This is a genomic window from Sciscionella sediminilitoris, assembly GCF_000737195.2.
Taxonomy (GTDB): Bacteria; Actinomycetota; Actinomycetes; order Mycobacteriales; family Pseudonocardiaceae; genus Sciscionella; species Sciscionella sediminilitoris.
Window position 1 is genome coordinate 1 of sequence record NZ_JALM01000004.1, and the last position, 102657, is coordinate 102657.

Annotated in this window: 94 protein-coding genes and 1 tRNA gene; 41 read left to right on the forward strand and 54 right to left on the reverse strand. The window is 69.0% G+C overall.

Annotated features, from left to right (window positions below):
* Positions 1 to 276: 276 nt before the first annotated feature.
* The 6 genes from AD72_RS35345 to AD72_RS01385 form a co-directional block, all read right to left on the reverse strand.
* A complete protein-coding gene (locus AD72_RS35345) occupies positions 277 to 576 on the reverse strand; it encodes a Uma2 family endonuclease (RefSeq protein ID WP_051897702.1) in 300 nt (99 codons plus the stop codon).
* 218 nt (positions 577 to 794) lie between these two features.
* A complete protein-coding gene (gene ispG / locus AD72_RS01365; RefSeq protein WP_082468719.1) occupies positions 795 to 1919 on the reverse strand; it encodes a flavodoxin-dependent (E)-4-hydroxy-3-methylbut-2-enyl-diphosphate synthase in 1125 nt (374 codons plus the stop codon).
* Positions 1920 to 2037: 118 nt separating this feature from the next.
* Positions 2038 to 3273, reverse strand: coding sequence for a M50 family metallopeptidase (locus tag AD72_RS01370; protein ID WP_031464489.1), 1236 nt, complete (start codon positions 3271 to 3273; stop codon positions 2038 to 2040).
* 20 nt (positions 3274 to 3293) lie between these two features.
* Complete coding sequence (dxr, locus tag AD72_RS01375; RefSeq protein ID WP_031464490.1) at positions 3294 to 4496, reverse strand: 1-deoxy-D-xylulose-5-phosphate reductoisomerase; 1203 nt, start codon at positions 4494 to 4496, stop codon at positions 3294 to 3296.
* Between the two features lie 95 nt (positions 4497 to 4591).
* Positions 4592 to 6757 carry a glycoside hydrolase family 31 protein gene (locus AD72_RS01380; protein ID WP_031464491.1) on the reverse strand — a complete coding sequence of 722 codons (2166 nt, stop codon included), beginning with the start codon at positions 6755 to 6757 and terminating at the stop codon, positions 4592 to 4594.
* 85 nt (positions 6758 to 6842) lie between these two features.
* Entirely contained in the window at positions 6843 to 9206 is a 2364-nt protein-coding gene (locus AD72_RS01385; RefSeq protein WP_031464492.1) for an immune inhibitor A domain-containing protein, read from the reverse strand.
* A 184-nt stretch (positions 9207 to 9390) separates the two neighbouring features.
* On the opposite strand from AD72_RS01385, the gene AD72_RS01390 reads away from it, so the two are divergent.
* The 3 genes from AD72_RS01390 to AD72_RS01400 are packed head-to-tail and all read left to right on the forward strand — an operon-like array spanning position 9391 to position 10914.
* Positions 9391 to 9654 carry a DUF2631 domain-containing protein gene (locus AD72_RS01390; protein ID WP_055731186.1) on the forward strand — a complete coding sequence of 88 codons (264 nt, stop codon included), beginning with the start codon at positions 9391 to 9393 and terminating at the stop codon, positions 9652 to 9654.
* Positions 9651 to 10247 (forward strand): NUDIX hydrolase, encoded by a 597-nt coding sequence (locus AD72_RS01395; RefSeq protein WP_031464494.1) that lies wholly within the window; start codon positions 9651 to 9653, stop codon positions 10245 to 10247. Before AD72_RS01390 ends, AD72_RS01395 begins: the two co-directional genes overlap by 4 nt.
* A 58-nt stretch (positions 10248 to 10305) precedes the next feature.
* The gene (locus AD72_RS01400; RefSeq protein WP_031464495.1) at positions 10306 to 10914 is read left to right on the forward strand and encodes a DedA family protein; all 609 of its coding nucleotides are present in this window, start codon (positions 10306 to 10308) and stop codon (positions 10912 to 10914) included.
* 47 nt (positions 10915 to 10961) lie between these two features.
* Here AD72_RS01400 and rlmN read toward each other — a convergent pair whose 3' ends face one another.
* Positions 10962 to 12026: a dual-specificity RNA methyltransferase RlmN gene (gene rlmN / locus AD72_RS01405; protein WP_231644706.1), complete on the reverse strand. Its 1065-nt coding sequence runs from the start codon at positions 12024 to 12026 to the stop codon at positions 10962 to 10964.
* A 48-nt stretch (positions 12027 to 12074) separates the two neighbouring features.
* Complete coding sequence (locus tag AD72_RS01410) at positions 12075 to 12974, reverse strand: LysR family transcriptional regulator (RefSeq protein WP_031464497.1); 900 nt, start codon at positions 12972 to 12974, stop codon at positions 12075 to 12077.
* Between the two features lie 87 nt (positions 12975 to 13061).
* Here AD72_RS01410 and AD72_RS01415 point away from each other — a divergent pair, with 87 nt between their 5' ends.
* A complete protein-coding gene (locus tag AD72_RS01415) occupies positions 13062 to 13823 on the forward strand; it encodes an alpha/beta fold hydrolase (RefSeq protein WP_031464498.1) in 762 nt (253 codons plus the stop codon).
* Between the two features lie 3 nt (positions 13824 to 13826).
* On the opposite strand, the gene AD72_RS01420 is transcribed toward AD72_RS01415, so the two are convergent.
* Positions 13827 to 15125 (reverse strand): MFS transporter, encoded by a 1299-nt coding sequence (locus tag AD72_RS01420; protein ID WP_031464499.1) that lies wholly within the window; start codon positions 15123 to 15125, stop codon positions 13827 to 13829.
* Positions 15126 to 15205: 80 nt separating this feature from the next.
* Here AD72_RS01420 and AD72_RS01425 point away from each other — a divergent pair, with 80 nt between their 5' ends.
* Both AD72_RS01425 and AD72_RS01430 read left to right on the forward strand, forming a co-directional pair.
* Positions 15206 to 15679, forward strand: a complete 474-nt coding sequence (locus AD72_RS01425) for a hypothetical protein (RefSeq protein WP_031464500.1) — start codon at positions 15206 to 15208, stop codon at positions 15677 to 15679.
* Between the two features lie 40 nt (positions 15680 to 15719).
* On the forward strand, positions 15720 to 17300 hold the full coding sequence (locus tag AD72_RS01430) for a hypothetical protein (protein WP_051897704.1): 1581 nt from the start codon (positions 15720 to 15722) through the stop codon (positions 17298 to 17300).
* Here the strand turns inward: AD72_RS01430 and AD72_RS01435 are convergent.
* Complete coding sequence (locus AD72_RS01435) at positions 17267 to 19171, reverse strand: tetratricopeptide repeat protein (RefSeq protein WP_051897706.1); 1905 nt, start codon at positions 19169 to 19171, stop codon at positions 17267 to 17269. The two genes, AD72_RS01430 and AD72_RS01435, sit on opposite strands and share 34 nt — an antisense overlap.
* Before the next feature lie 77 nt (positions 19172 to 19248).
* On the reverse strand, positions 19249 to 20427 hold the full coding sequence (locus AD72_RS01440) for a Glu/Leu/Phe/Val family dehydrogenase (RefSeq protein WP_031464503.1): 1179 nt from the start codon (positions 20425 to 20427) through the stop codon (positions 19249 to 19251).
* Between the two features lie 300 nt (positions 20428 to 20727).
* On the opposite strand from AD72_RS01440, the gene AD72_RS01445 reads away from it, so the two are divergent.
* From AD72_RS01445 to AD72_RS01460, 4 genes are all read left to right on the forward strand, one after another.
* Positions 20728 to 21684 (forward strand): LysR family transcriptional regulator, encoded by a 957-nt coding sequence (locus AD72_RS01445; protein ID WP_037344536.1) that lies wholly within the window; start codon positions 20728 to 20730, stop codon positions 21682 to 21684.
* A 114-nt stretch (positions 21685 to 21798) separates the two neighbouring features.
* Positions 21799 to 22155 (forward strand): DUF3870 domain-containing protein, encoded by a 357-nt coding sequence (locus AD72_RS01450; protein WP_197284850.1) that lies wholly within the window; start codon positions 21799 to 21801, stop codon positions 22153 to 22155.
* A complete protein-coding gene (locus AD72_RS01455; protein ID WP_037344542.1) occupies positions 22152 to 23282 on the forward strand; it encodes a CaiB/BaiF CoA transferase family protein in 1131 nt (376 codons plus the stop codon). Before AD72_RS01450 ends, AD72_RS01455 begins: the two co-directional genes overlap by 4 nt.
* Entirely contained in the window at positions 23279 to 24451 is a 1173-nt protein-coding gene (locus AD72_RS01460) for an acyl-CoA dehydrogenase family protein (protein WP_031464506.1), read from the forward strand. The genes AD72_RS01455 and AD72_RS01460 overlap by 4 nt, the downstream gene beginning before the upstream one ends.
* Before the next feature lie 145 nt (positions 24452 to 24596).
* Here AD72_RS01460 and AD72_RS36310 read toward each other — a convergent pair whose 3' ends face one another.
* On the reverse strand, positions 24597 to 24911 hold the full coding sequence (locus AD72_RS36310; protein WP_051897708.1) for a hypothetical protein: 315 nt from the start codon (positions 24909 to 24911) through the stop codon (positions 24597 to 24599).
* Between AD72_RS36310 and AD72_RS36315 the strand changes: the two genes are divergently transcribed.
* On the forward strand, positions 24906 to 25325 hold the full coding sequence (locus tag AD72_RS36315; RefSeq protein WP_051897714.1) for a PadR family transcriptional regulator: 420 nt from the start codon (positions 24906 to 24908) through the stop codon (positions 25323 to 25325). The two genes, AD72_RS36310 and AD72_RS36315, sit on opposite strands and share 6 nt — an antisense overlap.
* 6 nt (positions 25326 to 25331) lie before the next feature.
* Here AD72_RS36315 and AD72_RS01475 read toward each other — a convergent pair whose 3' ends face one another.
* The 4 genes from AD72_RS01475 to AD72_RS01490 form a co-directional block, all read right to left on the reverse strand.
* A complete protein-coding gene (locus AD72_RS01475; protein ID WP_031464508.1) occupies positions 25332 to 26048 on the reverse strand; it encodes a class I SAM-dependent methyltransferase in 717 nt (238 codons plus the stop codon).
* Entirely contained in the window at positions 26045 to 26965 is a 921-nt protein-coding gene (locus AD72_RS01480) for a phosphatidate cytidylyltransferase (RefSeq protein WP_037344548.1), read from the reverse strand. Before AD72_RS01480 ends, AD72_RS01475 begins: the two co-directional genes overlap by 4 nt.
* A gap of 73 nt (positions 26966 to 27038) precedes the next feature.
* Positions 27039 to 28727: an APC family permease gene (locus AD72_RS01485; protein WP_031464510.1), complete on the reverse strand. Its 1689-nt coding sequence runs from the start codon at positions 28725 to 28727 to the stop codon at positions 27039 to 27041.
* Positions 28728 to 29033: 306 nt separating this feature from the next.
* Positions 29034 to 29657, reverse strand: coding sequence for an ANTAR domain-containing response regulator (locus AD72_RS01490; RefSeq protein ID WP_031464511.1), 624 nt, complete (start codon positions 29655 to 29657; stop codon positions 29034 to 29036).
* 119 nt (positions 29658 to 29776) lie between these two features.
* Between AD72_RS01490 and AD72_RS01495 the strand changes: the two genes are divergently transcribed.
* Positions 29777 to 29849: transfer RNA gene (locus AD72_RS01495), tRNA-Leu, on the forward strand.
* 11 nt (positions 29850 to 29860) lie between these two features.
* On the opposite strand, the gene AD72_RS01500 is transcribed toward AD72_RS01495, so the two are convergent.
* The 3 genes from AD72_RS01500 to AD72_RS01510 form a co-directional block, all read right to left on the reverse strand.
* Entirely contained in the window at positions 29861 to 30130 is a 270-nt protein-coding gene (locus AD72_RS01500; protein WP_031464512.1) for a metal-sensitive transcriptional regulator, read from the reverse strand.
* A gap of 190 nt (positions 30131 to 30320) precedes the next feature.
* The gene (locus AD72_RS01505; RefSeq protein WP_031464513.1) at positions 30321 to 30914 is read right to left on the reverse strand and encodes a mycothiol-dependent nitroreductase Rv2466c family protein; all 594 of its coding nucleotides are present in this window, start codon (positions 30912 to 30914) and stop codon (positions 30321 to 30323) included.
* Positions 30911 to 31345: a DUF302 domain-containing protein gene (locus AD72_RS01510; protein ID WP_082468713.1), complete on the reverse strand. Its 435-nt coding sequence runs from the start codon at positions 31343 to 31345 to the stop codon at positions 30911 to 30913. Before AD72_RS01510 ends, AD72_RS01505 begins: the two co-directional genes overlap by 4 nt.
* Positions 31346 to 31439: 94 nt before the next feature.
* Here AD72_RS01510 and AD72_RS01515 point away from each other — a divergent pair, with 94 nt between their 5' ends.
* A complete protein-coding gene (locus AD72_RS01515) occupies positions 31440 to 32072 on the forward strand; it encodes a hypothetical protein (RefSeq protein ID WP_031464515.1) in 633 nt (210 codons plus the stop codon).
* A gap of 21 nt (positions 32073 to 32093) precedes the next feature.
* Here AD72_RS01515 and AD72_RS01520 read toward each other — a convergent pair whose 3' ends face one another.
* The 3 genes from AD72_RS01520 to AD72_RS01530 form a co-directional block, all read right to left on the reverse strand.
* Positions 32094 to 33230 (reverse strand): beta propeller repeat protein, encoded by a 1137-nt coding sequence (locus AD72_RS01520; RefSeq protein ID WP_031464516.1) that lies wholly within the window; start codon positions 33228 to 33230, stop codon positions 32094 to 32096.
* 228 nt (positions 33231 to 33458) lie between these two features.
* Complete coding sequence (locus AD72_RS01525) at positions 33459 to 34379, reverse strand: trypsin-like serine peptidase (RefSeq protein WP_231644702.1); 921 nt, start codon at positions 34377 to 34379, stop codon at positions 33459 to 33461.
* 44 nt (positions 34380 to 34423) lie between these two features.
* Positions 34424 to 35335 (reverse strand): LysR family transcriptional regulator, encoded by a 912-nt coding sequence (locus tag AD72_RS01530; RefSeq protein ID WP_031464518.1) that lies wholly within the window; start codon positions 35333 to 35335, stop codon positions 34424 to 34426.
* 149 nt (positions 35336 to 35484) lie between these two features.
* Between AD72_RS01530 and AD72_RS01535 the strand changes: the two genes are divergently transcribed.
* Together AD72_RS01535 and AD72_RS01540 are read left to right on the forward strand one after the other, a co-directional pair.
* Positions 35485 to 36798 (forward strand): MFS transporter, encoded by a 1314-nt coding sequence (locus tag AD72_RS01535; RefSeq protein WP_031464519.1) that lies wholly within the window; start codon positions 35485 to 35487, stop codon positions 36796 to 36798.
* Position 36799: 1 nt separating this feature from the next.
* Positions 36800 to 39040 (forward strand): arylsulfatase, encoded by a 2241-nt coding sequence (locus tag AD72_RS01540; protein WP_197284851.1) that lies wholly within the window; start codon positions 36800 to 36802, stop codon positions 39038 to 39040.
* Positions 39041 to 39053: 13 nt separating this feature from the next.
* Here the strand turns inward: AD72_RS01540 and AD72_RS01545 are convergent, their stop codons facing one another.
* Positions 39054 to 39836: a helix-turn-helix domain-containing protein gene (locus AD72_RS01545; protein WP_031464521.1), complete on the reverse strand. Its 783-nt coding sequence runs from the start codon at positions 39834 to 39836 to the stop codon at positions 39054 to 39056.
* A gap of 118 nt (positions 39837 to 39954) precedes the next feature.
* On the opposite strand from AD72_RS01545, the gene AD72_RS01550 reads away from it, so the two are divergent.
* Entirely contained in the window at positions 39955 to 40305 is a 351-nt protein-coding gene (locus AD72_RS01550) for a nuclear transport factor 2 family protein (RefSeq protein WP_031464522.1), read from the forward strand.
* Positions 40306 to 40318: 13 nt separating this feature from the next.
* On the opposite strand, the gene AD72_RS01555 is transcribed toward AD72_RS01550, so the two are convergent.
* From AD72_RS01555 to AD72_RS01575, 5 genes are all read right to left on the reverse strand, one after another.
* Positions 40319 to 41425, reverse strand: coding sequence for an acyl-CoA dehydrogenase family protein (locus tag AD72_RS01555; RefSeq protein ID WP_031464523.1), 1107 nt, complete (start codon positions 41423 to 41425; stop codon positions 40319 to 40321).
* Positions 41422 to 42600, reverse strand: coding sequence for an acyl-CoA dehydrogenase family protein (locus tag AD72_RS01560; RefSeq protein WP_031464524.1), 1179 nt, complete (start codon positions 42598 to 42600; stop codon positions 41422 to 41424). The genes AD72_RS01555 and AD72_RS01560 overlap by 4 nt, the downstream gene beginning before the upstream one ends.
* Positions 42597 to 43820 (reverse strand): acyl-CoA dehydrogenase family protein, encoded by a 1224-nt coding sequence (locus AD72_RS01565; RefSeq protein WP_031464525.1) that lies wholly within the window; start codon positions 43818 to 43820, stop codon positions 42597 to 42599. The genes AD72_RS01560 and AD72_RS01565 overlap by 4 nt, the downstream gene beginning before the upstream one ends.
* Positions 43820 to 44773 (reverse strand): phosphotransferase family protein, encoded by a 954-nt coding sequence (locus tag AD72_RS01570; RefSeq protein ID WP_082468720.1) that lies wholly within the window; start codon positions 44771 to 44773, stop codon positions 43820 to 43822. The genes AD72_RS01565 and AD72_RS01570 overlap by 1 nt, the downstream gene beginning before the upstream one ends.
* A gap of 62 nt (positions 44774 to 44835) precedes the next feature.
* Positions 44836 to 46053, reverse strand: coding sequence for an acetyl-CoA C-acetyltransferase (locus tag AD72_RS01575; RefSeq protein ID WP_031464527.1), 1218 nt, complete (start codon positions 46051 to 46053; stop codon positions 44836 to 44838).
* Between the two features lie 159 nt (positions 46054 to 46212).
* On the opposite strand from AD72_RS01575, the gene AD72_RS01580 reads away from it, so the two are divergent.
* Together AD72_RS01580 and AD72_RS01585 are read left to right on the forward strand one after the other, a co-directional pair.
* Complete coding sequence (locus AD72_RS01580; protein ID WP_031464528.1) at positions 46213 to 46809, forward strand: TetR/AcrR family transcriptional regulator; 597 nt, start codon at positions 46213 to 46215, stop codon at positions 46807 to 46809.
* Between the two features lie 24 nt (positions 46810 to 46833).
* Positions 46834 to 47784, forward strand: coding sequence for an LLM class F420-dependent oxidoreductase (locus tag AD72_RS01585; RefSeq protein WP_031464529.1), 951 nt, complete (start codon positions 46834 to 46836; stop codon positions 47782 to 47784).
* A 21-nt stretch (positions 47785 to 47805) separates the two neighbouring features.
* On the opposite strand, the gene AD72_RS01590 is transcribed toward AD72_RS01585, so the two are convergent.
* Positions 47806 to 49293: an aldehyde dehydrogenase family protein gene (locus tag AD72_RS01590; RefSeq protein WP_031464530.1), complete on the reverse strand. Its 1488-nt coding sequence runs from the start codon at positions 49291 to 49293 to the stop codon at positions 47806 to 47808.
* 44 nt (positions 49294 to 49337) lie between these two features.
* Positions 49338 to 50012 carry a GntR family transcriptional regulator gene (locus AD72_RS01595; RefSeq protein ID WP_031464531.1) on the reverse strand — a complete coding sequence of 225 codons (675 nt, stop codon included), beginning with the start codon at positions 50010 to 50012 and terminating at the stop codon, positions 49338 to 49340.
* Between the two features lie 93 nt (positions 50013 to 50105).
* On the opposite strand from AD72_RS01595, the gene AD72_RS01600 reads away from it, so the two are divergent.
* Genes AD72_RS01600 through AD72_RS01635 form a run of 8 tightly spaced genes read left to right on the forward strand, consistent with a single transcriptional unit; the run spans position 50106 to position 57190 of the window.
* The gene (locus tag AD72_RS01600) at positions 50106 to 51062 is read left to right on the forward strand and encodes a flavin reductase family protein (protein ID WP_031464532.1); all 957 of its coding nucleotides are present in this window, start codon (positions 50106 to 50108) and stop codon (positions 51060 to 51062) included.
* A gap of 43 nt (positions 51063 to 51105) precedes the next feature.
* On the forward strand, positions 51106 to 52149 hold the full coding sequence (locus AD72_RS01605; protein WP_031464533.1) for an LLM class flavin-dependent oxidoreductase: 1044 nt from the start codon (positions 51106 to 51108) through the stop codon (positions 52147 to 52149).
* A complete protein-coding gene (locus tag AD72_RS01610) occupies positions 52146 to 52928 on the forward strand; it encodes an alpha/beta fold hydrolase (protein WP_037344554.1) in 783 nt (260 codons plus the stop codon). Before AD72_RS01605 ends, AD72_RS01610 begins: the two co-directional genes overlap by 4 nt.
* Positions 52912 to 53310 carry a carboxymuconolactone decarboxylase family protein gene (locus tag AD72_RS01615; protein WP_031464535.1) on the forward strand — a complete coding sequence of 133 codons (399 nt, stop codon included), beginning with the start codon at positions 52912 to 52914 and terminating at the stop codon, positions 53308 to 53310. The genes AD72_RS01610 and AD72_RS01615 overlap by 17 nt, the downstream gene beginning before the upstream one ends.
* 8 nt (positions 53311 to 53318) lie before the next feature.
* Positions 53319 to 54374: an extracellular solute-binding protein gene (locus AD72_RS01620; RefSeq protein ID WP_197284852.1), complete on the forward strand. Its 1056-nt coding sequence runs from the start codon at positions 53319 to 53321 to the stop codon at positions 54372 to 54374.
* A gap of 5 nt (positions 54375 to 54379) precedes the next feature.
* Positions 54380 to 55252 (forward strand): ABC transporter permease, encoded by an 873-nt coding sequence (locus tag AD72_RS01625; RefSeq protein ID WP_197284853.1) that lies wholly within the window; start codon positions 54380 to 54382, stop codon positions 55250 to 55252.
* Between the two features lies 1 nt (position 55253).
* Positions 55254 to 56063: an ABC transporter permease gene (locus AD72_RS01630; protein ID WP_051897718.1), complete on the forward strand. Its 810-nt coding sequence runs from the start codon at positions 55254 to 55256 to the stop codon at positions 56061 to 56063.
* Between the two features lie 11 nt (positions 56064 to 56074).
* Positions 56075 to 57190 carry an ABC transporter ATP-binding protein gene (locus AD72_RS01635; RefSeq protein WP_031464539.1) on the forward strand — a complete coding sequence of 372 codons (1116 nt, stop codon included), beginning with the start codon at positions 56075 to 56077 and terminating at the stop codon, positions 57188 to 57190.
* 10 nt (positions 57191 to 57200) lie between these two features.
* Here the strand turns inward: AD72_RS01635 and AD72_RS01640 are convergent, their stop codons facing one another.
* On the reverse strand, positions 57201 to 58460 hold the full coding sequence (locus tag AD72_RS01640; protein WP_231644703.1) for an MFS transporter: 1260 nt from the start codon (positions 58458 to 58460) through the stop codon (positions 57201 to 57203).
* 192 nt (positions 58461 to 58652) lie between these two features.
* On the opposite strand from AD72_RS01640, the gene AD72_RS01645 reads away from it, so the two are divergent.
* Complete coding sequence (locus tag AD72_RS01645) at positions 58653 to 59600, forward strand: DMT family transporter (protein WP_082468716.1); 948 nt, start codon at positions 58653 to 58655, stop codon at positions 59598 to 59600.
* 16 nt (positions 59601 to 59616) lie between these two features.
* Here AD72_RS01645 and AD72_RS01650 read toward each other — a convergent pair whose 3' ends face one another.
* A complete protein-coding gene (locus AD72_RS01650) occupies positions 59617 to 62178 on the reverse strand; it encodes a beta-glucosidase family protein (RefSeq protein ID WP_231644704.1) in 2562 nt (853 codons plus the stop codon).
* 85 nt (positions 62179 to 62263) lie between these two features.
* Here AD72_RS01650 and AD72_RS01655 point away from each other — a divergent pair, with 85 nt between their 5' ends.
* Genes AD72_RS01655 through AD72_RS01675 form a run of 5 tightly spaced genes read left to right on the forward strand, consistent with a single transcriptional unit; the run spans position 62264 to position 69353 of the window.
* Positions 62264 to 65941, forward strand: a complete 3678-nt coding sequence (locus AD72_RS01655) for a nitrate reductase subunit alpha (RefSeq protein WP_031464543.1) — start codon at positions 62264 to 62266, stop codon at positions 65939 to 65941.
* Positions 65942 to 65963: 22 nt separating this feature from the next.
* Complete coding sequence (gene narH, locus AD72_RS01660) at positions 65964 to 67520, forward strand: nitrate reductase subunit beta (protein WP_031464544.1); 1557 nt, start codon at positions 65964 to 65966, stop codon at positions 67518 to 67520.
* A gap of 8 nt (positions 67521 to 67528) precedes the next feature.
* On the forward strand, positions 67529 to 68116 hold the full coding sequence (narJ, locus tag AD72_RS01665) for a nitrate reductase molybdenum cofactor assembly chaperone (protein ID WP_031464545.1): 588 nt from the start codon (positions 67529 to 67531) through the stop codon (positions 68114 to 68116).
* Positions 68113 to 68829, forward strand: a complete 717-nt coding sequence (narI, locus tag AD72_RS01670; RefSeq protein ID WP_197284854.1) for a respiratory nitrate reductase subunit gamma — start codon at positions 68113 to 68115, stop codon at positions 68827 to 68829. Before narJ ends, narI begins: the two co-directional genes overlap by 4 nt.
* 11 nt (positions 68830 to 68840) lie before the next feature.
* Positions 68841 to 69353 carry a MarR family winged helix-turn-helix transcriptional regulator gene (locus AD72_RS01675; protein ID WP_082468717.1) on the forward strand — a complete coding sequence of 171 codons (513 nt, stop codon included), beginning with the start codon at positions 68841 to 68843 and terminating at the stop codon, positions 69351 to 69353.
* 15 nt (positions 69354 to 69368) lie between these two features.
* Here AD72_RS01675 and AD72_RS01680 read toward each other — a convergent pair whose 3' ends face one another.
* Positions 69369 to 70940 (reverse strand): protein kinase domain-containing protein, encoded by a 1572-nt coding sequence (locus AD72_RS01680; protein ID WP_031464548.1) that lies wholly within the window; start codon positions 70938 to 70940, stop codon positions 69369 to 69371.
* Between the two features lie 486 nt (positions 70941 to 71426).
* Between AD72_RS01680 and AD72_RS01685 the strand changes: the two genes are divergently transcribed.
* Both AD72_RS01685 and AD72_RS01690 read left to right on the forward strand, forming a co-directional pair.
* Positions 71427 to 72494, forward strand: coding sequence for a terpene synthase family protein (locus tag AD72_RS01685; RefSeq protein ID WP_031464549.1), 1068 nt, complete (start codon positions 71427 to 71429; stop codon positions 72492 to 72494).
* Positions 72495 to 72566: 72 nt separating this feature from the next.
* The gene (locus tag AD72_RS01690) at positions 72567 to 73613 is read left to right on the forward strand and encodes a C40 family peptidase (protein ID WP_031464550.1); all 1047 of its coding nucleotides are present in this window, start codon (positions 72567 to 72569) and stop codon (positions 73611 to 73613) included.
* Between the two features lie 18 nt (positions 73614 to 73631).
* Here AD72_RS01690 and AD72_RS01695 read toward each other — a convergent pair whose 3' ends face one another.
* The 10 genes from AD72_RS01695 to AD72_RS01740 all read right to left on the reverse strand — a co-directional run bounded on the left by AD72_RS01695 (position 73632) and on the right by AD72_RS01740 (position 83137).
* The gene (locus AD72_RS01695) at positions 73632 to 74801 is read right to left on the reverse strand and encodes an amidohydrolase family protein (protein ID WP_031464551.1); all 1170 of its coding nucleotides are present in this window, start codon (positions 74799 to 74801) and stop codon (positions 73632 to 73634) included.
* Positions 74798 to 75286: a (2Fe-2S)-binding protein gene (locus AD72_RS01700; RefSeq protein ID WP_037344560.1), complete on the reverse strand. Its 489-nt coding sequence runs from the start codon at positions 75284 to 75286 to the stop codon at positions 74798 to 74800. Before AD72_RS01700 ends, AD72_RS01695 begins: the two co-directional genes overlap by 4 nt.
* Positions 75283 to 76155: an FAD binding domain-containing protein gene (locus AD72_RS01705; protein WP_031464553.1), complete on the reverse strand. Its 873-nt coding sequence runs from the start codon at positions 76153 to 76155 to the stop codon at positions 75283 to 75285. Before AD72_RS01705 ends, AD72_RS01700 begins: the two co-directional genes overlap by 4 nt.
* Positions 76152 to 78416, reverse strand: a complete 2265-nt coding sequence (locus AD72_RS01710) for a xanthine dehydrogenase family protein molybdopterin-binding subunit (RefSeq protein ID WP_031464554.1) — start codon at positions 78414 to 78416, stop codon at positions 76152 to 76154. The genes AD72_RS01705 and AD72_RS01710 overlap by 4 nt, the downstream gene beginning before the upstream one ends.
* Positions 78416 to 79180, reverse strand: coding sequence for an ABC transporter permease (locus AD72_RS01715; RefSeq protein WP_031464555.1), 765 nt, complete (start codon positions 79178 to 79180; stop codon positions 78416 to 78418). The genes AD72_RS01710 and AD72_RS01715 overlap by 1 nt, the downstream gene beginning before the upstream one ends.
* Entirely contained in the window at positions 79177 to 80001 is an 825-nt protein-coding gene (locus AD72_RS01720) for an ABC transporter permease (protein ID WP_051897719.1), read from the reverse strand. Before AD72_RS01720 ends, AD72_RS01715 begins: the two co-directional genes overlap by 4 nt.
* Complete coding sequence (locus tag AD72_RS01725) at positions 79998 to 80777, reverse strand: ABC transporter ATP-binding protein (protein ID WP_231644705.1); 780 nt, start codon at positions 80775 to 80777, stop codon at positions 79998 to 80000. Before AD72_RS01725 ends, AD72_RS01720 begins: the two co-directional genes overlap by 4 nt.
* 44 nt (positions 80778 to 80821) lie before the next feature.
* Positions 80822 to 81811, reverse strand: coding sequence for an ABC transporter substrate-binding protein (locus tag AD72_RS01730; protein ID WP_031464558.1), 990 nt, complete (start codon positions 81809 to 81811; stop codon positions 80822 to 80824).
* Complete coding sequence (locus AD72_RS01735) at positions 81808 to 82053, reverse strand: hypothetical protein (RefSeq protein ID WP_037344563.1); 246 nt, start codon at positions 82051 to 82053, stop codon at positions 81808 to 81810. The genes AD72_RS01730 and AD72_RS01735 overlap by 4 nt, the downstream gene beginning before the upstream one ends.
* Before the next feature lie 91 nt (positions 82054 to 82144).
* A complete protein-coding gene (locus AD72_RS01740) occupies positions 82145 to 83137 on the reverse strand; it encodes an LLM class flavin-dependent oxidoreductase (RefSeq protein WP_031464559.1) in 993 nt (330 codons plus the stop codon).
* Between the two features lie 161 nt (positions 83138 to 83298).
* Here AD72_RS01740 and AD72_RS01745 point away from each other — a divergent pair, with 161 nt between their 5' ends.
* Positions 83299 to 83880: an SRPBCC family protein gene (locus AD72_RS01745; protein ID WP_031464560.1), complete on the forward strand. Its 582-nt coding sequence runs from the start codon at positions 83299 to 83301 to the stop codon at positions 83878 to 83880.
* A gap of 8 nt (positions 83881 to 83888) precedes the next feature.
* Here AD72_RS01745 and AD72_RS01750 read toward each other — a convergent pair whose 3' ends face one another.
* A complete protein-coding gene (locus AD72_RS01750; RefSeq protein WP_031464561.1) occupies positions 83889 to 84569 on the reverse strand; it encodes a GntR family transcriptional regulator in 681 nt (226 codons plus the stop codon).
* Positions 84570 to 84772: 203 nt separating this feature from the next.
* On the opposite strand from AD72_RS01750, the gene AD72_RS01755 reads away from it, so the two are divergent.
* From AD72_RS01755 to AD72_RS01765, 3 genes are read left to right on the forward strand one after another with little or no spacing between them, the layout of a single operon-like run.
* The gene (locus AD72_RS01755; RefSeq protein WP_031464562.1) at positions 84773 to 86206 is read left to right on the forward strand and encodes an aldehyde dehydrogenase family protein; all 1434 of its coding nucleotides are present in this window, start codon (positions 84773 to 84775) and stop codon (positions 86204 to 86206) included.
* Positions 86207 to 86233: 27 nt separating this feature from the next.
* A complete protein-coding gene (locus AD72_RS01760; RefSeq protein WP_031464563.1) occupies positions 86234 to 87034 on the forward strand; it encodes a MoaF C-terminal domain-containing protein in 801 nt (266 codons plus the stop codon).
* A gap of 19 nt (positions 87035 to 87053) precedes the next feature.
* Positions 87054 to 88532 (forward strand): GMC family oxidoreductase, encoded by a 1479-nt coding sequence (locus tag AD72_RS01765; RefSeq protein ID WP_031464564.1) that lies wholly within the window; start codon positions 87054 to 87056, stop codon positions 88530 to 88532.
* Here the strand turns inward: AD72_RS01765 and AD72_RS01770 are convergent.
* A complete protein-coding gene (locus AD72_RS01770; protein ID WP_031464565.1) occupies positions 88529 to 89479 on the reverse strand; it encodes a zinc-binding dehydrogenase in 951 nt (316 codons plus the stop codon). The genes AD72_RS01765 and AD72_RS01770 overlap by 4 nt on opposite strands.
* Before the next feature lie 86 nt (positions 89480 to 89565).
* Entirely contained in the window at positions 89566 to 91272 is a 1707-nt protein-coding gene (locus AD72_RS01775; RefSeq protein WP_031464566.1) for an amidohydrolase, read from the reverse strand.
* Between the two features lie 181 nt (positions 91273 to 91453).
* On the opposite strand from AD72_RS01775, the gene AD72_RS01780 reads away from it, so the two are divergent.
* A complete protein-coding gene (locus AD72_RS01780; protein WP_197284855.1) occupies positions 91454 to 92725 on the forward strand; it encodes an MFS transporter in 1272 nt (423 codons plus the stop codon).
* 2 nt (positions 92726 to 92727) lie between these two features.
* On the opposite strand, the gene AD72_RS01785 is transcribed toward AD72_RS01780, so the two are convergent.
* Complete coding sequence (locus AD72_RS01785; protein WP_031464568.1) at positions 92728 to 93702, reverse strand: NADP-dependent oxidoreductase; 975 nt, start codon at positions 93700 to 93702, stop codon at positions 92728 to 92730.
* 92 nt (positions 93703 to 93794) lie between these two features.
* Between AD72_RS01785 and AD72_RS01790 the strand changes: the two genes are divergently transcribed.
* Positions 93795 to 94409, forward strand: a complete 615-nt coding sequence (locus AD72_RS01790; RefSeq protein ID WP_051897721.1) for a TetR/AcrR family transcriptional regulator — start codon at positions 93795 to 93797, stop codon at positions 94407 to 94409.
* On the opposite strand, the gene AD72_RS01795 is transcribed toward AD72_RS01790, so the two are convergent.
* Genes AD72_RS01795 through AD72_RS01805 form a run of 3 tightly spaced genes read right to left on the reverse strand, consistent with a single transcriptional unit; the run spans position 94410 to position 97427 of the window.
* Complete coding sequence (locus AD72_RS01795; protein ID WP_063890696.1) at positions 94410 to 95225, reverse strand: SDR family NAD(P)-dependent oxidoreductase; 816 nt, start codon at positions 95223 to 95225, stop codon at positions 94410 to 94412.
* On the reverse strand, positions 95222 to 95971 hold the full coding sequence (locus tag AD72_RS01800; RefSeq protein WP_031464571.1) for an SDR family NAD(P)-dependent oxidoreductase: 750 nt from the start codon (positions 95969 to 95971) through the stop codon (positions 95222 to 95224). The genes AD72_RS01795 and AD72_RS01800 overlap by 4 nt, the downstream gene beginning before the upstream one ends.
* Positions 95958 to 97427 (reverse strand): APC family permease, encoded by a 1470-nt coding sequence (locus tag AD72_RS01805; protein WP_031464572.1) that lies wholly within the window; start codon positions 97425 to 97427, stop codon positions 95958 to 95960. The genes AD72_RS01800 and AD72_RS01805 overlap by 14 nt, the downstream gene beginning before the upstream one ends.
* 224 nt (positions 97428 to 97651) lie before the next feature.
* Here AD72_RS01805 and AD72_RS01810 point away from each other — a divergent pair, with 224 nt between their 5' ends.
* Positions 97652 to 98608 (forward strand): AraC-like ligand-binding domain-containing protein, encoded by a 957-nt coding sequence (locus AD72_RS01810; protein ID WP_031464573.1) that lies wholly within the window; start codon positions 97652 to 97654, stop codon positions 98606 to 98608.
* Positions 98609 to 98686: 78 nt separating this feature from the next.
* Here the strand turns inward: AD72_RS01810 and AD72_RS01815 are convergent, their stop codons facing one another.
* From AD72_RS01815 to AD72_RS01830, 4 genes are all read right to left on the reverse strand, one after another.
* Entirely contained in the window at positions 98687 to 100321 is a 1635-nt protein-coding gene (locus AD72_RS01815) for a class I adenylate-forming enzyme family protein (protein WP_031464574.1), read from the reverse strand.
* 5 nt (positions 100322 to 100326) lie between these two features.
* Entirely contained in the window at positions 100327 to 101124 is a 798-nt protein-coding gene (locus tag AD72_RS01820; RefSeq protein ID WP_031464575.1) for an enoyl-CoA hydratase/isomerase family protein, read from the reverse strand.
* Positions 101125 to 101135: 11 nt separating this feature from the next.
* Positions 101136 to 101876, reverse strand: a complete 741-nt coding sequence (locus AD72_RS01825) for an SDR family NAD(P)-dependent oxidoreductase (RefSeq protein ID WP_031464576.1) — start codon at positions 101874 to 101876, stop codon at positions 101136 to 101138.
* 36 nt (positions 101877 to 101912) lie between these two features.
* A partial coding sequence (locus tag AD72_RS01830) for an acyl-CoA dehydrogenase family protein (RefSeq protein WP_031464577.1) occupies positions 101913 to 102657 on the reverse strand: 745 nt, incomplete at its 5' end.

Sequence of the window (102657 nt, forward strand, 5' to 3'; positions counted from 1 at the left end):
CGGATTCCGGCTCGCCCGCACCGAGTTCGGCCGTTACCCGGACCCGATTCCCGGGGCCGAGCACGGGGACGTGGACTACGTGCTCGAGCGCGCGGACTGGTGCGCGGCGGATCAGGCGGATCAGTAGCCGCTGGTGTCCAGCTCCACCGCGAACGGCTCCGGAAGCGGAAGCGGCTCACCGAACGGCACCCGCAGGGTTCGCCGGTAGACACCATCGGAGGGCTCGCTGTGCAGGATCACCGAGGCGCCGCCGGAGTCGAAGCGGTCGACGAGCAGCTACAGCGGCACCCGGCCGTGCGCGTATCCCCACAGTTTCAGCGAACGGTCCTGGCGGGCGTTGCTCGGCGAGGTCACCTCCACGACCAGAGCGAGCAGCGATGCATCCACCGGGTCCCCGCCGTCCCGGATCCGTTCGCTGTCCGTGACACACAGGTCCCGGATGAACACCGAACTTCGCGTGGGAATCGCCACGCCGAGCCGTGGGTACACCAGGCGTGGCCGTTCGGTGACTTCCACCAATGTCTTGGTCAGTTCGGCGAGCGTGGTGTTGTGCGGCAAGGCCGATGGCGGCGACATGTGAACCCCCTCGGGCGAGAGTTCCACACGCTAGCCTTCCGGCGCGTCCAATCCACGCCACAGACCTAGCAGCGCATCCCAGTCGTACAACGCACCGAGCTCGGCAACGGCAGCACTCATCGCGGTCCCTCCAGTGTTGGTGCCCGCACCATACTGAGAACCACCGACAGTTCCGCCCGCCATGCCCGCGAGCATACCGCTGACCAGCGAAAACCGCATCAGCCGACCGAGACTGTCGGCTCCCCGCTCTCCTCGCTGGCCTCCGCGATCCGCATGGCTTCCTCGATCAGGGTCTCCACGATCGCGTGCTCCGGAACGGTCTTGATGACCTCGCCCTTCACGAAGATCTGCCCCTTGCCGTTACCGGAGGCCACACCCAGATCCGCCTCGCGTGCCTCACCGGGACCGTTGACCACACAGCCCATGACGGCCACCCGCAGCGGAACCTCCATGCCCTCGAGGCCCGCGGTCACCTGGTCGGCGAGCTTGTACACGTCGACCTGGGCGCGCCCGCAGGACGGGCAGGACACGATCTCCAGCTTGCGCGGGCGCAGGTTCAGCGACTGCAGGATCTGGGTGCCGACCTTGACCTCCTCGACCGGAGGCGCGGACAGCGAGACCCGGATGGTGTCCCCGATTCCCTGGCGCAGCAGCGCACCGAACGCGACCGCGGACTTGATGGTGCCCTGGAACGCCGGACCGGCCTCGGTGACGCCCAGGTGCAACGGGTAGTCGCACTGCTCGGCGAGCAACTCGTAGGCGCGCACCATGACCACCGGATCGTTGTGCTTCACCGAGATCTTGATGTCGTGGAAGTCGTGCTCGGCGAACAGCGAGGCCTCCCACAGCGCGGACTCGGCCAGCGCCTCCGGAGTGGCCTTGCCGTGCTTCTCCATCAGCCGCTTGTCCAGCGAGCCCGCGTTGACCCCGATCCGGATGGGCGTGCCGTGGTCCTTCGCGGCCTGGGCGATCTCCTTGACCTGGTCGTCGAACTTGCGGATGTTGCCGGGATTGACCCGCACTCCGGCGCAGCCCGCCTCGATCGCGGCGAACACGTACTTCGGCTGGAAGTGGATGTCGGCGATGACCGGGATCTGCGATTTCGCGGCGATCGCCGGGAGCGCCTCGGCGTCGTCCGCGGAGGGGCAGGCCACCCGCACGATGTCGCAGCCGGAGGCGGTCAGCTCGGCGATCTGCTGCAGTGTCGCGTTCACATCCGCGGTGACCGTGGTCGTCATCGACTGCACCGAGATCGGCGAGTCGCTGCCCACACCGACCTTGCCGACGTGCAACTGCCGTGTCTTGCGCCGCTCTGCCAGCGTCGGCGCGGGAAGTGCCGGCATACCCAGGTTGACGTCCACTGCTCCTCCTGTATCCAACGGCTCTGTCACCATTGTCCCCCAGGGACACCGATGCACGGCGGGCGGGCGATGTGTGCCTCGCCGCTCCGCACGAGGCCTATTAGAACCTGATCGGGTTAACGATGTCCGCCGTGATGGTGAGCAGCATGAAAGCACCGCCGATCAGGACGACGACCATGGTCACCCCGGACAGCTTCGTGTAGTCCACCGGGCCGCCGGGCGCGAGCCCACGCAGCTTGCGCAGCCAGTTCCGGATCCGTTCGTAGACCGCGATCGCCACGTGCCCGCCGTCCAGCGGGAGCAGCGGGAGCAGGTTCATCGCGCCCATGAAGAAGTTCAGCGCCGCGAGCAGGTAGAGGAACAGCACCCAGCTGCCCTGTTCGACCGCGTCGCCGCCGATGATCGAGGCACCCACGACCGAGATCGGCGTGTCCGCTCCCCTGTCACCGCCGCCGATGGCGCTGATCAGCGCGGGCACCTTCTCCGGCAGCCGCTTGATGCCCTCCCAGACATTGGCGAACATCACGCCGGTGAACTCCCCGGCACCGGCGAAGGCGGTGACCGGGTTGTAGGTGAAGGTGCTCTCCGCGCCCGCCCCGATCGCGCCGATCTCACCGATCGAGGGCGCCTGCTTCGGGTTCGCGCTCTGCTTGACACCGGTGACCTCGGCGACGTCCATCCGCAGGGTCAGCGTCCTGCCGTCCCGGTCCACGACGATCGGGGTGGAGCCGCGCTGCGCCTGGATCGTGAGCACCGCCTGCGACCAGGTCTTCGTGGGCTTTCCGGCCACCGAGACGATGCGGTCGCCCTCCCGCAGTCCCGCCTGCTTCGCCGGGGCCGGGGCGCCGGGCGCGCAGGGCAGGTACTTCCACTGCTGCTTGCCGTCCTTGTGCCCGGCGAACTTCGCCGTCTGGGCACAGTCGGCGACCTTGCCGATGTAGGGCTTGTCGAGCACGTTCGGCACGCCCGTGGTGACCGCCATCAGGTACACGACGAGGAAGCCAAGGACGAACTGGGTGACCACTCCGGCGATCATCACCACGACGCGCTTCCACACCGCGAAGCGCCACATCGCCCGCGGCTTCTCCTCCTCGGTGACCTCGTCCAGCGCGGTCATCCCGGCGATATCGCAGAACCCGCCCGCCGGGATCGCCTTGAGCCCGTACTCGGTCTCGCCGCGCCGGAAGGACCACAGCTTCGGCCCGAAGCCGATGAAGTAGCGGCGCACCCGCATACCGAAGGCCTTGGCGGTGAACATGTGCCCGGCCTCGTGCAGCGCGACCGAGAGCCCGATGCACAGCGCGAAGAGCACTATGCCACCGATGAATGCGAGCACCTGGTTGGTTCCTTCCCCGTTCAGTTACTGCGAGCCAGGTACTGCCCGCACCGAACACGTGCCCAGTCTTCCGCGGCGAGTACCTCCTCCACGTTCGAGGGCGCTCCACGCCACTGGTCCGCGTCCTCGACCACCCTGGTAACAGTGTCCACGATGTCGGTGAAAGCAGCGTAGCCCGTCACGAAGCCCTCGAGCGCCCGCTCGTTGGCCGCGTTGAACACGGCGGGTACACAGCCCCCGGCCTCCCCCGCCGCCTTCGCCAGCGGCACCGCGGGAAAGGCCTGCTCATCGAGCGGTTCGAACTCCCAGCTCGACGCCGTGCGGAAATCGCAGCTCGGCGCCGCATCGGGCACCCGCTGCGGCCAGCCGAGGGCGAGTGCGATGGGCAGCCGCATGTCCGGCGGGCTGGCCTGGGCGATCGTGGCGCCGTCGGTGAAGGTCACCATCGAGTGCACGATCGACTGCGGGTGCACCACCACGTCGATGCGCTCGTAGGGAATGTCGTAGAGCAGATGCGCCTCGATCACCTCGAGCCCCTTGTTCACCAGGGTCGCCGAGTTGATCGTGATCACCTTGCCCATGTTCCAGGTCGGATGCGCGAGCGCCTGCTCGACCGTGACATCCCGCATCTGCTCCCGGGTGCGGCCGCGGAAGGGTCCACCCGATGCGGTGACCACCAGTTTGGCCACCTCTTCGCGGGCCCCGGAGCGCAGGCACTGGGTCAGCGCCGAGTGCTCGGAGTCGACCGGCACGATCTGGCCGGGTTTGGCCGCCCCCGTGACCAGCGGACCGCCCGCGACCAGGGATTCCTTGTTCGCGAGCGCCAGCCGGGAGCCGGTGGCGAGCGCGGCCATGGTAGGGGCGAGCCCGACCGAACCGGTGATCCCGTTGACGATCACGTCGGCGGGCACCTGCTCGATGAGCTCCACCGGGGCCTGTGCGCCGACCAGGATCCGCGGCATCGCGAACTCCCCGCGCGCGTAGCCCGCCCGCTCGGCGGCCGCGTACAGGGCGAGCGTCAGGTCCTCGGCCGCGGTCGGTTTGCCGATGGCGACCACCTGCGCTCCGGTGGCCAGGACCTGCTCGGCGAGCAACGCCGGATTCGCCCCGCCCGCGGAGAGACCGAGAACGCGGAACCGGTCCGGATTGGCCGCGACCACCTCGAGCACCTGGGTGCCGATCGAGCCGGTCGAACCGAGTAGTACGACGCTACGGGGATCCATGGCCGGTATTCTCTCCTACCCGTGCCGCCATGCCCGTCCCGGTCACCGGGCTTCACACGGATGGCGGGCACGGATGTTCCCGGCCCCGGAACACCTCAGCCTTCGACGGTCACCGTGTCACTCGCACCCTTCCCGATCACCGCGGTCCGCACGTGCAGCACACCGGCCTGCGCATCGTAGGTCCAGTCCACCGCGCCATGGACCGCTTTCGGCCGGTGCCCGGTGTGCACGCTGAACCGGTAGGCGCGCCCCGGTGCCTGCCCGGCGTACCCGCCTTCGACACGGCCGATTCCGAGCACGGTCCGGTTCCCCCGGGTGGTGCTGCTCAGCCGCTGGGTGGTCTGCGCCGTGGAGCGGGTCACCCCGTCGTCCTCGGTGAGCCGGAACTCCTGGTGCCCGGCCTTCGGGTAGACGTCCACGTCCAGGTTCGCCTTGTCCCTGGTCTGCCAGCTGGTGGTGCCCTCGGGCCACATCGGCACGATCGCGCCGTCCCGCACGAACATCGGCAACCTGTCCAACGGGGCGTGGTAGCCGTTCACGACCGTCGGGCCGCGGTACTTCTTCCCGGTCCAGTAATCGGTCCAGGTGCCCTTCGGCAGATAGATGCCGTCGCGGGTGTCGGTGTCCCGATAGACCGGGGCGACGAGGAAGTCCTTTCCGGAGAGGAATTCGTAGCGGGCCGCCTCGCTCCACGCCTTCGGATCGTCCGGGTACTCGAGCGCGAGCGGACGCACCTGGCCGACCCCGCTCCGGTGCGCGGCGGCCGAATAGCTGTACATGTACGGGATCAGCCGCTCGTGCAGATCGAGATACTTGCGGTTGATCGAGGTGTAGGGCTCGCCCTGGCGCCAGGGCTGCTTGTCCTGTTTGGCCCAGCCGTCCATGGTCATGGACACCGGCAGCATCATCTTCCACTGCAGATCGCGCACGTAGCTCTTCGGGCCCGCACCGTCGTAGATCCCGTCGATGTCCCCGGTGTTGTAGGCGATGCCGGACATCGTGGAGCCCGCGTAGGCGGGGATCTGCCACCGGATGTAGTCCCAGCCGCCCTTCTGGTCCCCGCTCCAGAGCACCGCGCACCGCTGCGCGCCCGCCCAGCTGACCGGTTGCCATACGAAGCCGCGGGCATCGGAGTTCTGCTCGATACCCGATTTCGCCGTATCGCAGGCGTCCAGTGCCATTTTGTACCCTGGTCCGACCCATTTGACGTCGAGCTTGCGGACCCGAACCCCGGCCTTGGTCTCCTTGTCCTGATTCGGCAACCCGTCCTCGGTCCACAACCCGAGCTGCATGTTCCGCTCGCGCAGCCCCTTGCCCACCTTGTCCAGGTTCTCGTAACCGCAGCCGTAGCCGTCGTTGACGAGCATCCAGCCGTTGGGCATCTGGTTGCGCCGGTATCCGTCCGCGACCTTCAGCGCGTCCATGGTGTGCCGCTCGCCGCGGTTGGCGTTGTGCAGATAGCAGTCCGAGTCGCCGAGTTCGAGCCCGTACACCGGAGGCAGGAACGGTTTGCCGACCAGGTCGGTGTAGCGCCCGATCACCTCCTTCGGCTGGTCGCCGACCACGTAGATCGCGTCGAACCGGCGTTCCTTCTCGCTGGTGCGCACCGGATCGGTGAACGCGTAACTGCCTTCGGCGAAGGTGTTGCGCAGCACGCCGTATCCGGCCGTCGAGCCGTAGAAGGGCTGCGAGTTCGGCGCACCGCCCTCGTCCCAGTTGTCGTCGTTGAACACCCGCACCGTCTTGTCCCGGTGCGAGAAACTGCCGTTCTGCTCGCCCGCCCCGTAGAACTGCTCGGCCCGGCCGCGCTCCAGGGTCTGCGTCGTGGTGTCCCCGGACCAGGACAGCGGGCTGCGCTCGGCCCAGATCCGGCGCTCGTCCGCGGCGTCGTACAGCGCGAACCGCAGCGGATCCTTGTACACCCGCAGGGTCAGCTTCCCCGTGGCGAAGGCGAGATACGATCCGCGATCCAGCTGCCGCGGACGGATGTCCGCCGGTTGGCCGCGCACGATCGTCCGCCCGGCCGGGTCGGTGAACTTCCCGTCCGGGGCGAGCCAGATCCGCACCGCGCCGGGCATCGGGAAGCTCACCCGGACGGCCGCGTCGCCGGAGCGCAGGGTCACCGTGCCGCCATGGACGCTCGCCCCGCTCAGCGCACCGAGCGAACCGGACTTCGGCGGCGCCACGGCGTGTGCCACCGGCCCGGTGAACAGTGCCCCCACCGCGGCCAGCGCGACCGCCGTTCGCGTAAACCTGCTCATTCAGACCACCTTCCACGCACCTTTATGCAGAAGATGATGGCCTATCGCGCCCGCGCTGTCACGGTCCGTTCGTCGGGTATCGGGGTTACTTCGTGCCGGACACCCGCACCTTCATCGAGGTGCCGCGCTGCTCGAGCACCCGGATGCCCACGCCCACGGCGGGCAGCTTCACTCCCGCGTTCGGTTGTTCCGGAGAGAAGTACGAGGCGGTGTCGTCGAAGACCGGGTTCCCGTTCTGCCCGCGGATGTAACTCGCTCTGCCGTTCGGGTGCAGGGTGAAGGAATCGGCCTTGTTCCGGGAGAACGGCACGTCGTACCCGGAAACCGTGGTCGGCCACGGTTTCCCGTCGAGGTCGTAGATCGGCTTCGGGTGCGCGTCCACCGGGAGGATCTGTCCCTCTCCCGGATGGCTGCCGGTGTTGTTGTCCGTAAAGGCATCGTTCCAGTACGAGACGAGCAGCCCGGTCTGGTATGGGAAATGCTCGACCCAGTTGCGGTTCGCCGGATTCGACCGGAAGTACGGACCGGTCCTCATGTACCGGTCATAGGATTCGTAGGTCCGGTTCGAGGCGATGTAGAAATTGTCGAAAGCCTTCGTCACCCGCTGGGTGACATCCGCGAATCCGTCGAGCGTCCAGCCGTTCGCCCCGTTCTCGGCGCCATCGGTGAACACCGGCCGACCGTCCGCGTTGATGCCGATGTCATCGGCGAACAGGCCACCGAGATTGCCGCCGTGATCGGAGCGGAAAGCGAACCGGAGCTGGATCTTCTTTCCCGCGAACCGATCGAGCGGCACGCTGGCGTCCAGCCATTGTTTTCCGGTCGTTCCGGTGATCGCGGGGGCGTTCCCGGAATCGCGGCCGAACGGTTTCCCGTTCACGGTGCCGTTCAACTGCGTCCAGTGCGTTCCGTCCGTACTGGCCTCGACATACGCGAAATCGAAACCTTCCTCGATTTCGTAGCGCACTTTCATGTCAAGCTTCGCCTGCTTTGTACCGGTGAGGTCGAGTTCGCGTGCCATGGAATTGTCGAGATTGTCAGCCGAACCACTCCACCACATCTTCGCGCCGTTCGCGGGTGGCCCGTAGTCGAAGGTCTTCTGGATCTTCGGGAGCGGCACCACGAGGCCCTGTGCCTTGGCGGAATTGTATTCGTGCGGTCCCAGTTCGAGGGTGCGCGACACCCCGGGAGGCACCACCTCGTAGTCGAGCCAGCCGAGTTGCAACTTGTCCCAGGCTCCGAGGTCGTTCGGGCGGTACCCGATCGGTTCACCTTTCCCGTTCACCCGGTTCTGCGCCATGAGCGTCCACCAGTTGACGTTGTTGGTGCCGCCCGCGGAATCGTATTCATCGGGCAGGCCGAGATCGTGCCCGTATTCGTGGGCGAACACCGACACCCCGCCGTTCTCCGGCTGCATCGTGTAGTCCCCCACCCACAGGCCGGTGTCCCCGATCTGCGCACCGCCACGCGGATTCCGCACCGGTCCGGACTGGTAGTTCATGAAGGCGTAGGCGCGGTGGCTCCAGATCGCGTCCTCACCCTGGATGGGATCGGCGTTGGCCTGGTCTCCCCCGGCGTGCACGATCTGGAAATGGTCGATGTAGCCGTCCGGCTCATTGAAATCACCGTCGCCGTCGTAGTCGTTGCGATCCCACTGATCGAACTCCGCGAGCTCGGCACGAATCTGCTCGGTCGATTTCCCGGAGGCCCGCTGATCGGCGACCCACTGGTTCACCGCGTCCTTGATCAGCTCCATCGAGTTGTTGCAGGTGTTGTCCGCACACGGGAACCCGTTGCTGCGGCCGTATCGCGCCTCGTTGTACTTCACCCGCACCCAGTCGGTGACCTTCCCGTCGACCGAATACCGCCCCGAAGACTGCCGGTCGTAGTAATTGGCGACCGAATTCGCACCCGGATCGCGCGAGAAATACAGATCCTGGAAATGCTGCCGCGAATAGTCCCGCTGCCAGATGGTCGTATTGTCCACGGCCCGGTCCGGCTCCGGGATCTCGTTGTGCCGTGGCCCGTCGAATCGCTTCGGGCCCTCGGTTTCCGGGTCGGTGTCCTGATCAGGGTAGTCCGGAAGCCGCTGGTCACCGAACTCCGCCAGGACCACGAAGATCTTGTCCGTCTTCTCCCTGCCCAGCTCCACGTACTGGTCCAGCCGTCCGGAACCGGGCCCCCGCGCGCCGAGCCGCTTCGGCTTCTTACCGAGCTCGACCACCGTGCTCGCGCCGCGCTTCTCGGCCTTCGCCTGCCCGTTGAGCACCTTCGCCAGCGCCGCCGAACGCAACTGTCTGCGCTTCTGCTCCGCGGCGCCCGGACGATCGTCATGCGCGGCGAGCACCCGCGTACCCGTCGTCCCGGTGTCCGGTGCGGCCGTGGCGGTCTCCGCGAGCGGCATGGTCAGCAGCACTGCCCCGAGGACAGCGAACAGTCTTCGACGCATACGTCCTCCCAGAATCCACGGTGATCCCTGTCAAACCCCAATCGGATGAACCTTACGAAAAGGGCAAACGAGAAGGAAACGAACGGAGTGCTCTTACGCCGAATCGTTACCCACGGCGGCACACCTTCGCCACGTTGTGCGAAAATGGGGGTGATCAAGCCGGGAACACGCTAGGAGGTCAGCGGTGGAGTCGAAGGAGCTTACGGAGTCTCCCTTCACCCAGGTCAGCCCCAATGACGAGCCGTCAGCCCGCTGGGGATGGCACGGGACCTTTCCGCGCGTCACCCAGGTCTTGACCTGGGTCGCGGCGATTCTCTGCATCCTCATGGCACTGTTCGGCAACCAGCAGGGGCACGTCGAGGACTTCTTCCTGTTCGGCTGTGCCGCGCTGCTCATCGGCGGTTCCGTCGCCGCGGCGGTGCGCAGGCGCACTTCCTGGCGCAGGTGATCGGCGCGGAGCTGCGCGATCGGCTCCGCTCCTTCGAACCGGCACGGATCGAGGACGGTGACCGCCGACGCGCCGCGGTCACCCTGGCGCTGCACAGCGAGGCCGACGGGCAGCCACGGGTCTGGCTGACCCTGCGCTCGGCGGGCCTTCGCCAGCACGCGAGCCAGTTCGCTTTCCCCGGAGGCAGGCTCGATCCCGGCGAGGACGCCTTCACCGCCGCACGGCGCGAACTGCACGAGGAGCTCGGTGTCGCACTGGGCCGGGAGTCCTATCTCGCCCGCCTCGACGACTACGCCACCCGGTCCGGCTACGTGATCACTCCGTTCGTCGTCGACGCCGGACAGAACCCCGTCACCGCGCCCAACCCCGGCGAGGTCGCCGAGCTGTTCGCGCCGACCTTGCCGGAACTCGACGTGACACCGCGGTTCCTGCGCATCCCGGAATCCGAGCGCCCGGTCATCCAGCTCCCGCTGCTCGGCACGCTCATCCACGCCCCGACCGCCGCGATCCTCTACCAGTTCCGCGAACTCGCCCTGCACGGGCGCCGGATCGCGGTCGCCGACTACGAGCAGCCCGTCTTCGCCTGGAAGTAGGAATCGCCCGTCCGGAGCGCCCGCCACCGCGCCCGAGAACCTCGGAGGAACCTGGGGCATGAACGGAGTGGTGTCGGCGATCGCCGAGTTGCCGCCGATCTCGATCTACGGCTGTATCGCCGCCGTGGTCCTCGTCGAGTCGGTGCTCCTGCTCGGCACGTTCGCGCCGACGCTCGCGCTGCTGCTGACCGCGGGCGCACTGGCCGATCGCGGGGTCCTCCTGCTCCCGGTGGTGATCGTCCTGGCCACCTCGTGCGCGGTGTGCGGTGATTGCCTCGCACGGCTGACCGGTGCCGCCCTGGGGCCCCGGCTGCACACCAGCAGACTCGGCCGCCGCATCCCCGCGGCGGCCTGGCGGCGCGCCACCGTGCTGATGGATTCCTACGGTGGCGCCGCCGTATTCTTCGGCCGGTTCATTCCGGTGGTGCGCACCGTTACGCCCTATCTGGCGGGCGCCACCGGACTCCGTTACCGGCGGATCGCCGTGTTCAGCGTGGTCGCGGCGGCGATCTGGGCGTCCGCGGAGATCTGCGTCGGCTATTTCGCCGCGGCCTCGCTCGACGTTCTGCTGGCCAAGGCCGGAACCGGCGTCGCCATCGCCGCGGCGTGCCTGGTCGTGCTCCTGCTCATCGTCATCGTGGTCTACCGGCGCAGGTCGGCACGCTAGAGCGCCGCCGCGCTCACTCCTCCGCCGCGTTCATTCCCCCGCCGCGTTCACTCCTCCGCGGCGAGCTGACCGCAGGCGGCGGCGATCTCCTGGCCCCTGGTGTCCCGCACCGTGCAGGCGACCCCGGCCTCGTTGACCCGGCGCACGAACTCCTGCTCGACGGGCTTCGGCGAGGCGTCCCACTTGGATCCGGGCGTCGGGTTCAGCGGGATGACGTTCACGTGCGCCAGCTGGCCGAGATGCTTGCGCAGCAGGGAACCCAGCAGATCGGCGCGCCACGGCTGGTCGTTCATGTCCCGGATCAGGGCGTACTCGATGGAGACCCGCCGCCCGGTCGACTCGGCGTAGCCGCGCGCGGCCTCGAGTACCTCGGCGACCGGCCAGCGGTTGTTCACCGGAACCAGGGTGTCGCGCAGTTCGTCGTCCGGGGTGTGCAGTGAGACCGCGAGGCGCACCTGCAGCCCCTCGGCGGTGAGTTTGCGGATCGCGGGGGCGAGACCGACGGTGGACACGGTGACCGAGCGCTGCGAGATACCGAGCCCGTCCGGGGCGGGATCGGTGATCCGGTGCACGGCGTCGAGCACCCGCTTGTAGTTGGCCAGCGGCTCCCCCATGCCCATGAACACGATGTTGGACAACCGGCCCGGTCCGCCGGGCAGCGCCCCGTCCCGCATGGCGGCCGCGGCCAGGCGCACCTGCTCGACGATCTCCGCGGTGGACAGGTTGCGCTGCAGCCCGCCCTGGCCTGTCGCGCAGAACGGGCAGGCCATCCCGCAACCGGCCTGGGAGGAAACGCAGACGGTCGTGCGGTCCGGGTAGCGCATCAGCACGCTTTCGATCAGCGTGCCGTCGTGTGCGCGCCACAACGTCTTGCGGGTGGTCCCGTTGTCACACTCGATGTGCCGCACGGTGTCCAGCAGCGGCGGGAACAGCTCCCCGGCCAGTCGCTCCCTGCTCGCGGCTGGCAGGTCGGTCATCGCTTCCGGATCGGCGGACAACCGGGAGAAGTAGTGGTGCGAGAGCTGCTTGGCGCGGAACGGCTGCTCACCGAGTTCCCGCACGGCGTCCACCCGTTCCGGCAGCGACAGATCGGCAAGGTGGCGCTTGGGCATGCCACGGCGCGGCGCTTCGAACACGAGAGGTAGGGCGGACACGAGGTACTAGTCTCCCATACCGTCCGGACCGGCGGCGAGCCGACAGGCCTCGACGAGGGCACTGAGCTCGGGGCGCCCGGCACCGGCCTGCACGGCGAGTGCGGTCGGCATCCGCGGCCGCGGCGCACGCAGCGGCCGGAACACCACACCGGCGGCCGCGATCTGCTTGGCGTGCGCGGCATAGAACACCGTCCACGCCGGGCCGCCGAACCCGATATCGGCGAGGGTGTCCTGGGCGGTGGTGAACGCGCGCCCGAGCCGGGGCTCGAACCCGGCGGTCCGGCAGCAGTCGAGCACGAGCTCGTAGAGCGCCGGGTTGCGCCCGTGCTCCGCGATCCGCAACGGCAGTTCGGCCAGCGCGGCGAACTCGACCGTCTCGGCACCGGCGAGCGGGTGCGCCGCGGGAAGGGCGACCAGCAGCTCATCGCGCCACACCGGGAACAGCCGCAGCCCGGCGAGCGTGCGACGGCCGCGCACCAGCGCCGCGTCGAGCTCGCCCTCCCGTACCGCGCGCAGCCGCTCCTCGGTCCCCAGATCGACCAGTTCGAGCCGGGCCTCGGTCCGCTCGGCGAACGCGGGCAGCACGACGTCCAGCCGTTCAGCGAGCCCCTGGCTGGTCCCGAGCCGGACCGGAAGCGGCCGCGGGGCGCCCAGCTGTGCCATAGCCTCCCGCGCCCGCCGCTGCGCCTCGAGCACCGCGGTGGCGTGCGGCACCAGCCGATCCCCCGCCTTGGTCAGCCGCACCGTCCGCGTCGTGCGGTCGAAGAGGGTGACCCCGAGCTCGCGTTCCAGCCTGCGCACCTGCTGGCTCACCGCGGACTGCACGATGTGCAGCCGCTGCGCCGCGCGCCCGAAGTGCAGTTCCTCGGCGACGACGAGGAAGTACTGCAGCTGCCGCGTCTCCATGCCACCCTTCGATTGATCATCGATCGTGATCAGTATAGGCGTGATCCGCTCGTTGTTCGCCGGCTCGCGCTCGGGTGTGCTCGGGGTATGGCTTTCCTGGATATCGACGGCATCGCGCTGCACTACACCGAGAACGGAACGGGCGAGCCGCTCCTGTTCCTGCACGGCTGGGGAACGAGCGGGCGGGTGTGGGACGCCCAGCTGCCGGAGTTCGTCCGCGATCACCGGGTGCTCACCCTCGACTGGCGCGGCTGCGGGCGCTCGGACCAGCCGGCACAGGGCAACGATCACGAGCAGGTGTGCGCGGATCTGCTCGCCGTGTTCGACGCACTCGGGATCCGGGCCGCGGCACTGATCGGCTCCTCGATCGGTGCGGCCTTCTCGACCGAGTTCGCACTGCGCCATCCCGAACGCGTGACCCAGCTCGTCGCAGTGGACGGACCCGCTTACTGGGGTGCCGAGGGCGACCTCGGCGAGCTGCGGCAGCGCCTGGCCACCGCGCGTGCCGCCACCCTCGCCGAATGGGTGCCCGGCTGGTACGCGCCGGGCACCGCGCCCGCCCTGATCGGGGCCACGGAGCGGATGATCCTGGAGTCCGGAGTGTTCATCGACGCGCACTTCGACTGGCTCGCCGGTTACGACCCGCGTCCCGCTCTTCCCGGGCTCGCGGTACCGGTCAGCTATGTGCACGGCGCGCTCGATCCGCAGATCCCGCTCGCCGTCGCCGAACACTGCGCGGCGCTGACCCCCGGGGCACGGCTGCGGGTGATCGAACAGGCGGGCCACATGCCGCAGCTGGAACGGCCCGCCGAGTTCAACGCAACCCTGCGCGCACTGCTCGAAGACTGAGGATCAGCTGCCGGAACCGGATTCGTCCAGCCGCGCTCCCCGCGTCTCCGGGAGGCGCAGCACTACGGCCGCCGAGATGAGCAGCAACAGCACCGTGTATCCCGTGAACCAGGCGGGATCGAGCTTGGTGCCGATCAGCTCCTGCAGATACGGGGCGGTTCCGCCGAACGCGGCCACGGTGATCGAGTACGGGATGCCGACCGCGACGGTGCGCACCTTCGTCGGGAAAAGCTCCGCGTAGACGGCAGGCAGGATCGAGGCATACATCCCGATCAGCAGCATGGCAAGGGACATCGAGACGCCGAGCAGCACGGCGCTGTGCCCGATGATGGCGTCGAGCGGGAACACGAGCGCCGCCGTGGCGAGCAGTCCGGTGAGCAGCATCGGTTTCCGCCCGACGCGGTCGGAAAGCTTGCCCCACAACGGAAGGGTGAGCACGAAGACGCCGTTGCCGACCACCCCTGCCCAGAAGGCGGAGCGCTCGTCGACACCGCGCGCGGAGATCGCGTGCGCGGTCTGGGACACCGACCAGACGTAGTAGACGACGGTGAACCCGGCGGTCAGCCCGATGACCTTCACCACGGCCGCCCGGTTGGCCACCAGCAGCGGCCACATCCGCGGTTTGGTGCTGCCCACGTCGGAGGTGAAGGTGGCGGTCTCGGTCATGCGCAACCGCATGAACAGCACGTAGAGCCCGAACACCCCGCCGAGCAGGAACGGGATCCGCCAGCCGAACTCGCCCATCTGGGTATCGCTGAGGGTGGCCGCGAGGATGGCGGCGAGCACCGTGCCGAGCAGATTGCCCAGTGTTCCGGACACGTAGATCAGGCTCGACCACAGGCCGCGGCGCTGCGCGGGGGCGTACTCGGCGACGTAGGTCTGCGCGGACGGCAGCTCACCGCCGTGCGCGAGGCCCTGGATCAGCCGGGCGAGCAACAGGATCACCGAGGCGAGCGCGCCCACCCTGGCGTAGCTCGGCGCGAACCCGATCACCAGGCTGCCCAGCGCGGCGAGCCCGATGGACAGGGTCATCGCGAATTTGCGCCCCCGCCGGTCGGAGAGCAGCCCGAACAGGAAACCGCCGAAGGGGCGCGCCACGAAGCCGACCGCGAACACGGCGAGCGTGGACAGCAGCGCGGAGACCCGGTCGGCGCTGTTGAAGAACTGCGGGGCGAAATAGGTGGTGAAGACCGCGTAGACGTTCCAGTCGTACCACTCGAGGGCGTTTCCCGCGCCCGCGCCGAATACGGCCCTGAACCTGCCGCGAACTGCGCCGGTGCGCGCGGTATCGGTGTCGATCACGGCGCAACCGTAACCGCACCGGGGCACCGGCCGTGTAGCGATCCCAGACATCGGGCGCGATTCGGTTATCGTCGCGTGTCATGAACTCCGCGACCCCCTGGATCGGTACGGTCTCCGCGCTGCTCGGTGTGGTGCTCACCGTCGGAGCCACCCAGCTGCGCGCCCGCTCGGATCGCCGCACCGAGCGCAGCCGGCTGTCCCGGGAACAGAAGACCGCGGACTATCCCGAACTGCTGCGGGCCGCGCGAACCCTGCTGCGGCTGCCGGTGTTCCCGGTCGAGGAGGGCGATCCGCGCACCGAACTGGCCGCGGTGGAGTCGGCCGCGCTCCGGGTGACCTTGTTCGCCCCACGGGAAATCGCCGCACTGGCCGAGGAACTCGCCTCGACCGCGGTGCACCTGGCGGACACGGTGCGCGAATTGCGGGCGAGCACCCTGCCGGGCCGGGAACCGGACGGCACGGACCAGGTGCGCGCCGACCTCGAGCGGGCCCTCACCGAGTTCACCGAGGCGGCCCGCCGCGACCTGGAAAGCGAGCCCCGGCGACTACGATGAGAACCGAACGGGGTTCGCGCGAGCAGAGGTTGCGGTAGGCATGGCGAATGGGGGCGCGACGGCCGAGGAACGTAAGTGGGGGACCTTCGGCTGCGAGCGCACGATCCTCTGCGTGGGGCGCTCACTGACCTCGGTGATCCGGCTGCTCGAGACGAGCGAGCTGTTCTCCGGGGATTTCCGGCTGCGCAGGCTGTTCACCCTGCAGGACGAGTTCCGGCACCGGGCACACGCCGAACGGCTGCTGCGCGAGGCGCGGGTGGATCGCATCGTGCCGTGGTCGCAGGTGAAGGACCAGCCCGCGGACCTAGTGCTCACCGCGAGCGAGAACATCGACCCGGCCACCGTGCGCGGGCCGATCGTGGTGCTCCCGCACGGCATCGGGTTCAACAAGTTCGTGCCCGAGCGAGACGGGAACGGCACCCGGATCGCGGGCGTGCCCTCGGCGGCGGCGCTGGGCAGCGGCCGGATCACCCTGGTACTCGCGCATGCCGAGCAGGAGCAGCAGCTGCGCGCGAGCTGTCCCGAGGTGCTCGGCCACACGGTGGTCACCGGTGATCCCACCGTGCAGCGCCTCGATGCGAGCCGCGCCCTGCGTGCCCGCTTCCGCCGGCTGCTCGGCACCGGTGACCGCCGCCTGGTGTTCCTGAGTTCCACCTGGGGCCGCGCCTCCGCGCTCGGTCTCACCCCGAAACTGCCGCACGCACTGCTCGCCGCGCTGCCCGCCGACTCCTACCAGGTGTGCGCGGCACTGCATCCGAACATCGCCTCGCACTACAACCGCGCGGATGTGGCGAACTATTACGCCGACGCGCTCGATGCCGGACTGGCACTGCTGCCACCCGAAGCGGGCTGGCACGCCGCCCTCGTCGCCTCGGATGTGGTGATCGCCGACCACGGCTCCCTCGGTCTGTACGCCGCCGGTCTCGGAAAACCCTTGCTGCTCACCGGTTCCGCCGAGGAGATCGTGCCCGGCACCCCGGTCGAAGCGCTCGCGGCCCGCGCCCCGCGCCTGGATCCGCGCGGCGATCTGCGTGCCCAGCTCGACGCGGCACCGGAGCATCGGACCGAGCTGACCCGCCAGGTCTTCGCGTACCGCGCGGATGCCGCTGAACGGGTGCGCGCCCTGCTGTACTCGATGCTCGGCCTCGATCCGGAACCCGTAGCACCGCTGGCTCGCGTCCCGGACCCGATTCCCGAACAGCGCCCGGTGCACGCCTTCCGGGTCCGAGTCACCGAGCACGGGGAAACCCTTGTGCTGGAACGGTTTCCCGCCTCGGTGGCCGCAGGGGAGCACTATCTGGTCGTGGACGAGGCCGATACCGATCTGCGGCGCGCCGAGAAAGCGGCCGTACTGCTGACCGAGGACCCCGAGGCGACGCTCGCCCGCTATCCGGGTGCCCGGCTGGCCGCCAAGCGGATCCCGCACGGCTGCCGGGTTTTCGGCCGCGAAGGCGAATCGGCCACCCTGTCCGGTGCCGATACCGGTGCGCTCGCGACCATCGCCTATCACCTGCTGTGCACGAATCGGCTGGACAGCACCGATTTTCCGGTCCGGATCGGCGAGCAGGAAACCACGGTACGGGTGCGTCAGGCGACTTCCGGTCCGCCGAGGCAGGCATAGAGCTCGCGGGCGCGGGCCCGGTGCTGCTCCGCGTGCTCCCGGTCCACCTCGGCCAGCCGTTCGTAGGCCCGGGCACGGTAGAACTCGTTGCCGTCGGCCAGCTCAGCGATCGCGCTCCGGAGGGTCTCCGCGGCCTGCTCGAATCGCCCGAGGCCATGGTGCGCCTGACCGAGTGCGGTGAGCGTGCGCCCGGTCATCCTCGAGTCGCCGACACCCTCCACCTCCGGCAAGGCGTCCTCGAGGATGACGGCCGCCTCGTCCGGGTGCCCTGCCTCGAGCCGTGACTCACCGAGGAAGTGTTTCGTGAAGGCACTTCCCCGGTCGTCCTCGGCCAGCGTGAACAGCTCGATCGCCCGCCGGAACGCGGCGCGCGCCTGTTCGTACTCCCCGATGCTGTTGTAATAGCGGGCATACAGTTCCTCGATCGAGGCCCGCAGTCGCCGATCCTCGCTGTCCTCGACCAGTGCGGCCGCCCGCTCCAGTTCGGCCAGCGCCCGATCGAACTCCCGGAGATCACACCAGGCGCGCGAGGAGAAACTGCGCAACCGGGCCTCCGCCGCACGATTACCGAGGGACGCGGCCGCCTGCGCGCCGAGCTCGCTGGTCTCCGTCCAATCCAGCAGATAGCGGCGATTGAGGTACAGCGCCGTGACCGCCTCGGCGAGCTGCCAAGCCTGATCCGCGAAACCGTGCTGCACCGCGACCCGGATGATCGCGCGCAGATTGATCCGCTCGCGGTCCAGCCAGTCGAGCGCGGATTTCTTGTCCGAGAACAGGAACTTGTCGAAGGTGCGGCCGCGCGGCACTCGATAACGCTCCTCGCGGAGGACCCACAGATCCGCCGCAGCGGCGTGCCGCAAGTAGTACTCGACGGCCGCGCGCAGCGTCGCGGTCATCTCGTGTTCGCTCTCGTACTCCGCGGCAACTTCCCTGGCGTGCCGGTGAATCAGCGTATGGAACCGGTAGCGGCCACTGCCCTCATCGGTGAGCAGGCCGGAACCGATCAGCTCCTCGAGGAATTCGTCGCCGGTGTCCGCGATCAGCCCGGCATCGAGCTCGGTGAACGGCAGTGTGCCCAGTCGCCGGTAGAGCAGCGCCGCGCCCTCGCTCAGCCGCGCGTAACTCTCCGAGAACACCGCGGCCACCCCGGAAGTACCCCGCCGCAGGGCCGAGAGCCCGCGCCGTTCATCGGCGATCTGCCCGACGAGTGCGGCCACCGTCAGGCTCCGGTTGGTGGCCAGACGTAGGGCGGCCACCTGTAAGGCGACCAGCAGGCCGGCGCACTGGTGCACCAGTTCGGCCAATGCCTCGGGTTCGGCCGCGATCCGGTCCCCGGCCAGCGTGCGGAGGACGTGAACGGCTTTCTGCTCATCGAGCGGGTGCACCTTCACGGTCTCGGCGCCGTACTGGTTCAGCTCGGCGAGTTCTCCGTTGGTGGTCACCAGTACCGCGCTGCCCGGGGACTTCGGCAGGAAGGGGACGAACTGCGCCGGATCGGTCACATCGTCGAGCACCAGCAGCAACGGGATCCGGGCCGTCTTGGTGCGCCACAGGTTGGCGCGCTCCCGCAAGGTACCGGGCACCATCTCCTTCGACACCCCGAGTGCCGCCAGACAGGATGCCAGGGCATCGCTGACCGATACTCCGGTGCCGAACTCGACGTAGAGATTGCCGCCGGAGAACGCTTCGCCTACCCGGCCGACGAACTTGTGCACGAGCGTCGTCTTGCCCACTCCGGGCAGTCCGCTGCACACCGCGACCTTGGCCCCGGCAGCACGGCGATCGGCGACCGCGGCGGTGAGCTCATCGAGCTCCTGCTCGCGATTGACGAACGTCTCCGGAGCGTCCGGAACCTCATTGGGTGTGCTCACCGGTTCTCCCCTCGCCGCGTGCGATGCGAGTGCACTTTACGACACGTGGCGAGGGGATGGCGGTGAACCACACACTGTCAGGGAATCAGCACCGGCTCCGAGTCCTGGGCCCGTTCCGCGGCGTTCGTCTCCGCCAGTTCGAAGGCGGTGGTGCGCGGGGCGGTTCCGTCGGCGAGCCAGGCCTGCATCAGGTAGGCGACCTTGGTCAGCATCTCGGAGCGCAGCTTGCTGAACGAGTCCGCGGGCTCCGCTCCGACCTGACCGAGCAGCAGCCACCAGGCCCACGCGGCCGCGCCCGCGTTCGCCACGAAGTCCGGGATCACCGGGACGCCGCGCTCGGTGAGCACGGCCTCGGCCTCCGGGGTGGTGCCGACGTTCGCGGCCTCCACGATGGCGCCGGCCCGCACCTGGGCGACGTTGTCCGGGGTGATCGCGTACGAGATCGCGGCCGGGATGAGCACGTCCACCTCGGTGGCCAGCACGGCTTCCCTCGGCAGGGTCCGCACGTCCTCGGGCAGCGCCGCCCGGTCGATCTCGCCGTACTCGTCGCGGGTGTCGAGCAGTGTGGGAACGTCGAGGCCCTCCGGGTGGAACAGGGTGCCCGCGGCGTCGGCCAGCGCGACGACCTTGGCGCCCGCGTCGTGCAGGTACCAGGCGGCGGCACCGCCCATCGTCCCGACGCCCTGCACCGCGACGGTGGTCCGCTCCAGCGGCTTCTCCCAGGCGTTGATCACCGCGAGGCTGGCCTGGGCCACCCCGTATCCGCCGATCACGTCGCCGAGCAGGCCACCGGGAACCGGGGCGTTGAGACCGGCGTGCACCCGGCGGAGGGTGCGCTGCGAATCGGTCGAGCGGCTGATCGCCGCGTGGTAGGACTGCTCGAGCCCGATCTGCGCGAACACCTCGTCGATCAGGTGCTGCGGGACTCCGAGGTCCTCGGCGGTGACCCAGTGGTCGTCCAGCCACGGGCGCATCGCGGTGCAGAACCGGGTCAGCACCTCGAACGCGCGCGGGTCCTTCGGGTCGCAGTCGATACCAGCCTTGGCACCACCGACCGGGAGGTTGAACACGGCGGACTTCACCGCCATACCCCGGGCGAGATCCTCGACCTCACCGATCGTGCAGCCGGCACGCATCCGGGTGCCACCGGTCGCGAGACCGGCGATCAGGGAGTGCACGACGAGGTAGCCGTGAATGCCAGTGACCGGGTCGGTCCAGGTCAGCCGGACCATGGGTTCGCGCGTCTGGATGGACATCGGCGGTACCTCCTCCATGCTCATTTGCTCGCGAAGCGAGACATTCTGTGTTACTCGACTGTGATGTTGTCTGTTGACAGCGAGACGAACGATCCCGCCATCGTCGACAGCTGGTCACCCATCGTGATCGGAGCGGCAATCCCGCTGCTTATTCGTCAGTTTGAGCGACTTTTGTGACGACCGTGTTAGCCGGTTGGGAACGACTGGTTGCCATTCTCACGGGGTATACCGCAGAGTGTGCGACATTAATTACGCACGTTCTAGTTAAGGATCATGGACACATTCGTTTAGGATCGCTTGATGGAACTTTCGATGCACCGGCTGCGCCTGCTTCGCGAGCTCGCCCGCCGCGAAACGCTCACCGCGACGGCGGCCGCGCTGCACTACACGACATCCGCGGTCTCCCAGCAGTTGCAGCAGCTCGAGCGGGAGGTCGGGCTGCCGTTGTTCGAGCGCATCGGGCGCAAGGTGGTGCTCACCGAGCTCGGTCAACTGCTCGCCCAGCACGCGGAGGAGATCCTCGGCGCCGAGGAACGCGCGGTGATCGCACTCGAGCGAGCCCAGGCCAATCTCGCCGCCAAGGTCTCGGTCGGGGTGTTCGCCACCGTCGCGGCCGGGCTGCTCCCCCGTTCCCTTGCCTGGCTCGCCACGCACTACCCGGACATCGAAGTACACACCCGCGAAGTGGACCCGGAGGAGACCGCGCGCGCGGTCGGCCAGGGCGATTTCGACCTCGCCTTCGTGATCGACTACCCGGACGCGCCGATGCCCTGGGACGCCAACCTGGAACGGCGCAACATCGGCCGCGAGCGGCTGCACGCCGTGGTGCCCTCCGGAGCACTGACCCCGCAGAGCCCGGTCGCGCTCGCCGATCTGGCCGACGCTCGCTGGATCCTCGCGGGCAAGGCGAGCCACTTCGGCAACGCGGTCCGGGTCGCCTGTCAGCACCAGGGTTTCGAACCCGATGTGCGCCACGAGGTCGAGGAACAGGCCACGGCGATGGCCATGGTCGCCGCGGGCCTCGGCGTCACGCTGGTCCCCGATCTCGGCCTCGCGTTCCGCTGGTCCGCGGTCGAGGTCGTCGAACTGGCCGACCCGATCACCAGGGACATCGCCATCGCCTACCGCACCTCCGCGCATCGCAGGCCCGCCCTGCGCGTGGTGATCGACGCGTTCGCCGCCGCCGCGGATCAGCTCGGCCTCACCGGGTCCACCGAAGGGCCGCTTGACCACGGGGCGGCGGCCTCGGCAAGATAGGTTGCGCTGCCAGCCCGCTGCGGGACACCGGACCGGTGTCCTGATCAGGCGAGCCTCCCCAGCATGGCCCGCAGTGATCGCGGGCGATGAATGCTGTCGAACGGGAGGCATGCCGTGGACCTATTCGAGTTCTTCCGCGAACAACTCGCCGCCGGGACCAATCTCGTGCTCGTCTCGGGTTACGCGCGGCTTCCGGACGCGGTCGCCAATCACTCGCAGTACGAACGGGTCGGCGTGGTCCTCGTCGTGGACCTGGACTCGGGAACGGTCGTCGCGGCCGAACCGACCATGCTCACCTCGCTGGCCAAGGACTTCTTCCGCGCGCTGGTCGAGGAGACGAGCGTGTACACCGAGGCGACCGAGGTGCTGCGACGCATCGAGACGCACTACAAGGGCGGCTCCGGCGCGGCACTGGTCACCGCCTTCCGCAAATGCCTGGAAAGCGTCTACGTCGCGCGGAACAACGGATGAGCGCGCCACTGTCCGGGGTACGGGTGGCGGATCTGTCCAGGGTGCTCTCCGGACCGTACGCCACGATGCTGCTCGCCGATCTCGGCGCCGAGGTGATCAAGGTCGAGCAGCCGGGACGCGGGGACGACACCCGCGCCTGGTCCCCGCCCGAGGCCGGCGGGGAGAGCAGCTACTACCTCTCGCTCAACCGGGGCAAACGCAGCCTCGCCATCGACCTCGCGAGCCCCGAGGGCCACGCACGGGCCCTGCGGTTGTGCGCGGAGGCGGACATCGTGGTGCAGAATTTCCGCCCCGGAACCGCGGACCGGCTCGGCCTCGGTTTCGCGGATGTCGCCGCGGTCAACCCGGATGTCGTGTACTGCTCGGTCAGCGCCTATCCGGACGGGCACCCCGAGGAGGGGCAACCGGGCTTCGATGTGGTGCTCCAGGCCGAATCCGGGTTCATGGCGATCACCGGGGAGCCCGAGGGGGAACCGGTCAAGGTCGGGGTCGCCATCGTGGATGTGCTCACCGCGCTGAACACCTCGACCGCGATGCTCGCCGGGCTGCACAAGGTGGCGCGCACCGGGGCGGCCGAGCACATCCGGGTCTCGATGCTCGGCTCCGCACTGTCCGGGCTGGTGAACGTCGCCCAGGCCGCGCTGGTCACCGGTACCGAACCGGAGCGTTACGGCAACGAACACCCGAGTGTGGTTCCCTATCAGCCGTTCCAGGCAGCGGACGGGAAAGTGCTCATCGCCGCGGGCAACGACGCGCTGTTCGGCAAGCTGTGCGAACTGCTCGGCCGCGCGGATCTCGCCGAGGATCCACGGTATGCCAGCAATGCGCTCCGGGTCACCAACCGGGAGACCCTGCTGCCCGCGCTCGCCGGGCGCATCGTGGAGTGGCCCGCCGAAAAGCTCGTGGACGCGCTGCGCACCGCGGGAGTACCCGCGGGCAATATCCGCGGCGTGCTCGATGCGTTGCGGCACGGCGGTTCCTCGGTCACCGCACAGCTCGAACACCCCACTGCGGGCACGCTCACCATGCCCCGCCCCGGTTTCCGGTTCACCGGTTCGGAAACCTTCGCCCCCCTTCCCCCACCGTTTCTCGGTGAACACACAGATGCAGAACAGGAGCAAGAATGAGCGTCAAACAGGCCGACCCGCACGATTTCCTCGGGATCGACGCCGGTCTCGGCGACACCGAACGGGACGTCCGCGATGCCGTGCGCGCCTACGCCCGCGAGGAACTGACCCCGCACATCGCCGACTGGTACGAGAACGGCGGCCTGCCGCGCGAACTCGCCTCCGGGCTCGGCAAGCTCGGCCTGTTCGGCATGCATCTCGAGGGCTACGGCTGCGCCGGACTCTCCGCGCTCGCCTACGGGATCGCCTGCCGGGAGCTCGAGGCCGTCGACTCCGGGCTGCGCAGCTATGTGTCCGTGCAGGGATCGCTTGCCATGTTCGCGATCCACCACTGGGGAACCGAGGAGCACCGCACCGAGTGGCTGCCCCGGATGGCCGCGGGGGAAGCGCTCGGCTGCTTCGGGCTCACCGAACCGGATTCCGGCTCGGACCCGGGTTCCATGCGCACCACCGCCCGCCGTGAGGGTTCGGACTGGGTGCTCAACGGGACGAAGATGTGGATCACCAACGGGACCCTGGCCGATGTCGCCGTGGTGTGGGCGAACACCGAGGAGGGCGTCCGCGGTTTCGTGGTCCCCACCGACACCCCCGGATTCACCGCCAACGAGGTCAGGCACAAGCTCTCCCTGCGCGCCTCGATCACCGCCGAACTCGTGCTGGAGAACGTGCGACTGCCCGAATCCGCGGCCTTCCCGGATGTGCGCGGCCTCAAGGGCCCGCTCTCCTGCCTCAACGAGGCCCGGTTCGGCATCCTGTGGGGTGTCGTCGGCGCCGCGCGCAGCTGCTACGAGTCCGCGCTCGACTACGCCAAGACCCGCGAGCAGTTCGGCAAACCGCTCGCGGCCTTCCAGCTCACCCAGCGCAAGCTCGCCGACATGCTCGTCGAGGTGAACCGCTCGGCACTGGTGGCGCGCCAACTCTCCACGCTCAAGGACGCCGGGGACCTCGCCCCCAGCCAGGTCAGCTTCGGCAAGTTCGCGAACGTCCGCTCCGCCATCGAAGTCGCCCGCAGCGCGCGGACCGTGCTCGGCGCGAACGGGATCACCCTCGAGTACCCGGTGATGCGGCACATGAACAACCTGGAGACCGTGCTCACCTACGAGGGCACCGAGGAGGTGCACGCCCTGAGCCTCGGCGCCGCGGTGACCGGGGTCCAGGCCTTCCGCTGACCGGGCTCGACGCCCCCTAACTGAATATCTCGACAGCTCGGTGTTGCATCGCGATAGTTTTCGATATATCGTTAGTGAGGTCAGCACCGAGCTGGCGCGGATCCATCGGGGTCCGCCACGAGAGAGGGGCAAACCCATGCGTCAGTCATTCGGATTTCACGGAGACGGCTTCCACCGGGAGCACGACCACCCGCACCACCCGCACCGGCGCCCGCATCCGGGCCGCGATTTCGACCCGCACGCCCGTGCCCGGCACGGTGGCCCGTTCGGCGGCTTCGGCCCCGGCGGATTCGGACCGGGCTTCGGTCCCGGCGGTTTCGGTCCACCCCAGGGGTTCCCGCCCGGATTCGGGGGGCCGTGGCAGGGCCGTGGCCGGGGCGGCGGGCGAGGAAGAGGCCGCCAGCGCCGCGGTGATGTCCGCGCCGCCGTGCTCGCCCTGCTCACCGAGCGCCCGATGCACGGCTACGAGATGATCCGCGAGATCACCGAACGCAGCGGCAACGCCTGGCGGCCGAGTCCCGGTTCGGTGTACCCGCTGCTGCAGCAGCTCGCGGATGAGGACCTGATCGCCGAGAGCGGCGAGGGCAAGGGTGGCAAGAAGCTGTTCACCCTGACCGAGGAGGGCGAGCAGGAGGCGGAGCAGCACACGGAGAACCCGCCGTGGGAGCAGGCCGCAGCCGAGGCGCCCGCCGAGGACAGCCCGTTGCAGGCCGCGGCTGCTCAGCTTGCCGGGGCGGCCGTGCAGCTGTTCATGGTCGGATCGGCGGAGCAGAAGAACCGCGCGGTCACGATCCTGAACAGTGCCCGCAAGGAGCTCTACGGCATCCTCGCCGAGGACGCTCCCGCGGACACCGAGGAAGAGGACGAGGACTGAGCAGGTCTAGGAGTCCAGGATGATCCCGGTCGGTTTGCTGCGAATCCGCAGCCGGTAACCGACCGGGATCTCCGTTCCGCGCGTCTCGGCGATCGCGCGGCGGGCCACTTTCGCGGAGAATTCGATGCGCAGCACCGCTTCCAGCTCGGCCCGCTTGGCGAACCGCCAGGTCGTGGCCACGTCCCTGCTGGTGAATCCCTGCGTGGTGAAGAACTGTTCCACCCGCCCCGGTTCGTAGTCCGGCAGGTCGGCACGCAGCCAGTCCCCGTAGGGCGCCGCGAATCCGTCGAGGTCCACGATCACCAGTGCGCCGCCGGGACGCAGTATCCGGTCGGCCTCCCGCAGTCCCGGTTCGCAACCGGGACCGAAGAAATACGCGGTCCGCGCGTGCAGCACATCGGCGCTCGCGTCCGGAAGCGGAAGCGCCTGTGCCCGCCCCGCGAAGGCCTTGGCGTTCGACAGCCCGGCGACCCGCTCGCGCGCCCGTTCGCGCAGCGGCGGATGCGGTTCAACGCCGATCACGCTCGCCGCGCACGCCGCGAACCGGGGCAGGTGGAATCCGTCCCCGCAACCGATGTCCACCACATCCCGGCCGGCGAACGGGGCGTGTTCCTCGATCGCCGCCCACACCGCGCCGTGCACGTCCTGTGCCGCGTTCTCGATCGCGTAGGTCTTCGGCCAGCGCCAGATGTTCGGGCTGGGCCGGACGGATTCGGTGGTCATCCAACGGTGGGCAGCATGAGCCCGAGCATCATCCAGGACAGCACCGCCGAGGGCAGCAGCGAGTCGAGCCGGTCCATCAGCCCACCGTGCCCCGGCAGCAGCGTGCCCATGTCCTTGATCCCGAGGTCCCGCTTCACCAAGGACTCCATCAGGTCGCCGAGGGTCGCGGAACAGACCACCGCCACCCCGAGGATGGCGCCCTGCCACCACTGCCCGTCGAGCAGCAGCCAGATCGCAAGCCAACCCGCGACCAGGCCGGAGATCAGGGATCCGGCGAACCCCTCCCAGGACTTCTTCGGGCTGATCGAGGGCGCCATCGGATGCCTGCCCAGCAGCACACCGGCCGCGTATCCGCCGGTGTCCGAGCACACCACCACGATCAGGAAGGTCAGCACCCGGCCGACCCCGTCCAGCGGGAGCACGAGCAGCGCGGCGAACGAGGCGAACAGCGGCACATAGGCCGCCGCGAACACCGAGGCCGCCACATCCCGCAGGTACCCGTCCGCCCCGGAACGCATCCGCCACAACAGGCAGGCGAGCACCGTGGCGACGAACCCGACCAGCGCGCCACGCAGACCGAACGGCCAGGTCAGCCACACCATCGCCTGACCACCGAGCAGCAGCGGGACCCGGGCGATCCGGATGTCGGCGCCGCGCCGGAAGGCACCGGCCAGTTCGATGGTGCCGATCGCGACCGCCGCCGCGATCACGATCAGGAACAGCTGCCGGTAGGTCAGCAGGGCAGCGAGCACCGCGGCGCCGAGCGCGAGCCCGACGCCGATCGCGGCGGGGAGATCGCGCCCTGCTCTGCGGGCGGGCTTGTCCGGCTGGGCTGTCCCGCCCTCCACGGATGGGGCGCTGGGCTCCCCAGGCTCGTCGGCGCCGCTGTTCTCGGCGTCGCCCTGCTCGGCATTCACAGCAGCCGAACCTACCTTGAGCACGGTGACACTACCTGTTCGGAGGGTCGGTTGACGGGGTCGATGGCGTGGGTCACTCGGCGCCGATGGCGGTCTCTTCCTCCGCGGCCTCCGAGCGGGCGTTCTCGATCTCCCGCTCGACCCGCACCGGGGACAGCCCGGAACGGATCGCGAAGATGTAGATGCCCAGCGAGACCACGAACATGGCCAGCGCGCCCCAGCCGAGGCTGAGCACCTTCAGCCCGCCGCCGTAGTCGCCGAGGTAGCTGATCACCGCGAGCAGCACGAGCCAGGGAATCACCCAGGCGCCCGCCTTGAAGTCCAGCGGCGGCAGCTTGCGCTTCGAGGTCGCGATGAAGATCGGCAGCAGGATCAGCCCGAGCAGCAGCATCAGGAACAGCTTCCAGTTCGTGTCCCAGCCCGCCCAGAACACGATCATGTTGGCCGAGAAGAACGCCAGGAACGGGATGATGTCACCACCGGCGAGCTTGAACGGGCGCGGGAAGCCAGGAGCCCTGCGGCGCAGCACGGCGAGCACGATCGGCCCGCTGCCGAAGGAGAGCACCGTCGCCGAGGTCACCAGGCTCACCAGGCTCTGCCAGCTCGGGAACGGCAGGAAGAAGATCAGCCCGACCACGAAGGTCACCAGCAGGCTCACCACCGGAACACCGCGCTTGCTGACCTTGGTCAGCGACTGCGGGGCGTTGCCGTTCTGCCCCATGGCGTACGAGATGCGCGCCGTGACGGTGTTGTAGATCAGGCCGGTGTCACCGGGCGAGACCACCGCGTCGATGTAGAGGATGATGGCCAGCCAGCCGAGTCCGAGGATCGTGGCGATGGCCGCGAGCGGGCCGAAGTCGTTGGCGAAGCTCAGGTGTTCCCAGCCGCCCGCCTTCGCGAGGTCGCCCGGCTGCACCACGCCGACGAACGCGATCTGCAGCAGCACGTAGATCACACCGCAGATCAACACACAGCCGATGACCGCGATCGGCACGTTCCGCTTCGGGTTCTTGGACTCCCCCGCCAGCTCGATCCCTTGGCGGAACCCGATGAAGGAGAACGCGATACCCGCCGTGGCGATCGCGGTGAACACACCTTCCCAGCCGCCCGGCATGAAGCCGTAGCGGGTGAAGTTCCCGGAGAAATGGCCCAGCTTGAAACCGAAGTACAGGAACGCCGCGATGACCACCACGATCACCAGCAGCTTCCACCACACCAGCGCGTTGTTGATGCGCGCGAAGTACTTCACGCCGTAGTAGTTGATCAGCACGAACACGGCCATCAGGATCACCGCGATGATCGTGCCGAAGCCGGTGAGCGTGTACACCGGATCGGCGCCCGGTTCCAGCTGGTTCGGCGTCATCATCGCCGGCAGGCCGAGCGACTGGATGTACCCCGTCGAGTACTGCAGCACCGCCTCGACCTCGACCGGCGGAATGGACACCGCCGCGAGCCAGGTGATCCAGCCCATCACGTAGCTGGCGAAGGAACCGAAGGCGATGTGCGGGAACCGCACCACGCCACCGGAGATCGGGAACATCGTGCCGAGCTCGGCGAAGCACAGCCCGATGAACAGGATCATCACCGCGGCGATCGCCCAGGAGAGCAGTGCCGCCGGGCCGGCCAGCTTGGCGGCCTTCAACGCACCGAACAGCCAACCGGAACCGATGAGTGAGCCGACACCGGCGAACAACAGCCCGACGAGACCGAGGTCCCGGCGCAGCTTGTGCCCGCCTTCTCCACCGTGTTGTGTTGTGGCCATCTCCGCGCGGCTCCCTTGCTCATGGCTTCTGAGGCGTTTTCCAGCGCCGGTATCGTATGGGTGATCCGACCCGGACACGTAACGACGCGCGGTGGAACCTACCCAATCATTGGGCCGGATAGGTTACGAAACGATCAAAAAGTTACCGACCGTGGCGATCTGCGACGGAATTTGCCCGATCAGCCGGATTTGACCGAAGCGCGCTGCGGCGACACGGATACGAGACGTGACGAACCGTAGTCAACAAAACGCGCGCCGGGGCTGTCGGTCAACAGCCCCGGCGCGCGTCCGGGTCGAACCGGGATTTCAGGGTTTCACGGTCTCCACGACCGCCTGGGCCACATCGCGCATCGTGCTGCGGCGGTCCATGGCGGTGCGCTGGATCCAGCGGAACGCATCCGGTTCCGAGAGACCGTGCTTGGTCATCAGCAGCCCCTTCGCGCGGTCCACCAGCTTGCGCGTCTCCAGACGGTCGGTCAGGCTCGCCACTTCCGACTCGAGCGCGGAGAGCTCCGCGAACCGGGAAACGGCGAGCTCGATCGACGGGGTCAGGTCCGACTTGCTGAACGGCTTCACCAGGTACGCCATCGCACCCGCCTCGCGCGCCCGGTCCACCAGGTCCCGCTGCGAGAACGCCGTCAGGATCACCACCGGAGCGATCCGCTCCTCCGCGATCTTCGCCGCCGCGTCGATCCCGTCCAGCTTCGGCATCTTCACGTCGAGCAGCACCAGGTCCGGTTTGAGTTCACGCGCCAGGGCGACGGCCTGTTCGCCGTCTCCCGCCTCACCGACTACCTCGTAGCCTTCCTCGCGCAGCATCTCGACCAGGTCAAGGCGGATCAGCGCCTCATCCTCCGCGACCAACACCCGGCGTTCGGCCTTCTGGTCATTACCACCGGTCGCCTCGCTCACCAAGACCTCCATCGACATCAGCTTGACGGGACACCGGCCTCCCCCGGCACCCTGCGTGACTATCGTACCTATCGCCGCACCGCCCGACCCGCCCACGGGAGCCATCTCACGGTCACGTTATTCTCTGGCACGACAGCGCCCCCGTAGCCCAATGGCAGAGGCAGCGGATTCAAAACCCGTCCAGTGTGAGTTCGACTCTCACCGGGGGCACACTGCTTGTCTCAGGCAAGGGTGAGAAACAGCTTTTCGAGTTGCTCCTCGGTGAGCGGAGCTTCCTCGTTCTGCTCGCCGGTCGTGATGCACTCGCGCAGACCGCTGGCGATGATCTTGAATCCGGCGCGGTCGAGTGCGCGGGAAACGGCGGCGAGCTGGGTGACCACATCCTTGCAGTCGCGGCCTTCGTCGATCATCGCGATCACGCCCGCCAGTTGTCCCTGCGCCCGGCGCAGCCGGTTGCGCACCTGGCCGACGGTGTCTTCATCACCGATCATGTTCACGCTCCCTGTTTTCGTGTTGCCGCTTCGCAGATTTCCACGGCCACCGGGAGCGGGGGCGGTCCGGGTGGCCCGCACACCACTGATCCGGGGCGACCGTGGCCCGGACGGCGTCGATGTGCATGCCGCATCCGCTCCACGTGGTCTTGCCACAGGTACGGCATCGCTTGGGACGGCACATGATGGCTCATCCTTTCGCAAGAGTCGGTGCGCCCGTGCGATTGCGGCGCAGTTCGGCGAAGGCGGGAACGGCGGCCACCGTGGCCAGCGCTTCGAACAGGGCGCGCCCCTCGTCCGGCCCCGGCGGTTCGGTCAGCACGGGCCCGAAGAACGTCCTGCCGTCGATCGTGGTGATCGGACTGCCGCCGGTCGAGCCGAGCGCGTCCTGACTGAGCTGATGCATGGCGCGCATCGCGGGGTCGTGCGCATCGGTGTGCGCCGCGGAGAGGAGTTCCCCCGGCATTCCCGCTTCCCGCAATGCCGCACGGAGCAGCCCGTCATCGACCCGCTCCTCCCGCTCGTGCACCCGGACTCCTATCGCGGTGAACAGCGCGGCCCTGACCCGGTGGTCGTCGATGGCGGCGAGCACCCGGCCCACCGAACGCGAATCGGCGATGCGGCCACGGTGCCCCGGCGCCACCTCGCGGCCCTCGTTGAGCACGGCGAGGCTCATCGGATACAGGCGCAGCGATTCGGGTTCCGGGATCGCCTCGCTCAGCCATCGATACGCCAGCCAGGCGAACGGGCAGACCGGATCCCCGTACAGTGCGACCTCGGTCATGACAGGGCCTCGTCCAGCGCGGTGAGCGCGGATTCCAGCCGTTCGGCCGCCGATCCGGCGACCGCCTCGATCTCCGCTGCCGCGACGAGCTCGCTCATCATCGCCGGGTTCACCGCCTCGACCCGGGTGACCGAGGAATCCGCCTCGTCCTGTCGCACCACGACATTGCACGGCAGCAGCAACCCGATATCCCGGCTCGCCTGCAGCGCCCGGTGCGCCAGCGATGGATTGCAGGCACCCAGAATCACGTAGCGCTCCAGGGACTCCCCAAGCTTCTCCCGCAGCGTCGCCTGCACGTCGATCTCGGTCAGTACCCCGAATCCCTCCCCGGAAAGCGCTGCCCGAGTCCGGTCCAGGACGGTGTCGTAGTCCGCTCCTCGATACGAGCGGGTCAAGCCCAGCCGCACGATGACCTCCGTTCCACTCACCATGACAGATACCCTACGGGGTATATCGTATGCCCCCAGGGGTATCTGTCAACCACACGTGCTCCACGCCTCGCCGGGTGCGTGCCTATCCTGAACCATGGCGACGGAGCTGGAGACCATGCGAGAGTTGCTCGATCGCTATGGGCACACCTTCGCCGGGGAGGCCGGTATCCGGCTGGCCGACCAGCCCGCCCCGCTGTACCGGCTCTCGGTGCTCACCCTGCTGCTGTCGACGCGTATCAAGGCGGAGATCGCCGTGGCCGCTACCCGGGAACTGGGCCGCTCGGGCATGACCACCCCGGCCCGGATGGAGCGCTCCGCCTGGCAGGACCGCGTCGATGCGCTAGACCGGGCCGGATACCGCCGCTACGACGAACAGACCGCGACCGCCCTCGGTGCGGGGGCCGCCATGCTGCGCCGGGAATACCGCGGTGATCTACGGCAACTGCGCCGGCGCGCGCAGGGATCGACATCCACGATCCGCGAACTGCTCACCGAACTACCCCGCATCGGGCCGACCGGGGCGGACATCTTCTGCCGCGAGGCTCAGGGGATCTGGCCCGAGCTGCGGCCCTGCTTCGACCGGCTCGCCCTGCGGGGCGCCGAAAAGCTCGGTCTTCCACCGGATCCGGAGGCGCTGGCGCGCCTGGTCGAACCCGGGCAACTGCCCATGGCGGCGGCCGCACTGGTCCGGGTCGTCGTAGCGCCGAGTCCGCCCGGGCAGCGCTGACCGCGGCGCAGCGCTGCCCGGTCAGGGGCCGAGGTGCAGCCTGGTCCAGTGGGCGCCGCCATCGTGAGTGGTCAGTACGGCGTTCCCCGCACTGTCCCCCGCGCCCGGATGATCGACCACGAATCCGGTTCGGTCCGTGGTGAACTGCAGATCGTTCCAGCCACCGCCCGGTTCGGCGAGCGCGGTGCGCCACGCGCGGCCATCCGCGCTGGAGTAGAGCCAATTGCCGGTACTCGCCGATCCGATGACCAACCGGCCGGACGGGGTCGCCGCCATGGTGCACGCGATCCCGGGCCGGGGCGCGGTGCCGAGATATCGCGCGGTGCGCCCGGCGTCCGGCGAGGCGAACACCCGCTTGGTGGACCGGCTCAGTCCGACATCGCCGAGGCACAGCAGCATGAGCCGATCGTGCGGTAGCGCGGTGATTCCGGCCATCGTCTCCGCCGTCGAGGTGTCGCACGGAGCTCGGCGGGCCGACCACTGCCTCCCGCCCGGACTGGCGTAGAACACGCCGGGCCGCCCGGGTTCACCGGCCACCGCGACATAGGCGGTGGCACCGCGCAGGGCCAGCATGACGTCCTGGGCGCCCGCGGTCACCGGCAATCTGACGGGTACCCGTCGCCACCGCGAACGGCCCGGGTCCGAGCGCCACAGGGTCGTGGGCGCCGCGCATTCGTACGGTGGTTCGCCGATGCGGCATGGGGAAACCGCGAGATACGTGACATCCGCCTCGGTCGCCAGGGCGACCACCTGCCGGCCGCCGCCGGGCATTCGACTCGACCGCCAGGTCCGGCCGCCGGCCGCGGTCCGATAGAGCGCGGGGCCGAACGCCCAGCCGTGACCGGCATCGGCGAACCGCAGCCGTGTCACACCGGGCTCTCCCGGCTGGGCGAGCGGCGCGGGCACGGTGCCACGGACCGACCAGCTGCGGCCCGCGTTCTCGGTTCCGGCGACCACCGTGCAGCGCCGGTCACCGCAGCCGACACTGCCCAGGATCCTCCCGGCCGATGCCGATGGCCAGTTCACCGACTGGGCAAGGAAACCCGCGGGCACCGATCCGCTCGTGCGCAGCGGCGCCCCGGCCCCCACCGTGGGTGTGCCGAACAGCGCGGCCAGGCCGAGTACGGCCAGGATCAGCCAGAACCGCGACCGGCGCATCGACTGCCTCCTCGTGCCGTGTTCGCAATCTCCGGGCACCTTCCCCGGATTCGGCCGAAGCACGGAACACCTCCAGTGCCTTATGACCTGATCCGGTGATGCGGAGTGCCCCAATCCCGTGCCGCGAGCAGCGGCCCGGCCACCCACCTGATGGGACTCACCGAGGTTGCCGCCCCATCGCTGGAGAAATACCCGCGCGTCGCGGTGGTGTGCCCGGAACAGGCTCAGTCAGCTGGCTCCCGCCTGGTCGTAGAGTGTCTTGCCGATCCCCTGTTCCGGTGCGCCGCTCAGCGCGGTGGTGATCGGTTCACCGGTGCCCGGATCGATGTCCATGGTCCCCTGGCTGGTGACGGCGAAAACGGTGCCGCTTCCGGTCTCGGGGTCGAAATCGGCCAGCCACGGGCCGCCGCTGGATCCGCCGGCCATATCGCAGGGCGAGTCCCACGTCCCGGTGCCGTCCGGCCCGGCCTTGACGTTGTCGCACCAGTACAGGGAATTCCCGCGGGCCGTACGGGATCCCGGGTAACCGAGGATGGTCGTCTTGCCCGGGTCGGCACCGTCGAAGGAGATCCGCTGCGGTTCGGCGCGGTCGGCGAGGTGGCTGCCGCGATCCTGATCGAAGGCGATCATCGCGATGTCCGGTGAGCTGTGCTGGGTGTACGACTCGGGAAGCAGGTACGTCCGCGCCGCGAAGACCCCCTGCGGGCGCTGCCCGTCCTGGTATCCGGGAACGAAGACGACATTGCTGACCTTGATCCGGGTGCCGTCCCTGGTGAGACCGGGCCAGACACAGTGGGCGGCGGTGGTCGCGAGGTCCTTGTTGGCTCCGCCGACGGCGGTGGCGGTGCACCAGTGATCCTCACCGGGCACCTCGGTGAAGAACAGCCGCCCGACCCCGTGCGGGATCGGGCCGGACCAGGGCCGGTTGACCGAACCGTCGGCCTCGTTCGACTTCGCCCCGACCGCGCGCATCCGTTCGGGTGTCCAGTGGGCGAGCGCTGCCTGACGCGCTGCCGGGTCGAATGTGCCGGTGTGCACGGCCGGAGCCGATTCGGCGGCGCTCGCGGCGGGTGCCGCTATCGCGAAGACCGTCAGGAGCAGGGCTGGGAGTACCGCGAGGCGCAGGCCGCGGCGAGCGAAACCGTTCACCTCGACTGGACGCGCGAACCCGCGATCGGTTGCCCGGCAGGCGGTCACCGCGGCTGGGGTGCTGTCGACTCGAGCGCGTCCAGGAACGCGGCGGCCGCGGTCGACAGCTGGCGTTTGCTGTTCCAGTAGACGTGGATCTCGCGGACCCATCGCGGTTGCGGCAACGGTTTGGTGAGCACATCGCCGAACGCGGTGATGCTCGCGGCCATCTCGCCGAGCAGCCCGATGCCGAGCCGGGCACGCACCAGCGCGATGACCGTCGTCGGATGCGCGACATTGGTGATGCGGGCCGGTGTGATCCCGCTTTCGGCGAGCCGCTCGGTGAAATCGGTCCACCCTTCGGCGGGTGCTCCGGTGACGATCAGCGAGCGGTCCCGCAGCACCGTGGGGCTGGCGTCGACATCGGCGAGCGGATGATCCGCGGGGATGGCAAGGTGGATGCGCTCATCGAAGAGGTGCCGTGACACGACTTCCTTGTGCCGCTGGGGAATATCGGCGACACGCACGGCGAGGTCGATGTCGGATCCGGCGACCGCGTCCTCCAGCCAGCCCGGATCACCCTCGTGCAGCTCGACCGAGACGCCGGTGTGGGCCGCACGGAACCGCTTGATCAGCGGGGCGAGCAGGACCCCGCTGGCGCCGGGAAAGCTGCCCACGATGACGTTGCCCTGCAGCGCGCCTTCGAGCGACTCCACGCTGTCCATCCCGGCCCGGACCTCGGCGAGCGCGGCCCGCGCATGCGGCAGCAGCCGATGTCCGGCCTCGGTGAGATTGACGCCGCGGGCGCCGCGGTCGAACAGCCGCACGTGCAGCACCTCCTCCAGGGCGGCGATGTGCGCGCTGACCCTCGGCTGGGCGCGGCGGGTCGTGCGGGCGGCCGCGGTGAAGGTCCCCTGGTTGACCACGGCCAGGAACGAACTGAGCCAGGAGAGCTGGATGTCCTCCGGAATAGCCATACGGAAAACCATATAACTCTTATCGGAACTACGTTCTGGTCGTATCGCCTGTGCGGGACTTAGGGTTTCCCCGGGAGCTCCCACCGGTCGCGTGCAGCTTCCGGACGAGCTCTTCGTCGTATGCCATCCAAGTGTGCTGGGAGCTGCCGATGTCGTCAGGGCAAACCGTCGCGGTCGAGCGCGCACCGGCTTCGATCAGGAAAGTCGCCGGTGCCAGCCTCGCGGGCGCGACCATGGAGTGGTACGACTTCCAGCTCTACGGCTGGCTGAGCGCGCTGGTGTTCAACAAACTGTTCTTCCCCGCGAGTGATCCGGTCGTCGGAACACTGCTCGCGTTCGTCAGCTTCGGGGTCGGATTCGTGGTCCGGCCGGTCGGGGCGCTGGTGTTCGGGCACATCGGGGACCGGATCGGCCGCAAGGCGACCTTGCTGGCCACCCTGCTGCTGCTCGGCCTGCCGACGGTGCTGACCGGGCTGCTTCCCACCTACGAGACGATCGGGATCTGGGCGCCGATTCTGCTGGTGTTCTTCCGGTTGCTGCAGGGGTTCGGGCTCGGCGGCGAGTTCGGCGGCGCCGCACTGATGGTCGTGGAGCACGCACCTCAGGGCAAACGCGGATACTGGGGTACCTGGGCGTGCATGGGAAATCCCGCCGGGCAGCTGCTCTCCATCGTGGTCGTGTTCGCCTTCGTCGCGGCGCTTCCCGAACAGCAGCTACTCACCTGGGGCTGGCGGGTGCCGTATCTGCTCGGGGTCTTCATCCTGATCGCCGGGCTGTACCTGCGGTTCAAGGTGGTGGAGACACCGGCCTTCGCGCGGATGAAGCAGTCCGGCGGTCCGGTGCGGATGCCGGTGCCCACCCTGCTGCGCCGCTACCCGCTCACCATCCTCAAGGCGTTCGGCGCCCGGGTGGCGGATGCCGGTACCTGGGCGGTGTTCATCGTGTTCGGCATCAGTTACCTCACCACCGAGCTGCACCTGGCGAAACCGGTGGCACTGCTCGGTGTGGCACTCGCCCTGGTGCTGCAGCTGATCACGGTGCCGATCGCGGGCCGGTTCTCGGATCGCTACGGCCGGAAACCGGTGATCATGCTCGGCGCGGTGCTCGTCGGCCTCGCGGTGTTCCCCAGTTTCCTGCTGATGAACACGGCGAATCCGGTGCTGGTGTGTCTCGCGTTCCTGCTCGGTTTCCCGATCGGGGTCGGTATGGTGTTCGCCCCTTCCGGCGCGATGCTTCCCGAACTGTTCGACGCGCGGGTGCGGTTCACCGGAACCTCGGTGGTGTTCCAGCTTTCCTCGCTCGCGGCCGGTTTCGTACCGGCGATCGCCGCCTCGCTGCTGTTGCTCGGCGGCGGAACCCCCTGGCTGGTGTGCGGGTTCGTGGTGCTGCTCGCCGTGATCACCGGAGCCTGCACCCATTTCCTGCCGGAGACCTACCGGCGTGATCTGAATGAGGAGTACTGACTTGGCTGGCACTGAGTTCGGCGGACACATCGGCCGCACCTACCGGGATTCCGTCCCCTGGTGGCCCCAGCCCCGGGGCCCGGAGGCGAACAGCCCGAACGTGGTGCTGTTGCTGCTCGACGACGTCGGTTTCGGCAGCCTCGGCTGCTACGGAAGCGAGATCGCCACCCCGAACATCGACCGGCTGGCCGGGCGCGGACTGCGGTACACCAACTTCCACACCACCGCCCTGTGTTCCCCCACCCGCGCCTCCCTGCTGACCGGGCGCAATCATCACTCGGTCGGCATGTCCATCATCGCCAATGCGGACAGCGGTTTCCCCAGCAAACGCGGAGCGGTCCGGCAGGACGCGGGAACCATCGCCGAGATGCTGCGCGGCGAGGGCTATGCCACCTTCGCCATCGGCAAATGGCACATCGCGCCCGCGGACCAGACCTCGACCGCGGGACCGTTCGACCAGTGGCCGCTCGGCCGCGGGTTCGACCGGTTCTACGGTTTCCTGGACGCGGCCACCGACCAGTTCCATCCGGAACTGACCTACGACAATCATCGCGTGGATCCGCCCGCGAAACCCGAGGACGGCTACCACCTCACCGCCGATCTGGTCGACCACGCCAATTCCTTCGTGACCGACCAGGTCTCGCTCGCCCCGGAGAAACCGTTCCTGCTGTACTTCGCCACCGGTGCGATGCATTCCCCGCACCAGGCCCCGGAGAGCTATCTCGCCAAGTACCGCGGCGCCTACGACCACGGCTGGGACGCAGTGCGCGAAGCGAGATTGGCGCGGCAGAAGGAACTCGGTATCGTCGCGCCGGACACCGAGCTCGCCCCGCGCAATCCCGGTGTGCCCGCCTGGGACGAGCTCCCCGCCGAGCGGCGACGGCTGTATGCCCGGTTCCAGGAGGCGTACGCGGCCTTCCTGGAGCACACCGATCATGAGCTCGGCCGGTTCCTCGATCATCTCGAGCGGCTCGGCCAGCTGGACAACACCGTTTTCGTACTGCTCTCCGACAACGGGGCGAGCCAGGAGGGCCAGCACCACGGTTCGGTCAACATGGCCACCTACGAGAACGAGGAAATCGACTCGGTCGAATACAACCAGCGATACTTCGCGGACATCGGAACCTGGCGGGTGCAGAACAACTATCCGCTCGGCTGGGCGATGACCGAGAACACCCCGCTGAAGCGGTACAAGCAGAACACCCATGCGGGCGGAGTACGGGATCCGCTCATCATCTCCTGGCCGGACGGGATCGCCGCGCGCGGTGCGGTGCGCCATCAGTTCCACCATGTCGTCGACATCGTGCCGACCGTCCTCGAGGTCCTCGGCATGCGCGCGCCGGAGACCGTCAACGGCGTGCCGCAGATGCCGATCCACGGCACCGGCATGCGTTATTCCTTCGAATCGGACGGACCGAGCCGCAAGCAGGTGCAGTATTTCGAGATGTTCGGCAGCCGCGCGCTGTGGCAGGACGGTTGGAAAGCGGTCGCCTACCATGCCGCGGACACCCGCTACGAGGACGACGTCTGGGAGCTCTACCACCTCGACTCGGATTTCTCCGAATGCCACGATCTCGCCGCGCGCTATCCGCAGCGATTGCGCGCCATGATCGAGGAATGGTGGACTCAGGCAGGCCGCTACGACGTCCTGCCGCTCGACGACCGCCGGTTCGCCGCGCGCCGGGCCGCGGCCAGCGCCCGCCCGGACGCGGTGCGCAGCAGGAACCGCGTCACCCTGTGGGGCGGCTGCAGCCACGTGCCGAACGGGGCCACCCCGTTCGTCCTGGACCGCTCCTACACCCTGACCGCGCACGTCGAATGCGGCCCCGAGGACGAGGGCGTACTCGTCGCCTGTGGTTCCGTCGGTGGCGGATATTCCTTCTACATCAAGGATTCCGCAATCCATCACGACTACAACTACTACGGCGGCATCTACCGGGTCAGCGCACCGGTCGAGCTCACCACCGGTCCGCACACCTTCACCTACACGTTCCGCAAGACCGGGACACTCGCCGGTGTCGGGCGGATCCTGTCCGGGGACCGGGTACTCGCCGAGGTCGCGATGCCGGAGACCTCGCGGTATTTCATGTCCTGGGGCGGACTGGACCTCGGCCGGGACGGCTATTCACCGGTCAGCCAGGCCTACTCCGGGGAGTTCCCGTTCACCGGAACGATCGACCGGGTCGTCTTCGATCTAGAGGACGACACCGAACAGCTCGGTGACTACGAACCGCAGGACTGAGGTTCCGCGCCCGTCACGCGGTCGCGGCGCCGAGCAGTTCCTTCGTCCGCGCGTCGGCGGGCAGGAACGTCTCCAGGTGCAGGCCTTCCAGGGTGGCGTCGGTCGCCGTGGCCAGCCGTGCCGAGGTGCTGAACAGGTGCAGTGTTCCGCTGTCCGTGGCGAGGTCGAGGGTGAGCACCGGACTCGCGGGCGCCGGGGTGCGGGGCAGCTCCGCAAGGTAGTTCGCGACTTCCGCCACCAGTTCCCGGTGCCGCGCCGCGCCGGTGCACTCGGCCCGGTACCGGAGCTGCTGATGCAGATGCGCGGCCCACTGGCCCCGGTTCACGATCCGGGAGGCGAGCCCGTCCGGGTGCAGGCTCAGCCGGATCACGTTGATCGGCGGCTCCAGCAGTTCGGCGGCGCAACCGGCGAGCAACACGTCCACGCCCGCGTTCGCGTCGACCACTTCCCAGTAGTCGTCCAGTAACAGGGCCGGATATGGCAGGTGCGCGTCGAGCAGGCCGCGCAGCCCGTCGAGCACCACCGCGTTCGCGCTGTCCCCGAGCGGCTGATCGGTGTACCGGGGCGCGTAGCCACCGGCGAGCAGCAACTGGTTGCGTTCCCGGATCGGGATGTCGAGGTGCTCCGCCAGATGCAGCAGCATTTCCGGTGTCGGGCGGGCCTTCCCGGTCTCCACCCGGCTCAGGTGCCTCGCCGAGACCGTGGACAGTTCGGAGAGCTCCTGCTGGCTGAATCGGCGCCGTTCCCGCCAGCTGCGCAACAACGGGCCGACGGGACGGGCAGCGGCTGCGGTCATACCGGGAGTCTAGGACCTCGGCGAGGGGATTCCATGACTTCACAGGTCATGGACCGGCTGCGCGTGGCGGGTCAATCTTGTCCCGTCAGTGACACCGAACTCCGGAAAGGACACCGTCATGCAGACCGTTGTCGAGAACTACCTGGCCACCTGGAACGCCACCGGTGCGGAGCGGACGAGGCTGCTCGCCGAGCACTGGTCCCCGGAAGCCGGCTACACCGATCCGCTGGCCGAGGCCCGCGGTCACGGGGACATCGGCGCCGTCATCGAGCAGGTGCAGCAGCAGTTCCCCGATTTCGTCTTCTCCCCCGTCGGCACGGTCGACGCGCACCACAGGCAGATGCGCTTCCAGTGGGGTCTCGGCCCGCGCGGCGCGGAACCGGTCGTGATCGGCTTCGATGTGCTCGTCCTCGACGACCAGGACCGGATCGCGGATGTGCGCGGCTTCCTGGACAAGGTTCCCGGCTGAGCCGCCGCGTGGTTCACCGTGGCCCCGGCAACTCGATCAGCTCGGCCAGTTTCGTGCGTTGCTGCCCTGGAGTGCCGAAGGCCAGCTGGTCGGCCTTCGCGCGTTTGAGGTAGAGATGCGCGGGGTGTTCCCAGGTCATGCCGATCCCGCCGTGGAGCTGAATGGCTTCCTCCGCGGCGGTGACGGCGAAATCACCGCAGTAGGCCTGGGCGATGGTGGCCGCGATCTCGCTGTCCGGGTCCCCGGCGGCGAGGGTGGCGGCGGCGTAGCGGGCGGCACTGGTGGCGCCGTCGACCCCGGCGGCGAGATCGGCGAGGCGGTGTTTGAGCGCCTGGAACCCGCCCACGATCCGGCCGAACTGCCTGCGCTGCTTGAGATAGGCCACGGTCTCCTCGAGGCACCAGCGGGCGATGCCGACCTGTTCGGCGGCCAGCAGCGCGGTCGTGGTGCGCAGCGCGTGCCGCACGGCGGGTTCCGCCTGGCCGAGCACCAGTGTCCCCGGCGTGCCCCGCAGGGTGACATCGGCCAGCTGCCGGGTCATGTCCAGGCAGACGACCGGTTCCCTGCCCGCTTCGCCCGCGGCCACGGCGAACAGGGCCAGGCCGTCCCCGGTGGTGGCCGGTACCAGGAGCACCTCGGCTTCGAGGACACCGGCGACACTGGTGACGGTGCCGTGCAGCCGCCCGCCGTCGGCGCGCACCGGCGGCAGTTCCCCGTCCGGCGCGGTGGACAGCGCAACGGTGAGCGCCGCGGTGCACTCCCCCGCCGCCAGATCGGCGAGGAGTTCGGCGCCCGCTCGCTTCTCGGTCTCCCGGAGCGCGGTGGTCGCGAGCACGGCACTGGTCAGGAACGGCACCGGGGCGACCGCACGGCCCAGTTCCTCGAGCACCACGGCCGCCTCGCGCGCGGTGGCACCGGCCCCGCCCCGGTCCTCGGGGACCAGCAGCCCGGCAAGCCCCAGGTCCACCGCGAGGGTCTTCCACAGACCGCCGATCAGCGAGCGGTCGCCGTCGTACACGGCGGTCACCGCGGCGGTGTCGCACCGATCCGCGAGCGCATCCCGCACGGTGGCCCGCAGATCCTCCTCGATCCCGGTGTACAGCAGGTCGAGCTCGCTCATTTCGCTCCGTCCTTCCAGGGCACGTCCTTGTCCACACGGGGTTCCGCGGGCAGTCCGAGTACCCGCTCGGCGACGATGTTGCGCAGGATCTCGGATGTGCCGCCCTCGATGGAGTTCCCCTTGGCGCGCAGATACCGGTATCCGGCGTCGCGCCCGGTGAAATCGACCCGGTCGGGGCGCACCATGGTCCAGTCCGAGTAGCGCAGCCCCTGCTCGCCGAGGACTTCGAGTTCGAGCCCGGACAGCTGCTGGTTCAGCCGGGCGAACGAGAGTTTCATCGCCGCGCCTTCCGGGCCGGGCTGTCCCTGGGCGAGCTTCTGCCGCAGCCGTTCCCCGGTGAGCCGGGCGACCTCGGCCTCCACCCACAGCCGCAGCAACCGATCGTGCCGTTCCGGGGTACGGCCTTCCGGGTGCTCCCGCCAGGTTCGGGCGACGACCCCGGCCATACCGCCCTCGCGCGGTGCGGCGTGCGCCCCGATGGCCACCCGCTCGTTGTTCAGTGTCGCGGTGGCCACCTGCCAACCCTGCCCGACCTCACCGAGCCGCTGGCTGTCCGGGATGCGCACCTCGCTGAGGAATACCTCGTTGAACTCTGCCTCCCCGGTGATCTGGCGCAGCGGCCGCACATCCACCCCGGGATCGGTCATATCGCAGAGGAAGTACGTCATACCACGGTGTTTGGGCACATCCGGATCGGTGCGGGCCACCAGGATGGCGAACCGGGCGAGATGCCCGCTCGAGGTCCACACCTTCTGCCCGTTGACCACCCAGTCCGAACCGTCCGGCACCGCGCGGGTGGCCAGTGCGGCCAGGTCCGAGCCCGCTCCCGGTTCACTGAACAACTGGCACCAGATCTCCTCACCGGTCCACAGTGGACGGAGGAAGCGGCGCTTCTGTTCCTCGGTACCGAACGCGAGAATGGTCGGCGCCGCCATGCCGAGCCCGATCCCGTTGCGCTCCGGTTGGTTGTCCGGGGCACCCGCGGCGGCGAACAGCGCGTCGGTTTCCAGCTGCCAGGCCTGCGGCAGCCCGAGTCCACCGTGACCTTCGGGAAAGGCCACCCAGGCCAGACCGGCGTCGTAGCGGGCGCGCAGGAATTCCAGCCGTTCGGTGCGCGCGGGGTCGTGCGCGGCGAGGAAGTCCCCGATCCGCGACCGCAATGCTTCGATGTTCATCGGTTCTCCCGCTGCCTGCGCAGTTCGGTACGGGCCAGCGCGTTCTTGTGCACCTCATCGGGTCCGTCGGCGAACCGCAGGGTGCGGATCCCGGCGTAGGCGGCGGCGAGCGGGAAATCCTGGGCGAGCCCGCCGGCGCCGTGCACCTGGATCGCCTTGTCCAGGATCCACTGCACGGTGGCCGGGGTGGCGATCTTGATGGCCTGGATCTCGCTGTGCGCGCCCTTGTTGCCGACGGTGTCCATCAGCCACGCGGTCTTGAGCACGAGCAGCCGCAGTTGTTCGATGCGCACCCGGGATTCGGCGATCCAGTCGCGCACCACGCCCTGATCGGCGATCGGCTTGCCGAAGGCGACCCGTTCGTCAGCACGGGCACACATCAGCTCGATCGCCCGCTCCGCGACCCCGATGGAGCGCATGCAGTGGTGGATGCGCCCGGGCCCGAGCCGCGCCTGCGCGATCGCGAAGCCCTCGCCCTCCCCGCCGATCAGGTTCTCCACCGGAACGCGCACATCGGTGAAGCTCAGCTGCGCGTGGCCGCCGTGGTCGTGGTCGTCGTAGCCGAAGACCTCCATGCCCCGTTCCACCGTGAGACCGGGAGTGTCCCGGGGAACCAGGATCATCGACTGCTGGCGGTGCCGCTCCGCGTCCGGATCGGTCTTGCCCATCACGATGAAGATCTTCGCGTTCGGGTTCATCGCCCCGGTGATCCACCATTTCCGCCCGTTGAGCACATAGTGCTCGCCGTCGCGTTCGATCCGGGTGGCGATGTTCGTCGCGTCCGAGGAAGCCACATCCGGTTCGGTCATCGCGAACGAGGAACGGATCTTCCCCTCCAGCAAGGGTTCCAGCCAGTCCCGGCGTTGCGCCTCGGTGGCGAACAGGGACAGCACCTCCATGTTCCCGGTGTCCGGGGCGGAACAGTTCAGCGCGGCAGGGGCGAGGCCACCGCTGCGCCCGGTGATCTCCGCGAGCGGGGCGTACTGCAGATTGGTCAGCCCGCCGCCGTGCTCGCCGGGGAGGAACAGGTTCCACAGCCCACGGCGGCGGGCCTCGGCGCGCAGTTCGGCCAGCACCGGAACCGAATCCCAGGCCCAGCGGTCCGTCAGTTCCCCCAACTGCTCGGCGAACACCGGCTCGGCCGGGTGGACATGGTCGGCCATGAATTCGAGCAGGCTCTCCCGCAACTCCTCGGTCCTGGCGTCGTACGCGAACTCCATCAGCGATATTCCTCCAATGACTGCAATCCAGCCTCCAGGATCGGGACGACGGATTCGCCGACCCGCTCGAAACCCTGACCGACGGTCTGACCGTGCCGGTGCCGGTAGTGGATCCCTTCCAGGATCACGGCGAGCTTGAACGAGGCGAGCCCGAGGTAGAAGCCGAACCGCGCGGGCTCCCGCTGTTCGGCATAGCGCTCGATGATCTCTTCCTCGGTGAGGAATCCGGGCGCGAGGCAGGCATCCGCGTCCCCCGCGCCCAGGACCGCGAGCCGGTGATAGACCAGCATGAGCGCCAGATCGGTGAGCGGATCACCGAGGGTCGCCATCTCCCAGTCGAGCACCGCCGTGATCCGGTCCCCGGCGTCCACCAGCAGATTGTCCAGCCGGTAATCCCCGTGCACGATCGCGAAAGCGGACTCCTCCGGTACCCGCGCGGCCAGCCGTTCGAACAGCTCCTCGGCCGCGGGCAGTTCCCGGCTGTGTGAGGCGTCCAGCTGCTTGCGCCAGCGGTGCACCTGCCGGTCCAGAAACCCTTGCGGACGGCCGAAATCCGTGAGCCCCACCGCGGCGGGATCCACCGCGTGCAGCTCCGCGAGGGTGCCCACCATCGCGGAGCTCAGCGCCCTCGTCCGTGCCGGGCCGAACCCCGCGAGATCCTTCGCGTAGCGATACGGGGTGCCGGAAACCCGCTCCATGACGTAGAAGGGCGCGCCCAGTGGCTCCTCGTCCTGGCACAGCGCGTACATCCTCGGCACGGGCACCTCGGTGTCCCGCAGCGCGGACATCACCCGGTACTCGCGGCCCATATCGTGCGCGGTCGCCAGCACGTGCCCCAACGGCGGCCTGCGCAGGATCCAGGTCCGGGCACCGTCCCCGATCTCGTAGGTCAGGTTGGACTTCCCGCCGGTGAGCAGCCGCGCGCTCAGCTCCCGGCCCGCCTCCGGCACCATGGCGGTGAACCAGCCGGACAACCGCTCCAGGTCGAGTCCGGGCGGATTCCCGGTGTGCCCGCTCACGACAGCCGTTCCAGCACCATCGCCATTCCCTGGCCGCCGCCCACGCACATGGTCTCCAGGCCGAACTGTTTGTCGTGCCACCGCAGGGAATTGATCAGGGTGCTGGTGATGCGCGCCCCGGTCATGCCGAACGGATGGCCGACCGCGATCGCCCCGCCGTTCACGTTCAGCCGTTCCTCCTCGATCCCGAGTTCCCGGGCCGAAGGGATCACCTGCGCCGCGAAGGCTTCGTTGATCTCCACCAGATCGATGTCGCCGATGGAAAGGCCCGCCCGGTCGAGCGCTTTCCGCGAGGCCTCCACCGGACCGAGGCCCATGATCTCCGGGGATAGCGCGGTGACCCCGGTGGACACGATCCGCGCCAGTGGGGTGATTCCGAGTTGTTCGGCCTTCGTGTCGGACATGATCACCACCGCCGCGGCACCGTCGTTGAGCGGGCAGCAGTTCCCCGCCGTCACCGTGCCGTCCGGGCGGAACACCGGCTTCAGTGCCGCGACCCCGTCCAGGGTCACCCCGGCACGCGGACCGTCATCGGCGTCCACCACCGTGCCGTCCGGCAGGGTCACCGGGGTGATATCGCGGGCCCAGAACCCGTCCGCGATCGCCTTCTCCGCCCGGTTCTGCGAACGCACCCCGAACGCGTCCTGCTCCGCACGGGTCACCCCCTGGTACTGGGCGACGTTCTCCGCGGTCTGCCCCATCGCGAGGTACACATCGGGCAGCGCACCGGATTCGCGTGGATCGGCCCAGGTCTGGCCACCGCCCGCGAACTTCTCGGTGCGCGCCACCGCATCGGCGAACAGCGGGTTCTGCGTGTCCGGCATGCCGTCGGCGTTCCCGTGCCCGTACCGGCTCACCGTCTCCACCCCCGCGGAGAGGAACACCTCGCCCTCCCCTGCCTTGATCGCGTGCAGCGCCATCCGGGTGCTCTGCAGCGAGGACGAGCAGTAGCGGTTCACCGTGGTGCCCGGCAGGTGATCCATCCCGGACAGTACCGCGACCACCCGCGCCAGGTTGAATCCCGATTCGCCCGCCGGCTGCCCGCAACCGAGCACCAAGTCCTCGATCTCGCGCGGGTCCAGCTCCGGAACCTTGTCCAGCACAGCGCGCACCATGCGCACGGTCAGGTCGTCCGGGCGCAGTTCCTTCAGGGACCCTTTGCCCGCGCGGCCGATCGGCGAGCGGGCGGTAGCGACGATCACGGCCTCGGGCATGGACACTCCCTCGTGTAATGACTAAGCGCTTGCTTATTGTGTAGCGTGCTGGACGCGAGAACGGATCGTCAAGAGCCGGCCGCTGCCGATTCGAGTCGGGGAGGTCACACCACATGTCGCCGAGGTCCGCACCGGACGAGGGGGAAATAATGAGGCGCGATGACCGATTCAGCTGACCGCCCCCGCTCCGACGCCACCCGCGCTCGCCTGCTGGACGCGGCCACGGCGGCGTTCGCCGAGCGGGGCTTCCACGGGACCACGACGCGGGACATCGCCGAGGCCGCCGGGATGAGCCCGGCCGCGCTGTACGTGCACCACAAGTCCAAGGAGGAACTGCTCTACCTGATCTCCCGCTCGGGGCACGAGAACACGCTGCGGATCATCACCGAGGCGATCGAATCGGCCGGGGATCCGGCGGCCGCACTGCGTGCCGTGGTCCGCGATTTCGCCGCCCATCACGCACAGGGGCACACCGGGGCGCGGATCGTGAACTACGAGCTGGCGGCGCTCACTCCCGCGCACCACGCCGAGATCCGCGACATCCGGCACCGGATCCAGCACGCGGTCCGCGAGCTCGTCGAGCGCGGCGCCGAAGCGGGCGTCTTCGACGTCCCCGATCCGTCCATCGCCGCGGTCGCCGTGCTCTCCCTCGGTATCGACATCGCCCGCTGGTACCGCGATGAGGGCCGCTGGTCCCCGGAGGACGTCGCCGAGCACTACGCCGCGATCGCGCTGCGCATCGTCCGCGCCCACTGATCCGGCACGCGTAGTTTGGTGGCCGTGGACTTCCGAATCTTCACCGAACCCGAACTAGGTGCCGGTTACGGCGAGCTGCTGCGGGTCGCCCGGCTGGCCGAGCAGACCGGTTTCGAGGGCTTCTTCCGTTCCGACCACGTGCTGACCATGGACGGGTCCGCGGGCCTGCCCGGCCCCACCGACGCCTGGACCACCCTGTCCGCCCTGGGACGCGAGACCACCCGGATCCGGCTCGGCACCCTGGTCACGGCCGCGACCTTCCGGCTGCCGGGCATGCTCGCCATCACCGTCGCCCAGGCCGACGAGATGTCCGGCGGCCGGATCGAGCTCGGCCTCGGCGCGGGCTGGTTCGCCGCCGAGCACACGGCCTACGGCATCCCGTTCCCCACGGCGCGCGAACGGTTCGACCGGTTCACCGAACAGCTGGAGATCCTGAGCGGGCTCTGGGCCACCCCGCCCGGCGAGCGGTTCTCCTACGCGGGCACGCACTACACGCTCACCGACTGCCCGGCACTGCCCCGCCCGGTACAGCAACCCGGTCCGCCGGTGATCATCGGCGGATACGGGCCGCGGCGCACTCCCGCGCTCGCCGCCCGCTTCGCCGCCGAGTTCAACCTGACCTTCGCCTCGATCGACACCGCAGTCGCACAGTTCCGGCGGGTCGACGCCGCCTGCCGCGACGCCGGACGGGAACCGGCCAGCCTGCCCCGGTCGATCGGGCAGACACTGGCGCTCGGCCGCACCGACGCCGAGATCGCCGAGCGCGCCCTGCCCGCGGCGGCTCCGGAGGGCATGCGGGCCAACGCCTTGGCGGGTTCACCGGCGCAGGTGGTCGACGCCATCGGGCGGTGGCGCGAACACACCGGAATCGACCGGCTCTACCTGCAGATCCTCGATCTCGCCGACCTCGACCACATCGAACTCTTCGCCGCGGAGGTCATGCCGCAGCTCGCGGCCGACGGCGCACTCGGCTGAGAAGCACGGCCGGTTTCCGGGTCAGTTTCCGATTTCGCTGAACACGGATTGGGTTTCGAGGAACAGATCGAGGCCGTCCGGCCCGAGTTCGCGGCCCCAGCCGGATTGTTTGAAGCCGCCGGTGGGCATGGTGACATCGGCGAGGCCGTGCACGTTGATCCCGACCCGCCCGGCGCGGATACGGCCGGCGACCCGGTGCGCGCGGCCGATATCGCGGGTCCACACCGAGGCCGCCAGCCCGAACTCGGTGTCGTTGGCCGCGGCGACGACCGAGTCCTCGTCGGTGAACCGCTGGGCGGCGAGTACCGGGCCGAAGATCTCCTCGCGGGCCACCGCCATCGAAGCGTCCACCCCGGTCAGTACCGTGGGCTCGACGAAGTACCCGGGTGCGCGGCCGTTCCCGCCACTGAGCACCGTGGCGCCATCGGCGACACCGGCTTCGATGTACCCCAGGATCCGGTCGCGCTGCTCCTGCGAGATCACCGGACCCATCTGCGATCCGGCGTCCTGGCTGTATCCGAGCCGGATCCCGCGGCCGATCTCGGCCACTGCCTCGGTGACGGTGTCGAAGAGGGAGTCGTGCACGAACAGCCGCGAGCCCGCCGTGCAGATCTGCCCGGAATTCGAGAAGATCGCCGCAGCCGCACCCTCGACGGCCTTGTCGACGTCGGCATCCGCGAAGACGATCACCGGTGATTTCCCACCGAGTTCGAGCGAGACCTTCTTCAGGTTGCCCAGTGCGGCCTGCACGATCAGCCGCCCGACTTCGGTGGAGCCGGTGAAGGCGATCTTGTCGACTCCCTCGTGCTCGGCGAGCCGCGCTCCGGCCACGGCCCCATCGCCGGTGACGATGTTGACGACCCCGGAGGGAAACCCGGCTTCCTCGAGCAGCGGGGCGAGCATGAGCGCGGTGAGCGGTGTCTGTTCGGCTGGTTTGAGAATGACCGAGCAGCCCGCCGCCAGCGCGGGACCGAGTTTCCACGCGGCCATCAGCAGCGGCGAGTTCCACGGAATGATCAACCCGGCCACGCCGATGGGATGCCGCGCGGTGTAGGCGTGATAGCTACCGCTGCCGGTGCGGAGGAGCTCCGCACGCCCCGAGATCTTGTCCACCCATCCGGCGTAGTAACGCAGGCAGCGCGCCGCTTCCGGAATCATGCCCTGGCGTGCCTTGTGGTACGGCATTCCCTGATCGAGGCTTTCCGCGAGCGCGAAATCGTCCGCGTACTCCTCGATCAGATCCGCGAGGCGCCACAGCACCCGGGCCCGATCCGGAGCCGGTTTCGCCGTCCACCGGCCGTCCTCGAAACTCGCCCGGGCGGCGCGCACCGCCGCGTCCACGTGACCGGGATCCGCCTCCGGAACCTGGGCGAGCCGTTCGCCCGTTCCCGGATCGACGACTGTGCGCGTGTTTCCGGAACCGGAATACTCACCGCCGATGAGCATCGACCACTCGCGGTCGAAATCGGCGGCTCCCCGTGCATTACGAACTCGATTGTGCGATGTCATACAAGGAATTCCTCTTCTCGGCGCGCCAGCACGGCACGGACAATTCAGGAAGACATCTGATCGGCGGCCTCGTTGTAGGCCTGTGCCGCATTGCGAACGTGCTGCGCACACAGCTCACGGGTTCGTTCGGCTTTCCCGCTGACGGCCGCTTTCACGATCGCGCGAATTTCCTTGATCATCTGGTCGGTGCGGCCGGGCTGGGCCAGCGAAAGCGAGCGCACCAGGGTCGCCCGCATGTTCATTCCGTGCAACTGCCTGCTCAGTTCCGCATTCCGGCTACCGGCCATCAGCACTTCGTAGAACCGCGCTTTCGCCCGCAGCACGTCCACGACTTCCGGGACCGCATCGGCGACCTCGGCACAGGCCGATTCGAGGGCGTCCCGATCGTGCTGGTCCGCGTTCATGGCGAACAGATAACCGGCGAGGCCTTCCAGTGCCTCCCGGACCTCGTAGATCTCCCGCGCCTCGTCCCTGGTCAGGGTCGCGACGAAGCTGCCGCGACCGGTCGAGGACACCACGAGCCCTTCGCTCTGCAACTGCCGGAGGGCTTCCCGGACGGTGGCCCGGCTCGCGGTGGTGCTCTCGCACAGTTCCCGCTCGACCAGCATCTGGCCGGGCCGCAGCTCCAGATTCGATATCGCGCGGCGCAATTCGGCGGCCACCTGATCCCGGATCAAGGCCGGCGGGCGCTCGATCGCACGCAGCGAGTAGCTCGTCATCTCCGCATCTTCTCAACTCTTGTTCTATCTGACAACTGCTTGCTACTGTCACCTGTAAGACAGCTGTTGACCGTTCTTCAATGAGGAGGAACCGTGGCTGATCCGCATCGCGAGCTGTCCGAATCCGAACTACGAGCCCTGCGTCAGGCACTCGGAGCCTTCGTCACCGGGGTCACCATCGTCACCACCCGCGCCGAAGACGGTTCGTGGCGCGGGATCACGGTGAACTCGTTCACCTCCGTATCCCTGCGTCCACCACGGGTACTGGTCTGCGTGGACAATCGCGCCGCGAGTTTCCCGGTGTTCACCGCCGCCAGTGGGTACGTGATCAACATCCTCGGTGCCGAGGACCAGGAACTCGCCACCCGGTTCGCGAGCAAGCGCCCGGACAAGTTCGACGGGATCGAAGTCGAGCAGAGCCCGCTCGGGCACCCGATTCTGCGGGCCGCCACCACCTGGATCGAATGCCGCAGGGCCGAGACGATCGATATCGGCGACCATGCCGTGCTGATCGGCGCGGTCACCGACTACGCCGAACGCGGCGGGCAGCCATTGGCGTTCCATCAGGGCAGGTTCGTCAGCTTCGCCCCCGCTCCGCAGCTCGCCGACTCCGGCGGGGAGGGCCAAACCATCCGTGCGGGCTGGATCGTCGAGACACCACAGGGATCGGTCGCGCTCACCCATCTGCCGGACGGGCGGCTGGCCATCCCGACCGCGCCGGTGCACGCTCGTCAGCTCAGTGAGCGCAGCCTCTGCCGGGAAGGCGGTGCCCTGGTCGGAGCACCGATGACCATCGAGTTCCTGTACTCCGCCTACAACTCGGAGACCTCCGGCCAGCTGACCATGGTCTACCGTTCGACCACCGATCGCGCGCGGCTGGACTCGGACCGCGCCTCGCTCTATCCGTTGAGCGAGACCACCCTGAGCCGGATCGCGTCCACTGTGGAGCGTTCCGTTCTGCGGCGCTATGCCCGGGAGCGGGAGGGGCCGACGTTCGGCATCTACTCCGGCACCGAACTCAGCGGCAACGTCGTGCAGCTCTCCGGCTGACCGGATGCCCGAACCCGAACCCAGCGACGAACGAAGGGTCATCATGAAGTTCGCTTTGATGCTCGATCTCGGCCGTATCGACGCGCGGATCTCTGCCGCGGAACTACGCGACCGTGCCAACGAAATCGTGGAATTCGCGGACCGATCGGGATTCGACACGGTGTTCTGCGGCGAACACCACGGACATGAGCTGACGATGGCGCCGAATCCGCTGGCGCAACTGGCCGCCTGGTCGCAACGCGTCGAGCGGATCCGCCTTGGCACAGCGGTATTGTGCGCACCCTACTGGCACCCGGTCCGGCTGGCCGGCGAAGCGGGACTGGTGGACCTGCTCAGTGACGGCCGCCTCGAACTCGGCATCGGGCGTGGCGCCTACACCTACGAGTTCGCCCGCATGGCCGGCGGAATCGCCCCGGAGATCGCGCGGGAGAGCCTGGCCGAACTGGTGCCCGCGCTGCGCGGACTCTGGGCGGGCGACTATGCCCATGACGGCGCCAAGTACAGCTTTCCCGCCACGACCTCGACACCGAGGCCGACCCAGCCCGGCGGCCCGCCACTGTGGATTTCCGCCCGCCATCCGGAATTGTTCGAACTGGCGGTCCGGGAGCGCTGCAACGTGATGGTCGCACCGCTGAACATGCCCTTCGAGGAAGTGGTCTCGTTGCGCGAGCGGCTGGACAAGGCGGTCGCCTCGGTCGGAAACGGCCATGTACCGCGCATGATGACGCTGCGGGACGCCTTCGTGTACGAGGATCCCGGGCAGTGGAAGGTCGGCCCCGAGGCCGCGCTCGCCCGCGAGCCGTACTTCAACTCGCTGTTCCAGTCCGACGGCGAGGTGCACGAGGGCTTCGTGCATCCGTACCACAAGCCAGGAACCCAGCCACCCACGGCCGAGGAACTGTGGCAGAACCTGGTTTTCGGCACACCGTCCCAGGTGATCGAGAAACTGCACCGGTACGAACAGGCCGGTACCGATGTCTTCCTGTACGGCGCGACGTTCGGTGTACCGCACGAACTCGAGATGCGCAGCCTGGAACTGTTCGCCGAGCAGGTGATCCCGGCATTCGGCACCGGGGAACCGCGATGAACCCGGCACCCGGCCTGCACACCGTCTTCGAGTCACCGGGGAACCAGACGACGCCCTGCGTGCTGATCCACGGTGTCGGCAGTGATCTCGGTTCCTGGGACGCCATCGCCGGACAGCTGGCCCAGCACGCCCCGGTAGTACGCCAGGATCTGCGCGGGCACGGCCGTTCGCACTCCCCCGCCGGGGCCTGGGACATCGACGATTTCGCCGCCGATCAGCTCGAGGTCCTGGACCTGTTCGGGATCAAGACCGCGCACGTCATCGGATTCTCCCTGGGCGGCCTGATCGCCCAGCGCCTGGCCGCGCGGCACCCGGACCGGGTGCGGAGCCTGGTGACGATCTCCGCGGTGGCGGGCCGTACACCGCGGCAGCGGGCCGCCGTCCTGGACCGGCTCGCCCGGATCGAGAACGACGGCCCCGAAGCGGTCGCCCGGGAAAGCGTCGACCGGTGGTATTCGGCCGAATACCTGCGCGCGCATCCCGAGGTCCGGGACCGGACCCTGGCCCGGATGGCCGCACTGGACCCGGATTCCTACGCCCGCGCCTACCGCGTGCTCGCCACCACGGATCTGGCCGCCGAGCTCGGCTCGATCACCGCCACGACCCTTGCCATGACAGGGGAACTCGACATCGGCTCGCCACCGGAGATGACCCGGCGCATCGCCGAAGGCGTGCGCACCGGCAGACACGTGGTGTTCCCCGGAGTACGGCATTCGATTCTGTCGGAAATTCCCGACCTCATCACCAAGGAGATTCTCGACCATGTCCGAGACTGTTGACGGCCAGGACATCCACGACGCCGGAATGCAGGTCCGCAGGACCGTTCTCGGCGCGGACTACGTGGACAAGGCAGGAGCCCACGCCGACGACCTCACCGTCGAGTTCCAGCGATTCCTCACCACCTACTGCTGGGGCGAGATCTGGACCGACGAACGGCTGAGCAGGCAGCAGCATAGCCTTGTCGTGCTCGCGATCGCGGCCGCGCTCGGCCGGGTCAACGAGTTCGAGGCCCATGCCAAGGGCGCCCTGCGGAACGGGATCACCCCGGACCAGCTGACCGCGGTGCTCCGCCAGATCGCGGTCTACGCCGGGGTTCCCGCCGCCGTCTCCTGCCAGGCCGCCCTGCGCAGGGCGATCGCCGAGCACTGCCGGGGCGAATGACCATGGTGGTGACACGTCGGGGGTTCCTCGGCGGTGGTGCCGCGCTGCTCGGCGGCACCGCCCTCTCGGCCTGCGGGATGACCGCCACCTCGGGCAAGCAGACGCTGACCATGGTGACCTGGGGCGGCACCACCGGCGAGGGCTATCAGAAACTGGTCGCCGCTCCGTTCCAGAAATTGACCGGCATTCCGGTCCGGGTGACCGCGCCGGTCGACTACGGCCGCTATCGAGCCCAACAGAAAAACGATCGGATCACCTGGAACTGGATCGACTTCGAAGGCTGGTACACCTTCCAGCACCAGGAATGGTGGGCGAATATCGGCAACGAGGTCGTCACCGGGGACGTGCACGACTACATCGAGCTTCCCGGCGGCAGCAAACCCGTGCTGCCGTGGGGAATCGCCAGCGGCAGCTACTGTTTCGCCATCGCCTACCGCACCGATCATCCCGGAAGGCATCCGCGCTCCTGGAGTGAATTCCTCGATCCGCGCGCGGTTCCGGGCAAACGCAGCATCTACAACTGGCCGTTCGGCATGCTGGAGATAGCGCTGCTCGGCGACGGGGTTCCCTACCGGGATCTGTATCCGCTCGATATCGATCGCGCGATCGGCAAACTCGATTCGATCAAAGGATCGCTGACGTTCTGGAATTCCGGTGCCGAACTGCAACAGCAACTCTCGGCGGGAACCGCTCCGTTCGCGTTCGCGTGGAACAACCGCGCCGCGGCGGTGGCGCGCGCCGGTAAACCGGTGGCGCTCGAATGGCAGGACAATCTGCAGGACGGCGGATACGACGTGGTCGCGGCCAATGATCCGCAGAAAGACGAGACGATCCGGCTGCTGCGCTACATGAATCGCCCCGATGTCATCGTCGGCAGATCCCGGGCGACCGGGTACAGCCCGACCACGCACACCGCGCTGCAGAAGATGAGCCCGGCCGAACGCCAGTGGCTCAACCTCGAACCAGCTCACCTCGCCAAGGCCGTCGGCTCGATCGATCTGTCGTGGTGGGCGGAGAATTTCGACGAGGCCACCAACAAATGGAACACCTGGGCAAGCGCATGAACACCATGACAACGGCAACGACCCGGCCGAGCGCCCCACGCGCCCCGGCCACCAGGCGGCGCCGGGAACGCACCTGGCTGCTCACCGTTCCCGCCCTCGCACTGGTCATTCCGGTCTTCCTGATCCCGACCGTACTCGTCCTCTCCACCGCCTTCACCGAGGCACCGGCCGGGCTCACCCACATCCGGGATGTGTTCACCTCCTCCCTCGCGCTCGGTGTACTGGGCCGCAGCCTGTTCGTCTCGCTGATCGTGACCGTGATCAGCCTGGTGCTCGCGCTGCCGTACGCGATGTTCGTCGTGAAGGCCGGGGCGCGCCTGCGGAACCTGCTCCTGGGCGCGGTCCTGTGCACCCTGTTCTTCAGCGTCATCGTCCGCGCGTACGCCTGGCTCGCGCTGCTCGGCAAGGGCGGCCCGATTCCCGAGGCACTGCACGCGATCGGGCTCATGGGGGCGGACGGTTCGCTGGCGCACACGCGTACGGCCACGATCATCGCGATGACCCAGTACGGCGTGCCGTACATGCTGCTGGCGCTCTACGACAACATTCGCAGGCTGGATCCCGCACTGGAGCGCGCGGCGGCGATCTGCGGAGCCAACCGGGTCACCCGGTTCTTCCGGGTCTCGCTTCCGTTGATGCTGCCCGGAATCGCTTCGGGATCCATCATCGTGTTCGTGACGACCCTTGGCTACTACATCATTCCCGCCGTGGTCGGTTCGCCACAGGACATGATGGTCGGCCAGCTCATCAGCGTGCAGATCAACACCGCGACCAACTGGGGCTTCGGCGCGGCGATCGGTGCCGTGCTCGCCGTGGTGGCCCTGGTGTGCTTCGTGCTGTTCCGGCTCGTCGGCCGCCTGGAGCGGAGGTACCGGTGACATGGACTCCAAACTGCTGCGCGCGATCAACACCGTCTACGCCTGCCTGCTGGCGCTGTTCCTGATCGTGCCGAGCCTGGTGGTGATCCCGCTCGCGTTCAGCACCAGCCAGTTCCTCGAATTCCCGCCGCCGGGATTCTCCACGCACTATTTCCGGGAATTCTTCGCCGACCTGCAGTGGCGAGCCGCGCTGCAGCGCAGCCTCAATGTGGCACTCGTGTCCGTACTCATCTCGCTGCCGATCGGGGTGGCCGCCTCCTGGTGGCTGGTCCGCGGGCGTTCCCGGTTCAAGAATCTCGTGGAATCCACCCTGATGCTGCCGATGATGATCCCGATCGTGGTGTTCGGGCTCGGCGCTTATCTGATCCTGTTGCGGTTCCATCTGGTCGGGAATCTCTGGATGGTCGCCGCAACCCACGCCGTGCTGGAGATACCCTTCGTCATCCTCACCGTTACCGCGGCACTGCAGACCTTCGATTTCCGCCTGGTGCGCGCGGCACGGGTCTGCGGGGCCGGATCGTTCACCGCCTTCCGCAGTATCGTGCTCCCCATCATCGCGCCCGCCGTCGGTGCCGGAGCCCTGATCGGGCTGATGACTTCCTTCGACGAGGCGGTGATCGCCCTGTTCATCGCCGGTGACACGCTTCCCACCCTGCCCGTGCAGATGTTCAACAGCATCACCTACGACGTGAACCCGCTCGTACCGGTGGCGGCGACCGTGCTGACGGTCGTCACGCTGGTCCTCCTGCTGGCCGCCCTGTTGCTCGTGCGGTGGTCGCGCAAACGCACCGATATCCAGATCCGACTGTAGGGATTCCGCCCATGTCCACCAGTTGCCAGAGCACCGCCGGTTCGCTCACCCTCACCGGTATCGGCAAGAACTACGGCGCCGTCACCGCGGTCCAGGACATCGATCTCGCGGTAGGCCAAGGAGAATTCGTGTCCCTGCTCGGGCCGAGCGGTTCGGGCAAGACCACCACGCTCAACATCATCGCCGGATTCGAGACCCCGGACGTCGGTTCGGTCGCGCTCGCCGAACACGACATCACCCGGCTGCCGACGCACAAACGCAACCTCGGCATGGTGCTGCAAGGCTACGCGCTCTTCCCGCACATGACTGTCGCGGAAAACGTCGGATTCCCGCTCAAGGTCCGCCGGAAAGCCAGGCCCGCGGCGAGGAAACGCATCGAGGAGGCACTCGAGATCGTCGGTCTCGGTCAGCTGCGCGACCGCTATCCACGCCAGCTCTCCGGCGGCCAGCAGCAGCGGGTCGCGGTGGCGCGCTCGATCGTGCACGAACCGCCGGTCCTGCTCATGGACGAACCGCTGTCCGCGCTCGACCGGTCCCTGCGCAAGCAGATGCAGGCCGAACTGCGCAGGGTGCACCAGGAAGTCGGCACCACCATCGTCTACGTCACCCACGACCAGGACGAAGCGCTCGGGCTCAGCGACCGCACCGTCGTCATGCGCGATTCCCGGGTCCGCCAGATCGGCAGCCCCCGCGAGATCTACGAGCGGCCGGCCGATGACTTCGTCGCCGGTTTCGTCGGCGCCGCCACTTTCCTCGACGTGCACTGCCTCGACGTCTCCCCCGGCCAGGTCACCACCCGAGCCGGTTGCGGACAGCCGATCCGGGGCAGCGCCACGGATCAGGTCAGCCCGGGCGACAAACTCCGCGTCGTACTGCGCCCCGAGGACGCCCACCTGTCCACCGATCCGGCCCGGCAGTGGAACACCTTCGCGATCACGGTCGCCGAGAAGGTGTTCCTCGGCGACCGGGTGCTGTGCACCGGAACCCTCGCCTCCGGGGAACGCTGCTCGTTCTGGATCTCGCACGACGAGGACCGCGAGATCCGGATCGGCAGTCCGACCGAGATCGCCTGGCCCGCCGAACGCAGTGTGCTCGTCCGGCTCGCCGAGGACCAGACCGGCAGCTGACCGTACCGGCTCATTTCGATTCCAGGCGCGCGGTGTTCCCGGTCATGAGCGCGATCCTCGGCTGTGCGACGAGCAGAACGGCCAGGGCGGCCACCGGGACGAGCGCGGCGGTGCCCACGGTGACCCAGGTGGTCGCGGTCGCCAGCGAATGCCCGAGCGTGATCAGCCCGACCACGACCGCGGGACACCCCGCCCCGAGATAGAAGGCGAGGTGCAGCGCCCCGGTGATCGCGCCGCGCTTGTCCGCAGGGGCGACCACATCGATGGCGCTCGCCGCCCCGCCGTAGGCCAGGCCGTGCCCGCATCCGGCGACCACGGCCGCGAGCAGGGTGAGCACTACCGAAGCACCGGTGGTCGCGGCGAGCAGGCCGAGGCTGACCAGCAGCGCGCCGAGCCCGGCCAGCTGCGCTGCCCGGGTGCCGATCCGCGGCACGAACGGCTGGGTCAGCACCGAACAGATCAGCACCGCCCCCAGGACACAGCCGACCAGCGCGGTACCGGCCTGCATGGTCCTGGTGAGCAGGGTCGGGATAACGGCGAGGAACAGCCCGGCGACGGTCCAGGCGAGGAATCCGCTCGCCGCGGCCGTCGCGAACAACCGGCGCATGCCACGGGGGACCTCAGGTAATGCCGGTTTCCAGCGCAGGGTCCCGGACACCGAGGAATCGAGGCCGCTCACCCGGCGCCACCCGAATCCGAGCAGCACGAGGTGCAGCACGAACGGAACCAGGTGCGGCGCCGGGACGTACTGGGCCAGGAAGCCGCCCGCGACCGGTCCGGCCGCGGTACCGGAGACGAACGCGATACTGGCCAGCACCGCCCCGCTGCCCGCCCGTCGCCCACCGCTGCGCGCACTGATCAGCGCACCCGCCGCACCGGTGGCCGCACCGAGGGCGAATCCCTGCGCGGCGCGCCCGGCCAGCAACCAGGCGGGACCCGAGGCGAACAGGAAACAGGCCGAGCCGAGCGCCGCCAGCAGCAGGCTCACCCGCAGCACCAGCCGGGGACCCACCGCATCGGAGACCGAGCCGCACATCACCAGCGCGGGCGCACTGACCAGCGCGAAGGTCGCGTACACCACCGTCATCAGCAGATCGCTGATCCCGAACATCTCCTGGTACCCCGGATAGAGCGGGCTCGGCAGATAGGCGCCCGCGGTCAGCACGACCAGCACGTACACCGCGGTCCGCAGCTGGCTGCGATCGGCGGATCGCCCAGTGGAAACCGTATGTGTGGCAAGGGGAAGCGAGGAAGGGTTCGGCTGCGTCACGCTTTCCAAGCTGCCATCCCGGGATGGCCGGCGACATCAAACGTTCCAGGACGGCACCATGCAACGCGATTGCACGATTGACCCGGCTCACATCCGGACGGCTCGGCGCCGGTGCGGATCGTTGACCGAAGTCCAGTCCCTGTACGACCATCTGGGCGATCCATTCACAACCACAGACCGGAGACCGACCTCGTGCCGCCGAACCACAGAGCCGAAGAACCCGACGCGAGCCCCGCGGGCACGGAACACCCCGATCCGCCGGATTCCCGGTCCACCGGCAACGGCATCGCCTTCCTCAGCGTCATCATCGCGGCACTGATCATGGCGGCCTCCTACACCTTCACCAAGGTCGCGCTCCGCGATGTGCCACCGCTGACGATCGGAGTCATCCGGTTCGCCATCGCCGCCGCGATCCTCGCCGTATGGGTGCACTGGATCAAGCGTTATCCGAAACCGGCCCGCAAGGATCAGTGGCGGCTCGCACTCGGCGGCATCTTCGGATTCACCCTGTACTTCAGCGTCGAGAACTTCGGTATCGAACTGGCCACTCCGACCGATGCCGCCCTGCTCGTCGCGTCCTATCCGGCCCTGACCGCGTTGCTCGACCTGATCCTGCACCGCCGCCGGACACCACCCCGCGAGCTCGCCGGGATCGGGCTCGCGATCGCTGGGGTCTTTCTCGTGGTCGGGTTCAACGGGGCGAGCGGGCAGGCCCGGCTGCTCGGGGACATCCTGCTGATCGTCAGCGGCATCGTGTGGGCCCTCTACAATTTCGCGACCCGGGACGTGGCCGGGCGCTACCCCACTCCGCAGATCGTCTACTACCAGGCGCGCGTCGGTGCGCTCGCCTTCGTTCCGCTGGCGCTGATCGAGATCGGCGACTGGCACGCGCCGCATTCCCCGGCGGCCACGGTGACCAGCCTGCTGCTGCTCGCCGTGGTCTGTTCCATCGCCGGGATGGGTTGCTACGCCCACGGACTGACCCGGCTCCGGCCGAGCACCGCGGTCAACATCCTCAACCTGATCCCGGTCTTCGGAATCCTGATCGCCTGGCTGCTGGTCGGCGACCAGGTCACCCCGCTGCAGATCCTCGGGGGTGCCGTTGTGGTCCTCGGTGTCACCGTGACCAGCCGGAAGTGATCACCGTGGCCTACGGCTACCGTATGGTGACGGTCGTGGTCAGCGGCAGATCCGTCGCGCAGCGGCCGAGCAGCAGCTCGAATTCCCCCGGTTCATAGCGCCACTCCCCGTCCCAGTGCGCGAAAGCGCGGGCCGGAACCGGAATGTCCACGGTCACGGTCTGCCCCGGACCCGCCTGCAGCGCGGCGAATCCGGCGAGCCAGCGCACCGGCCGGTCCACAGTGGACTCGGCTCGCGCGGCGTACACCTGCGCCACGCACTTCCCGGCACGGGCACCGGTATTGGTCACGGTGGCCCGCACGGTGATCGGCTCTCCCCCGCTGATCGCGGAATCCGCCCGGATGGTGTCGAAGGAGAAGCCGGTGTAGCCGAGGCCGTGCCCGAAAGGCCAGGCGGGCTCGCGGCCGGATCCGAGCCAGGCGCGGTATCCGATGTGCAGCCCCTCCGGATAGCGCAGTTCACCGTCGATCGGGGTGACATCGAGCACCGGGACATCCTCTTCGGCACCGGGCCAGGTGGTCGGCAGCCGCCCGCCCGGTTCGCGGACGCCGAGCAGCACATCGGCGAGCGCGCTGCCAAGTTCCTGTCCACCGAACCAGCCGAGCAGAATCGCGGCGACCTCCGCGCGCCAGGGCATGAGCACCGGGCTGCCCGCCTCGACAACGACGACGGTGCGTGGATTGACCGCCGCCACCGCGCGAACGAGTTCGTCCTGCGCACCGGGAAGCGCGAGGTTCTTCCGGTCGTGGCCCTCACTTTCCACCTCGGTATTGGTGCCGACGAACACCACCGCGGTCTCGGCCTCGCGTGCCGCGTCCACCGCCGCCGCGATGCCCTCGGCCACCGGAACGGCCGCGGTCTCGGTGCCGAGCGTGATCGCCAGCGCCCGCAGCGTCCTGGACAGTTCGCCGATGGTGTACCGCACCGTGAGCTCGACCTCGGCTCCCGCCTCGACGGCGAGCGGGAGGATCGCGCTGGGCGGCTCGAACAGGGCCGCAGCCGGATTGTCCGCATCGACGGCGAGTTCGGTGTCCAGCACGGTGTTCCCGTCGGCGAGCACCTGCACCCGGCCGGCGCAGGCGATCCCTGGCCGGGAGGAGTCCGGCGCCCGGTACCGGGTGCGCAGTTCGAGCACCGCGGCACCCTCGGGTGCGTTGCCCAGCCAGCGCAATGCGGGCGAGCGACGGTTCTCGGTGCGCAGTTCACCCCCCGCCGCGTCGAGAAACCTGGCCCGCAGCCCGGGTTCCCCGGAAACCGGATCGGTCAGCGCATCGAGCGGCAGTTCGGCAATCCCTTGCTGCACCGGAACTCCGCGGCTGACGCTCAGCCGATCCGGGCCGAGCGCCGCGCGCAGGCCGTCGAGTGGACTGGTGACCTGTTCGGGCAGCACGGTGGCGCTGCCGCCGCCCTGGGTGCGTGGCCACAGCGCGGGTTCGCCGATCAGCGCGACCGAGCGTGGCCCGCTGCCGGACCAGGGCAGTTCATCCTCGTTGCACAGCAACACCATGCCGTCCGCGCACCGGTCCCTGGCGAACGCGCGGCCGTCGACCGGGGGCGCGGCCACGGACGATTGCCCGTCCTCGAGCGCGCCGACCCGCGCGGCCAGCCGGAGCAGCCGCAGTACCTTCTCGTTCACCGCCTGCTCGGGGACCCGGCCGTCGGCGACCGCTTCGACAAGGGCGGCGCCCCAGGCTCCCTCCGGCCCGGGCATGACCAGATCCTGCCTGGCGCGGGCACTGGCCTCGGTACTGCGCACCGCCTGCCAATCGGAGACGACCACCCCGTCGAAACCCCATTCCCGGCACAGCGGATCCTCGAGCAGCGGGTGCTCGGTCATCGTGGTGCCGCCTACCGCGTTGTAGGCCGACATGACCAGCCAGCTGCCCGCTTCGGTGACCACCGTCTCGAACGGTGCCAGGTACAGCTCGCGCAGGGCACGGTCATCGAGGACGACCGAGGCGGTCAGCCGTTCGGTCTCGAAATCATTGGCCACGAAGTGTTTCGGGCTCGCCGCGACACCGTGGTCCTGCAGTCCGCGGACATAGCCCGCGGCGATTCGCCCGGTCAGCAGCGGATCCTCGGAGAAGGCCTCGAAATGCCTGCCGCCGAGCGGACTGCGGTGCAGATTGATCGTCGGGCCGAGCACGATGTGCACTCCCTTGCGCCACGCCTCGGCGGCGAGCACGATGCCGTACCGGTAGGCGGCCCCGGGGTCCCAGCTCGCCGCGAGCGCGCTCGCCGAGGGCAGGCTCAGCGAGGGTGAGCGTTCATCCCAGGTCTCCCCGCGTACCCCGGACGGACCGTCGGACAGCACCATCCGGCGCAGCCCGATGGCCGGTTCGGCGTGCGTGCTCCAGAAGTCCGCGCCGGTGAGCAACCGCACTTTGCGTTCCAGGCTGAGCTTTCCCAGCAGGGCACGGAGCTTCTGTTCATCAGGCATGGCCTCGTCCTTGTCGGCTACGGCGGCGGGCACGACCGGTGAAAGCCTACCCGCGGCGGCGAGTAGTCCGTTGCCGTGCCCGGGCGCATCACCGGCCGGGGTGATTTCCCGTCCCGGAATCGTCAGCCGAGCCCGCACAAAAGCTGCACAAGGGATCCAACGAAGACTTTCGTGGCAAAAGTCTTCATTTTGGACTTCGCATTTTGACGCGTAGCATCGAGTCATGCGCTCTTGGTTGCCGAAACGGATCGGCGGACCGTCCCACCGCGATCTGGAGGACGTTCTCCTCGATATCGGCCGCTTTCTACGACCGGCGGCTTCGACGGGCGACGATTCCCGAATGATCCTCGAAACCTCGGCTTCGGTCGATGATTCCTTTTACCGGGATCGCTGGAGCCACGACCGGATCGTCCCGTCGACCCACGGGGTGAATTGCACCGGTTCGTGCCGATGGCTGGTTTATGTGAAAGACGGGATCATCACCTGGGAAACACAGGACACGGACTATCCGAGCGCCGGGGTGGACCGTCCGGCCTACGAACCACGCGGCTGCCCGCGCGGCGCCTCGTTCTCCTGGTACGAGTACTCCCCGAACCGGGTGCGTTATCCACTGGTTCGCGGGGTGCTGCTGGACGAGTTCCGCCGCGCACGGCAGCACCACGGTGACCCGGTCCTCGCGTGGCGCGCGGTTGTCCGCGATCCCGCCGTGCGGCGCCGTTATCAGCAGGCCCGCGGCAAGGGCGGATTCGTCCGCGCCTCCTGGGAGGAGGTCGTGGACCTGGTCAGCGCCGCGTACGTGGACACGATCGGCCGGTACGGCCCGGACCGGATCGCCGGCTTCTCCCCTATTCCGGCGATGTCGATGGTCTCGCATGCGATCGGCGCCCGGTTCCACGCCCTGCTCGGGGCGCCGATGTTGTCGTTCTACGACTGGTACGCGGACCTTCCGGTGGCCTCGCCACAGGTGTTCGGCGACCAGACGGATGTTCCCGAATCGGCCGATTGGTGGGATGCCGCGTATTTGCTGCTCTGGGGTTCGAATGTGCCGGTGACCCGAACGCCGGACGCGCATTTCCTCACCGAGGCGCGTTATCGCGGGCAAAAGGTCGTCGTCGTTTCACCGGATTACGCCGACAGTACGAAATTCGCCGATGAATGGCTCGCCGCCGCCCCAGGAACCGATGGTGCCCTGGCGGTCGCGATGGGACACGTGATCCTCCGGGAATTCTTCGTCGAGTCGACGCACCGGTTTTTCACCGACTATGTGCGCAGGTACACGGATCTTCCGTTTCTGATCTCGTTACGCGAATGCGACGGCCGGCTCGTCGCGGGGAAGTTCCGCACCGCGGCGGACACGGCATCGGACGATCCGGACGGCGCCTGGAAACCGGTGTTCTTCGACGAGTCCGGCCAGGCCGTCGTGGTACCGAACGGTTCGCTCGGGTTCCGCTGGCAGGACACCGAGCCGGGGCGATGGAACCTGGATCTCAAGGGACGCACGCCGATGCTCGGCCTCGCCGGGCACCACGCCCGCGAGTGGGCATCCGTGTCGTTGCCCCGGTTCGACGCGGCAGCCGGCGCGGGCACCGTGTTCGAAGCACGGGTTCCCGTGGTGCGCCTGGCCGATGGGCAACCGGTCACGACCGTATTCGATCTGTTGCTGGCCCAGTACGGCGTAGCACGGGAGTCCGGGGAACGCGGGTACGCCGATGCCGAGCGGATGGGGACCCCGGCCTGGCAGGAAGGTATCACGGGGATCCCGGCGGCACGGGCGATCCGGATCGCGCGGGAGTTCGCCGATACCGCGCTGCGCTCCGAGGGCCGCTGCATGATCGTGATGGGTGCGGGCACGAACCACTGGTTCCACTCCGATCAGACCTACCGGACCTTCCTGACCCTGTTGCTGCTCACCGGATGCCAGGGCCGCAATGGCGGCGGCTGGGCGCATTACGTCGGCCAGGAGAAGGTGCGTCCGCTGACCGGCTGGTCCAGCCTCTCCGGAGCCGCCGACTGGTGCCGCCCCTCCCGGCAGGGCATCGGAACCGGGTTCTTCTACACGCATACCGGACAGTGGCGGTACGACACGGTCACCGCCGACACACTGCGCTGGCCGGGCGGTCCGGGAACACTCGCCGGTGCGAGCTCCATCGACTGCCTGGCCCGGGCGGTGCGCCACGGATGGGTGCCCGGCCAGCCGGGATTCGACCGCAACCCGCTCGACCTGGCCGATCATGCGGCGGGTTCGGGGCGGTCCGTCGAGGACTACGTGACCGCGGAACTGGCCGCGGGACGGTTGTCGTTCGCGAGCGCGGATCCGGACGCCGAGGAGAATTGGCCGCGGATCCTGACGGTGTGGCGGTCGAATCTGATCGGTTCCTCGGCCAAGGGGAACGAGTACTTCCTGCACCATCTGCTCGGCACCGGCGCGCCGCCGCAGAACCCGGAACTCGACGCCGACCGGCGCCCGCGGGAGGTGCGCTGGCACGCGGAAGCCGCCTCCGGGAAGCTGGATCTGTTGCTGTCCCTGGATTTCCGGATGACCAGCACAACGCTGCACTCGGATGTGGTGTTACCCGCGGCGACTTGGTATGAGAAGCACGATCTGTCCTCGACGGATATGCACCCCTTCGTGCACTCCTTCAACGCCGCGGTCGCCCCGCCCTGGCAGGCACGCACCGACTTCGATGCCTTCCACGCCATCGCCAAGCGGTTCAGCCGACTGGCGGGCGAATATCTCGGTACCCGCCGGGATGTGGTCGCCACTCCCCTCGGGCACGACAGCCCCGACGAACTCGCCCAGCCCGGTGGCACCGAACCGCTCGCCGGGACGGGACGGCCGGGACGGACCCTGCCGCACCTGACGGTCGTGGAACGGGATTATCCCGCGGTGGCGGCGAAACTGGCCACGATCGGCCCGCTGCTGGACAAGCGCGGGGTGACGGCCAAGGGGTGGACGGTGGAGGTCACCGAGGAATTGCACTGGCTCGGTCAGGCGAACGGCACCGCACCGGCCGGAGAGGACGGCATGCGCCCGCGGATCGACACCGACCGGCGGTTCGCCGATGCGATCCTCGCCCTGTCCGGAACCACCAACGGACGCATCGCGCAGGCCGGGTTCGCCAAGCTGGAACAACAGACCGGCCGCGCGCTGACCGGTCTCACCGAGCACGGCCACCGGGTCACCTTCGCCGATACCCGGTCACGACCGGCCACGGTCGTCACCAGCCCGGAATGGTCCGGGGACGAATCCGGCGGGCGCCGCTATGCCCCGTTCACGATCAACGTCGAGCAACTGAAGCCCTGGCACACCCTGACCGGGCGGCAGCATTTCTTTCTCGACCACGACTGGATGAGCGAGCTCGGGGAGAATCTTCCGGTCTACCGCCCGCCACTGGCGCTGGCCGCGCTCGACGGTCACCCCGAACCCGGGACGTGCCACGGCAATGCGGTCGTGGTCCGGTACATCACGCCGCACTCGAAATGGTCCATCCACTCCACCTATCAGGACAACCTGCACATGCTCACCCTTTCCCGCGGCGGGCCGACCGTCTGGCTGAGCCCCGCGGACGCGAGCGGCATCGGGGTGGCCGACAACGAGTGGGTGGAGCTGGTCAACCGCAACGGAATCGCGGTGATGCGCGCGATCGTGTCGCACCGGATGCCCCGGGGAACGGCCTTCGTCTATCACGTTCAGGAGCGCACGGTGAACACACCCAGGGCCGATTCGAGCGGGCGTCGCGGCGGCATCCACAACGCACTGACCCGGCTGTTGCTCAAGCCGACGCATCTGATCGGCGGCTACGCGCAGCAGAGTTTCGCCGCCAACTATCACGGGCCGACCGGAAATCAGCGGGACGAGATCGCGATGATCCGGCGGCACAGCCAGGAGGTCGACTACTGATGCCACCGAACGGAGGGCGCCGATGAAACCCATGGCACAACTGGCGATGGTGATGAACCTGGACAAGTGCATCGGCTGCCACACCTGCTCGGTCACCTGCAAACAGACCTGGACCAACCGGGCGGGCACCGAGTACGTGTGGTTCAACAACGTGGAAACCCGGCCGGGGCAGGGATATCCGCGCCGGTACGAGGATCAGCGACGGTGGCGCGGTGGCTGGCGGCTGGACCGGCGCGGGCGGCTGCGCCCGGCATCGGGCGGGCGGCTGCGCAAACTGGCGAATCTGTTCGCCAATCCCGATCTGCCCGCACTCGACGACTACTACCAGCCCTGGACCTACGACTATTCGATGCTCACCACCGCGCCGCTGGGCGAGGACTCGCCCACCGCCGCCCCACGCTCCAGCGTGACCGGCGCACCGATGTCCGTCCAGGCCGGGCCGAACTGGGACGACGATCTCGGTGGCGCCCCGGAAAACGGGCATCTGGATCCGGTGATCGGGAAACTGCGCGAACAGGTGGGCAGCCGGATCGCGTTCGAGTTCGAGCAGGCGTTCATGTTCTACCTGCCACGCATCTGCGAGCACTGCCTCAATCCGTCCTGTGTGGCCTCCTGTCCCTCGGGTGCGTTGTACAAACGCATCGAGGACGGCATCGTGCTCGTGGACCAGCAACGCTGCCGTGGCTGGCGGATGTGCGTCAGCGGCTGCCCGTACAAGAAGATCTACTTCAACCACCAGACCGGGAAAGCGGAGAAGTGCACCTTCTGCTATCCGCGGATCGAGGCCGGACAGCCGACGATCTGCTCGGAGACCTGTGTCGGCAGGCTGCGCTACATCGGTGTCGTGCTCTACGACGCGGAACGGATCACCGAGGCGGCCAGCGTCCCCGACCCGCAAGGGCTCTATCCGGCCCAGCTCGAGGTGTTGCTGGACCCGAAAGATCCGGAAGTCGTCCAGGCAGCCGGGGAAGCGGGCATTCCCGCCGACTGGATCACCGCGGCACAGCACTCCCCCGTCTACGCGCTGATCGCCGAGCACCGGGTCGCGCTGCCGCTGCATCCGGAATACCGCACCCTGCCGATGGTCTGGTACATTCCGCCGCTGTCCCCGGTCACCGACGCAGTCGCCGAAACCGGATTCGACGGTGAGCACACCGGGAATCTGTTCGGGGCCATCGACGCGCTGCGCATCCCGGTGGAATACCTCGCCGAACTGTTCACCGCGGGGGACCCGGACCCCGTACGGCGCAGCCTCCGCACCCTGGCTGCGATGCGCGGCCACATGCGTTCGGTGAATCTCGGCGAGACTCCGGACACCGAGCCGCTGCGCGAACTCGGCTACGGGGAGGACCGGATCCGTGCGCTGCACCGGCTACTCGCCCTCGCACCGTACGAGGAGCGCTACGTGATCCCGTCCGCCGGAGCCGGCCAGGCGCACGATCTCGAAGCCATCGCCACGACCTGCAGCCTCGACACCGAAGGCGGACCGGGTATGGCGCCCGTGTCCGATGTGGACCTCGCCAGCTGGAAGCCCGGTGAACGTCCCGCCGGACTGTTCCCCACCCTGCCCCCACGTTAGGACCGGCCTTGTCCGTACCCGCGAAAGCCATCGCCTTCCAGACCGCCGCCTGGTGCCTGCACTATCCGGACCAGCGGCTCTACGAGCACGCCGACATCCTCGGCCGCTGCCTGGACACCGTCGGTCCCTGGGCACCGGCCGAGCGGATTCAGGCGGTACTGCAACACATCCGCGCCGATCCGCACGCCGGACAGCACTATCTCGAGGTCTTCGACACCAGCCCACGCCGCGGCCTGTACCTGACCTGGTTCGTGCACGGGGACACCAGGAACCGCGGTGCGGCACTCGCCGAGCTCGCCGGCCGCTACCGGGCACACGGATTCGAACCGGCACAGGGCGAACTCCCCGACTACCTGCCCGCCGTCCTGGAATTCAGTGCCCGCACCGATGCGCGCAAAGCCGGGCTGCTCACCGAATTCCGCCCGGCACTCGAACTGCTGCACGCCAACCTCGGCCGGTTCGGCACCCCGTACACCGAGGTACTGGCCGCCGTCCTGGAACTTCTCCCCGCCACATCCGGGAGACTCCCCGAACCACCTCCGGTCGAACAGGTCGGGCTCACCGCCTACCCGATCCGCCCGGGAGCCGCGCTGTGATCACGCTGCTGCTCTGGGGAGTGCTGCCCTACCTCACCCTTGTCGTGTTCCTCGGCGGCCTGATCTGGCGCTACCGCTACGACCGCTTCGGCTGGACGACCCGGTCCAGCCAGCTGCACGAGGCGCGGCTGCTGCGCCTCGCCAGCCCGCTGTTCCACTTCGGACTGCTGTTCGTGATCGGCGGGCACATCCTCGGCCTGCTCATCCCGGAATGGTTCACCCGCGCCATCGGTGTCACCGAGGCCAACTACGTGATCGTCTCGATCGGGATGGGCAGCATCGCGGGTCTCGCCGCGCTCAGCGGGCTCGGAATGCTGATGTGGCGCCGCATCCGCACCCCGGCGGTCCGGAAAGCGACCACCCGCAACGACATCGCCACCTACGTCCTGCTCGGGTTCGCGCTGCTGCTCGGCACCATGACCACGATCATCGACAACGGGTTCCGCGGCGGCTACGACTACCGGCAGACCGTCGCGCCCTGGTTCCGCGATCTGTTCACCCTCACTCCCGCGCCGGAGCTGATGAGCCATGTCCCGCTCGACTATCAGCTGCACACGCTCCTCGGCATGGCACTGTTCATCCTCTGGCCGTTCTCCCGCCTGGTGCACGCGCTTTCCGCACCCGTGCACTACCTGTTCCGGCCCTACATCGTCTACCGCTCACGCGATGCCGCCCGCCTGACGAACCAGGCCGCGCACCGTCGCTGGCGGTAGACTCGGAGGGTATGGGCGGATCGTCTGGGCATTCGGAACACGAGGGGTACACCGAACACGCGGAGCACTCCGAGCACGAGGACATCGCCGCGCTCGAACAACTCACCCGAACCCTTGTCGGGGTGGTACTCGACAGCCTCGAGGCGCTCGACGGCCGTCTCACCGTGCCCCAGTTCCGGCTGCTGCTGACCCTGGACTCGCTCGGCAAGACGACGTCCTCGCAAGTGGCGGGCACCCTCGGGATGTCCGCGCCGTCCATCACACGGCTCGCCGATCAGCTGGCCGCCAAGGGACTCATCGTCCGCGGCGGGGACCGCACCAACCGGTCCATCGTCACACTCGGCACGACCCCGGCGGCCCGCGAGCTGGTGGCCGCCGTTCTGGCCCGCCGGCAGGCCCAGCTCGCCACGATGCTCAATCACCTCGACCCGGCCGATCGGGCAGACCTGACCCGCATCGTGCGTGGTATGACCGGCACCGGCCGACCGGGTCCGGTCACCGGAAACAGCCCACTGCCGCTGTGACCGCGGCACCGCCCGTTATCCGGAGTCGTAGGTCGGATAGTGCTCGATCTGGCCGAGGGTGTCCGGATTGCACGCGGCGAAGGAAAGCTTGTCCGGGGTGCAGACATAGGTGCCTTCACCGTTCTCCCCGCGTTTCTCATCGCCGGGCGGCGGCGTGTTGCTCGGCGGTGGCGGGGCGGCCCCGATCGTCAACGTGACCGTGGAACCCTTGTCGAGGCTCGCCGCCGCGCCCGGGTCGGCCCGCACCACCCGGTCGATCAGCGATGGATCACTGACCGGGGTGCGGTCCGGAGCCGTGACCGCCCGCAACCCGAGCCGGTTCAGCTCGCTGCTGGCCGCCTCGGGGGTCTGCCCGTTCAGGTCGGAGGGAACCGCCACCCGCTGGGCGGGCGCCCCGACATAGACCGTGACGGGACTGTCCGGACCGAGCGTGGCCCCCGGCCGAGGATCCGTGCGCAGCACCGTGCCGACCTGACCGGTCTCGCACGGAGCCGGCGCCCCATCGGCGCCGGGCTGACAGGGCACCTGCCGCCGGCGCGGGACCAGCCCCAGTTGCCGCAGCTGTTCGGTGACCGCGGGCTGCCGCTTGCCGTCCAGCTTCGGCAGCGTGACCCGCTCCTGCCCGGACGAACCGAACACCGTGCCCGCAAGCCAGACCACACCGACGAGCACGACCACACCGAGCAGCCCGAGCAGGATCGGTTTCCTGCGCCGCGCGGACACCACCACCAGTTCACGCCCCGGGCGCGCCCCGGACCCGCGCCGTGCCGGATCGGGCAGCGGGGTCTCGGCCAGCACCTCCATCAGTGCCGAGCGCAGCACCGACGCCGACTGGTACCGCTCGTCCGGATTGCCCGCCAGCGCGGTGCGCACGATCGCGTCCAGCCGCGGGCCGAGCAGGCGATGCCAGCTCGTCGGCGGACCACCCGCCTCCGGCGGCACCCCGACCAGCAGCTCGAACAGCAGGGCGCCCGCGGCGTACACGTCCTCGCTCACATCCGCATCGCCGGCGCCCGACACCGTGGCGAAGTCGAGTACCTTCACCGCTCCGTGCTTGTCGAGCATCACCTTCGCGGGGCTCAGCGCGCCGTGCCCGAGGCCGTTCCGATGCGCGAACTGCAGCGCCACACAGACATCGGCGACGATCTCGAGCGCCCGCCGTCGTGGCAGCGGCCCATCGGTCGCGAGAACCCGGCGCAGCGTGCGGCCGTCGACGTACTCGAGCACCAGGTACGGGAGGGTGCCCTCGGCCGTACCCTCGTCCCCAGTCGCGCTCGCTTCCCTAGCCGCGCTAGCTTCCCCGCCCGCGCTCGTCTCCCCGGCCGTGCTCTCGTTCTCGGCCGCACCGGTCTCCCCCGCGTCATAGCAGGCCACGATCGCCGGATGGGTCAGGACGGCCACATGCTCGGCACGGCGGCGGAATCGGGAACGCAACGTTTCGTCGTGGATCAGGTCCTGGCGCAACAGCTTGATCGCGACTTCCCGATCGAGCCGAGTGTCCTGGGCATGCCGCACCTCGGATGTGCCACCACGCCCGATCACCTCGCCGAGCCGGTAGCGCTCGCCGAGCCATTCCGTCTCGCTCACGATGTCTCCTCGCTGACGCTCGTCACCATCGCTCGCACGGCTGCTGTGTTTCCTGGTTCGCTCGCAAGCTCGCTCACGATGTCTCCTCGCTGACGCTCGTCACCATCGCTCGCACGGCTGCTGTGTTTTCCGGTTCGCTCGCAAGCTCGCTCACGATGCCTCCTCACCGGCGTTCGTCACCATCGCTTGCCCAGCACAGCGGCCGAACCCATCTCCCATGACATCCGCGCCGACAGTATGCCGCAACCGGAGCGGGTGCGATACCGAACCGCCGGGCGGCGGAGGCCGATCGCGGAGACCTTTCTGCAGAATCATCTTTGCAAAGAAACCTCTGCACAAGAACCTCTGCAAAGAATCTTCTGCGGAAGTCCCCGACCGCCCCGGAGCCATTCCTGTTCCGTGTCGCGGAACAGCGCGTTGCCCAGAGCATCGAGGACCGGCCACCGTACAGGAACCGCGCCGAACCGCCCGCGCGTGCGAACCGCCATGACCCGAAGGACCGTGATGCACGCATTCCCCGCGATCCACACGCCGATCCCGCCCGCCATTCACCCGGCGGCCGAACGCGTGAACGCCCACACCGCCCGCTGGGCCGGGGAATGGGACCTCGGCGAACCCGAACACCGTTCGCACCTGGTACGCCAGGACCTCGGCGGGTTCGCCGCACGCATCCTTCCCGGAGGCGCCGAACCGGTCCTGGAGATCCTCGCGGACTTCGTCCTGTGGTTGTTCACGGTCGACGACAACTGGTGCGAGCAGGGCGTGACCTCGAGACGTCCCGGTGAGCTCGCCGGAATGCTTTCCCGGCTGTTGCGGGCGGCCCAGGCCCCCGAGACACCGATCCTGCGCACCGATCCGCTCGCCGCGACGCTGCGCGATCTCCGCAGGCGGCTGGACCGGACCGGCAGCCCCGAGCAGGTCGCCCGCTGGGTGGACGCGCTGCGCGAATACTGCCTCGCCGTCGTCTGGGAAGCCCAGCACCGCAGGAGCGAAACCGTGCCCGAACTCGACGACTACGTCCTGATGCGGCTGTACAACGGCGCGACCAGTCCCATCTATCCACTGCTGGAGATCGGCAACGGCTACGAACTGGCCGCGCGCGAACGCAGCCATCCGCAGGTGCGCACCGCCACCGAGATGGCCTCGTTCGTCATCTGCTGGGACAACGATCTCTATTCGCTGGCCAGGGAGAACACCGGCCGAGTCCTCAATGCCCCCACGGTGACGGCGCAGCACGCGCGGGTTCCACTCGAACAGGCGATCGCCGAGACCATCGGCCAGCGCAACGAGGTGCTCACCCGATTCCTGGAACTCCGCGACGAACTCGACCACGAGGCGAGCCCGCGGCTGCGCCGGTATCTGCGCGACCTGGCCACCTTCATCCGCGCCGCCCAGGACTGGACCCTCGGTTCCGCCCGCTACGCCGGATCCGTGCCCGCCATCACCGCCCCGCTGCGTGATACGCCCGCCGCCTCGACCGGAAGGCCGATCGGAATCCCCGCCCTCGCCGGGTGGTGGGAGACCGAGCGGTGCCCGGCCGAACCCGCTTGCTAGGCTGTGCCGCCAGCTCTACTAAGGCAATTAGTAGAGAGCCTATAAACCCCGGTAGCCCACGGAGTGATGTGCATGGCGGCGAAGGAAAAGCGCTCGGCGGCGCGGCGGCGGACCGGTCACGCGGTTCTGCTGGCCACGACAGTGCTGTCCACGACCCTGGTCGCCGGGACCTCCGCGAGCGCCGACCCACAGCAACCGGGTGACGCGGCGGGCAAGCTGCGCGAGCTCGCCAAGCGTGCCGAGGTGGTCACCGAAGAGGTCAAGCAGGCCAAGGAGAACTACGCGGCGCACCAGGACGAGCTGCGCCGGGCCAAGGCGGACACCGCGGCGGCCGAGCACACGGTCGCCCAAGCACGGCAACGTCAGGAGGCGCTGCGCGGCAAGGTCGACCGGCTCTCCGCCTCGGCCTACGAGGGCACCCCGCTGAGCAATGTTTCCGTGCTGATGACCAGCGAGACACCCCGTGCCCTGCTGGACCGGGCCTCCGCGCTGAACGTCCTCGCCGATGACAAGAAGTCCGCGCTCGACTCGTTCTCCGCGGCGACCTCGGCCGCCGAGAACGGGCAACGACAGGCGAGCGCCGCACGGGACCGGGCCGCGAAGGCGGTCACCGAGGCCGGGAAACAGCGTGCCCAGCTGGTCGCCCGGAAGAAGGCCATGGACGCCGAGATCGCCAAGGTCCGCAGCCAGTACGACTCGCTCAGCTCGGCCCAGCGCGCCGAATACGCGGGCCCGGACAGCGATGTCGGACCGCTGGCCGGATCCGGTGCGGCGATCGCGGCGGTGAACGCGGCACTGGGCAAGCAGGGATCCCCCTATGTGTTCGGTGCGAAGGGACCGTCCACCTTCGACTGCTCCGGGCTCGTGGCGTGGGCCTACCGCCAAGCGGGCGTGTCGGTACCCGCGGGGACCCAGTCCCAGGTCGGATTCGGCCGTGCCGTCTCGGAAAGCGAGATGCGCCCCGGGGATGTGGTGTTCTACTACAGTTCCGCCAGCCACGACGGGATCTACATCGGCGGCGGCAAGGTCGTGCACGCCCCGACCGAGGGACAGAACGTGAAGGTCGCCGACTACCGCAGCATCGGGGACGTGCACTCGGTGCGCCGCTTCACCAGCTAGCCGCACCACCAGCCGGGCTCAGCGCCACCGCACACCGCGCTTCGGCGGCGGGGTCTGCTCGCTGCGCGGGGTGACCAGCGGCGCGCCGTCCACGAACACCGCCGCGATCCCGGGAAGATCACCGAGCTCGAAGCATTCGAGCACATCCTCGCCGGTCGAACCGGTGATCGGGCCGAGCACGAGCAGATCGGCCGGTGCGCCGGGTTCGAGCACCCCGGTATCGAGCCCGTGTGCCCGCGCGGTCACCCCGGTGGCCGAGGCGACCGCGGCGACCGGATCGAGTCCGCACAGCGAGGCGAGGAAACAGACGTTGCGCAGCATCCCGCGCGGGATCACCCCGGTTCCGCCCGGGGTGTCGGTGCCGAGGGTGAGCCGGTCGGCCGCGCCCTGTCCGATGAGCTCGGTCACCACCAGCTTGGTGGCCCGGTGGTTCATCGAGCTGCACACCTCGAGGGCGACATCCGGGAGTTCGCGCGCCATGCGGAGGATGTCCTCATCCGGTGCGGGAATCGGGCCACCGGAGATGTGCCCGATGACGTCGGGGCGCACCGTTTCGGCGATCTCGAACCCGGCCACCCGGCTCGATCCGGAACGGGAGACCCCTCCGGAGTGCAGCTTGACGGTGATTCCCCGTTCCCGCGCCCATTCCCGGTAGCGCACGGCTTCGCCATCGAGCAGCCGGTTCCAGTCGTAGAAGATGAACTTGGCCTGGTCGATGCCCTCGGCCGCGGCCCGGTCGAAGTGTTCCTCGGTCATTCCCGGCACGAGCAACAGGGTTCCGGCGTCGACCTTCACCCCGGAGGGGCGCGCCCGGCCGGTGGTGTGCTTCGAGGTGATCGCGATGGAGAGCACCAGTTCCGGGGTCAGGGCGGTGAAATCCAGCCCCGGGATGTGCAGTTCTCCCGCGGACACCATGGATGTCGTGCCGCCGTGCAGGTAGTTGTGGATCCAGCCGGTGCTGTTCTGCGCCGGGGTCCACTCCCCGAAGGTCGGGTGCACGTGCCCGTCCACGAGGCCGGGGATGACATCGAGCCCGCCTGCCGAGAGCACCCGGTCGGGACTGGGGTGATCGGTGCCGATTCCGGCGACGATCCCGTCCTCGATCAGCAGCGTGGTGTCCCTGATCGGTGACCGGCCAGGGCTTCCCGGCACCAACACCCCGATGTCCTCGATCAGCAGTACGGTCATGTGTCGTCCCTCGTTTCCGTCTCGTTGCCCACCTCGAGTACCGCTTCCACGATTCCCTGGTAACCGGTGCACCGGCAGATGTTGCCGGAGATGGCCTCGCGCACGCCTTCCTCGGTCAGCGGCTTCCCGGATTCGTTGTCCTGCAACAGTTCCGTTGCCGTGATGAGGAACCCGGGTGTGCAGAACCCGCACTGCAGACCGTGTCTGCGGGCCAGGCATTCGCGCAGCGGGCGCGCTTGTTCCCCGAGCCCCTCGACCGTGGTGACCTCCCTGCCGTCCGCCTGCGCGGCGAGCATCAGACAGGCGCGCACACTGCGACCGTCGACGAGCACCGAACAGGCCCCGCACACACCGTGTTCGCAGCCGAGGTGGGTACCGGTGAGCCGCAGTTCCTCACGCAGAAAATCGGCGAGGCTGAGCCTGCCCGCCACGGTGCGGCGGAACCGGGCACCGTTCACCGTCACCTCGATCGGGATGTCGGTCATGCGTTCTCCCCCGCCCGTTCGGTCGCCGCTTCCGCTGCTTCGCTGATCGCGTTGGCGCACAAGGCTTTCACGTATTCGGTGTCCGGATGCGAGGGTTCGGCACGGGCCGCGAACCGCCTGCCGAGGCTTTCCCACAACCGCGGTCCGGGAAGCTCGCCGAGTACCGGAGCGGTTCCCTCGCGCTCATCGAAGAGCAGTGGCCGGTCGGCCGCGTTGAGCAGCCCGATGCGCAGCCCGGCGATCCGCCCGTGCGCATCCAGGCTCAGCAGCACCCCGGCACCCGCGAGCGCGTAATCCCCGTGCTGGCGAGCGTATTCCACGAATCCCCAGCCCTGCCCGGACCGGATCGCGGGCACCGTGATCCAGGTGACCAGCTCATCCGGCTCAAGGGAGTTCGCGTAGAAGGAGACGAACAGTTCCTCGGCGGGCAGTGCTCGTTTACCGCGCGCCGCGGATTCCACGTGCACGGTCGCGCCGAGGGTGACCGCGGCCAGCGGCAGTTCGGCCGCGGGATCGGCGTGGGCGAGCGAACCACCGATGGTGCCCTGATTCCGGATGCCGAGGTGCCCGATGTGCCCGGCGGCGGCGTGCAGCAAGGGCGCCCGCGCGGCGATGAGCGGATCGGTCTCGCACGTGCGATGCCGCACCAGCGCGCCGAGCACGAGCGCCTCGGTGTCGTCGAAGACCCGGGCCAGTTCGGCGAACCGGCCGATGTCGAGCACCGTGGCCGGGCGGGCCAGCCGCAGATTCATCAGCGTGAGCAGGGATTGCCCGCCCGCCAAGGGTTTCGCGTCCGGGAGGGTGGCGAGCCCGTGCAGTGCCTCGCCGATGGATTCCGGGCGGTGGTAGGTGAATTCCGCGGGTTTCACGCGAGCACCGTCACCTTCTGCAGCGCAGCGTGGATCGGTCCGGGATCCAGCGGTGTCGCTGCGCAGTGGATCCGGCCGTCCAACGCGTCGTCCACCGCGGCGGCGATCGCCGGGTAGGCCGCGATCGTGCCGCTCTCCCCCGCACCGCGGGCCCCGATGGGATTCTCCGGGGTGTCCACGTACAGGTGCGCGACCGCGACGTTCGGCACATCGGTGCTCAGCGGGAGATGGTAGGCGGCGAAGGTGGTGGACAGTGGCTGGCCCGAGGGCGCGTAACCGTACTCCTCGAACAGGCTGCCGCCGATCCCCTGTGCCACACCGCCGAGGATCTGGCCGCGCACGATCTCCGGGTCGAGCTCGTTGCCGCCTTCGTGGGCGACCGCGTACCGCAGCACGCTGAGCATTCCGCTGCGCCGGTCCACGGCCACGATCGCCGCGTGCACACCCATCGTCCAGGTCACGGTCCGCGGCCGGTAGGTCTCGGTCACGTCCAGCGCCGTCGGATCACTTCGGGTGTGTGCGGCGAGCCCGCCGAGGCCGATCTCGGTTTCCCCGCGGCGGAAAACCCCGCCCGCGTATTCGGCAGGACCGCCGAGCACCACCTCTGCGAGTGCGCGGGCGCGCTCGAGCAACCGCAGTGCGCCGTTGTGCACCGCGGATCCGGCGACCACCGCCGAACGGCTGGCGAAGGTGCCGATGCCGTCGGGCAGCCGTTCGGTATCGGTGGGCCGGTAACGCACCCGGTCCTCCGGGATGCCGAGCGCCGTCGCCGCGACCCTGCCGAACACGGTGGCATGCCCCTGTCCGGCGGCCGCGGCCCCGGTGGACAGTTCCACCGCGCCGTCGTCGAGTACCCGCAGCCGCGCGGTCTCGTACGGTCCGCGCGCGGTGGCCTCGAGATAGCAGCCGAGCCCATAGCCGAGCAGGGAACCGGGATGCTCCGCGCTCAGCCGTTCGCGTTCGGTCTCCGGGAGTAGTTCGCGCACCTTGTCGAGGCAGGCGCGGTAGTTCCGGCCGTCGTAGACGATCGGTTCCCCGTCCCGGTACGGAATCGGGCGCGGATAGGGCAGATCCGCCTCGGTGAGCAGGTTGACCTCGCGGATCCGCGCGGTCCCGATACCGAGTTCGGCGGCCGCCGCGTCCAGGGTCCGTTCCAGCGCGAAGGCCGCTTCGGGTCGTCCGGCGCCCCGGTACTGCGCGACGATCGTCTTCGTGGTCAGTACCGCGCGCCCGGACATCCGCATCGCGGGGATCCGGTACGGGCCGAGCGCGTGCACCGCGGTGTTCGCCACGATTCCGGCCACCCACAGGCTTCCCGCGCCGACGTCGACCAGGAACTCATCACCGAAGGCGAGGATCCGGCCCAGCTCGTCCACCGCGAGCCGGGTGCGGTGCACCTGGTCGCGGCCCTGTGCGGCGGCGAGCAGATGCTCCTGGCGGTCCTCAATCCAGGCGAGGTCGAAACCGGTCTGCCTGGCCAGTACGGCGAGCACGATCTCTTCCGCGTAGACGTTCGCCTTCGTGCCGAAACCACCGCCCACATCGGGGACCCGCACCACGATCTCGTGCTCGGCCCAGCCGGTGACGGTGCGGACGGCATTGCGCACCAGATGCGGTATCTGGGTGGAGGTGGTCAGGTCCACCCGCCCCAGCCTGCGGTCCGGGCGGGCCACCACACCGCGGGTTTCCAGTGGCACCGCGCCGTGGCGCCCGATCCGGTACTCCCCGGACACCACCCGGTAGGCGCTCGCGAACGCGCTCTCCGGGTCGCCGAAGGAGTATCCGATGCGTGCAGCCTCGTTGTCCGCCAGGTGCTCGTAGAGCGGTTCGGCATCGAGCGCGGTGGCCGCTTCGGTGACCGGTGCGCGGCCCCGGTAGGACACGGTGACCGCCTCGGCCGCGTCCTCCGCGCGGTACCGGTCGGTGGCGATCAGCACCGCGATCGGCTGGCCGACGTAGTGCACGCGTTCGGTGGCCAGCAGGGGAATCCGCTGCTCGGCCATCCGGAAACCGGTCGCCTCCGCGAAGGCCGGGTTGGGCGTGGTCAGCACCGGAAGCCGCGCCCCGTCCAGGCCGAGATCCGCCGCCGTGTACACGCCGAGCACCCCCGGCATGGCGCGGGCCGCGGCGGTGTCGATGCCGAGAATGTCGGCGTGCGGTTCGGTCGAGCGCACGAACACCGCCTGGTGCGCGCCCTCGGCCGCGTCCGCGGCGAACCGGCCCTGCCCGGCGAGCAGCGTCCCGTCTTCGACACGTGCCATCAGCGCAGCCTCTTTTCCCAGCGCCACAACAGGATCGAGATCACGAAGGCGACCGCGATGAGCAGCACCACGGTGGCCACCATGACCGGATAGTCGCCGTGGTTGTAGGACTGCAGCACGACCCGGCCGAGTCCCCTGCGGGTCGCGAAGAACTCGGAGAGCACCACGCCGACCACCGAAAGGCTCACCGCGAGCCGGATCCCGGCCAGCAGCGGTCGCCGGATCGCCGGCAGGATCACGTAGATCAGCTTCTGCCAGGGGTTCGCCTGCACCGCAGAGGCCAGTTTCCAGTACACCCGCGGCATTTCGCGCACCCCGGTCGACACGTTGATCAGCACCGGGAACAGCGCGAACAGCACGCCCATCGCGACCTTCGCCCCGATGAGGCCGAACAGCGGGAGCAGCACCGGATACAGCACGATCTTCGGGATCCCGTTCAGGATCACCAGCAGCGGTTCGAACCACAGCCGCGCCCATTCGGAAAGACCGAGCCCGAGCCCGATCAGCCCGCCGAGCAGGGTACCGATCAGGAACGCCTGGAACACCGACTGCGCGGTCACCCGGAGGTCGAAGATGTACGAGGCATCGGTGAGATTCGTGCCGAGCACCTCGAGGGTGCGGACCGGGGCGGGGATCACGAAGGTCAGGCTCGAACACAGCTGCCAGGCGAGGACCACCACGACGAACAGGGCGAGCCCGCCCACGAACTGGTTGTCCAGCAACCGTTTCGGCGTCCTGCCCCGGCTCGGTGCATGAGCGGTCATCGGCGGCCTCCCGTGGCCAGCACCCGCTCCACGCCCTGCAGGGACAGTGTGATCGCGCAGGACAGGACGAGCACCGCGAAGATGTAACCGAACATCTGCTCGCTCTCGAAGGTCTCGTACAGATAGCGGATCCGGTAGCCGAGCCCGGCCTGTGCGGTGGTGAACTCCATCGCGATGGCGCCGATCAGCGAGTACACCACGCCCATCCGCAGTCCGGCGATCACGAAGGGACCGGCCGCGGGCAGCGCGATCGAGAACAGGGTGCGCCGTGGCCCCGCCCCGACCGAACGGGCGAGTTTCAGGTACACCGGCGGGATCCCGTTCAGCCCGACCGTGGTGTTCAGCGCCATCGGGATCATCGCCATCACCGAGGCCAGGATGACCACCGAGCTCGCGTTGATCCCCACGAGCACGATCATCACCGGGTAGAACAGCACCAGCGGCACCGCGTAGAACGAGACCAGATAGGGCTCGAACGCCCGCCCGACCCTCGGCAGTTTCCAGAACAGCACCCCGGCGAACAGCCCGAGCGTGCAGCCGAACACGATGGACAGCAGCACTTCGAGCGCGGTTCGCCCGAGATCGCCCCAGAACTCGCCGGTGCCGAGCAGCCGCCCGAACTCGGCGAGCACCGTGGACGGGGCGGGCACATCCGCCTCGCTCCACAGGCCGAGCGCGGAACAGACCTGGAAGATCAGCCCGAGCACAACGATCAGCACCACGGTCGCCACCGCGCTCGTGGCCCCCTTGCCCAGCCGTCGGCGCCGCCGCACCGGTTGCCGCGCAACGGTTTCCGCTCGTTCGGTAAGCCGCAGTGTCATGACCGCGCGGCTTCCTGTTGCTGGAACCCGCGCATCGATTCGGCCTGCAGCACCGACCAGATCCGGTTGTGCAGTTCGTTGAACTCGTGGCTGGACACGATGGCCGGGTCGCGCTGTGCGGGCAGGTCGACCTCGACGACCTCGAGGATCCGGCCGGGCCGGTAGGACATCACCCACACCTGCTGGGAGAGCAGGATCGCCTCGGAGAGGTCGTGGGTCACGAACACGACGGTCTGCCCGGTGCGCTCCCAGATCCGCCGTACCTCCGCGCCGAGGAAGATCCTGGTCTGCTGGTCGAGCGCGGCGAACGGCTCGTCCATCAGCACCACCTCGGGCTCGACCGCCAGTGTCCTGGCCAACGCCACCCGCTGCCGCATCCCGCCGGAAAGCGTTGTGGGGTAAGCGTTCTCGAACCCGCCGAGGCCGACGAGCTCGATCGCCTCGCGGGCCCGCCTGCGCTGTTCGCGCTTGTCGACCCCGTTGCACTGCATGGCGAACCGGACGTTGTCCTCGACGGTGCGCCAGGGCAGTGTGGAGTCCTCCTGGAACACCACGCCGATCGAGGGGTCCGGCCCGGTGACCGTCTTCCCGCCGATGGCCACCTCGCCCGAACTCGGCCGCTGCAGCCCGGAAATCACGGCGAGCAGGGTGGATTTCCCGCAGCCGCTCGGTCCGACCACCGAGACGAAACTGCCGTCGGGCACGTGCTCGGTCACCGATTCGACCGCGTGCACCGCGCCATCCGGTGTGTCGAACCGGACGGACACCTCGGACATCTCGATACCGCTTGGTTTCATCATGTCTCCGATCCGGGAACAGGTCAGCCGAACGCCGAGGTCCGCAGCTCGGCTGGCAGGTAGCGCTGGTCGAGGGTGGTCCGCCAGTCCACGGGGTGCTCGATGAGACCGCCGGAGACCATCAGATCCGAGAGCCGGCGCAGGCCCTCCGGGTCCACCCGGAGCGAGTACCCCTTCGCCAGGTCCGGGGTGTCGTTCAGGGCCCGCGTCATGGTCGGCACGGACACCCCGGTCAACGGGGCGAGCGCCTTCGCCGCGGCCGCCGTGTCGTGCACGACGAAGTCGTCGAGTCTGCGCACCACGCGGAAGAACGCGCGCAGGTTCTCCGGTTTCTGTTTCGCGTAGTCGTTGTTCACCGCGACGAGATCCGCGGGCAGGTCACCGAGTACTTTGCGGGCATTGACCAGAATCTGGGCACCCTGCTGGATTTTCTCGGTGGTGAACGGCTGCATCGACCAGCCGGCGGTGATCTTGCCCGCGCGTGCGGCCGTCCAGTTGTCGCCCATCCCGCCGACCGCCTGGGTGTCCACGTGCAGCTTGCGCTGCAGCCCGCGCACGAGCAGTTCGGTCGAGGAGCCGCCGGAGCTGTAACCGAGCGTCGGCTTCGGCGGATGCTGCCCGCGCGGGGCGATCCAGTGGAAATCGTTGAGCTGGAACCACGGCGCGACCACGGTGAGGTTCGCACTGTGCTGCCGGGAGGCGAGCACCACCGAGGTGTTGCCCGCGATCGCCAGATCCGCGTCCCCGGTGGTCAGCACCCGCAGCGTGTTCCCGCCGCCGCCCCCGGAATAGAGACTGACATCGAGGCCCTCCTTGGCGAACCAGCCGTTGTCGATACCGACCTGCAGGATCGCCATGAACGGCAGGCTGTCGGTTCCGGTCGCGGAGATGTTGAGCCGGTTGCCGCCACTGTGCCCGCCCGGACCGTCCGCCTCGTTGACGCACCCGGTCGCGGCCAGCAGCAGCACGAGGGCACCGAGCAGTACCCGGATCGAACGCGCGGTCCTGGTCATGACGCATCCGATCGCCGCACCCGGAAGAACCGGGACAGTTCGAGCCCGAGCGCGACGCTGCCGAGTACGACGGCGAGCCGCATCGGGTTCGGGGCGGGTGCGGAAACCTCGCCCGCGGGAGCTGTTGCCGGGGCCGCCGTCACCGGCGCGGTGCTCCCGTCCGCCTCGGTCACCGGGCGGTGCAGCGCGGGCGGGGCGCCCGGGGCCGCACTGCCCGGGGCAGGAAAACCTGTCTCCCGCATGGCTGTGTCACCTGCTCGGCTTCTCACTCGCTCCGCTCCTCACTCACCGTCCGTCGAGATGCTCGCTCGATCGGCGCCTTCGCGCACCCGTTCACAGCTGGTCGACGAGTCCGGCGAAGGTCCTGATGGTGCCCGCCCTGCTTTCCCCCGGCCGGACGAACGGCACGATCGAGACCTGGTCCACACCGAGGGATTCGATGTCCCGCAACCGTTTCAGGCATTCCTCGGGAGTACCGGCCAGTGCGAACAGGTCGACCAGCTCGTCGGGGACCAGATCGGCGTGCGCGGCCTCGGTGTCCATGTGGTGGTAGTAGTCGTAGGACTCGCGGATCCGGTTCACCTCCGCTTCGAGCTCCGGATCGATGGGCGCCGGGAGCGGGCGGATGCACACCCGGGACACGTGCGCGCGCACCAGATCCCTGGCCCGCGTCCGGTCGGTGTCGATCGCGGTGGGGGTCCACAGCACGATGCGCAGATCCGCCAAGGTGCGCCCGCTTTCCTTGGCCCCCTCCTCGATGGTGCGCAGCGCGCCCTCGATGAACTCCGGGGCGGTGCCCACGAGCACGATCACCCCGTCGGCGATCCGCCCGGAGAGTTTCAGGATCTTGGGCGCGGAAGCCGCGATGTAGACCGGGATCCGGGCGGGCTCGGACAGATAGTTCAGGTGGTACCCGGCCCCGCTGTCCGGTTCGGTGACCGTGTTCCGCGCGAACAGCTCGCGCAGTTCACCGATCGAGGCCTCGAGTTCGGCGAGCTTCTGCGGTTTGAGTCCCATGGTGCGCAGCGAGGAATCCCCGGTGCCGATCCCGAGCACCACGCGGTTTCCGGTGTATTCCGCGAGCGTGGCCCAGGAGGAGGCCAGCACGGAGGGATGCCGGGTCACGGCATTGGTGACCCCGGTGCCGAACACGATGCGTTCGGTGCCCACGGCCGCCGCCCCGAGCACGGTGCTCGATTCCCGCCAGATGTTCTGCGAATCGCCGATCCAGACGTTGTCGTAGCCGAGTGACTCGGCCAGATGGACGTAGTCGCGCATCGCGCCGACCGGCTCGGTCGGGAACAACCCGACACCCTTGCTCAGCATGTTCCGGCTGCCTTCCTGCGTCACCGCGGTGGCGCATCACTCTTCGACACTGAAGTTGGCAGATACTGTATCTTGTATCCGAAATCCAATACCAGGGTTTTCTGCGCCGAATTTGCCGCGAACCCCGGCGAACCGGCGTCCACCAGGGCGAAGGAGGCCGAATGGAACTGGTCAACGAGTTCTCGGTAGCGGCGGAGCTCGCCGCGGCGTGGTCCGTGCTGACCGATGTGCCCGCCGTGGCGTCCTGTCTCCCGGGGGCGAGCATCGAGGAACAGGACGGCGCGCGGTACCGCGGACGGGTCGAGGTGAAGGTGGGCCCGGTGAAGCTGGGCCTCGCCGGTGCGGCCACGGTGCTCGAACAGGACGATCAGCGGCACCTGCTCGTGGTACGCGGCTCCGCCAAGGACGGCACCGGTCAGGGCAGCGCCGAGGTCACGATCACCATGCACGCCCGGGCCGGGGCGGCGGGCACCACGGATGTGCGCGTCACGACCGAACTCGAGCTCGGCGGGCGCATCGCGCAGTTCGGCAGTGGGGTGATCAGCCAGGTCAGCGGCCGGATCGTGAAGCAGTTCGTCGCCCGGCTGGACGCGCTGCTGCGCGGCGAGAACGAACCGGCGGCCGCACAACCGGCACCGTGCGGGCGGCGCACACTGCCGCGTCCGGAGCTCGCCAGGACCGGGCTGCTCGCGCTCGCCGGGCTCGTCTTCGGCCTGGCGCTGGGCCGGGCGCTGAACGGCTGAGGCCGGGCCTATTCGGCGAGCGCCTCGCGGATGTGATCGATGGAGCGCTTGCGGTGTTCGTGGTTGAGCGCGATGACCCGGTCGGTGTCCCGTTCCGCCATCGCCTCGGTGATCAGCACGTGCTCGGTGTTCACCTTCGACATGTCCATCAGCTCCGCGTACAGCGGGCGGTAGGCATCGGCGGTGTTCCACAGCTGCGCGACGATCCGCTTGGCGCGTTCCATCGAACTGCGCGCGAAGGTGAGCTCGTGGAACCGGCGGTTGGCCACACCGAGCGCGATCAGGTCGGATTCCTTCGCGGCCTCGTCCATCTCGGCCATCGCCTCGCGCATCTGGGCGATGTCCTCCTCGGTGACCTTGGGCATCGCGTCCCGGATGAGCTCGGCCTCCAGGACATCGCGCAGGTGGAAGACCTCGGCGAGCTCGTCCAGGGTCAGCTTGGTGACCCGGTAGCCCATGTGCGGGGCATAACTGACGTACTCCTCGGCCTCGAGCCGTTTGAGCGCCTCACGGATCGGGATCCGGCTGACGTCGAATTTCTCCGCGACCGCGTCCTGCACGATCACGCTGCCCGGCGGCCGCTCCCCCGTGGTGATCTCGTGCCGCAACGCCTCGAAAACCGCCTGCTGCGCGGTCTTCGGCCGGACGAAAGCCGTCTCACTCCTGCTGTGCGCGGTCTGCTTGCCCATGGCCCCTGACGGATCTGCTCATAACGCTCGGTGGACGGGTGGTTGCTGGATAGTTTATCCGATATCGCCGGTGTCGGTGTACGAGGTTTTGAGCATTCTCTCCCAGTCAATCGGTATTCCCTGGTAGCCAAGACGCACCGGGCGGGAACCACGCAGACTCGGCGGCGACCTCGACGGGCCACGGAGACTCACGGGAGCGTGCGATGACGACATCGCTGTACATCGACGGTGCATGGGTACCCGGTCACGGGGAGCCGTTCGCGACCGTGGATCCGGCCACCGAGGACCCGATCACCGAGGTGGCCTGCGCGGACGGTGCCGATGTGGACGCCGCGGTGGACGCTGCCCGGCGCGCGCTGCGGGCACCCGCCTGGGCCGGGCTCGCCGCACCGGAGCGGGCGCGGCTGCTGTTCCGCCTCGCCGAACTGGTCGAGGAGAACGCCGAGGAACTGGCCCGGCTCGAATCGCGCGACCAGGGCCAGCCGCTGGAGATCGCCCGTCAGGTCAGCGTGGCGAACACGGCCGAGCACTTCCGCTACTACGCGGGCTGGGTCACCAAGCTCGAGGGTTCGGTGCTCCCGGTCTCCTATCCGGACACGCTGCACTACACCCGCCGCGAACCGGTCGGCGTGTGCGGGCTGATCACCCCGTGGAACTTCCCGATGATGATCGCCTCCTGGAAACTGGCCCCGGCACTGGCCACCGGCAACACGGTGATCCTCAAACCGGCCGAGCAGACGCCGCTGTCCTCGGTGCGGCTGGTCGAGCTCGCCGAACGGGCCGGTTTCCCGCCCGGCGTGGTCAATCTGCTCACCGGGGACGGCAAGATCGGCAGGGCGCTCGCCGAACATCCGCGGGTGGACAAGATCTCGTTCACTGGTTCCACCGCGGTCGGCCGGGAGATCGTCGCGGGCAGCGCCGGGAACCTGAAGCGGGTCACCCTCGAACTCGGCGGCAAGGCACCGAGCATCATCGCGCGCGACGCCGACATCGACGCGGCCGTCGCGGGCAATGTCCAGGGCGCGCTGCTCAACAGCGGCCAGGTCTGCGCCGCCTACTCGCGGTTCTACGTGGACCGGGCCCGTACCGACGAGTTCGTGGACAAGCTCGCCACCGCGGTGCGAGCGATTCCGGCGGGCCCCGGCGAGGATTCCGGGCTCGGCCCGCTCGTCTCGGCCGCGCACCTCGGCAAGGTCGAGCAGATGGTCGCGGCCGGGATCGAGGAACGCGCGGAACTGGTCACCGGCGGGGAACGGGCCGGGGAACGCGGCTACTACTACCGGCCGACCGTGTTCTCCGGGGTGACCGACCGGATGAGCATCGCGCGCGAGGAGATCTTCGGCCCGGTCCTTCCGGTGCTCAGCTACGACGGGGAGGACGAGCTCACCGCACTCGCCGATCGCGCCAACGACACCGACTACGGCCTCGCCGCCGCGGTGTGGACCTCGGACCTTCGGGCCGCGCACCGGCTCGCCGCGGACATCCGCGCGGGAGCGGTGTTCGTGAACATGCCGCCGATCCCCGATCCGGTCGCGCCCTGGGGCGGATTCAAGGCCAGCGGCTGGGGCCGGGAGATGGGCAGTCACGCGCTCGACACCTACACCGAGGTGAAGGGCGTCTGGATCCACCACGGCTGAAATTCCCGGGAACCGTAAGGAGAACACATGACATCCGCTGACATCGAGAACACCGAGACCTGGCTGCCGCTCGACGGCCTCGAGCCCGGATTCTCCGCCAACCGCGCGCCGCACAGCCGCGATCTGGACGGCAGGAAGATCACGGTACGCCTCGAGGGCGGTACCGCGATCCGGCACGAGTTCGGTCCGGACACCGTCGACTGGGCGATCGGCGAGGAGACCGGATCGGATCGGTACGAGGCCTTCGAGGTCGATTCCGGGCTGTACTTCGTGCAGTTCCCGCACCGCCACGATCCGCGGCAGGCCGTGTCCCTGGTGCTGGACCTGACCGGCGGGCACGCGCTCGCCGTGCTCAGCGTGATCGGTGAACCGGAAGGCAGGCCGACCGTGGTGTCCCAGCAGTTCGACGTCGGCACCATCGAGGGCTGCACCGTGACGGGGTCCGGTCCCGCACCGACCACCGAACTGCTCGGCAGGCGGATGCTGTGGCAGTACAGCCCGACCCACCGCTACGAGCACGTGTATCTCACCGAGCACTGGTACACCTTCCACTGCCTCGCCGGGCCGGAACAGGGGCTGGCCGACACCGATGCCTGTACCTATTACCGGATCCGGCCGGGCATTTTCGTGTTCGCCTGGCGGGAGAAGGTGGTGCCGTGTGCCGCGGTGACCATCGCCGATCACCGGAACTTCGGCCCGGGAGGCGCCCGCTCGCACGGGGCCCTGTTCGGGCTGCACGAGGACGGCGAGCAGATCGTGCACTTCACCTTCGGCGCCTACGGCCGGTTGCTGAGCACGACCGTGTACCCGGACACGGTCGGCGACTGAGTTCGCGGAAGGAGCAGTCATGGCCGCGGGTGTGGACGTCATCGTGATCGGAGCGGGCTCGGCGGGTTCGGTGCTGACCCGCCGGTTCGTGGACGCGGGACGCACGGTGCTGCTCCTCGAGGCGGGCGGAGCCGACGGCAGCGAGGCGATCCACGATCCCGCGCGGATGCTGGAACTCTGGCACGGTCCGCACGACTGGGACTACCGCACGGTCCCCCAGCCCGCGGCGGCCGGACGGCAACTGCACCTTCCGCGGGGCAAGGTGTTGGGCGGTTCGCACGCGCTGAACGCCATGATCTGGGTGCGCGGGGCGCCCGCGGATTTCCGGCACTGGGCGGCACTGACCGACCAGCGGTGGTCCTGGGAACGGGTCCGGGAGATCTACCGCGGCATCGAGGGCGGCATGCTCGACGTGGTGCCGAACGTACCGCTGCATCCGGTGCAGGAGGCCATCATCGAGGCCGCGGTCGGCTGCGGGCACCCGTACAACCCGGACTACAACGGGGAAACCCAGGACGGCGTCTCGGTCCAACAGGTGACCGTGCGCGAGGGCAGGCGGCTCACCAGCTGGCGGGCCTACGCCGAACCGGCGCTCGACCGCCCCGGGTTGACCGCGTACTCCGGTGCCCGGGTGCATCGCCTGCGGCACAACGGAAACCGGATCACCGGCGTGGACTACGAACACGAGGGGCGGGTGGAGAAGGCCGAGGCGGATCTGGTGGTGCTCGCCGCGGGCGCGCTCGACTCTCCGCGCATCCTGCAGCGCAGCGGGATCGGTCCGGGAGGATGGCTGCGATCGCTCGGCGTCGAGGTGCTCGCGGATCTGCCGGGCGTCGGCGAGAACCTGCACGATCACCTGCTGTGCCCGGTGCTGTTCGGCGCGGAAGGCCGCCGCGTCGACCCACCGCGCCAGGGCCGCTCGGTCACCCAGACGCACCTGTTCGCCAAGAGCCGCGCCGATCTCGAAGCGCCGGACATGCAGCCCATTCACTTCAGTGTGCCGATGTATCTGCCCGGGATGACCGGGCCGGAGCACGGTTTCTCCCTCATGGCCGGGCTGATCGCCCCGCGCAGCAGGGGAAGCGTGCGCATCGCGGGCCCCGAACCCGATGCCGGGCCGCTGATCGATCTCGGTGCCCTGACCGAACCCGAGGACCTGGAGGTGCTCGCCACCTCGGTGCACCAGTGCCGGGAGATCGGTGCCGCCATGGCCCCCGAATGGGGCGCCCGTGAGCTGTATCCCGGTCCCGCGGTCTCCGGGAGCGCCGCGGTGCGCGAGTACGTTCGCAGCACCGCCGTGACCTATCACCACCAGGTCGGCACCTGCGCCATGGGCCGGGGCGCGATGTCGGTCGTGGGCCCGGATCTGCGGGTGCACGGGGTCGAGGGCCTCGCGGTCGCCGACGCCTCGGTCATGCCGAGGGTGCCGAGCGGGAACACGAACGCGCCCGCGGTGCTCATCGGCGAGCAGGCGGGCGCGTTGCTCACCGGCGGCTAGGGCACCGTCAGTACCGATTTACCGATGACGGTCCGCTCGGCCATCGCGGCATGCGCATCGGCGGCACGGTCCAGCGGGACGCGTTGCCCGATCACCGGACGCACCTGGCCGCGGGTGAGCAGGTCGAGGCCGGTGCGGATGTGACGGTGTACGGCGTCGGCGGCGATCTCGGCTTCGACGCCGACGACGGTGATCCCGCGTTCGGCAGCCGTCGAACCGAACTCACCGGCGGCCGCACCGTAGGCGTGGAAGGTCCCACGGTCCCGGGTGAGCCCGAAGGCGGTCCGTCCGATCGCACCGCCCGCTCCGTCGAAGACCACATCGAACGGGGCACCGGCCAGCTCGGCCCAGTCCGCGCGGCGGTAGTCGACCGCGAGATCGGCACCCAGTGCGGTGACGGCATCCCGCTTGTCCGGGCCACCGGCCGCGCCGGTCACGTGCGCACCCGCGGCCTTGGCGAGCGGAACCAGCCAGTGACCGAGGCTGCCCGCCGCGGCGGTGACGAGAACCCGGCTGCCCGCGCCGACCGGTGCGCGTTCCAACCGGTCCAGCGCGAGCACCCCGTCGTGCAGCGCTGCCGTGGCGACGGCGCCGTCGAGGTCCTCGGGCAGGTCGATCGCTTCCGGCGCGTCGACGGCCACCAGTTCGGCGTACGCTCCGGCATTGCCGGTCCGCGCGACGACCCGCGTCCCGATACGACCGGCGTCCACTCCCGCCCCGACGGCCCGGATCCTGCCCGCCACACCGGTTCCGGGAACCCACGGCGGCCGCATCGGGAAGAAATCCCGACCCCACCCGGCCCGCAGCTGGGTGTCGATGAACAACACCTCGGCGAACTCCACCCGCACCAGAACCTGCCCGTCCGCGACGACCGGATCGGGCACTGCCCGTGCCGCGAGCACCTCCGGCCCGCCGAACTCACGAATCTCCACGACGTTCACGGTCATCCTCCTCCGGTCTCGACCTGACCCGAAGCTACAACCTCAACATAACTTGAGGTCAACCGGAGGATTCCGTCCTGGTTCTCGCGCGGTCAGGCCTCGTGGACGACCTCGCCGTCGAGCACCGTCATCCGGACCGGGACCTCCGGCAGCTCGTGCGGGTCCACCGCGAGCGGATCGGCGCCGAGCACGCACAGATCGGCCACCTTGCCCACCTCAAGCGAGCCTTTCCAGTCTTCGGCGTGGTCCTGCCAGGCCCCGCCGAGGGTGTAGCAGCGGATCGCCTCGAGCACCCCGATCCGGTGCTCGGCACCGATCACCTTCCCGCTCGCCTTGGACTCGCGCAGCACGGCGGCGGCGATCCCGGCGCGCCAATCCGGCGCGGTGACCGGAGCATCGGAGCTGAACGCGAGCGGCACCCCGGCGTCCAGCACCCCGCGCATCGCGTGCTGGCGTGCCGTGCGTTCCTCGCCGATCACCTCGCTGAGCAGTTCGCCGAGCGCGGACTGGATCGCGGGCTGGGGATTGAGCCCGATCCGGTTGCGGGCCATGGTCGCGATCGTCTCCTGGCTGAGCAGATCTCCGTGGATGACGTAGTGCCGCGGATCGGGTTCGCCGGTGCGCGCGGCCGCGACATAGGCAGCGACCACCGCGTCCACCGCACGGTCCCCGGTGGCGTGCGTGCCGACCTGGTACCCGGCCTCGTGCGCGGCGGCGATCATGGCGGCGAGTTCGGCCTCGCGCGCCGCCTCGCTGTCCCCGCCGACCACGAGTGAGCCGTACGCGTCCGGGTGGCACTCGTAGGGTTCGGTCATCCACGCGGTGCGGCTCGGCGGGATCCCGTCGGCGAAGATCTTCACCCCCGCGATACGCAGGCGGGCGGGATCGATCCCTTGCGGGGGCCGGAATTCGCGCAGCCCGTCCTCGATGTCCCGCGCGGTGGCGGCCTTGTCCGGGTCTCCGAACAGCAGCAGCACGTTGACCCTGGCACGCAGTTCACCACTGCGTGCGAACTCCGCGTACACCTCGATCCCCTCCTGATGGAAGGCACCGCCGAGCTGCCCGTCCCCGCCGGGGCCGAGCGCGGGATCGGTGAAACTGGTGATGCCGAGCGGGGTGAGCACGTCCAGCGTGGTGCGCAGCGCGGTACGCCGCTGTTCCCGGTCGGCCGATGGCAGGTGCGCGTGCACGAGGGCCTGGGCGCCGAACTCGCGCAGCAGCCCGGTGGGTTGCCCGGTCGCCGGATCCTTGACCACCTCGCTTCCCGGCGGCCCCACCGTGTCGGCGTCGATCCCGGCGGCCCGCAATGCCGCACTGTTGAGCCAGGACGAGTGTCCGTAGGTTTCCTCGAGCACCACCGGATGCGCGGTGGTCGCCGCGTCCAGATCGGCGCGGTCCGGGGACCGGGACGGATCGGCCTGGCACTCCGCGAGGAACGCGGCATCCCAGCCGGTTCCGCGGATCCAGGTGCCCTCGGGCAGTTCGCGCGCCCGTTCCCGCACGGCCGCGGTCACCTCGGCGATGGAACGCACCCGCGGAAAACCGACATCGACCACGACCGGTGGCCGGTTCAGGCCGACCCCGAAGGCGTGCAGGTGCGAATCGTTGATCCCGGGCAGAACCGCTCCCCCGTCGAGTTCCACGATCCGGGTCTTCGGCCCGCACAGTTCCCGCACCTCGGTCTCGGTGCCGACCGCGGCTATCCGGCCGTCCACGACCGCGAGCGCCTCGGTGACGCGGTCACGACCGTCGACGGTGATGACACTGCCACCGAGGAAGACCAGATCTGCGTGCGGCATGCCGGAAAGCTCCTTCCACCGGGTGCTGGGCACGACCAGCTCAGCAGACCGGCCCGGCCCGCGCGAGAGCCGATGCGCCCACGGGCAATCCCTGTGCGGCCACGGACAAGACCACCGCGGCCCGGCGGGCCTACCGTTCCGATTGCCCGGCCAGGAGCACGGCTTGGAAAGCAGGACGACAGTGCGCGACGAAGCGATGGAACAAGGCGTTCAGCGGATTCCGGAAACCGCCCCGGAGCCGGAGGCACGCGGGCTCGGGTTCTCGATCATCTACGCCCTGGCCAGCCTCGGGGTGTACACCGCCATGCTCACCCCGGCAACGGTGAGCCTTTCGCTGCGGATCAGCCAACTGGCCCCGCAGGACCCCGCGGGCGGGCTCGCGGTGATCGCCTCGGTCGGCGGGGTGTGCGCGCTGATCGGCAACCCGCTGTTCGGCAGGCTCAGCGACCGCTGCCGGTCCCGGTTCGGCAGGCGCCGCCCGTTCATCCTCGGCGGACTGCTGATCGCGGTGCCCTCGGTGCTGCTGCTCGGGCTCGCCCCGAACCTCGTGGTCGCCGGGATCGCCTGGTGTGTCGCGCAATTGGCCATCGCGGGTGCGCTCGCCTCGACCACCGCGGTGCTCGTGGACCAGGTCCCGATGCGCCAGCGCGCGCGGATGTCCGGGCTGGTGCAGATCAGCATCTACATCGCCATCCTGCTCGGCACCTTCCTGGTGCGGCTCACCCCGACCGATCCGGTGCTGATGTTCCTGATCCCCGCCTGCCTCGCGGTGCTGCTCACCGTGCCGCTGCTGGTGGTGCTGCGCGATCCGGTGCTCACCCAGGCCGCGACGCCCGAGCGATCCCGGATCACCTCGATCTGGGTCTCGCCGCGCAAACACCCCGATTTCGGCTGGGCCTGGATTTCCCGGCTCTTCGTCTACATGGGCGCCTATGTGGTGACCACCTTCCTGACGCTGATGGTCATCGACCGGCTCGGCCTGGACGCCGCCGAGGCCGCGCAGGTCGTATTCCTCGCCAACCTCGTCTACACCGGCGGCGTCGTGGTCAGCGCCCTGATCTCCGGGGTGTTCGCCGACCGGTTGCGCCGCTACAAACCGTTCGTGCTCTGCTCGGCGGTCGTGTTCGGGATCGGGGTGCTGGTGCTGGCCTTCACCGATTCCCTTGCGGCGGTGCTGATCGGCATGCTCATCGGCGGCCTCGGCATGGGGACCTACGCCTCCGTCGACCTCGCTCTGCTCACCGGGGTGCTTCCGGAGGGCGGCAACGACGAGGCCAAGGACATGGGCCTGTTCCAGGTGGCGATCGCGCTCGCCAACTCCGTCGTCCCCGCGCTCGGCCCGGCGTTCCTGGCCATCGGCGGCGGGGGCAACTTCACCGCGCTGTTCATCGCGAGCACCGTGTTCGCGGTGTGCGGGGCACTGCTCATCCTCCCGGTCCGCAAGGTGCGCTGAGCTCAGCGACTCCTGGCGTCCAGCAGGTCGATGACGATCTTGCCGTGTACGTGCCTGCCTGCCTGAAGTTCGGCCGCCCGGCGGATCTCCCCGGCCGGGAAGCTCGCCGCGATCGGTACCCGGAGATCGCCCGCGGCGACCAGGCTGGCGATCTCCTCGAGGGCGGCGGGCGTGGCGTTCGCGCCGTTGGCCGCGGGCACTCCGTCGACTTGCGCGGCGACGGTGCAGATGCGGCCGTCCGGAATACCGAGTTCCCGTGCGGTGTGCACCGTCTCCGTCCCGTGCAGATCGATGGCGGCGGTGACCCCGCCGGGAGCCAGGGCCCGGACCCGGTCGGCCAGGCCCTCGCCGTAGGCCACCGGCTCGGCGCCGAGATCACGCAGGAAATCAGCCGAGTTCGCCGACCCTGTCCCGAGCACGCGCGCCCCGGCGATCCGGGCCAGCTGGACGGCGAACACCCCGACCCCGCCCGCCGCGCCGCCGATCAGCACGGTGTCCCCCGGGCCCGGATCGATCACGGCGAGGGCGGCGGATGCCGTGCGACCGGCGATCGCGAAGGTGGCGGCGGTGCGGTCGTCGACGCCCTCGGGTGTGTGCCGCGCTTCGTTCGCCGCGCTCCCTGCTGCCACATCGATCACCACGAAATCGGCGACCGCGCGGGACAGGGCGCCGCCGAACACCCGGTCACCCGCCGCGAAGCCGGTCACCCCGGTGCCGACCTGGTCGACCACGCCCGCGTAGTCGGTCCCGAACCCGGCCGGAAGGCTCAGTCCGAACCGGGCCGCGGTGTCCGCATCGGCGGTCATGATCCAGTCCATCGGGTTGAGACCGGCCGCGCTGACCCGGACACGGATCTGCCCAGGGCCCGCCTGCGGAGCGGGAATCTCGCGGAGCTCCAGGACTTCGGGACCACCGAACGAGTCGAGCTGGACCGCCCTGCCCCTGGCCGCCGGCGGTTGATCGCTGTCTTGCCGCATGGACACCTGCCTCCTTGACTGAGGGAACGCAGCGAAACGGACTATGCTCCGTTTACATCGGCAACCCTAGCACAACCGGAGCGTGATCCGTTTTGACTGAGCCGGAGAAGCGTGCACCACGGGCGGACGCGAGCCGTAACCGTGATCAGCTGCTCGCGGTGGCGACCCGCCTGTTCGTCTCGGCCGGGGCCGAACCGTCGATGCGGGCCATCGCCCGCGAGGCCGAGGTCGGCATCGCCACGCTCTACCGGCACTTCCCGACCCGTGAATCGCTGGTCGACGCAATCTACCGGGACCAGGTCGTGCGGCTGACCACCGGCGCCCGTGAACTGCTCGACCGGCTGCCCCCGGCCGCGGCGATGCGGCGCTGGATGGATCTGTTCGGCGACTGGATCGCGACCAAGAACGGCATGCTCGACACACTGCTCGCGATGATCGAGTCCGGCGAGATCGCCCATGCGCAGACCCGGACCGAGCTACTGACGGCCATCACCACGATCCTCGAAGCCGGTCACGCGGCGGGCGACCTCCGCTGCGACATCAGCGCCGAGGACCTCGCCGCCTCGCTCATCGGCATCTTCACCGTGGCTCCCCGGCCCGAGCAGGAAACCAAGGCCGGCCGACTGCTGGATCTCCTTTCCGACGGCCTCCGCCCACAGCCCGGCCCGCCCGCGGCCGGATCGAGACGCCGATCCCGCGGCTGCTAGTCATCGGCGCTCCAGCGCGGTTCCGATGGGCACGGTCGGCAGATCCACCGCATGTCCCCCGCCGTCGGCCACCAGCACCGAGCCGGTGATGAACGAGGCATCCGGGCATGCGAGGAACCGGCACACCGCGGCGATCTCCTCCGGTTCGGCAGCGCGGCGCAGCGGCAGATCCGCGGTCACCGCGGAGTATCCCTGTTCGGCATCGGAAAACCCGGCCAGTTCGGCGAATTCGGCCATCTCGCCGTCGGCCATGGGAGTGCGTACCCAGCCGGGGCAGACGGCGTTCACCCGGACCCCCTTCGGGCCGTAGTCGCGCGCGAGCGAGCGGGTCAGCCCGAGCAGGGCGTGCTTGCCGACGGTGTACCCGGCCACCTCGGGACCGGCGAAGAGTCCGGCGACCGAGGAGACGAGCACGACGGATCCCTTGGCGCGCACCAGTTCGGGCAGTGCGGCGCGGCAGATGACGAAGGCACTGTCCAGGTTTCCCGCCAGGGCCGCGCGCCACTGCTCGTCGGTGGTCTCGCCGACCGCGCCGACGCCGTGCGTTCCCGCGCAGTGCACCAGCACATCCAGGCGGCCGAACTCCTCGCGCACCCGCGCCACGAGCGCCCGCGCGTCCGCGTCCACCGCGCAGTCGCCCGCGATCGCCCGCGCCCCCGTGCGCGCGGCGACCTCTTCGAGGGGCCCGGGGCGGCGCCCGGTCACCACCACGGTGGCCCCCTCCCCGGCGAGCCGGGCAGCGGTCGCCGCGCCTATTCCCGTTCCCGCACCGGTGACCAGCGCTACCTTGTCCGCGAACACATGTGCTCCCTTCACGCGGGGAAACTGGACTGGGCAAGATAACCGAAATCGGCGACCAGGTTCACCCCGGACAGGTTCGCGGCGGCCGGGCTCGCGAGGTAGCGCACGTGCGCGGCGACCTGTTCCGGGCGCTGCACGGGAAACGCCGCGCCGTCGAACACTCGGTCACCGAGGTCGCCGCGGGCCAGCGGAGTGTCCACTATGGAGGGACACACGGAGCAGACCCGGATCCCGTCCGCGCGCAGGTCCACCGCCAGCGCCCTGGTCAGCTGGGCGAGCGCGCCCTTGGCCGCGCAGTAGGGCACCATCCCGGGCGCGGCCACGAAGGCGGAGTCGGAGCCGAGGAACACGATCGCGGGTGCCTCGGCGGCACGCAGCCACGGCAGGGTGTGCTTGGCGAGCAGGAACTGCCCGGTCACGTTCACCGCGAACACGGATTCCCAGTCGTCCAGCCCGATTTCGGCGATATCGCTGCCGAACGGACCGGAGATTCCGGCGCAGCCGATCACCGCGTCGATCCCGCCCAGTTGCCCGGCCAGCTCGGCCACGGCGGTACGCAGCTCCGGCTCCGAACGCACATCGGCCCGCGCCCAGGCATGCCCAGCGGCCGGCGGAAGCACCCCGGACACGGCGGAATCCCGGTCGAGCAGGCCGAGAACCGCGCCCGCCTCGGCGAAAGCGAGCGCGCATGCCCTGCCGATCCCGGAAGCGGCCCCGGTCACGAGCACCCGCCTCCCCCGCTCGGGCTCAACCCCGGACATCGAGCTCCTTTCGCGGTGGTTCCTCGGTGTGTTCGAGTTCCCCGTACTCGGTTCTCCGGAACCGGCGCATCCACCAGGACCTGGCCAGCCCCGCCGCCAGGGCGAACAGCAGCAGCCAGGGCAACTGGGCGATCACCGGGGAATCGGACCCGGCCAGCTCGCCGAAGTTCACCACCGCCAGCACCGTCACCCCGAGCAGCCCGAGTCCGCCGAGCACCGGGGCGAGCAGGGTCTTCCACCACCGGCGATCGCCGCGGCGCCGGAAGAACACCACGATCGCGATCGCCGCCATGGCCTGCAGCACGATGATGCCCAGGGTGCCGATGCCGGTCATGCTCGCGGTCAGGTCCGCGACCGGGTCCAGCCCGGCGATCGCGTAGCAGGCGGCGACCGCGGTGGCGAAACCGATCTGCACCGCACTGGCCACCGCGGGCGCCCCGGTCCGGGGCACCGTGCGCCCGAGCGCCTTCGGCAGCACCGCGGCCCTGCCGAGCGCGAACAGGTACCTGCTCGCCGAGTTGTGCAGCGCGAGCAGCGCCGCGAACAGGCTCACCACGAGCAGCAGCATCATCGCGTCGGTGAGCACCGGGCCGATCTCCCGGATCGCGATCGACTGCACGAAATCGCCCGCCGCGAGGTGCGCACCGGCGACCGCGCCCGCCCGTCCCGCGCCGACCGCGCTGATCAGGCACCAGCTGGTGAACGCGGCGAACAGACCGATCAGCGCCACCGCGGTGTAGGTGGCCCGCGGGATCGTGCGCGCGGGGTTGCGCGCCTCCTCGCTGAACAGACCGGTCGCTTCGAAGCCGACGAAGGCGTTGAAGGCGAACAGGAGGCCGAGCCCGACCGAACCGGAGACCATCACCGAAGGCGTGAAGATCTCCAGGCTCAGCCCGTCCCGCGCCAGGATCGCGACATCGAGCACGAGCAGGATCCCCACCTCGAGAACCAGCGAGGCCCCGAGGAGTTTCGCGCTCACATCCACCCCGCGCCTGCCGAGCAGGAAGACCGCGAGCACCGAGAGTCCGCTCCACAACTGCCACGGGGTGTGCAGGCCGAGCACCTCGCCGAAGACCTTCGCGGTGAAGAACCCACTCGTGCCGATCGCCCCGGCGACGAAACAGTTGTAACCGAGCAGCGCCACGAACGCTGCGACCAGTCCGGGCGGGCGGCCGAGCGCCCTGGTGACATAGGCGAAGAACCCTCCGGCACTGGCCACATGCCTGCTCATCTGGGCGTAACCGGTGCCGAACAACAACAGCACCACCGCGGCGAGCAGGAACGAGACCGGCATGCCGCCGCCGTTGCCGTCCGCGATACCGAGCGTGGCGATCACGATGATCCCGGTCAGCGGGGCCACGGCGGCCAGGACCAGGAACACGATCCCGGCGACGCCGAGCGCGTCCCCGCGCAACCGGCCGTTCCCCGGCTCCGCGGGGGTGCTCTCGATACCCATCGCACGCTTCCTGATTCGGTCCGTGGTCGGCCACCGGATTTCGGCGGTCCGGCCAGTCTGCTCGGCGGACCGGGTGACCGACTTGTTCCTGGACGAACGGCGCTTGCCTCTGGACGTACGGGCCCGACTGTGAGTGAATTCAATACCGACCGGCGCTCCTGCAGCGGCCTTAGAGTCGGGCGGAGCACCGGAGGTTTCCGTGTCGAGCAAAGGAGGTCGAGGCGATGAATGCGGATACCGCGAGTGACGGCGCCTCGGTCGAACTCGCGCACGCCGAGGACTTCGCCCAGTGGCGGCGGCTGATCTCGGAGTCCTTCGTGCCGCTCCAGGTCGAGCGCGGGCCCGGACCCTTCATCGGTTCCATGCGCAGCCTTTCCCTGGACGGGGTGCGGGTGAGCTCGCTGCACACCAGCGCGGGCAAGGTGCTGCGCACGCCGAAGCTCGCCGCCGGAGCCGATCGCGCCTACTACAAGCTCAGCCTGCAGCTTTCCGGTTCGGCCATCCTCGTCCAGGACGGGCGCGAGGCCCTGCTGCGGCCGGGTGATTTCACCGTCTACGACAGTTCCCGGGCCTACACCATCGCCTCGGATCTCGCCTACCACTCGCTCGTGCTGATGTTCCCCAGGGACATGCTCGATCTGCCGGTGCGGCGGGTCGCCACCGTCACCGGGACCCCGATCTCCGGGCAGAGCGGACTCGGCAAGCTCGTCGGCTCCTTCCTGCACGGCATCGCGGGGAACTTCGACGCGCTGCGCGGGCCGCGGGGCACCCGGCTGGTGCACAACCTGCTGGACCTGGTGGGCACCGCGCTCGCCGAACGGCTCGACCTCGACCCGCAGGACACCCCGAGCGCGCACCGCAGCCTGGCGACCCGGGCACGGACCTTCATCGAGTCGAACCTCGGGGACAGCACCCTTTCCCCGGACGAGGTCGCCGGGGCACACTTCGTGTCCACCCGGCACCTGCAGAACGTGTTCCGCGAGGAGGGCACCACCATCTCCGCGTGGATCAGGGAACGGCGTCTCGAACGGTGCCGCCGCGATCTCGCCGACCCGGTGTACGCGAGCAGTTCGGTGTCCGCCATCGCGGCGCGCTGGGGTTTCCCGGACGCGGCGCATTTCAGCCGGGTGTTCAAGACGGCCTACGGGGAATCCCCGAGCGAGTACCGCGCCCGGCAGTGAGGTTCAGCCGAGCGCCCGCCGCGGGGAGCCGATCCCGAATGGCGAACTCGGCTTAATCTCGACCGGGGATGCGGCGGCTCAGTCGACCGTTTCGAAAAGGCCTTGGGTGTACTCGATTTCGGCCTGTTCCCGGGCCCGGTAGTGGATCTTCTTCCCGGTCGCGGTGCGCGGCAGCGAATCCACGAACCGGTAGGCGCGCGGGCGTTTGTAGTCGGCGAGCATCGGATGCGCGCGGCAGTGCCGGTCGCACTCGGCCGCGGTGCAGTCCGCTCGGGCGCGCTCGATGTAGGCGACCACGCGGTTGCCCCATTTCGGATCGGGCACGGCGATCACGAGGCTGTCGGTGATCCCGGGATGCTCGTTGAGCGCCTCCTCCACCTGCACCGGGTGCACGTTCTCCCCACCGGAGACGATCATGTCGTCCTTGCGCCCCACGATGGTCAGGTATTCGTGCTCGTCCCAGGTGGCCAGGTCGCCGATGTAGAGCCAGCCATCGTGGAATTTCTCCGCCTGTTGCCCGGGATCCCCGGCGTAGGCGAAGCCGCACTTCGGGGAGCGCACGATCACCTCACCGACCTCCTGACCGTCCTTGGCCACGTGTTCCCCGGGCGCGGCGAACCGGTCCGGATGCACCCGCACCACGGCGACCTCGTCGTCGGTGCACGCCCGGCCTGCGCTTCCGGCGTGCTCCGGAAGATCCTCGGGACGCAGAAAGGTGTTCCAGAAAGCCTCGGTGGTCCCGTATCCGTTGAACACCCGCGCGCTGAGCACCTCCTGGTAGTGCAGGCAGGCCTCGCGTTCCAGAGGCGCGCCCATGGTGACCACACCGCGCAGGGTGGACAGATCGCGGGGCCGTTCGGTCTGCGCGGCGGCGAGCATCGCCAGGTTGGTCGGCGCACCGATGAGGAAGGTCAGCCCGGCCGAGGCCACCAGGTCGAGGCAGCGGCCCGGATCGAAGGCGCGCATCGGCAGCACGCTCGCCCCGGTGTAGAACGCCGGGTTCGGCCCGCCCGCGTAGAGCCCGCCCCGGTGGAACCACGGAGTCATGTTCAGCGTCCGGTCCCCGGGACCGAGCGGGAAATGCATGATCACATCGTGCGCGCTGAACAGTTCCACGAGGCTGGGCAGCGGAACCCCCTTGGGCATCCCGGTCGTGCCGGATGTGTAGAGCCGGGTGGTCTCGGTGTACACCGAGGCGGTGCCGGGCAGTGTTCCCGGCCGCGCGGCGAACAGCGCACCGAAAGCGGTGCTGCCCGGGGCGACCGGTTCGCCGACGGTGGCGACCAGTCCGGGCCGGTGCGTGCTGCGGTCGAGCGCCGCCCGCGCCTGCCCGGCGAGTTCCGCGTCGAACAGAAAGGCCGCGGGGCGGCTCTGCTCCAGCACGAAGGCCGTTTCCCCTGGAGCGAGCCGGAAATTGACCGGGGAACCGATCGCCCCGCACGCCTGGGTGGCCAGATACAGCAGCGCGAAGGCCGAGGAGTTGTACAGCTGATAGACCACCACATCCCCCGGGCGCACCCCCGCTTCGGCGAGCCCGGTCGCGAGCAGCCGCACCTGTTCGCCGAGTTCCGCGTAGCTCAGGTTCGTCCCGGTCTCCGGATCGAGGACCGCGGGATTGTCCGGGAACCGGTGCGTATTGCGCCAGAAACCGGCCAGGTAGGTGCATTCGCTCTCGAAATAGCGCCGATACTCCGTCGGATCGTATTCGCTCATCTCGATCACTTCGCCGAGGGGAATTCGGGTGGGCGTTTCTCTTCCAGTGCCGCGGCGCCCTCGAGCACGTCGGGGCCGAGGAAACCGAGCATCTCGTAGGCGGCCGACTGGTCGAAGATCGGCCCCTGCGCGCGCAGCCAGTTGTTCAGGGTGCGTTTGGTGAACCGGATCGCCTGCTGTGCCCCGGTTCCGAGGACTTCGGCGACCCGCAGCGCCTCGGGGAGCACCTGTTCGCGCGGCAGTGCCTTGGCCACCATACCGATCCGCTCCGCTTCCGCCCCGCTGATCATCTCGCCGGTCAGCAGGTAGTAGCGCGCCTTGGCCATGCCCGCGAGCAGCGGCCAGATGAGCGCGGCGTGATCTCCCGCGGCGACACCGAGTTTCACGTGCCCGTCCCCGATCCGCGCGTCCTCGGCGCAGATCGCGATATCGGCGAGCAGCGCGACCACGGTGCCCGCGCCCACCGCGACCCCGTTGATGGCCGAGACGATGGGCTTGGTGCAGTCGATCATGGAGTAGACCAGCGTGCTCATTTCCTCGAGCATGTGCGAGACGCGCGCGTGGTCCCCGGCCATCCGCCGCACCATGGACAGGTCACCGCCCGCGGAGAACGCCTTGCCCGCCCCGGTGACCACCGCGACCCGGGTCTCCGGATCCTGCGAGACATCCGTCCACACGCGGGCGAGTTCGCCGTGCATGACCTCATCGGCCGCGTTGTACTTCTCCGGGCGGTCCAGGGTGATCAGCAGGACACCGTTCGCCCTGCGTTCGAACCGCAGCTGTTCATAGTCGGAAAAATCCACGGAACTCCTCCTCAGCACATGGTCAGGCCGCCGCTGACGCTCACGGTCTGACCGGTGATGTATCCGGCCTCGGCGGAAGCGAGGAACGCGACCGCATTGGCCAGGTCGGCCGGTTCGGCGAGCCTGCGCAGCGGGATCGCTTTGGTCAGCGCCTCGCGCAGCCGCTCGTTTCCCTCGGTCACCGCGTCGAACAGGGCAGTGTCGGTCGGCCCCGGCGAGACACAGTTGGCGGTGATCCCGTGGCGGGCCAGTTCCCGGGCGATGGTCTTGGTGAACGCGATGATCCCGCCCTTGGCCGCGGAGTACACCGCCTCGCCCGAGGATCCGACCCGCCCCGCGTCCGAGCCGATGTTGATCACGGTGCCGTGTCCCTGCCCGATCATGACGGGCAGCGCGGCATGGCAGGTGTTCAGCACACCGAACAGGTTGATCCGGATCGCCCGTTCCCAGTCCGCCGGATCCGATTCCACGAACGGCCCGGCCTTGTCCCAGCCCGCGTTGTTCACCAGCACATCGATACGCCCGTGTTCGGCACTCGCCCGTTCGAGCAGCGCGGCGACCGAGTCCGGATCGGTGACATCGGCCCGGATCCCGAGCCCGCCGACCGCGGCGGCGCACGCCGTTGCCGAGGCCTCGTCCAGGTCGGCGGCGACCACCCGCGCCCCTTCCCCGGCGAACTTCTCCGCGATGGCCCGCCCGATCCCCCGGCCCGCTCCGGTGACGATCGCGACCTTGTCCGGCAGTCTTGGCATTCTCGCTCCTTTCTCGAAAACCCCGGAAATTCCCTGCTACGGCGCGAATTCCCGGCCGAGCAGTTGCCTGGCGATCACCAGCTTGGCCACCTGCGCCGTCCCGTCGCCGATCTCCAGCCCGATCACGTCCCGGAGCCGCTGCCCGAGCGGGGAGTCCTCGGAGTACGCCAGATGCCCGAAGGTCAGCAGGCACTGGTGGATGACCTCGGTGGCCAGTTTCGGCGCCCAGAACTTCGCCATCGCGGCCTCGCTTCCGTGTTCGAGCCCGGAATCCTTGCGCCACAACGCCTCGTAGCACACGTGCCGGGCGCCGCGCAGATAGGTGGCGTGTTCGGCGAGCGGAAACGCGACGCCCTGGAAGCGACCGATCGGCCCGCCGAAGGCCTCGCGCTGGCGTACCCAGTACACGGTGTCGGTGAGCGATGCCTGTGCCGCGCCGAGGCAGGCGAGCCCGATGATGGCGCGGGAATAGTCGAATCCGCGCATCACCGAGGCGAATCCCTGTCCCTGCTCGCCGATCAGCCGGTCCTCGGTCACCGGGAGCCCGTCGAAGTGCAGCGCGGCCCGCCCGATGGCCCGGCCACCGAGGTCCGCGAAGACCGAGCGGGTCACGTACCGTTCGTCCAGGTCCACGTAGAAGGCGCTCACCCCGCGCGCCCCCGGTTCCCCGGTCCTGGCGAGCACGATTCCGGTGGACGCGTAGCTGCCCAGGGTGATCGAGGTCTTCTCGCCGTGCAGCCGCCAACCGCCCGGTTCCCGGACGGTTGGCGGCTGCACGGCG

Bases quoted from the DNA above. Each gene is read 5' to 3' on its own strand.
- AD72_RS01595 (WP_031464531.1), bottom strand. From the start codon at position 50,012: ATGACGAGCTACTCGCTGCGTGCGATCGAGCGCCCGCCGGCCTTGATC.
- AD72_RS01730 (WP_031464558.1), bottom strand. From the start codon at position 81,811: ATGACCAGGACCGCGCGTTCGATCCGGGTACTGCTCGGTGCCCTCGTG.
- rlmN (WP_231644706.1), bottom strand. From the start codon at position 12,026: ATGCCCAAGCGCCACCTTGCCGATCTGTCGCTGCCGGAACGGGTGGAC.
- AD72_RS01750 (WP_031464561.1), bottom strand. From the start codon at position 84,569: ATGGGCAAGCAGACCGCGCACAGCAGGAGTGAGACGGCTTTCGTCCGG.
- AD72_RS01775 (WP_031464566.1), bottom strand. From the start codon at position 91,272: ATGCCGCACGCAGATCTGGTCTTCCTCGGTGGCAGTGTCATCACCGTC.
- AD72_RS01570 (WP_082468720.1), bottom strand. From the start codon at position 44,773: ATGGTGCCGGAGGCGGGCCGGGAGCTGAGCGCGCGGCTGCTCACCGGC.
- AD72_RS01825 (WP_031464576.1), bottom strand. From the start codon at position 101,876: ATGCCAAGACTGCCGGACAAGGTCGCGATCGTCACCGGAGCGGGCCGG.
- AD72_RS01635 (WP_031464539.1), top strand. From the start codon at position 56,075: ATGTCCACCAGTTGCCAGAGCACCGCCGGTTCGCTCACCCTCACCGGT.
- AD72_RS01735 (WP_037344563.1), bottom strand. From the start codon at position 82,053: ATGCGGGAGACAGGTTTTCCTGCCCCGGGCAGTGCGGCCCCGGGCGCC.
- AD72_RS01580 (WP_031464528.1), top strand. From the start codon at position 46,213: ATGACCGATTCAGCTGACCGCCCCCGCTCCGACGCCACCCGCGCTCGC.
- AD72_RS01475 (WP_031464508.1), bottom strand. From the start codon at position 26,048: ATGACCACCGAATCCGTCCGGCCCAGCCCGAACATCTGGCGCTGGCCG.
- AD72_RS01785 (WP_031464568.1), bottom strand. From the start codon at position 93,702: ATGCGGCAAGACAGCGATCAACCGCCGGCGGCCAGGGGCAGGGCGGTC.
- AD72_RS01515 (WP_031464515.1), top strand. From the start codon at position 31,440: ATGGCGACGGAGCTGGAGACCATGCGAGAGTTGCTCGATCGCTATGGG.
- AD72_RS01545 (WP_031464521.1), bottom strand. From the start codon at position 39,836: ATGACCGCAGCCGCTGCCCGTCCCGTCGGCCCGTTGTTGCGCAGCTGG.
- AD72_RS01725 (WP_231644705.1), bottom strand. From the start codon at position 80,777: ATGTCCGAGGTGTCCGTCCGGTTCGACACACCGGATGGCGCGGTGCAC.
- AD72_RS01530 (WP_031464518.1), bottom strand. From the start codon at position 35,335: ATGGCTATTCCGGAGGACATCCAGCTCTCCTGGCTCAGTTCGTTCCTG.
- AD72_RS01760 (WP_031464563.1), top strand. From the start codon at position 86,234: ATGACATCCGCTGACATCGAGAACACCGAGACCTGGCTGCCGCTCGAC.
- AD72_RS01385 (WP_031464492.1), bottom strand. From the start codon at position 9,206: ATGCGTCGAAGACTGTTCGCTGTCCTCGGGGCAGTGCTGCTGACCATG.
- AD72_RS01615 (WP_031464535.1), top strand. From the start codon at position 52,912: ATGTCCGAGACTGTTGACGGCCAGGACATCCACGACGCCGGAATGCAG.
- AD72_RS01565 (WP_031464525.1), bottom strand. From the start codon at position 43,820: ATGGAGTTCGCGTACGACGCCAGGACCGAGGAGTTGCGGGAGAGCCTG.
- AD72_RS01805 (WP_031464572.1), bottom strand. From the start codon at position 97,427: ATGGGTATCGAGAGCACCCCCGCGGAGCCGGGGAACGGCCGGTTGCGC.
- AD72_RS01555 (WP_031464523.1), bottom strand. From the start codon at position 41,425: ATGAGCGAGCTCGACCTGCTGTACACCGGGATCGAGGAGGATCTGCGG.
- AD72_RS01430 (WP_051897704.1), top strand. From the start codon at position 15,720: ATGGCGAATGGGGGCGCGACGGCCGAGGAACGTAAGTGGGGGACCTTC.
- AD72_RS01810 (WP_031464573.1), top strand. From the start codon at position 97,652: ATGAATGCGGATACCGCGAGTGACGGCGCCTCGGTCGAACTCGCGCAC.
- AD72_RS01415 (WP_031464498.1), top strand. From the start codon at position 13,062: ATGGCTTTCCTGGATATCGACGGCATCGCGCTGCACTACACCGAGAAC.
- AD72_RS01695 (WP_031464551.1), bottom strand. From the start codon at position 74,801: ATGACCGTACTGCTGATCGAGGACATCGGGGTGTTGGTGCCGGGAAGC.
- AD72_RS01605 (WP_031464533.1), top strand. From the start codon at position 51,106: ATGAAGTTCGCTTTGATGCTCGATCTCGGCCGTATCGACGCGCGGATC.
- AD72_RS01505 (WP_031464513.1), bottom strand. From the start codon at position 30,914: ATGACCGAGGTCGCACTGTACGGGGATCCGGTCTGCCCGTTCGCCTGG.
- AD72_RS01755 (WP_031464562.1), top strand. From the start codon at position 84,773: ATGACGACATCGCTGTACATCGACGGTGCATGGGTACCCGGTCACGGG.
- AD72_RS01590 (WP_031464530.1), bottom strand. From the start codon at position 49,293: ATGACATCGCACAATCGAGTTCGTAATGCACGGGGAGCCGCCGATTTC.
- AD72_RS01720 (WP_051897719.1), bottom strand. From the start codon at position 80,001: ATGACACTGCGGCTTACCGAACGAGCGGAAACCGTTGCGCGGCAACCG.
- AD72_RS01690 (WP_031464550.1), top strand. From the start codon at position 72,567: ATGGCGGCGAAGGAAAAGCGCTCGGCGGCGCGGCGGCGGACCGGTCAC.
- AD72_RS01560 (WP_031464524.1), bottom strand. From the start codon at position 42,600: ATGAACATCGAAGCATTGCGGTCGCGGATCGGGGACTTCCTCGCCGCG.
- AD72_RS01425 (WP_031464500.1), top strand. From the start codon at position 15,206: ATGAACTCCGCGACCCCCTGGATCGGTACGGTCTCCGCGCTGCTCGGT.
- dxr (WP_031464490.1), bottom strand. From the start codon at position 4,496: ATGGATCCCCGTAGCGTCGTACTACTCGGTTCGACCGGCTCGATCGGC.
- AD72_RS01440 (WP_031464503.1), bottom strand. From the start codon at position 20,427: ATGTCCATCCAGACGCGCGAACCCATGGTCCGGCTGACCTGGACCGAC.
- AD72_RS01535 (WP_031464519.1), top strand. From the start codon at position 35,485: ATGTCGTCAGGGCAAACCGTCGCGGTCGAGCGCGCACCGGCTTCGATC.
- AD72_RS01770 (WP_031464565.1), bottom strand. From the start codon at position 89,479: ATGACCGTGAACGTCGTGGAGATTCGTGAGTTCGGCGGGCCGGAGGTG.
- AD72_RS36315 (WP_051897714.1), top strand. From the start codon at position 24,906: ATGCACGGCTACGAGATGATCCGCGAGATCACCGAACGCAGCGGCAAC.
- AD72_RS01485 (WP_031464510.1), bottom strand. From the start codon at position 28,727: ATGGCCACAACACAACACGGTGGAGAAGGCGGGCACAAGCTGCGCCGG.
- AD72_RS35345 (WP_051897702.1), bottom strand. From the start codon at position 576: ATGTCGCCGCCATCGGCCTTGCCGCACAACACCACGCTCGCCGAACTG.
- AD72_RS01710 (WP_031464554.1), bottom strand. From the start codon at position 78,416: ATGGCACGTGTCGAAGACGGGACGCTGCTCGCCGGGCAGGGCCGGTTC.
- AD72_RS01625 (WP_197284853.1), top strand. From the start codon at position 54,380: ATGACAACGGCAACGACCCGGCCGAGCGCCCCACGCGCCCCGGCCACC.
- AD72_RS01745 (WP_031464560.1), top strand. From the start codon at position 83,299: ATGGAACTGGTCAACGAGTTCTCGGTAGCGGCGGAGCTCGCCGCGGCG.
- AD72_RS01700 (WP_037344560.1), bottom strand. From the start codon at position 75,286: ATGACCGACATCCCGATCGAGGTGACGGTGAACGGTGCCCGGTTCCGC.
- AD72_RS01500 (WP_031464512.1), bottom strand. From the start codon at position 30,130: ATGATCGGTGATGAAGACACCGTCGGCCAGGTGCGCAACCGGCTGCGC.
- AD72_RS01400 (WP_031464495.1), top strand. From the start codon at position 10,306: ATGAACGGAGTGGTGTCGGCGATCGCCGAGTTGCCGCCGATCTCGATC.
- AD72_RS01550 (WP_031464522.1), top strand. From the start codon at position 39,955: ATGCAGACCGTTGTCGAGAACTACCTGGCCACCTGGAACGCCACCGGT.
- AD72_RS01445 (WP_037344536.1), top strand. From the start codon at position 20,728: ATGGAACTTTCGATGCACCGGCTGCGCCTGCTTCGCGAGCTCGCCCGC.
- AD72_RS01715 (WP_031464555.1), bottom strand. From the start codon at position 79,180: ATGACCGCTCATGCACCGAGCCGGGGCAGGACGCCGAAACGGTTGCTG.
- AD72_RS01410 (WP_031464497.1), bottom strand. From the start codon at position 12,974: ATGGAGACGCGGCAGCTGCAGTACTTCCTCGTCGTCGCCGAGGAACTG.
- AD72_RS01520 (WP_031464516.1), bottom strand. From the start codon at position 33,230: ATGCGCCGGTCGCGGTTCTGGCTGATCCTGGCCGTACTCGGCCTGGCC.
- AD72_RS01815 (WP_031464574.1), bottom strand. From the start codon at position 100,321: ATGAGCGAATACGATCCGACGGAGTATCGGCGCTATTTCGAGAGCGAA.
- AD72_RS01455 (WP_037344542.1), top strand. From the start codon at position 22,152: ATGAGCGCGCCACTGTCCGGGGTACGGGTGGCGGATCTGTCCAGGGTG.
- AD72_RS01800 (WP_031464571.1), bottom strand. From the start codon at position 95,971: ATGTCCGGGGTTGAGCCCGAGCGGGGGAGGCGGGTGCTCGTGACCGGG.
- AD72_RS01765 (WP_031464564.1), top strand. From the start codon at position 87,054: ATGGCCGCGGGTGTGGACGTCATCGTGATCGGAGCGGGCTCGGCGGGT.
- narH (WP_031464544.1), top strand. From the start codon at position 65,964: ATGAAACCCATGGCACAACTGGCGATGGTGATGAACCTGGACAAGTGC.
- AD72_RS01685 (WP_031464549.1), top strand. From the start codon at position 71,427: ATGACCCGAAGGACCGTGATGCACGCATTCCCCGCGATCCACACGCCG.
- AD72_RS01675 (WP_082468717.1), top strand. From the start codon at position 68,841: ATGGGCGGATCGTCTGGGCATTCGGAACACGAGGGGTACACCGAACAC.
- AD72_RS01655 (WP_031464543.1), top strand. From the start codon at position 62,264: ATGCGCTCTTGGTTGCCGAAACGGATCGGCGGACCGTCCCACCGCGAT.
- AD72_RS01460 (WP_031464506.1), top strand. From the start codon at position 23,279: ATGAGCGTCAAACAGGCCGACCCGCACGATTTCCTCGGGATCGACGCC.
- AD72_RS01380 (WP_031464491.1), bottom strand. From the start codon at position 6,757: ATGAGCAGGTTTACGCGAACGGCGGTCGCGCTGGCCGCGGTGGGGGCA.
- AD72_RS01575 (WP_031464527.1), bottom strand. From the start codon at position 46,053: ATGCCCGAGGCCGTGATCGTCGCTACCGCCCGCTCGCCGATCGGCCGC.
- AD72_RS01630 (WP_051897718.1), top strand. From the start codon at position 55,254: ATGGACTCCAAACTGCTGCGCGCGATCAACACCGTCTACGCCTGCCTG.
- AD72_RS01610 (WP_037344554.1), top strand. From the start codon at position 52,146: ATGAACCCGGCACCCGGCCTGCACACCGTCTTCGAGTCACCGGGGAAC.
- ispG (WP_082468719.1), bottom strand. From the start codon at position 1,919: ATGCCGGCACTTCCCGCGCCGACGCTGGCAGAGCGGCGCAAGACACGG.
- AD72_RS01490 (WP_031464511.1), bottom strand. From the start codon at position 29,657: ATGTCGATGGAGGTCTTGGTGAGCGAGGCGACCGGTGGTAATGACCAG.
- AD72_RS01740 (WP_031464559.1), bottom strand. From the start codon at position 83,137: ATGCTGAGCAAGGGTGTCGGGTTGTTCCCGACCGAGCCGGTCGGCGCG.
- AD72_RS01510 (WP_082468713.1), bottom strand. From the start codon at position 31,345: ATGGTGAGTGGAACGGAGGTCATCGTGCGGCTGGGCTTGACCCGCTCG.